91 protein-coding genes and 1 pseudogene are annotated in these 108,129 nt (G+C 30.2%); 50 read left to right on the top strand and 42 right to left on the bottom strand.

Annotated features, from left to right (window positions below):
* Nucleotides 1-1,183 precede the first annotated feature (1,183 nt).
* Genes I0K12_RS15570 through I0K12_RS15580 form a run of 3 tightly spaced genes read left to right on the top strand, consistent with a single transcriptional unit; the run spans nt 1,184 to nt 3,150 of the window.
* Nucleotides 1,184-2,068, top strand: coding sequence for an alpha/beta fold hydrolase (locus I0K12_RS15570; protein WP_196889067.1), 885 nt, complete (start codon nt 1,184-1,186; stop codon nt 2,066-2,068).
* Nucleotides 2,058-2,564, top strand: a complete 507-nt coding sequence (locus I0K12_RS15575; RefSeq protein WP_196889068.1) for an RNA polymerase sigma factor — start codon at nt 2,058-2,060, stop codon at nt 2,562-2,564. Before I0K12_RS15570 ends, I0K12_RS15575 begins: the two co-directional genes overlap by 11 nt.
* The gene (locus tag I0K12_RS15580) at nt 2,557-3,150 is read left to right on the top strand and encodes a hypothetical protein (RefSeq protein ID WP_196889069.1); all 594 of its coding nucleotides are present in this window, start codon (nt 2,557-2,559) and stop codon (nt 3,148-3,150) included. The genes I0K12_RS15575 and I0K12_RS15580 overlap by 8 nt, the downstream gene beginning before the upstream one ends.
* 41 nt (nt 3,151-3,191) lie before the next feature.
* Here I0K12_RS15580 and I0K12_RS15585 read toward each other — a convergent pair whose 3' ends face one another.
* The gene (locus I0K12_RS15585) at nt 3,192-3,530 is read right to left on the bottom strand and encodes a hypothetical protein (protein WP_196889070.1); all 339 of its coding nucleotides are present in this window, start codon (nt 3,528-3,530) and stop codon (nt 3,192-3,194) included.
* A 98-nt stretch (nt 3,531-3,628) separates the two neighbouring features.
* On the opposite strand from I0K12_RS15585, the gene I0K12_RS15590 reads away from it, so the two are divergent.
* Together I0K12_RS15590 and I0K12_RS15595 are read left to right on the top strand one after the other, a co-directional pair.
* Nucleotides 3,629-4,456, top strand: coding sequence for a hypothetical protein (locus tag I0K12_RS15590; RefSeq protein ID WP_196889071.1), 828 nt, complete (start codon nt 3,629-3,631; stop codon nt 4,454-4,456).
* A gap of 187 nt (nt 4,457-4,643) precedes the next feature.
* Nucleotides 4,644-5,231, top strand: a complete 588-nt coding sequence (locus tag I0K12_RS15595; protein ID WP_196889072.1) for a hypothetical protein — start codon at nt 4,644-4,646, stop codon at nt 5,229-5,231.
* A 51-nt stretch (nt 5,232-5,282) separates the two neighbouring features.
* On the opposite strand, the gene I0K12_RS22175 is transcribed toward I0K12_RS15595, so the two are convergent.
* A complete protein-coding gene (locus tag I0K12_RS22175; protein ID WP_196889073.1) occupies nt 5,283-6,101 on the bottom strand; it encodes a M23 family metallopeptidase in 819 nt (272 codons plus the stop codon).
* Between the two features lie 130 nt (nt 6,102-6,231).
* Here I0K12_RS22175 and I0K12_RS15605 point away from each other — a divergent pair, with 130 nt between their 5' ends.
* On the top strand, nt 6,232-7,170 hold the full coding sequence (locus tag I0K12_RS15605) for a DMT family transporter (RefSeq protein WP_196889074.1): 939 nt from the start codon (nt 6,232-6,234) through the stop codon (nt 7,168-7,170).
* Here the strand turns inward: I0K12_RS15605 and I0K12_RS15610 are convergent, their stop codons facing one another.
* Nucleotides 7,171-8,088: an endonuclease gene (locus I0K12_RS15610; RefSeq protein ID WP_196889075.1), complete on the bottom strand. Its 918-nt coding sequence runs from the start codon at nt 8,086-8,088 to the stop codon at nt 7,171-7,173.
* A gap of 126 nt (nt 8,089-8,214) precedes the next feature.
* On the opposite strand from I0K12_RS15610, the gene I0K12_RS15615 reads away from it, so the two are divergent.
* Entirely contained in the window at nt 8,215-9,066 is an 852-nt protein-coding gene (locus tag I0K12_RS15615) for a T9SS type A sorting domain-containing protein (RefSeq protein ID WP_196889076.1), read from the top strand.
* 64 nt (nt 9,067-9,130) lie between these two features.
* Here the strand turns inward: I0K12_RS15615 and I0K12_RS15620 are convergent, their stop codons facing one another.
* A complete protein-coding gene (locus tag I0K12_RS15620; protein WP_196889077.1) occupies nt 9,131-11,011 on the bottom strand; it encodes a peptidase M61 in 1,881 nt (626 codons plus the stop codon).
* 330 nt (nt 11,012-11,341) lie between these two features.
* Here I0K12_RS15620 and I0K12_RS15625 point away from each other — a divergent pair, with 330 nt between their 5' ends.
* Both I0K12_RS15625 and I0K12_RS15630 read left to right on the top strand, forming a co-directional pair.
* Nucleotides 11,342-13,945: a plasma-membrane proton-efflux P-type ATPase gene (locus I0K12_RS15625; RefSeq protein WP_196889078.1), complete on the top strand. Its 2,604-nt coding sequence runs from the start codon at nt 11,342-11,344 to the stop codon at nt 13,943-13,945.
* Entirely contained in the window at nt 13,942-14,673 is a 732-nt protein-coding gene (locus I0K12_RS15630; RefSeq protein ID WP_196889079.1) for a PPK2 family polyphosphate kinase, read from the top strand. Before I0K12_RS15625 ends, I0K12_RS15630 begins: the two co-directional genes overlap by 4 nt.
* A gap of 45 nt (nt 14,674-14,718) precedes the next feature.
* On the opposite strand, the gene I0K12_RS15635 is transcribed toward I0K12_RS15630, so the two are convergent.
* Nucleotides 14,719-15,465: a hypothetical protein gene (locus tag I0K12_RS15635; protein WP_196889080.1), complete on the bottom strand. Its 747-nt coding sequence runs from the start codon at nt 15,463-15,465 to the stop codon at nt 14,719-14,721.
* Nucleotides 15,466-15,648: 183 nt separating this feature from the next.
* Between I0K12_RS15635 and I0K12_RS15640 the strand changes: the two genes are divergently transcribed.
* From I0K12_RS15640 to rseP, 4 genes are all read left to right on the top strand, one after another.
* Nucleotides 15,649-16,212 carry an RNA polymerase sigma-70 factor gene (locus I0K12_RS15640; protein WP_196889081.1) on the top strand — a complete coding sequence of 188 codons (564 nt, stop codon included), beginning with the start codon at nt 15,649-15,651 and terminating at the stop codon, nt 16,210-16,212.
* A gap of 7 nt (nt 16,213-16,219) precedes the next feature.
* A complete protein-coding gene (locus tag I0K12_RS15645; protein WP_196889082.1) occupies nt 16,220-17,164 on the top strand; it encodes a FecR family protein in 945 nt (314 codons plus the stop codon).
* A 5-nt stretch (nt 17,165-17,169) separates the two neighbouring features.
* A complete protein-coding gene (locus I0K12_RS15650) occupies nt 17,170-19,047 on the top strand; it encodes an LA_2272 family surface repeat-containing protein (RefSeq protein ID WP_196889083.1) in 1,878 nt (625 codons plus the stop codon).
* 79 nt (nt 19,048-19,126) lie between these two features.
* On the top strand, nt 19,127-20,455 hold the full coding sequence (gene rseP, locus I0K12_RS15655) for an RIP metalloprotease RseP (RefSeq protein WP_196889084.1): 1,329 nt from the start codon (nt 19,127-19,129) through the stop codon (nt 20,453-20,455).
* Nucleotides 20,456-20,530: 75 nt separating this feature from the next.
* Here rseP and I0K12_RS15660 read toward each other — a convergent pair whose 3' ends face one another.
* A complete protein-coding gene (locus I0K12_RS15660; protein WP_196889085.1) occupies nt 20,531-21,379 on the bottom strand; it encodes an alpha/beta fold hydrolase in 849 nt (282 codons plus the stop codon).
* Between the two features lie 94 nt (nt 21,380-21,473).
* On the opposite strand from I0K12_RS15660, the gene I0K12_RS15665 reads away from it, so the two are divergent.
* The 4 genes from I0K12_RS15665 (at nt 21,474) to lepA (ending at nt 26,077) form a co-directional block, all read left to right on the top strand.
* Nucleotides 21,474-22,172, top strand: a complete 699-nt coding sequence (locus tag I0K12_RS15665; protein ID WP_196889086.1) for an alpha/beta fold hydrolase — start codon at nt 21,474-21,476, stop codon at nt 22,170-22,172.
* 118 nt (nt 22,173-22,290) lie between these two features.
* The gene (gene bioD, locus I0K12_RS15670) at nt 22,291-22,911 is read left to right on the top strand and encodes a dethiobiotin synthase (RefSeq protein ID WP_196889087.1); all 621 of its coding nucleotides are present in this window, start codon (nt 22,291-22,293) and stop codon (nt 22,909-22,911) included.
* Nucleotides 22,908-24,191 (top strand): adenosylmethionine--8-amino-7-oxononanoate transaminase, encoded by a 1,284-nt coding sequence (gene bioA, locus I0K12_RS15675; RefSeq protein WP_196889088.1) that lies wholly within the window; start codon nt 22,908-22,910, stop codon nt 24,189-24,191. Before bioD ends, bioA begins: the two co-directional genes overlap by 4 nt.
* An 89-nt stretch (nt 24,192-24,280) precedes the next feature.
* Complete coding sequence (lepA, locus tag I0K12_RS15680; protein WP_196889089.1) at nt 24,281-26,077, top strand: translation elongation factor 4; 1,797 nt, start codon at nt 24,281-24,283, stop codon at nt 26,075-26,077.
* Nucleotides 26,078-26,130: 53 nt separating this feature from the next.
* Here lepA and I0K12_RS15685 read toward each other — a convergent pair whose 3' ends face one another.
* Entirely contained in the window at nt 26,131-26,640 is a 510-nt protein-coding gene (locus tag I0K12_RS15685; protein WP_196889148.1) for an acyl-CoA thioesterase, read from the bottom strand.
* 112 nt (nt 26,641-26,752) lie between these two features.
* On the bottom strand, nt 26,753-28,117 hold the full coding sequence (locus I0K12_RS15690; protein ID WP_196889090.1) for a saccharopine dehydrogenase family protein: 1,365 nt from the start codon (nt 28,115-28,117) through the stop codon (nt 26,753-26,755).
* Between the two features lie 210 nt (nt 28,118-28,327).
* Here I0K12_RS15690 and I0K12_RS15695 point away from each other — a divergent pair, with 210 nt between their 5' ends.
* Nucleotides 28,328-28,699 (top strand): DUF423 domain-containing protein, encoded by a 372-nt coding sequence (locus I0K12_RS15695; protein ID WP_196889091.1) that lies wholly within the window; start codon nt 28,328-28,330, stop codon nt 28,697-28,699.
* A gap of 38 nt (nt 28,700-28,737) precedes the next feature.
* On the top strand, nt 28,738-30,339 hold the full coding sequence (pckA, locus tag I0K12_RS15700) for a phosphoenolpyruvate carboxykinase (ATP) (RefSeq protein WP_196889092.1): 1,602 nt from the start codon (nt 28,738-28,740) through the stop codon (nt 30,337-30,339).
* 100 nt (nt 30,340-30,439) lie between these two features.
* Here pckA and I0K12_RS15705 read toward each other — a convergent pair whose 3' ends face one another.
* Entirely contained in the window at nt 30,440-30,886 is a 447-nt protein-coding gene (locus tag I0K12_RS15705) for a DUF6146 family protein (protein ID WP_196889093.1), read from the bottom strand.
* Between the two features lie 124 nt (nt 30,887-31,010).
* Here I0K12_RS15705 and I0K12_RS15710 point away from each other — a divergent pair, with 124 nt between their 5' ends.
* Nucleotides 31,011-31,580, top strand: coding sequence for a DNA-3-methyladenine glycosylase I (locus I0K12_RS15710; RefSeq protein WP_196889094.1), 570 nt, complete (start codon nt 31,011-31,013; stop codon nt 31,578-31,580).
* An 87-nt stretch (nt 31,581-31,667) separates the two neighbouring features.
* Nucleotides 31,668-32,111 (top strand): hypothetical protein, encoded by a 444-nt coding sequence (locus I0K12_RS15715; RefSeq protein ID WP_196889095.1) that lies wholly within the window; start codon nt 31,668-31,670, stop codon nt 32,109-32,111.
* Between the two features lie 37 nt (nt 32,112-32,148).
* On the opposite strand, the gene polA is transcribed toward I0K12_RS15715, so the two are convergent.
* The 4 genes and pseudogenes from polA to I0K12_RS22000 all read right to left on the bottom strand — a co-directional run bounded on the left by polA (nt 32,149) and on the right by I0K12_RS22000 (nt 36,191).
* On the bottom strand, nt 32,149-34,965 hold the full coding sequence (gene polA / locus I0K12_RS15720; protein WP_196889149.1) for a DNA polymerase I: 2,817 nt from the start codon (nt 34,963-34,965) through the stop codon (nt 32,149-32,151).
* A 231-nt stretch (nt 34,966-35,196) separates the two neighbouring features.
* Nucleotides 35,197-35,787: a transposase gene (locus tag I0K12_RS21995; RefSeq protein WP_231372780.1), complete on the bottom strand. Its 591-nt coding sequence runs from the start codon at nt 35,785-35,787 to the stop codon at nt 35,197-35,199.
* A gap of 9 nt (nt 35,788-35,796) precedes the next feature.
* Nucleotides 35,797-35,964 (bottom strand): annotated as a pseudogene (locus tag I0K12_RS22235) (IS110 family transposase); the annotation flags it as partial.
* Complete coding sequence (locus I0K12_RS22000) at nt 35,961-36,191, bottom strand: IS110 family transposase (protein WP_231372781.1); 231 nt, start codon at nt 36,189-36,191, stop codon at nt 35,961-35,963. The gene I0K12_RS22000 and the pseudogene I0K12_RS22235, both read right to left, overlap by 4 nt.
* Nucleotides 36,192-36,686: 495 nt before the next feature.
* On the opposite strand from I0K12_RS22000, the gene pheS reads away from it, so the two are divergent.
* From pheS to I0K12_RS15750, 5 genes are all read left to right on the top strand, one after another.
* Nucleotides 36,687-37,706, top strand: a complete 1,020-nt coding sequence (pheS, locus tag I0K12_RS15730; RefSeq protein ID WP_196889096.1) for a phenylalanine--tRNA ligase subunit alpha — start codon at nt 36,687-36,689, stop codon at nt 37,704-37,706.
* A gap of 62 nt (nt 37,707-37,768) precedes the next feature.
* Nucleotides 37,769-38,170 (top strand): hypothetical protein, encoded by a 402-nt coding sequence (locus I0K12_RS15735; RefSeq protein WP_196889097.1) that lies wholly within the window; start codon nt 37,769-37,771, stop codon nt 38,168-38,170.
* A 324-nt stretch (nt 38,171-38,494) separates the two neighbouring features.
* On the top strand, nt 38,495-38,890 hold the full coding sequence (locus tag I0K12_RS15740) for a YchJ family protein (RefSeq protein WP_196889098.1): 396 nt from the start codon (nt 38,495-38,497) through the stop codon (nt 38,888-38,890).
* Nucleotides 38,891-38,896: 6 nt separating this feature from the next.
* The gene (locus tag I0K12_RS15745; RefSeq protein WP_196889099.1) at nt 38,897-40,126 is read left to right on the top strand and encodes a glycosyltransferase family 4 protein; all 1,230 of its coding nucleotides are present in this window, start codon (nt 38,897-38,899) and stop codon (nt 40,124-40,126) included.
* A 58-nt stretch (nt 40,127-40,184) separates the two neighbouring features.
* The gene (locus tag I0K12_RS15750) at nt 40,185-40,793 is read left to right on the top strand and encodes a hypothetical protein (RefSeq protein ID WP_196889100.1); all 609 of its coding nucleotides are present in this window, start codon (nt 40,185-40,187) and stop codon (nt 40,791-40,793) included.
* Between the two features lie 169 nt (nt 40,794-40,962).
* On the opposite strand, the gene I0K12_RS15755 is transcribed toward I0K12_RS15750, so the two are convergent.
* Nucleotides 40,963-41,538 carry a DUF3109 family protein gene (locus tag I0K12_RS15755; RefSeq protein WP_196889150.1) on the bottom strand — a complete coding sequence of 192 codons (576 nt, stop codon included), beginning with the start codon at nt 41,536-41,538 and terminating at the stop codon, nt 40,963-40,965.
* Nucleotides 41,539-41,653: 115 nt separating this feature from the next.
* Here I0K12_RS15755 and I0K12_RS15760 point away from each other — a divergent pair, with 115 nt between their 5' ends.
* Nucleotides 41,654-42,229, top strand: a complete 576-nt coding sequence (locus I0K12_RS15760) for a MarC family protein (protein ID WP_196889101.1) — start codon at nt 41,654-41,656, stop codon at nt 42,227-42,229.
* A gap of 210 nt (nt 42,230-42,439) precedes the next feature.
* Here I0K12_RS15760 and I0K12_RS15765 read toward each other — a convergent pair whose 3' ends face one another.
* Together I0K12_RS15765 and I0K12_RS15770 are read right to left on the bottom strand one after the other, a co-directional pair.
* Complete coding sequence (locus I0K12_RS15765; protein ID WP_196889102.1) at nt 42,440-44,779, bottom strand: outer membrane beta-barrel protein; 2,340 nt, start codon at nt 44,777-44,779, stop codon at nt 42,440-42,442.
* Between the two features lie 176 nt (nt 44,780-44,955).
* Nucleotides 44,956-45,726 (bottom strand): rhomboid family intramembrane serine protease, encoded by a 771-nt coding sequence (locus I0K12_RS15770; protein ID WP_196889103.1) that lies wholly within the window; start codon nt 45,724-45,726, stop codon nt 44,956-44,958.
* 149 nt (nt 45,727-45,875) lie between these two features.
* On the opposite strand from I0K12_RS15770, the gene I0K12_RS15775 reads away from it, so the two are divergent.
* The 4 genes from I0K12_RS15775 (at nt 45,876) to moaA (ending at nt 49,317) form a co-directional block, all read left to right on the top strand.
* Nucleotides 45,876-46,991, top strand: a complete 1,116-nt coding sequence (locus I0K12_RS15775; RefSeq protein ID WP_196889104.1) for an acyloxyacyl hydrolase — start codon at nt 45,876-45,878, stop codon at nt 46,989-46,991.
* 2 nt (nt 46,992-46,993) lie between these two features.
* Nucleotides 46,994-47,737: a GIN domain-containing protein gene (locus I0K12_RS15780; RefSeq protein ID WP_196889105.1), complete on the top strand. Its 744-nt coding sequence runs from the start codon at nt 46,994-46,996 to the stop codon at nt 47,735-47,737.
* A gap of 12 nt (nt 47,738-47,749) precedes the next feature.
* Nucleotides 47,750-48,256, top strand: coding sequence for an endonuclease V (locus I0K12_RS15785; RefSeq protein ID WP_196889106.1), 507 nt, complete (start codon nt 47,750-47,752; stop codon nt 48,254-48,256).
* A gap of 65 nt (nt 48,257-48,321) precedes the next feature.
* Entirely contained in the window at nt 48,322-49,317 is a 996-nt protein-coding gene (moaA, locus tag I0K12_RS15790; RefSeq protein WP_196889107.1) for a GTP 3',8-cyclase MoaA, read from the top strand.
* A gap of 36 nt (nt 49,318-49,353) precedes the next feature.
* On the opposite strand, the gene I0K12_RS15795 is transcribed toward moaA, so the two are convergent.
* From I0K12_RS15795 to I0K12_RS15830, 8 genes are all read right to left on the bottom strand, one after another.
* Complete coding sequence (locus I0K12_RS15795; protein WP_196889108.1) at nt 49,354-50,196, bottom strand: cupin-like domain-containing protein; 843 nt, start codon at nt 50,194-50,196, stop codon at nt 49,354-49,356.
* Between the two features lie 65 nt (nt 50,197-50,261).
* Nucleotides 50,262-50,942 (bottom strand): hypothetical protein, encoded by a 681-nt coding sequence (locus I0K12_RS15800; protein WP_196889109.1) that lies wholly within the window; start codon nt 50,940-50,942, stop codon nt 50,262-50,264.
* A gap of 165 nt (nt 50,943-51,107) precedes the next feature.
* On the bottom strand, nt 51,108-52,052 hold the full coding sequence (locus tag I0K12_RS15805; RefSeq protein WP_196889110.1) for a type IX secretion system membrane protein PorP/SprF: 945 nt from the start codon (nt 52,050-52,052) through the stop codon (nt 51,108-51,110).
* Nucleotides 52,053-52,070: 18 nt separating this feature from the next.
* Entirely contained in the window at nt 52,071-60,875 is an 8,805-nt protein-coding gene (locus I0K12_RS15810; protein ID WP_196889111.1) for a T9SS type B sorting domain-containing protein, read from the bottom strand.
* Nucleotides 60,876-60,948: 73 nt separating this feature from the next.
* Nucleotides 60,949-62,787, bottom strand: a complete 1,839-nt coding sequence (locus I0K12_RS15815) for a PorP/SprF family type IX secretion system membrane protein (RefSeq protein ID WP_196889112.1) — start codon at nt 62,785-62,787, stop codon at nt 60,949-60,951.
* Nucleotides 62,788-62,813: 26 nt separating this feature from the next.
* On the bottom strand, nt 62,814-65,048 hold the full coding sequence (locus I0K12_RS15820) for a gliding motility-associated C-terminal domain-containing protein (protein ID WP_196889113.1): 2,235 nt from the start codon (nt 65,046-65,048) through the stop codon (nt 62,814-62,816).
* A 149-nt stretch (nt 65,049-65,197) separates the two neighbouring features.
* Nucleotides 65,198-66,727 carry an Rne/Rng family ribonuclease gene (locus tag I0K12_RS15825; RefSeq protein ID WP_196889114.1) on the bottom strand — a complete coding sequence of 510 codons (1,530 nt, stop codon included), beginning with the start codon at nt 66,725-66,727 and terminating at the stop codon, nt 65,198-65,200.
* Between the two features lie 239 nt (nt 66,728-66,966).
* Nucleotides 66,967-67,263 carry an HU family DNA-binding protein gene (locus tag I0K12_RS15830; protein ID WP_196889115.1) on the bottom strand — a complete coding sequence of 99 codons (297 nt, stop codon included), beginning with the start codon at nt 67,261-67,263 and terminating at the stop codon, nt 66,967-66,969.
* Nucleotides 67,264-67,393: 130 nt separating this feature from the next.
* Here I0K12_RS15830 and mutY point away from each other — a divergent pair, with 130 nt between their 5' ends.
* Genes mutY through gldD form a run of 4 tightly spaced genes read left to right on the top strand, consistent with a single transcriptional unit; the run spans nt 67,394 to nt 70,850 of the window.
* Nucleotides 67,394-68,458 carry an A/G-specific adenine glycosylase gene (gene mutY / locus I0K12_RS15835; RefSeq protein ID WP_196889116.1) on the top strand — a complete coding sequence of 355 codons (1,065 nt, stop codon included), beginning with the start codon at nt 67,394-67,396 and terminating at the stop codon, nt 68,456-68,458.
* Between the two features lie 13 nt (nt 68,459-68,471).
* Nucleotides 68,472-68,912, top strand: a complete 441-nt coding sequence (locus tag I0K12_RS15840) for a single-stranded DNA-binding protein (protein WP_196889117.1) — start codon at nt 68,472-68,474, stop codon at nt 68,910-68,912.
* Between the two features lie 20 nt (nt 68,913-68,932).
* The gene (gldE, locus tag I0K12_RS15845) at nt 68,933-70,291 is read left to right on the top strand and encodes a gliding motility-associated protein GldE (RefSeq protein WP_196889118.1); all 1,359 of its coding nucleotides are present in this window, start codon (nt 68,933-68,935) and stop codon (nt 70,289-70,291) included.
* Nucleotides 70,269-70,850 (top strand): gliding motility lipoprotein GldD, encoded by a 582-nt coding sequence (gene gldD, locus I0K12_RS15850; protein ID WP_196889119.1) that lies wholly within the window; start codon nt 70,269-70,271, stop codon nt 70,848-70,850. The genes gldE and gldD overlap by 23 nt, the downstream gene beginning before the upstream one ends.
* Nucleotides 70,851-70,905: 55 nt before the next feature.
* On the opposite strand, the gene I0K12_RS15855 is transcribed toward gldD, so the two are convergent.
* From I0K12_RS15855 to I0K12_RS15870, 4 genes are all read right to left on the bottom strand, one after another.
* On the bottom strand, nt 70,906-71,538 hold the full coding sequence (locus I0K12_RS15855; protein ID WP_196889120.1) for a hypothetical protein: 633 nt from the start codon (nt 71,536-71,538) through the stop codon (nt 70,906-70,908).
* Between the two features lie 74 nt (nt 71,539-71,612).
* Nucleotides 71,613-72,347, bottom strand: coding sequence for a ribonuclease III (rnc, locus tag I0K12_RS15860; RefSeq protein ID WP_196889121.1), 735 nt, complete (start codon nt 72,345-72,347; stop codon nt 71,613-71,615).
* A 25-nt stretch (nt 72,348-72,372) separates the two neighbouring features.
* A complete protein-coding gene (fabF, locus tag I0K12_RS15865; protein ID WP_196889122.1) occupies nt 72,373-73,623 on the bottom strand; it encodes a beta-ketoacyl-ACP synthase II in 1,251 nt (416 codons plus the stop codon).
* Nucleotides 73,624-73,630: 7 nt separating this feature from the next.
* A complete protein-coding gene (locus I0K12_RS15870; protein WP_196889123.1) occupies nt 73,631-73,867 on the bottom strand; it encodes an acyl carrier protein in 237 nt (78 codons plus the stop codon).
* Nucleotides 73,868-74,058: 191 nt separating this feature from the next.
* Between I0K12_RS15870 and purN the strand changes: the two genes are divergently transcribed.
* Together purN and I0K12_RS15880 are read left to right on the top strand one after the other, a co-directional pair.
* Entirely contained in the window at nt 74,059-74,625 is a 567-nt protein-coding gene (gene purN, locus I0K12_RS15875; protein WP_196889124.1) for a phosphoribosylglycinamide formyltransferase, read from the top strand.
* 25 nt (nt 74,626-74,650) lie between these two features.
* Nucleotides 74,651-75,262 (top strand): viroplasmin family protein, encoded by a 612-nt coding sequence (locus I0K12_RS15880; RefSeq protein WP_196889125.1) that lies wholly within the window; start codon nt 74,651-74,653, stop codon nt 75,260-75,262.
* A gap of 7 nt (nt 75,263-75,269) precedes the next feature.
* On the opposite strand, the gene I0K12_RS15885 is transcribed toward I0K12_RS15880, so the two are convergent.
* The 3 genes from I0K12_RS15885 to I0K12_RS15895 all read right to left on the bottom strand — a co-directional run bounded on the left by I0K12_RS15885 (nt 75,270) and on the right by I0K12_RS15895 (nt 80,796).
* Nucleotides 75,270-75,692: a hypothetical protein gene (locus I0K12_RS15885; RefSeq protein WP_196889126.1), complete on the bottom strand. Its 423-nt coding sequence runs from the start codon at nt 75,690-75,692 to the stop codon at nt 75,270-75,272.
* 330 nt (nt 75,693-76,022) lie between these two features.
* Nucleotides 76,023-79,358, bottom strand: a complete 3,336-nt coding sequence (mfd, locus tag I0K12_RS15890; protein WP_196889127.1) for a transcription-repair coupling factor — start codon at nt 79,356-79,358, stop codon at nt 76,023-76,025.
* A 262-nt stretch (nt 79,359-79,620) separates the two neighbouring features.
* Complete coding sequence (locus I0K12_RS15895) at nt 79,621-80,796, bottom strand: aminotransferase class I/II-fold pyridoxal phosphate-dependent enzyme (protein ID WP_196889128.1); 1,176 nt, start codon at nt 80,794-80,796, stop codon at nt 79,621-79,623.
* Nucleotides 80,797-81,002: 206 nt separating this feature from the next.
* Here I0K12_RS15895 and I0K12_RS15900 point away from each other — a divergent pair, with 206 nt between their 5' ends.
* The 3 genes from I0K12_RS15900 to I0K12_RS15910 all read left to right on the top strand — a co-directional run bounded on the left by I0K12_RS15900 (nt 81,003) and on the right by I0K12_RS15910 (nt 83,540).
* Nucleotides 81,003-81,401 carry a hypothetical protein gene (locus tag I0K12_RS15900; RefSeq protein WP_196889129.1) on the top strand — a complete coding sequence of 133 codons (399 nt, stop codon included), beginning with the start codon at nt 81,003-81,005 and terminating at the stop codon, nt 81,399-81,401.
* A gap of 46 nt (nt 81,402-81,447) precedes the next feature.
* Nucleotides 81,448-82,035, top strand: a complete 588-nt coding sequence (locus I0K12_RS15905) for a penicillin-binding protein activator LpoB (protein ID WP_196889130.1) — start codon at nt 81,448-81,450, stop codon at nt 82,033-82,035.
* Between the two features lie 98 nt (nt 82,036-82,133).
* Nucleotides 82,134-83,540 (top strand): COG3014 family protein, encoded by a 1,407-nt coding sequence (locus I0K12_RS15910; RefSeq protein WP_196889131.1) that lies wholly within the window; start codon nt 82,134-82,136, stop codon nt 83,538-83,540.
* 95 nt (nt 83,541-83,635) lie between these two features.
* Here the strand turns inward: I0K12_RS15910 and I0K12_RS15915 are convergent, their stop codons facing one another.
* The gene (locus I0K12_RS15915; RefSeq protein ID WP_196889132.1) at nt 83,636-89,221 is read right to left on the bottom strand and encodes an alpha-2-macroglobulin family protein; all 5,586 of its coding nucleotides are present in this window, start codon (nt 89,219-89,221) and stop codon (nt 83,636-83,638) included.
* A 151-nt stretch (nt 89,222-89,372) separates the two neighbouring features.
* On the opposite strand from I0K12_RS15915, the gene I0K12_RS15920 reads away from it, so the two are divergent.
* Together I0K12_RS15920 and I0K12_RS15925 are read left to right on the top strand one after the other, a co-directional pair.
* Nucleotides 89,373-89,900, top strand: coding sequence for a 3-hydroxyanthranilate 3,4-dioxygenase (locus I0K12_RS15920; protein WP_196889133.1), 528 nt, complete (start codon nt 89,373-89,375; stop codon nt 89,898-89,900).
* Nucleotides 89,901-89,913: 13 nt separating this feature from the next.
* Entirely contained in the window at nt 89,914-90,402 is a 489-nt protein-coding gene (locus I0K12_RS15925; RefSeq protein WP_196889134.1) for a hypothetical protein, read from the top strand.
* Between the two features lie 162 nt (nt 90,403-90,564).
* On the opposite strand, the gene I0K12_RS22005 is transcribed toward I0K12_RS15925, so the two are convergent.
* Complete coding sequence (locus I0K12_RS22005) at nt 90,565-90,999, bottom strand: IS110 family transposase (protein ID WP_231372782.1); 435 nt, start codon at nt 90,997-90,999, stop codon at nt 90,565-90,567.
* A 15-nt stretch (nt 91,000-91,014) separates the two neighbouring features.
* Nucleotides 91,015-91,560, bottom strand: a complete 546-nt coding sequence (locus I0K12_RS22010) for an IS110 family transposase (protein WP_231372783.1) — start codon at nt 91,558-91,560, stop codon at nt 91,015-91,017.
* Nucleotides 91,561-92,282: 722 nt separating this feature from the next.
* Here I0K12_RS22010 and I0K12_RS15935 point away from each other — a divergent pair.
* From I0K12_RS15935 to ccsA, 5 genes are all read left to right on the top strand, one after another.
* On the top strand, nt 92,283-93,542 hold the full coding sequence (locus I0K12_RS15935) for an alginate export family protein (protein ID WP_196889135.1): 1,260 nt from the start codon (nt 92,283-92,285) through the stop codon (nt 93,540-93,542).
* 79 nt (nt 93,543-93,621) lie between these two features.
* Nucleotides 93,622-94,233, top strand: coding sequence for a cytochrome c nitrite reductase small subunit (gene nrfH, locus I0K12_RS15940; RefSeq protein ID WP_196889136.1), 612 nt, complete (start codon nt 93,622-93,624; stop codon nt 94,231-94,233).
* Nucleotides 94,234-94,247: 14 nt separating this feature from the next.
* A complete protein-coding gene (gene nrfA / locus I0K12_RS15945) occupies nt 94,248-95,741 on the top strand; it encodes an ammonia-forming cytochrome c nitrite reductase (RefSeq protein ID WP_196889137.1) in 1,494 nt (497 codons plus the stop codon).
* Nucleotides 95,742-95,898: 157 nt separating this feature from the next.
* The gene (locus I0K12_RS15950) at nt 95,899-97,143 is read left to right on the top strand and encodes a cytochrome c biogenesis protein ResB (RefSeq protein WP_196889138.1); all 1,245 of its coding nucleotides are present in this window, start codon (nt 95,899-95,901) and stop codon (nt 97,141-97,143) included.
* Nucleotides 97,140-97,943: a cytochrome c biogenesis protein CcsA gene (gene ccsA, locus I0K12_RS15955; protein ID WP_196889139.1), complete on the top strand. Its 804-nt coding sequence runs from the start codon at nt 97,140-97,142 to the stop codon at nt 97,941-97,943. The genes I0K12_RS15950 and ccsA overlap by 4 nt, the downstream gene beginning before the upstream one ends.
* A gap of 309 nt (nt 97,944-98,252) precedes the next feature.
* Here ccsA and I0K12_RS15960 read toward each other — a convergent pair whose 3' ends face one another.
* From I0K12_RS15960 to I0K12_RS15970, 3 genes are all read right to left on the bottom strand, one after another.
* Nucleotides 98,253-98,600 (bottom strand): hypothetical protein, encoded by a 348-nt coding sequence (locus I0K12_RS15960; RefSeq protein WP_196889140.1) that lies wholly within the window; start codon nt 98,598-98,600, stop codon nt 98,253-98,255.
* A 69-nt stretch (nt 98,601-98,669) separates the two neighbouring features.
* Complete coding sequence (gene alr / locus I0K12_RS15965; RefSeq protein WP_317194443.1) at nt 98,670-99,791, bottom strand: alanine racemase; 1,122 nt, start codon at nt 99,789-99,791, stop codon at nt 98,670-98,672.
* Complete coding sequence (locus tag I0K12_RS15970) at nt 99,778-100,395, bottom strand: thymidine kinase (protein WP_196889141.1); 618 nt, start codon at nt 100,393-100,395, stop codon at nt 99,778-99,780. The genes alr and I0K12_RS15970 overlap by 14 nt, the downstream gene beginning before the upstream one ends.
* Before the next feature lie 105 nt (nt 100,396-100,500).
* On the opposite strand from I0K12_RS15970, the gene I0K12_RS15975 reads away from it, so the two are divergent.
* On the top strand, nt 100,501-101,916 hold the full coding sequence (locus tag I0K12_RS15975) for a hypothetical protein (protein WP_196889142.1): 1,416 nt from the start codon (nt 100,501-100,503) through the stop codon (nt 101,914-101,916).
* An 18-nt stretch (nt 101,917-101,934) separates the two neighbouring features.
* Nucleotides 101,935-102,537, top strand: coding sequence for a DUF4254 domain-containing protein (locus tag I0K12_RS15980; RefSeq protein WP_196889143.1), 603 nt, complete (start codon nt 101,935-101,937; stop codon nt 102,535-102,537).
* Between the two features lie 80 nt (nt 102,538-102,617).
* Here the strand turns inward: I0K12_RS15980 and I0K12_RS15985 are convergent, their stop codons facing one another.
* The 4 genes from I0K12_RS15985 to I0K12_RS16000 are packed head-to-tail and all read right to left on the bottom strand — an operon-like array spanning nt 102,618 to nt 105,811.
* On the bottom strand, nt 102,618-104,162 hold the full coding sequence (locus tag I0K12_RS15985; RefSeq protein ID WP_196889144.1) for a DUF3570 domain-containing protein: 1,545 nt from the start codon (nt 104,160-104,162) through the stop codon (nt 102,618-102,620).
* Nucleotides 104,147-104,359, bottom strand: a complete 213-nt coding sequence (locus tag I0K12_RS15990) for a DUF4266 domain-containing protein (protein ID WP_196889145.1) — start codon at nt 104,357-104,359, stop codon at nt 104,147-104,149. The genes I0K12_RS15985 and I0K12_RS15990 overlap by 16 nt, the downstream gene beginning before the upstream one ends.
* A 26-nt stretch (nt 104,360-104,385) precedes the next feature.
* The gene (locus tag I0K12_RS15995; protein WP_231372784.1) at nt 104,386-105,375 is read right to left on the bottom strand and encodes an FAD:protein FMN transferase; all 990 of its coding nucleotides are present in this window, start codon (nt 105,373-105,375) and stop codon (nt 104,386-104,388) included.
* 1 nt (nt 105,376) lies between these two features.
* On the bottom strand, nt 105,377-105,811 hold the full coding sequence (locus I0K12_RS16000) for a thioredoxin family protein (protein ID WP_196889146.1): 435 nt from the start codon (nt 105,809-105,811) through the stop codon (nt 105,377-105,379).
* Between the two features lie 292 nt (nt 105,812-106,103).
* Here I0K12_RS16000 and I0K12_RS16005 point away from each other — a divergent pair, with 292 nt between their 5' ends.
* Complete coding sequence (locus tag I0K12_RS16005) at nt 106,104-107,297, top strand: hypothetical protein (RefSeq protein ID WP_196889147.1); 1,194 nt, start codon at nt 106,104-106,106, stop codon at nt 107,295-107,297.
* 613 nt (nt 107,298-107,910) lie between these two features.
* On the opposite strand, the gene I0K12_RS22015 is transcribed toward I0K12_RS16005, so the two are convergent.
* Nucleotides 107,911-108,129, bottom strand: a 219-nt coding sequence (locus I0K12_RS22015; protein WP_231372785.1) for a hypothetical protein, incomplete at its 5' end; no start/stop codon positions are given.

The raw sequence follows: 108,129 nt of genomic DNA on the forward strand, positions 1-108,129 counted from the left end.
AAAAGAATTGCGAGTATTTAAACTCTGTTTCTTACTCTTTGTACGCTGTCAATAATATATAATTTCTTCAATGAACTTCTTATTCTTACTCTCGTAATTGAGAGTGCAAATGTAACACTTTTTTAATTTATAAAACAAATTATTTTTAAAATATTTTTTGTTTTATTTTCAAATCCTCAAAACTGTTACTGAACTTTTCTAAATCCTAAAACGCTTTCCGTTTTAGCGGTTGCAAAAGTAATAACTTTTTTTATTCTGACAAGCTTTTTACAAAACTTTTTTAAAAATTATTTTTCAACCTTGTTTTAGAACTTTTTGCTGCTACAAACGCCGTTACCTTTGTTTGTTTTAGCGGATGCAAATGTACGTGAATTATTCGTTCCTGCAAGTGTTTTTATGAAGTTTTTGCATTTATTTTTGATTGTTTTTGGAGAGGGTTTGGTTTTCAATGGGTTGGGTGTAGAAAAATTTAACCACCCCCAGCCCCTCCTTTTAAAGGATGGGAGTTTTTTGGTTTCGACTACGCTCATCCACCGTTTTGTTTTGGATTATTTTCATAGGACGGTGTCCTATGCTGGGTGATGTCGTCCCGTTGGGACTTTTTATTCACTTATTATATATAGGTGTATTATTATAATGTGAAGGAATTTAGTGTTTACTGAATTTTTATTTGTGATGATACATTATATATATGAGTGTTTTGCGAGAAGGATTGTAGTAGAAAGCTTTTGTTTTTCTAAAAATTAGAGATTCTTAAGAAACGGAGGCGATCTTAGAAGCCCACGGATTCTTTAGAAGATCTTTTTTAGAAATACAAAACTTGGAACGGAAAGCCTGTTCTTTTTCTTCATTTTTTTGAAGAAAAAGACTTCGCCCAAATAAATTATTAGAAAAAAGAGATTTTAAAAATGTTATTATTTATCAATTTTGATGTTCGCTAGTACAAGTTTGTATCTCGTGACCACGCAAATACTAAAAACAATGGGAACACTTTACAAAAGTGTACCAAGTTTTGTTTTAAGAATACTATTGTTTCTATATTTTTTACACACTCCTAACATCTCTCAATAGGGGAATTTGATTTTTATTTTAAAAAAATTTCACATTTTTTTTCGAAAGTGTAACAAGTGGATTTTTTTTTAATCAAAGGGGTATAAACATTAAAAAAATAAATAGTAGCATTATGTCAAAGTCAATTAGAATTATCGTTTTATTTTCTGTTCTTTTAAATACATTATCAAGCTTCGGGTTTTATGAAAAAGATTCTTTATCAAACTCAAATGCGGCAAAACCTTTTACGGTAGAAATTAAAGGAGAAGGAAAACCAGTATTTTTTCTACCAGGATTTGCAACACCAGGAGAAGTTTGGGAAGAAACTGTGGAGAATTTAAACTTAAAGAGAAAATCGTACTTATTTACTTATGCAGGTTTTAATGGAACTGCGCCAATTGAAATGCCTTGGTATGCTACTATTAAAAATGCATTAATACAATATATAAAAGACAATGAAATGTCGGATGTGATTATCATTGGGCATAGTATGGGTGGAAGTTTAGCAATGGATATTGCAGCAGAATTACCAAATGAGATTTCTACAATTGTTTTAGCTGAATCTTTACCATGTATTCGTGAGGTGATGATGCCGAATGTTCCTGCAAAAAATCTAGTTTATGATAGTCCATATAATAAACAAATGTTGAATATGAGTGCGCAACAATTTCAATATACTGCTACGATGATGGCTTCTAACATGACTTTAAAAGAAGATAAAAAAGAAGTTTTGAAAAATTGGATCATGAAAGCAGATAGAGAAACTTGGGTTTATGGTTATACAGATATTTTAAAATTGGATCAGAGAGCTATTTTACATAAAATAAAGAGCAAGACTTTAATTCTTGGAGCTTCTTTTCCTAATGTAGAAATTGTGCAAAAAAATTATGAAAGTCAGTATGAGAATCTTTCTAACAAAACAATCAAAATGGCTTCGAATAGTAAACACTTCTTAATGTTTGATCAGGCAGAGTGGTTTTATGAAACTTTAAATACTTTTTTCGAAGATGCCAAATAATAAAAATACGCTATTTGAAGATATCCATAAGCAATATAGTCCGATGGTTTTGCAAATGTGTTTAGGGTTTGTAAAAGGAGATAGAGATATTGCGAATGATTTGTCTCAAGAAATTTTCATCAGCATCTGGAGTAATTTGGAAAAATTTAAAGGGGAATCTTCTTATAAAACTTGGATTTATAGAATTACAGTAAATACTTGTTTACAATATGTAAAAAAAGATAAAAAGGAAAAAGAGATGCTAAGTTCGAGTGTAGAAAACCAGCCTGCTTTGGTGGATTCTGGAAAAGAAGAAGCGCAGGATAATTCTAGACTTTATAGAGCAATTGGGCAACTGAAAGAAATAGATCGATTAATAATTATGATGGTTTTAGAAAATCAAGATTATGAAAATATTTCTGAAGTGATTGGGATAAATGCTATTAATGTGCGTGTGAAAATTCATAGAATAAAAAAGAGATTGGAAACCATTTTAAAAAACGACAAAAATGATTAGTGAATTCGAAAAAATACAAAACAATTGGAATCAAAATAAAGAGGAAATTGAGCTTCCTGTTTTAAATTTTGATGCGTTGCAAGAGAAAATAAAGAAAAAAGAAAAGGACAATTTCTTGTTCTATTATAGTACCATCATGATTTTGTTTACCACTTTGGTTGTAATCTCTTTGTTCTTTTATTTTGTTGCTCCAGTAAAAGAAATCATTAGTAGAATTGGTGTTGGTTTGATGCTTGGAGGTTTACTTTTCAGAATTGTGATAGAAATAATTAGTATTTACAAAGCGAAAAGAATTAATACTATCGAAAGTACTTTACAAGCTGCGGAAAACTCTTTGAATTTTTATAAGTTCCGACAATTAATTCATCGTGTGATTGCTCCTATAGTTGTTACTCTTTATACGATTGGTTTCTTTATGATTTCACCAGAATTCAGTAAATATTTAGGTTTTTGGAATGTCGTTTTTATTGATGTTTTTTATGTGGTGATTGGAATTGTTCTTTTTTTTGTGATTCGAAAAGGAATTCGAAAAGAGGTTCAGAAATTAAAAGATATTTTGAAATTGAAACAGGAGATTGTTTCGTAAGAAGATACCTTTATGAGGTATTTTCTTTTAGATATAGATTTCTATTTATAGGTTTCTAGATAATTTTTATCCGAAACATACCAAGTACTTTTTATTTGAAGTATTTTTCCATTCGAAAGAACAGTATCAATTTTTCCATTTTTATAGAAAAATAATATTCTATGTGTTTTCATATATTTATAAGGTCCATCCTTTTTACTTTCATTCAGTTTTGAAATTAAATCATCTTTTTCTTCATTTTCTAAAATATATTTCTCAGAATTGAAAGGAATTATTTCAATTTTGGTTATATCTGAAGAATTAAGATTTAGATATTTTGTTTTAGGAATACATGAAATCATCAAGAATAAACTAAACAATAGGAGAATACTTTTTTTCATATTTTTTTTAAATTAAAATCAAATATAGAAAAGTATCACATAGTTTCAAACCTCTAATTTCTTTTAATTCATTTCTTTATATTTAACAAAAAAACAAAATGCGAAGTTTCCTTATTATTTTTCTGTTGTTAATACAAATAAGTGGTTTTTCACAAGAATTTTATTCAAGAGAAGTTAGAAATCAAAAAGCAATTTTTGGAGATGAACTTCTTGATCAATTTTATGGAAAGAAAAATGAATATTCTATTCTGTATTGGAAAGCTAAAGGTTTAATGAAAAATGGAAAAAATGAGGAAGCAATACAAAATTTCAAGAAATTACTTTCTTATGACAAAACACAAAAAACATTTACAAAAGAAGATATTGAAAAAAAGCCTTATTATATTTTTTTAAATCAATCCTGCAATCAACTTGCTGCAATTTACTTAAAGAAAAATAATTTTGAAAAAGCTTTATACTATCTAGATTTATCTAAAAAGTATCCTTTTCTAGAAGAAGCAGGCTATGCAATTGGTTTTTATGTCGTAGAACGAGATTTAGAATATATAAAATGTTATGATGGTTTAAAAAAGTATGATCAATCTATTTCTATTAGTTCTCAATATATTTTAAACATTTCGATAGAAACTTTATGGGATTATGATGAAGCTTATATCAAATCTATTTTTTTAAAATATGGAAAAAAGAAAGCTAAAAGGAAATTTGAAAAAGCTTTAAAAAAAATACAACTTATTTCTGATAAAAAATTTAAAATAGAATTCTTTGATTTCACAAAAGTCATCGATTGGAAATTAGAAAAAAGAAACTATTTATATCGTCGTACAAAAGAAGAAAAATCTGAATTTGAAAAACTTTCTCCAAAAGAACAGATTAAAGAAATTATCAAAAACAGCCATTTTTATAAAACTTTATATCAGTTATTATAATATCACCTAGCAACAAAACAATCTACTTTCAGAACTTCTTCTACTAAAATCGAACAAATTTTTATTTTCATAGTTTTTATTTATAATATCCGTACATCTTATCAAAAAAAGCTAAAACATAATATTTATCAATTTTTTTGTTAAAATATTATCTATTTTCGTTCTCAAAACTTACAAATCAAATAATATGAAACATTTAAAATTAATGTTAATAGCTTTTTTAGCTATAGCAACCATCGCTTGTGACAAAGATGAAGACGAAAATCCACAAGAAAACAACCAAAACAATGGTGAGAACAATGAAGGTGGAGAAACAAATGACACTAGTTCAAAATTAGTTGGAAAATGGAAATTAATTGCTTGTAATTATGAAACTGTAAGAACAGCTGCAACAGATGATTCTGGCGAAGAATTTGTAAAAGATACTGGAGTAATGAAATCTTCTACAACTACAATGACTTTTTCTGATAATCCAAAGAAATTTGTTTTTGATGATGACACTACATGGATATTTTCTACTGAGAATCAAAATGGAGTTTCTGTTGAAAATCAAGAATATTTTAATTCTCATGATTTTAATGGAGATTGGGAAATTGATGAAAATGGAAAACTAAGATACCATAATTCCAATGATATTGGTTTTGATAATTATCATGGTACTATTAAAGAGCTAACAGATGATAAATTGGTTTTAGAATTGATATCAGAATATGTTTATGCTGGGACAACTAAAATAGTTATAAAAAGACATGAAGAATATCAAAAAGTGAATTAAATCATTCTTTAAAAACCAAAAAGAGAATTCTGAATTAGAATTCTCTTTTTTTTATAACTCTCTTACAAAATTATCATCTTCTTCTAGATATACATTTCCTTTCTCTTTGCTAATTTTAAACTGTGTCTTGATTGTTTGATAAGCTCCTTTTACAAAACCATTAATTTCTAAATGCAAATGTGGCCCTGTACTCCAACCTACATTTCCGCTCAAAGCAACTAATTGTCCTTTTTTCACCTCATCCCCTATTTTCACTCTTGCACCACCTTTTTTTATGTGTAAATATTTTGCGATTGTTCCATCATTATGAGAAATGATTACATAATTATTAAATTTTGCACATTTTTTACTTGGACAAGTTTTATTGAATTTTTGTACAACTTCAATTACAACTCCTCCACGAATTGCAGTAATTTCTGTTCCTACTGGCATATCAAAATCTAAAGAAAATTCATTTTTATGAGATTTTTTCCCTCCATAACCTTGAGAAACCAAATACGATTCTGAAATATTATAAGGTAAAGAATATTCATAATCCGTATTTATTTCTTGTGTTACATCTCCATACCAGACTTTAGATTTACTAGAAAAACTATACTTTTTTCCTTTCTTTTTAGGCGAAAGTGTTGTGATTAAAAATTTCTTCGAACTAGGTGGAATTACAAAAATATGATTGTTCTTTTCCTCTCTTTTCATATTTTTTAAACTAAAATCAATTTCAACACTTAGAGGACATTTATAGATATTATCAGCATAAATACTAATGCTTCCATCTTTATTTTTTTCATTTTGAAATTGTAGTTTTTGTGCTTGAATAAGATTAAACACCAAGACAATGAAGAAAAACAGAATTCTTTTTAAACTTTTCATAATAATTTTAAGGTTTCTATGATTTACTTAATAATTGCAAAAATAAATTTTCTGAGGAATTAATCCCAAAAATTAATTTCGAACTGTAAAAAGTAAGATATTTGCACCTCATTTAAAGAAACAAACAAAAATGAATACAAGAATTTTTGCTTTATTGGCAGCACTTTCAACCTCAATTATTTATGGAGTAAGCTTTACTATTGCAAAAGATGTAATGCCACAATATGTAAAACCTTATGGTTTTATTGTTTTAAGGGTTTTTGGAGCAATGCTCCTTTTTTGGTTCATTAGTTTGTTTGGTAAAAAAGAAAAAATTGATAAAAAAGATTATCCAAAAATTGCCATTGCTGCTTTCTTTGGTGTAGCTTTTAATATGCTTACTTTCTTTAAAGGTTTAACTTATACTTCTCCTATTACTGCTGCTTCTATCATGGTAACTGCACCAATTTTAGTTTTAATTCTTTCCTATTTTATGTTGAAAGAAAAAATAGAAACTAAAAAATTAATTGGAGTTGTAATCGGGATGATTGGAGCTATTGTGTTGATCACTTATGGACATAGTGGAGGGAATAATTCAAATGCTATTTTTGGTAATTTCTTAGTTTTTGTAAATGCACTTTCTTTCGCCACTTATATGGTTTTAGCCAAAAAACTTACGAAAAAATACCATCCTTTCACTTTTGTAAAATGGTTATATACTTTTGGTTTTATCATGGTTTTACCTTTTGGTCTAAGTCAAGTAAGCGAAATTCAATGGGAAACGATTAATGATACTATTATGTGGAAAATAGGATTTGTAGTTTTCTTTACAACTTTCATTACATATCTGTTTAATCTATTAGCTATTGATAAATTAAAACCAACAACAGTAAGTGTTTTTATTTATGTTCAACCTATCGTTGCTACTATCTATGCACTTTCTCAAGGAAAAGACAGTTTAAATGTGATAAAAGTTTCTGCTACTTTAGTTATTTTCTTAGGAGTTTCTATGGTGACAAAACCATTGAGTAATTTGAAAAAATTTAAGGATAAACATTTAAGTAAAAAACAAGAATCTATTTCAAGTTAATTATTCAAACAAAGCATAAACAGGAAAATGATCGCTAATTCCACCAATATAGTTCTTACCAAAATAAGTTCTATTTGGTTCTTTTGTCTTTTCATTTCTTGTTCCGATTAAATATGGATCTGTAAAAATATGCGCAGATTGAAACTTAAAACTTTTACTTTTTAGAAGATTATCTGAGAACAATATTTGGTCAAATAAATGCCATCTTCCTTGAAATTTCAGCGTTCCTGTATTTTCATTATAAATAGAAGTCATCGGATTTATCAAGTTTGAAAATAGTGCAAAATCACGCATCAGTTCTGTATTTGGATTGATATTAAAATCTCCCAAAACGATAATTTTCGCATCCGGATTTTCAGCTCGAATTGCTTCTATTTTAGTCTGTACTAAAAAAGATGCTTCTACTCTTCCAGCTTCTTTCTTGGCAGAACCTTTTCTTTTCGACGGCCAATGATTTACAAAAACATGAAGAATTTCTTCTGCTACTTTTCCTTTTACATATAAAATGTCTCTAGAATAAACTTTCTTACTTCCTGTCTTTTTAAGCAAAACTTCAATAGGTTCTGATGCCAATATTTCAAACAAATTTGCATTATATAGAAGTGCAACATCAAGCCCTCTCTCGTATTTTGAGTTGAAGTGAATTGATTTATAGTTCGAATCTTCAAGAAGTCGAAAAGAAGTAATTCTATCTAAAATAGCTTTACTTTCAATTTCTGCCAGACCAATAAACAAAGGTTGGATTTTCGTTTTTTCTTCCAGTAGTTTTATGGCTTTCCCTACTTTTTCAACTTTCTTCTCAAAACGATATTCTCCCCACTTCATCTTTCCGTTAGGAGAAAATTCGTGCGGACTCGTATTCGAATAAGGGTGAATCTCGAAAAAGTTTTCCAAATTATAAAAAGCCACTTGATACATAACTAATTGATTTTATTATATTTATAAAACAAATCTTCTTTTTTTGAAGAAAAATACAAAAGGTGGCAATTTCACCAAATTATTTCAATAATTAAACAATTTTTCAATCTTAATAAATCATAAACAATGGAATATTCTATAAAAAAATACAGTTTTATACTTTCTATTCTTTTTAGCTCCCTGTTATATTCTCAAGATGTAATTTTTACAGCCATTGTAGATGGGGATTTGTTGGGAGGTACTCCTAAAATTATAGAACTTTATGTTTCGGGAGAAGTAAATTTAAACAATTATAAAATTCAAAAAGCAACCAATGCAAATGATTTTGAAAGTGAAATGGATTTATCAGGCTATTATTCGGATGAATTTGTTTATATCGTAGCTTCTGATGATAGTATTTATTTTTTTAACACACATTATGGTTCTGACGAAAATTTTTCAAATATCATTGACGGAGGAAACTTCTTAAATGCAAATGGAAACGATGCTTTTCGAATTTTGGATAAAAATTCAAATGAAGTAATTGATCAAGTTGGTGAGGAAGAAAATTTTGAAGATATTTATAAAAACAGCTATTTATACCGAATTAATGGGACTGGACCTGATGGAGGTTGGGTTTCGGAAAATTGGAATTTTGCTGGAAATAATTTTTTGAATGATAAAACAGAGCAAGAACATGTAGAATTAATTCCTTTTGGAACTTATGATATTTCTGATTCAGGATCTGTAAATATTTTGGAGGAAGAAAAAAATAGTTTTTCAATTTTTCCAAATCCTAGTTCTGGAGATATTATTCACTTAAAAGGAATTGAAAATTCGATAAAAGAAATAAATATTTATGATACAATTGGGAAGAAAATCATCTCGAAAAAAACAGTCGAAAATCACTTAAATATTTCAGGGTTAAAATCAGGAATTTATATCCTACAAATTGAACATTTAGGAACTTTGACAAGTCAAAAAATAATTATCGAATAAAAAATCAAAAGCCTTTTTACTCATTACAAGTAAAAAGGCTTTTTCATAATACTAAATTAAAAAATTAGTTGAACATCCAAGCTTTTCTTAATTTCATTCTTGGATCTGTATCTGGTAAGTCTAATGCTTTTATTTCTGAATTTTCAACAGTTGGCTGAATTGCAGTTCCGTTTAGAACCACTTCTTTACCATCTCTTAAAACTTTCATCTGAATCTCTTGTCCAGCTTCAATTGCCATAGAAGCAAAAATTAAAGGCTGTACGTTATCTAAATTATACGCAACACCGTTTAATTCTTTTAAAATATCTCCACTTCTTACACCCAATTTCTCCAATCCGCTATTCGTACCTAAATAACTTGGGAAGTAAATATCTTTAGTTCCTTTTACTACATCGATAAACGGAGTTTGTGCGTGTAATAAATATCCTACAGGAGTTTCTATTTTTTCACTTGTAATTCCTACTTTTTCAAACAATGCATTATAATCAATTGGTAAATTTCCTTTTACATGTTTTGTAAAGAATTCTCCAATTTCAGGATAAGTCATTTCCGTGATTTCTTTAATGATTTCATCATCGTTAAATGGTTTTTCCATTCCATATTTTTTCGATAATTCTTTCATTATATCTAAAATCCCTGTTTCTCCATTACTCAATTCTCTTAACTGAATATCTAAAGCCATACCAATCAAAGCTCCTTTTTGATATACGTTTCCATATTGAGATTTATAAGGCTCATCCAATACGTTTTCACTCATTTCTGTGAAAGACATCGTATCATTAAATCTTTTTGAAGTTTTGATTTTATCAACTAATCTATTGTAAAAATCTTCTTCACTGATTAATTTTTGATTGATCTGGAAAAGGTTTGCAAAATACTCCGTGATTCCTTCATACATCCATAAATGCTTAGACATTTTTGGTTTGTTGAAATCGAAATAATGAACTTCCTCAGAGTGTACATTTAATGGAGTTACGATATGAAAAAATTCGTGAGAAACAATATCCGTTAAAGATTGCATTAATGCATCTTTTGGCATCTGCTCTGGCATTACAACAACTGTAGAAGTATGGTGTTCTAAAGCTCCAAATCCTTTTGCATCATTTTCTCCTAAAGTTGAAAGGTACACTAGAATACTATATTTTTTAGTTGTATTCATCTCCCCTAAGAAAGTTTTCTGAGCATTCATCATTTTATTCATTTGCTCTCTTAAACTTTCCTCATTGTATGTTCCATTTGGAGAAAAAACATTGATAGAAATATCTATTCCATTTACATTGAAAGAAATTTCTGGAGTTTTATCATACATGATCGGGTTATCGATGATATCAAAATATCTATTTGCAAAGAAATTATCTTGCGTTTGCGTATTATGACTTTCCTTGATTCTTACTTGTTGTAATGAAGTACTTCCATACATATCTTCAGGCTTTAAAACCTTTAAGCTATAAGGAGATTGCTTCATTCCTTCGAAATAACCAATCATTGTATGAAGGTTTAATACAAAGTTTTTGTCTTTATCAAAGTTTGTTCCTGCAGGAGAAAATACTACATCATCTTCTGGTTTTTCATTTTCCGTATCAAAAGTATCATTTGTCAAATAAACGATTTTATCTAATTTCTTAGCATCGTTAATTTTCCAAGAATTGATATCTAATTTCTCAACTTTTAATTCAGCTCCATTTTTATCTAAAGCTTTAAATCCTTCAACATATTGTCCGTAATCATAGTTTTGGTATGTTCCAGGAACAATTTTCGGTAAATGATAAACGATTGTCTCTTCTTTAATTTTAGAAGGATCTACAGTAACTTTCACTTTATCATTTTGAACATCTACTAAATCAATTGTAGTATCAATAGGTAAGCTTACAGATTTACTCGTTTGCAGAGTCTTACAACTAAAAAGCGTAGCTGCTGCAAAAACAGATAAAATAATTTTTTTCATGAATGAGTTTGGTTGGTTTAAATTTTGGACTCAAAATTAAACAACTACTTCTTATAAATCTAAAAAATCCGTTAAACCTTTGTTAAACTGTTAAATAAAACTTAACAACAAAAAAACTAAAACTATACTTATCAACAAGTTATAAACATTTTAATTTTATCATTTTCTCAAATAATTTCACATTTCAAAGATTTTAAATGTCTTAGATAATCGTTTTTAGTTAAAAAAAATGTTAAGCTAAAAACACTCCATTGCTCTTATTTTAAAAATTAAAAATAAAGCTTTAACTTTAAGTAAATCAGCTTTATAAGAATTTCAACTGAATGAGATATGGGAGATAATAAGAAGGAGAAAAAAGATTGGAAAAAAATAGCTGCCGATTTAAAATCGGATGTTGAAAAAGGTTTATCCGAAAATGAAAGTAAAAAACGTATTGAAAAATATGGTTTCAACGAAATTCCAGAAAAGGAAGAAACTATTTTTCAGAGAATTATCAAACGACTTTGGGGACCAATTCCTTGGATGATCGAAATTGCTGCAGTGCTTTCTGCTTTAGCAAAAAAATGGGATGATTTCACCATTATTGTTATTCTTCTTCTCGTAAATGTTATCATTGATTTTGCTCAAGAAGCAAAAGCTTTAAGTGCTCTAAAAGTTTTAAAAAATACACTTGCCAAAAAAGCTTTAGTTAAAAGAAATGGAAAATTTGTTGAAATTGAAGCAAAAAATCTAGTTCCTGGAGATATTATCAAACTAAAAATTGGAGATGTAGTTCCTGCTGATGTTGTTTTAATTGGTGGCGAATTTGTTCAAATTGATCAAGCTGCATTGACTGGAGAATCACTCCCAGTTCATAAATCTGTTGGAGATATTGCTTATAGTAATTCTGTAATAAAAGTTGGAGAAATGGAAGCAATTGTCACCGAAACTGCCATGAATACTTATTTTGGAAAAAGTGCTTCTTTAGTTATTAAAGCTGGAAAAGAACAAAAAAGTCATTTTCAAAAAGCAGTTCTTAAAATTGGAAATTGGTTGATAATGCTGACAATTTGTTTAGCGATTATTTTAATTATTGTTTCCCTCTTCCGTCATGACCCAATCATGGAAGTTCTCCGATTTATTCTAGTTTTAGTTGTTGCATCAATTCCTGTTGCCATGCCAGCTGTACTTTCTGTTACGATGGCAATTGGAGCGATTAATTTGGCAAAAAAACAAGCAATTGTAAGTCGTTTGGCGGCTATTGAAGAGATTGCTGGAGTTTCGGTTCTTTGTAGTGATAAAACAGGGACTTTAACTCAAAATAAAATGAGTACAGCAGATCCTGTTCTGTTTCATGATTTTTCGGAAGAAGATTTATATCTCTATGCTGCTTTGGCTAGTAAAAAAGAAAATAAAGATCCTATTGAAATTCCAATTTTTGAAAAGATTGATAAGTTTAAATTAAAAGATAAGATAACAGAATTCACACAAACAAAATTTACTCCTTTCGATCCTGTTATTAAAAGAACAGTAGCTGATATTTCAGAAAAATCAGAAAAATTTACAGTAACAAAAGGAGCTCCACAGATTATTGCTTCTCTTTGTGAAAATGATGAATTGGAAAAAGAGATTAACGCTAAAGTTTATGAGTTTGCAAAAAAAGGATATAGAACCATTGGTGTTGCGAAGAAAAAAGAAAATGAAAAAGCTTTTGATTTTATTGGTTTAATTCCACTTTTTGATCCTCCAAGAAAAGATTCGAAATCAACAATTGCAAAAGCTAAAAAACTTGGATTACAAGTAAAAATGATTACGGGAGATAATCAGGCAATTGCAAAAGAAATTTCTGCATTATTAGATATTGGAGAAAATATTTTAGATACACAAGAACTTCGACACGAAGGGGCAAATAAAGAACTTTCGATTTTAGCAGAAGTGATTGGAGGAGCTCTTTATAAAAAGCTTTCTCCTGATGTGGCAGACAAAGAAATCAAGCATTTCCAAGAAGAACTTGTGGAAGATGTTTTAGAAGAATTGAAAAGTGCAAATTTACCACATGGACATATCCGAAAACACGAATCGCAAATTATCGAAACGATTGAAAGAGCTGACGGATTTTCGCAAGTTTTCCCAGAAGATAAATATTTTATTATCGATGAATTACAAAAAGCAGATTATATCGTAGCAATGACTGGTGATGGAGTGAATGATGCTCCAGCACTGAAAAAAGCAGATGCAGGAATTGCAGTTTCTGGTGCGACAGATGCAGCAAGAGCCGCAGCAGATGTAGTCTTGATTGCTCCAGGACTTTCGGTTATTATCAATGCAATTACAGAAGCTCGTTTGGTTTTTGAACGAATGAAATCTTATGCAACTTTCCGAATTTCAGAAACTATTCGTGTGATTCTTTTTATGTCACTTTCGATTATTGTTTTCAATTTTTATCCTTTAACAGCAATTATGATTATTCTTCTTGCTTTACTGAATGATATTCCAATTATGATGATTGCTTATGATAATGCGGAAACCAGTAAAAAACCCGTCCGATGGAATATGCGAGAAGTTATGCTAGTTGCAGCAGCAGTTGGTTTTGCTGGATTAATTGAATCTTTTATTTTGTTTTATTATTTAGAAGAAAATCATTTTCCAGAACATATTATCCAAACTTTAATGTTCTTAAAACTGAGTGTAGATGGACATTCAACGCTGTATTTAACTCGAACTTGGGACAAACATTTTTGGAAAAAACCTTATCCATCACCAAAACTTTTCATACCAACTTTTTCAACGCAAATTTTAGCAACATTTTTTGCTGCTTATGGTTTATTAATGCCAGCAATCGGATGGAAATATGCAGGTTTAATCTGGGCTTATGCGGCTGTATGTTTTACCGTAAATAATTTTGTGAAAATGGGAGCTTTTAAACTATTAAGAAGAAAATCGAAGCAAGTATGAAAAAATTAAAACATATTCCAACAAAGCCAAAAGAATCAATTTCTAGAGATGAAATTGAAGCAAAAACAGAAGAACTAAAAGAACAACTTTTCAAACTGCAAGATGTTTTTTACGCTTCTAAAAAATATAGTTTATTAATTATTCTTCAAGGAATGGATACTGCTGGAAAAGATGGAACTGTTCGACATGTTTTTTCTTGTTTAAATCCGCAAGGTTGTACAGTAAAATCTTTTAAAGTTCCGACAGAAGAAGAAGCTTCACATGATTTTTTGTGGAGAATTCATAAAGAAACTCCAGCAAAAGGAATGTTTCAGATTTTTAATCGATCGCAATACGAAGATATTTTAGTTCCGACTGTTCATGAGCTTTTAGAAGGTAAAATTATTGAGAAAAGGTATGAGAAAATCAATCATTTTGAAAGTCATCTAAAAGATAATGATACGATTATTTTGAAATTTTTTCTTCATATTTCATTAGAAGAACAAAAGCATAGAATTGAAAAAAGATTAGAAAATCCAGATAAAAAATGGAAATATAGTCCTGATGATTCTAAAGATGAAAAATATTGGAATACGTTTCAGAAAACTTATGAGAAGGTTTTTAAAAACTGTGGAAAACCTATTTCTTGGGAAATTATACCTGCGGATGAAAAATGGTATAGAAATTATTTGATTGCAAAAAAAGTTGTTGAAGCTCTTGAAGAACTAAATTTAGAATATCCAAAATAAAAGACCATAAAGAAATTCTTTATGGTTTTAATTTATTCTTTTTTATTACTTTGAATAATAAACTTCAATTAATTTTAAAGCATCTTCAGGATTTTTACAGTTTAATTTATTCTTTTTAATGTAAAATTTCAACTGATTTTTCTTATCGCTAAATAATTTTAAAAGTTTCTTATTCGAAAGTTTAGTTTCTACAAATTTACCATCTTTCTTTACAAAGAAAGTTTCATACTTTCTCATTTTAGAAGAAGCTTCTACAGCTCTTGCTCCAGAATAACCTCCATTACCGTCATTTCCTTTTACAGTAACTCGTTTTTTATAATATTCTAAAATTAAAAACTGCTTATCTGCAGGCTGATCATTATAAACTCTAAAGAAATCTGCTACTATTTCATCAGGGTTAGCAAACTCTGATTTGTCAATTTTTAAGAATTTATCTAATTCTTTAGTTTTCTCATTATATAAAGAAAAACTAGAAATACTACTTGTTTCTACTTGAAAAAACTCATCTTCTTTTCCTGAATCACTTTCGTAATTTAAAGTACTATTTACAAGATTAAAATGTAATTTATCACTTTGAAAAATTCTAGAATCAGTAAAAGTTACATATCCAGTTGACCATTTAGTAAATAAGAATGGGTTTAGTTTACTTGTTGCAGAAATTGTTCTAATTCGTCTACTGTCTCCTGAACCAGCTAATGATAATTGTTGATTAGAAATTCCTGTCTGTAGTTGAGCCTCCGCAATAGGTGCAAATGCTAGAAAAGCAAATGCCAATAATAAAATTTTTTTCATCATTTTTGAAGTTTATACTAAATTTTTAGGGTTTTTTATTTGAGATTTGTCAACAAAAATAACGAATAATCAAGTATCAACAATAAACATATTACATTATCTAAATGTTTTATATAGATTTTTATGATATTTGTAGCGAATTCATATTTAAGCATCTATTTTTAATCAATTAAATAAATTTGAGTGCAAACAACTGATAATTTAACAACTACATTTTTAGAGGGTGATATAAAATCCTATGAATTACTCTTTAAAAGACATTATTTAGAGTTATGTTTGTTTGCAAATAAATATGTAAACTGCTCAGAAACAGCAGAAGAGATAGTCCAAGATTTATTTTGCAAGGTTTGGGAAAAAAGAAAAACTCTTAATATAAAAACCTGTATGAAATCTTATTTATATGGAGCTGTAAAATTGAATTGTTTGTCGTATTTAAGAGATCAAGAAATTCGTTCAAAACATTTGAAAGACATCAAAAATAATATAGACACAACTCTATATAGTGATGAATTAGAGGAAAATGAATTGAAAGAAAAGATATATCTTGCCATCCGACAATTACCCGAACAACGAAGGAAAATTTTCGAATTGAGTAGATTTGAAAACCTAAAATATAGAGAGATTGCCGAAAAAATGGACCTTTCTCCTAAAACGATAGAAAATCAAATGAGTAAGGCTTTAAAATTTATGAGAGCAAACTTAAAAGATTATCTAAGACTCATTCTTTTATATTTTTTATTAAAATGATTTAATTATGGAAAATATTGAAGCAAAAATAATTAAATACTTACAAGAAGATCTTTCTGCTGAAGATTCTAAAAAAATAGATCAATGGCGAAAAGAAAATCCTGAAAATGAAAAAACATTTCTAGACATAGAAAAAATCTGGAAAGAAAGTAATTTTTCAGAAGCTGTATTTCAACATAATTTTGATACAGAAAAAGCTTGGAATAAAGTAAAACCTAAGAAAAAAGTAAAAATCAAAACACTTATTTTAGGTTTATCTTCAGCAGCAGTAATTGCTTTTTTAATTTCAATTTCTTTTAAGAAAAAAGACAAACCAGTTATTACTGAAATCATCGAAATTAAAACTACTGATAAGACTGAAACCATTTTACTTCCTGATAGTTCAGAGGTAATTCTGAATAAAAATTCTTTTCTTAGTTATGACAAAAATTTAAAACTGGAGAGAAAAGTATTTTTAAGAGGGGAAGCTTTTTTCAAAGTAGAAAAAAACCAAAATACTTTTGTTGTAGAAACTGAAAATACGGAAGTGACGGTTTTAGGAACAGAATTTAATGTCAATACTAAATTAAAAGATTCTACTTTTGTGTTTGTCGAGGAAGGAAAAGTAGCTTTTAGTGAAAAAAATCAAGCGAAAAAACCAACAATTCTTATCAAAAATCAACAAGGTATTTTTGTAAAAAAACAACATAAAATTATTCAGAATAAAAACAGATCAAAAAATTATATATGGTATAACAATACTTTTTCATTTAATCACACTTCTTTTTTAAAGGTAATTTCAAGTATCGAAAAGCAATTTAAAATCCAAATTATAGTTGAAAAATCAAATTTGGAAAATGAATATTTCACAGCAAAAATTCATAATCCTACACTTGAAAAAATATTTGATGCTTTAAAACTGACTTATAATTGTGAGATTATAAAAACAAAAGAGGGATACATTATTAAATAGTTTTAATGAATAATTTTGATGGTAAAAAATATCTAAAAAAGATATTTTCTGTTTTTCTATTTCTGTTTTTTTCAGGAATAAACTTTCTTTTTTCACAGAGTAAAAATATTTTACAAGAAAAAATTTCGGTTTCGTATAAAGATGCAAAAATCACTACTATTCTAAATGATTTAAGTTCTGATCTTCATTTTGATTATGCTTATAACTCAGAAATTGTCGAAGAAAAAAAAATAACAATCAAGGTTCAAGACAAATCTTTCGAAGAGTTTTTGAATATATTTAGTGACTTGATTAATGCAAGTTTTAAATATAAAAACGGTTTTTTGGTTCTTAAAGTAAAAGAGAAAAAAAAGAATCGAAAACATTCTCTAAGTGGACTAGTATTAAATCTAAAAACAAAACAGCCTGTTTCTAATGTTGTTATTTCTGAAAAACATTTAGGGAAAATTGCAAAATCAGATACTCTAGGAAATTTCCTCCTTGAAGTGGAAGGTCCTCTTGATTTGAATCTTCATTTATCTTTTGAAAAAGAAGGATTTTCTCAGAAAGATATTAAAATAAAGTTTGATAAATCACAAGATATTCAATTACAACTTCAACCTAAACTTAAAGAAAAAGTAACAGGAATTAATTACGATTCTTCAAAATTAACTTCTCATGTTCAGTTAAGTTTTGACGATGAAAATTTAACCAAAGTAAATTCCTTTTTTGAAGATGAATTTAAAACGACAACAAGTAATAATAGTCCTTTTGAGTTTAGACCTTTTCAATTTAGTTTGATTCCTTCAGTTAGTACAAATGGAAAAAAACGAAATGTAAGCGTCAATACTTTTTCGGTAAATTTTATTTTAGGATATGCTGCTAGTCTTAATGGGGCAGAAATTGGAGTGGGAACAAATGTTTTAAAATACAACGGAAATGGAGTTCAAATTGCCGGAGTAGGAAATATAATTGGAGGAAATCAATATGGATTACAAGCTGCCGGAATTTTTAATATTACTTCTTTAAAATCTACAGGAATTCAGTTTGCTGGATTTATGAACAAAACAAATAGAGGTGTAAAAGGAATTCAATTTTCGGGATTTGTAAACTTGAATAGCGATTACTTAGAAGGAATTCAATTTGCAGGATTCTTAAATGCGACGGATAGCGGTTTTGGTATCCAAGCTGGTGGAGTTTCTAATGTTGTAAATAATGATTTTGTAGGAATACAAGTTTCTTCTACTCTAAATAAAGTCGGAGGGACTTTAAAAGGAATTCAATTTTCTGGAGGAGTAAATAAAGGAAATGTTTCCGGTATTCAAGCTTCTCTTTTAAATTTTGCTGAAGAAAGCAAAGGATTTCAAATTGGTATTTTCAATGAAACCTCAACAATGAAAGGATTTCAAATCGGAATTGTAAATAAAGCGGATAATTATGAAAAAGGAATTCCTATAGGAATTGTTTCATTAGTTAAAAACGGAAAAAAAGTTCTACAATATTCTCATAGTTCTATTGGTTTAAATGAAGTTGCTTTTAAGTCCGGTGTACAAAGGTTATATGGAATTTTCACTACTGGAATTCTTTCCCAAAAAGAGGTTAATAAATTTTCTTTCGGTTATGGTTTTGGTACGGAATTCAAGTTGAATAAATGGTTGGATTTGAATTTTGAACAACATGTAAAAAGAATTCAATTTAATCGAAGAGAGGGAGGTAAATATTGGCTTCGATTCGGTACAAATCTAAATTTTTCGATCACCAAAAATTTTGGAATTACTACTGGAGCAAATTATAATTATTTCTTCAACAATAATCTGATCAATTTTGATGAAAGTGATTTGGTTCATAGACTAAGTAATAATGCTTGGATTGATTATAATTTCGGACTTCAAATTAAATTATAGTTTCAAAATATTTCATTTTTTGTAACGTATTTAAAATAGTACATTTGTAAAGTTTTAAGAAAAAGAAACAAACTATTATATGGAAATATTAATTAGAGCTTCACAGTTTTTACTGAGCTTATCTTTATTAATTGTCCTGCATGAATTAGGACATTTTATACCTGCAAGATTATTCGGAACAAGAGTAGAAAAATTCTACCTTTTCTTTGATTATAAATATTCATTATTCAAAAAGAAAATTGGAGATACTGTTTATGGAATTGGTTGGATTCCATTAGGAGGATACGTAAAAATCTCTGGAATGATTGACGAGAGTATGGATACAGAGCAAATGAAAGAAGAACCAAAACCTTGGGAATTTCGCTCAAAACCAGCTTGGCAAAGATTAATCATCATGCTTGGAGGTGTTACTGTGAACTTTATTTTAGGTATTCTTATCTATATCATGATTTTATTTGTTTGGGGAAGAGAATATGTTTCTCCAGAAGCTGTAAAAGATGGTTTTTCGGTAGCTGAAGTAATGAAACCTTTTGGATTTAAAGATGGGGATCAGATTTTAAAAGTAAACGGACAAGTTCCTTTTAATGTTTTAGATGTTAATGCAGATTTATTATTAAAAGATGTTAAAACTATTGAAGTAAAACATTTAGACGGTCAAATTCAAACAATCAATCTACCAGAAGATATCGGAATGAAAATGTGGACTTCAGGAGATGTTAGACCTTTTGTTCCTAGAATTTACACTACAATTGATACCGTATATTCTAAATTTCCAGCAGAAAAAGCAGGTTTTAAAAAGAATGATAAAGTTGTAGCTATTAATGGAGCTCCAATAAAATATTGGGATCAATTTAAATCTATTGTTAGTAAAGATACTTTAAACCCTTTGAATATTGTAGTTTCTAGAAACGGTGTAGAAAAAACATTAACTGTAAAAGCTGAAAAAGGAAAAATCGGAGTTGCACCTGTTACAAAATATCCATTTGAACCAGAAATTAAAACATATACGTTTGGAGAAAGTATCCCTGCAGGAACAGATTTAGCTGTAGAAACATTAGATAATTACATCAGTCAGTTTAAATATGTATTTACTGCAAAAGGAGCTTCAAGTTTAGGAGGATTCATGTCTATTGCAAATGGTTTTTCAACAACTTGGGACTGGAGAATTTTCTGGAGCTTTACAGCATTTTTATCAATCATGTTAGCATTTATGAACTTATTACCAATTCCTGCATTAGATGGAGGACATGTAGTATTCACATTATTTGAAATGATTACAGGTAGAAAACCAAATGAGAAGTTCTTAGAATATGCTCAGATTGTTGGAATCATCATCTTATTTTCATTATTACTTTATGCAAATGGAAATGATGTTTACAAGTGGTTAGTAGCTAAAGGGATTTTCTAAGATTTTAAACTATAAAATATATCTAGAAGCTGTTTCGAAAGAAGCAGCTTTTTTTTGTTTAGTTACATTATTTTTTTAAACTAAAACTTCTTTTTTCTTTGTCTTTTTTTGGGCTAAAAATTCTTTCAAAATAGCAATCGTTTCCTCACGGCTTTCCATATGACTCATATGACCACCTTCCACTACTCTATTCGGAATCTTATGTTCGTCTAATTTTTTAATTAAACTATACGAATCCAAAATATGATCATCTCTTCCGCAAAGTGCTAATACTGGAAATGTAGCATTTTCAATTACAAATGATCTTTGTTTACGTTCTCTCATTCCCATAATTGCAGCAATGATCCCTTGTAAATTTGTCTTTAAAGCCGCATCCGTACAAAAACGAATTTCTTCTGTTAGATTAAATTTCTCACTTTTTGAAAAAAGATTAGCAATGCTTACTCTAATAAAAATTCTTGGATTCATTTTTAGAACATTGATAGAACGTTCTCTTTGAAGTTTTTTCTCTGGGCTATCCGCAAAAGGTGTAGAATTCATTAAAAAAATACCATTAATACTTTTCGGATGCTTTTCAGCCATTGCAAGCGCAACGTAACCTCCCAAGCTATGACCTACTAAAAAGTATTTTCGAAGTTTCAACGATTTCAATACTTCCCTAACACAATCTGCCATTTGCTCCATCGTATGAATGTAGCCAATATTTTCAGTTTTTCCGTGTCCTAATAAATCAATTGTTACAATTTTGTATTTCTTTTCAAATTCAGGTTTTATAAAATCCCACATAAAAAAATTCTCCAAAAAACCGTGTAAGAAAACTATTGTTTTCCCTTTCATATTTCCAGATACAGCAAAATGCACTTTCGCATTTTTGTAATTAAAATATCTACTTACCGTGATTGTTTTTGGAGAATTTGGGGTCATCTTACAAAAAAATTACTCTAATAATTTCGTGTAAATTACGATTTTTTTAGATACAAACTAATTGTAATTTTGTGAAAATTTAAAATAAACGAGAATGATTGAGAATAAAAAAGATGTTTATTTTTTGTCTGGAACGATGTGTAATGAGAAATTATGGCAAGAAGTTTTTGCACTAAGTTCCTCTATTAATCCTATATATATTGATACAACAGCTGGAAGTTCTTTCGAAGAAATCAGTAGAATCATTGATAGTAAAATAAAGGAGGATGCCATTTTAGTTGGATTTTCAATGGGAGCTTTTGCTGCTTTACGTTATACTATTTTTCATCCAAGAAAAGTTTCAAAACTGATTTTACTTGCAGTAGATTCTGAAGGTTTGAACGCAAAAGAAATTGAATTAAGAAAAAGTACAATTCATTTTTTAGAAAAACATCCATACAAAGGTGTTGCTAGTTCTAGAATCAAACAATTTTTACACCCAGACCATTTTAAACACCAATATATGGTGGATGTAATTAAAGAAATGGACAGGGATTTGGGTAAAGAAGTTTTGTTGAGACAACTGACTGCAACTTCATTTAGAGATTCTCTGACGGATAAATTAGATCGAATTAAAATTCCTACTCTGTTACTTTCAGGAGATTCAGATGCTTTGATTAGTTCAGATAAAATGGAATTGATGAAAAACAAAATTGAAGATGCTATCCATATTAAAATTGAAAACTCCGGACATATGCTTCCTTTAGAACAACCAATGGAAGTTATTTATAGTATTGAAGATTTCATAGAATAATACTACGATAGTTTAAACTCTCTTTTAGAAATAATAAAGTATTTTTGCACAGATTTTTACAGATTTAGAAAGAAATCAATTCAAGAAAAGACTTTTTAAATCAAAAAAATAGAAGAAAATGAAGAAATATTTTATTACAGGAATAGGAACAGAAGTTGGAAAAACAATAGCCTCAGCAGTTGTAACAGAAAGTTTACAAGCAGATTATTGGAAACCTATTCAAGCAGGAGAATTAGAATATTCTGATACAGATAAAGTAAGAGATTTTATATCGAATACAAAAACAAAATTTCATCCAAATGCTTATGGTTTAAAAACTCCAATGAGTCCACATGCTGCAGCTGAAATTGAAAATATAGAAATTGATTTAGAAAAAATCGTTTGCCCAGAAACGGAAAATAATCTAGTAATTGAAGGAGCTGGAGGACTTTTAGTTCCTTTGAATAATACAGAAACAATTGCTGATTTATTAAAACCAGAATATAAAATCATTGTGGTTTCTCGTCATTATTTAGGAAGTATTAACCATACGTTGATGACAATTGAAATGATTAGAAATAAAGGTTTAGAAGTTGCTGGAATTATTTTTAATGGAGATGAGCATCCAACTACGGAAAGCATTATTCAAAAAATGACAAATGTTCCTGTAATTGGAAGAATTAATGAAGAAAAGGAATTTACAAAAGAGAAAATTTCTTTCTATGCGAATCAATTACAAGAAAATCTTTTGAAATTATGAATCTAACAGAAAGAGATAAAAAACACCTTTGGCATCCGTTGACACAACATGAATTGCACCCAAATCATTTGGCGATTGCAAAAGCAAAAGGAGCTTCATTGTTTGATGAAAATGGAAAGGAATATATTGATGGAATTGCTTCTTGGTATACTTGTATGTACGGACATTGTAATTCGTATATTATTGAGAAAGTTCAGGAGCAAATGACCAATTTAGATCAGATTGTTTTTGCTGGATTTACACATGAGCCAGCAATCAAAATGTCTGAAGATTTGATGTCAATTTTACCCAAAAATCAGGCGAAAATCTTTTTCTCAGATAATGGATCTACAACTGTGGACATTGCAATTAAAATGGCTTTACAATTTCATTTTAATCAAGGAGAAAAGAAAAATAGATTCATTGCCTTAGAAGATGCTTTTCATGGAGATACTTTTGGAGCAATGTCAGTTTCAGGTTTAGATGTTTACAACGGACCTTTTTCTGATTTTTTATTGCAAATAGATAGAATCCCTGTTCCAACAAAAGAAAATTTTGAAGAAGTAAAAGAAAAGTTTTTAGAAATTATTTCTTCAGGAAAAGTAGCTGGATTCATCTTTGAACCGCTTGTACAAGGAGCAGCAGCAATGAAAATGTATGATAAAGAATTGTTGGATGCATTGATTTTAATTGCCAAAGAAAATAATGTTTTAGCAATTGCTGATGAAGTAATGACAGGTTTTGGTAAAACAGGAAAATATTTTGCAAGTGATTATTTAGAGAACAAACCAGATATTATGTGTTTGTCAAAATCGCTTACAGGCGGAATTGTTCCAATGGGATTGACCACTTGTTCTCAAGAAATTTATGATGCTTTTTTAAGCAAAGAAATTTCAAAAGGACTTTTTCATGGACATACTTATTCTGCAAATCCATTGGCATGTACAGCAGTCTCTGCAAGTGTTTCTTTATTGAAATCAGAAGAAATGCAAAATAATATTCAGAGAGTTTCTGAAAAACATCAAGAATTTGCGAATAAAATAGCCAAGCATTCTTTGGTAAAAACAACTCGTCAACTAGGAGTTATTGTAGCTTTAGATATGGATGTAGATATGTCTAGATACGGAAAGTTACGCTATCAACTATTTGATTTCTTCATGGAAAATGGTGCTTTTTTACGTCCATTAGGAAATACGATTTACATTTTAGCACCTTTTGTAATTACAGATGAACAATTAGAAAAATTATATTCTGTAATTGAAAAAGGGTTAGATTTTATTCAAAAAGCACAAAAACAATAAGTATAACATTTAATTTATAAATTCTTTTTAAAAAGATATTTACGAAATATATATCTTTGTGAGATTAAAGAAGTAAGGACAAATATCGAATGAAGCATATAAGAAATTTTTGCATTATTGCACACATCGACCATGGTAAAAGTACTTTGGCAGATAGATTATTAGATTATACTGGAGCTGTAACAGAGCGTGAAAAGCAAGATCAGTTACTAGATAGTATGGATTTAGAGCGTGAAAGAGGAATTACGATTAAGAGTCACGCAATTCAGATGGAGTTTAACTATAAAGGAGAAGAGTACATCTTAAACCTTATTGATACTCCAGGACACGTAGATTTTTCTTATGAAGTTTCTAGATCGATTGCTGCCTGTGAAGGAGCGTTATTAATTGTAGATGCTGCACAAAGTATTCAAGCACAAACAATTTCTAATTTATACCTTGCTTTAGAAAATGATTTAGAGATTATTCCAGTTTTAAATAAAGTTGATTTACCAAGTGCAAATCCTGAAGAAGTTACGGATGATATCGTAGATTTATTAGGATGTGACCCTGAAGAAGTTATTCCTGCAAGTGGAAAAACAGGTTTTGGAGTAGATAAAATCTTGGAAGCAATTATTGAAAGAGTTCCTGCTCCAGAAGGAGATCCGGAAGCTCCACTTCAAGCATTGATTTTTGATTCTGTTTATAACCAATTTAGAGGAGTGGAAACTTACTTTAGAGTATTAAATGGAGAAATCAAAAAAGGACAACGTATCAAATTCATGGCGACTGATAATGAATATTTCGCAGATGAAATTGGAACGTTAAAACTGGAACAAGAAGTAAAGAAAACAGTTAAAACTGGAGATGTTGGATATTTAATTACGGGAATTAAAACAGCAAGTGAAGTAAAAGTAGGAGATACTATTACAGATGCAAAAGTTCCAACACAAGAAGCTATTGAAGGATTCGAAGATGTAAAACCAATGGTATTCGCAGGAATTTATCCTGTAGATACGGAAGATTATGAAGAGCTTCGTAATTCTATGGAAAAATTACAATTAAACGATGCTTCTTTAGTATTTACTCCAGAAAGTTCTGCAGCTTTAGGATTTGGATTCCGTTGTGGGTTCTTAGGAATGTTACACATGGAGATTATCCAAGAGCGTTTAGAACGTGAGTTTGATATGACTGTAATTACTACAGTTCCCAATGTATCTTACCATGCTTTTACAAATAAAAATCCTGAAGATGCTATTATTGTAAATAATCCATCAGATTTACCAGAACCTTCAAAATTAGCTAGAGTAGAAGAGCCTTTTATCAAAGCAAGTATCATTACACAATCTGATTTTGTTGGACAAGTAATGAGTCTTTGTATTGAGAAAAGAGGAATTATTGTAAATCAAACATATTTAACAACACAAAGAGTTGAATTGACTTTTGAAATGCCTCTTGCAGAAATTGTATTTGATTTCTATGATCGATTAAAAACAGTTTCTAAAGGATATGCATCTTTCGATTATCATCCAATTGGAATGAAAGCTTCTAAATTAGTTAGAGTTGATATCTTATTAAATGGAGATTCTGTAGATGCACTTTCTGCTTTATTACACGCAGACAATGCTTATACTATTGGAAAGAAAATGTGTGAGAAATTAAAAGAATTAATTCCTCGTCAACAATTCGATATTCCAATTCAGGCTGCAATTGGTGCGAAGATTATTTCTCGTGAAACTGTAAAAGCCTTACGTAAAGATGTAACCGCAAAATGTTATGGAGGGGATATTTCTCGTAAACGTAAACTTTTAGAGAAACAAAAGAAAGGAAAGAAAAGAATGCGTCAGGTTGGAAACGTAGAAATTCCACAACAAGCATTCATGGCAGTATTGAAATTAAACGACTAGTCAGATATAAAAAAAGCTTCGAGAATCTCGAAGCTTTTTTACTTTTAATTTTATTATATAAATAACGCTTTTAACTCTGTAGCATCAGCAGGTTTCATTTTTTTAGATAAAACCAAACTTAGTTGCTTTCTTCTTAAAGCACCATCAAATCTTTCTTTTTCAAGTTCCGTTTCAGGAACAATAGCTGGAACTTTTACCGGACTTCCAGTAATATCTACAGCAACAAAAGTATAAATACCCTCATTTACTCTACTTCTTTCTCCACTTTCTCTATCCTCAATCCAAACGTCTACATAAACTTCCATTGAAGATTTAAATGATCTTGAAACTTTTGCTTCTACACTTACCACACTTCCAACAGGAACAGCTTTGTTAAACGCTACGTGATTTACTGATGCAGTAACTACAATTCTTCTCGAATGTCTTCTAGCAGCAATACTACAAGCTCTATCCATTCTTGCAAGTATTTCTCCTCCAAATAAATTATTTAACGCATTAGTTTCACTAGGTAAAACTAAATCCGTAAGGATAGTCAAAGATTCTTTAGGTGTTTTAGCTTCCATGTTTTCGATTAATTTCTGCAAAGATAGCTAACTATTTTTAAGTATAAGAGTCTGTTTTAATTTCTAATATAAATTTAAAACAGACTCTCCATTTATTTAATGTTTAAATAAATTATTCCTTTTCTGGGTTATATCCTAAATATGAAACTTCTTTTTCATTAAAAATGATTCCATATTCTTCTAATTCTTTTAAAATTGGAGTATAAACTTCTTTTGAAATTGGAAGCTGAACTCCTGGAGTTTTAATCTCTCCTTTTAATATTTTAAGTGCAGCGATTGCAACTGGAAGACCTACAGTTTTTGCCATAGCAGTATAAATCTGATCATCTCCTTTTACAACCATACTTGATTCAATCTGATGTTTTTCTCCATTTAATTCGTAACCAAATTTATGAAGCATCACAATCATATCTTTATCTTCTGGAGCAAGTTTCCAGCTATCTGTAAGGATTTTTTCTAAAATCTGTGCTGGTGTAGCATCTTTTAATCCTACTTTTTTATCTGGGTTAAATAAGTCTAATTCTTCAAACTTTTCCCACATATTATCATCTTGCCAAATCTTTAAGTAAGAACGAAGTTTTAATTCTACAGAATCATGTGGATTATAGCTTAAGAATGAATTCATAAAATCACGATAACTCATATTTTCAGAGTTTTCCATGATATAAGTGTCATCTGTCATTCCTAATTGTACAAAACAGTTCCAAGCTCTTGAGAAACCTACTTTACGAATCGTTCCTCTATAAAGCGTAAGAATATCTTCTAATCCATAAACTTCTCTATATTTTAAAGAATCTCTGTTCGCATATCCTTCAAATTTACCATGTCCATCGATATTTAAAATCTCTGTTCTTCTAAATAATTTGTGGTAAGGAATGTATTTATATTTTCCTTCTTGAATGAATTTTGCAGCACCACCTTGACCTGCTAAAACAACATTTCTAGGATTCCAAGTAAACTTATAATTCCATAAATTTGTATCACTTTCTGGTGCAACTAATCCTCCTGTAAAAGATTCGAATAAGATCATTTTCCCACCTTCTTCTCGGATTTTATCAATGATTTGCATAGCACTCATATGATCAATTCCAGGATCTAAACCAACTTCATTCATAAAGATTAAACCTTTTGATTTCACTTGTTTATCTAAAGATTTCATCTCGTCAGAAATATAAGAAGCTGTTACCAAGTTTTTCTCATATTCCACACAATCTTTTGCCACTTCTAAGTGTAAAATAGCTGGTAACATCGAGATTACAATGTCCGACTCTTTGATTAATTCCCTTCTATGTTCAATGTCAAAAATATCTAATGTAACAGCAATTCCGTTTTTGTGATTTTGGATCTTTTCTTCTGCTAACTCTATAGATACATCTGCAACTTTGATTTGTAAATTCTCTTCTTCTGATTTATTTAATAGATAATTAATTAGCGACGAAGATGATCTTCCTGCTCCTATAATTAGTATTTTTTTCATTCTTGTTAAGGCTTGTTTAATATCTTTACGAAATTACAAAAAATTAATATTTGTTATATAAAATACATGAAAATATTTAAAATCATTTTCAAGTTACTGATATTTAATTGTTTAAAAATTATATTATTAAAAACTTTATTTTAAGCATTTTAGAGTATTAAATAGCTAGTATTCACTAAATTTACCATCAATTTTTATTTTTTTATTAACATGAAAAAAGCCTTAGCCTTTGCTGCTTTAATAGGAGGATTAGCAGTAATTTTAGGAGCATTTGGAGCACATGCTTTAAAAGAAAAATTAACTCCAGAAGCATTAAATAGTTTTGAAACTGCTGTTAGATATCAAATGTTTCACGCAATAGTTCTTTTATTTACAAATAGTTACAAAGAATTCAATTTAAAATCTCAAAAAATCCTAAATATTTTATTTTTCACAGGGATTATCTTCTTTTCAGGATCTATTTATACAATTTATTTAGCAAATGTACCAGCTAAGTCTATATGGTTTATTACACCTTTAGGAGGTATTTTATTAACATTAGGTTGGTTATATATGTTATTTTCTTTCCTAAAAAAGAAATAATTTTTTACTTTTGGTTCTTTATTTTTAATACACAACTAATGGAAAATATAATAAAATCTGTAAATGCTTCTGTGGAAGATTACGGAATTAAAAACGCAACTACACATTGGAATTTAAAACCTGAAGAATTACAAAAAATTTGTTTGGAAAAAGGTTTAGGGAAAGAGGCTTTATCAGGTGCTTTAGCGGTGAACACAGGAGAATTCACAGGAAGATCTCCAATGGACAGATTTATCGTGAAAGATGAAATTTCTGCAGATAAAGTTTGGTGGGGAAATATAAACCAACCATTCGACGCTGAGAAATTTGACAAATTATATGATAAAGTTGTAGATTATCTATCAGGAAAAGAGTTATATGCAAGAGATGCATATGCATGTGCTGATGATAGATACAGAATGAATATTCGTGTGGTAACTGAATTACCATGGGCGAGTATTTTTGCAAACAATATGTTCTTACGTCCAACGGAGGAAGAAATCAAAAACTTCACACCTGAGTGGACAATTCTTCAAGCTCCATCATTTATGGCAGACCCATTAGAGGATGGAACTAGACAACACAACTTTGCAATCTTAAACTTCAAAAGAAAAGTAATTTTAATTGGAGGTACAGGTTATACAGGAGAGATCAAAAAAGGAATCTTCTCTGCATTAAACTTTATCTTACCAGTTTATAAAGATACATTACCAATGCACTGTTCTGCAAACATTGGTGAAGATGGAGAAACTGCAATTTTCTTCGGATTATCAGGAACAGGAAAAACAACTTTATCAGCAGATCCAAACCGTAAATTAATTGGAGATGATGAGCATGGTTGGACAAACGATAACACAATCTTCAACTTCGAAGGAGGATGTTATGCAAAAGTTATTGATTTATCTGCTGAAAAAGAGCCAGATATTTTCAATGCAATCAAAAAAGGAGCATTATTAGAAAATGTAATCTTCAAAGAAGGAACAAACGAGGTTGATTTTACAGATACTTCTATCACGCAAAACACTCGTGTAAGTTACCCAATTGATCACATTAAGAATATTCAAGTACCTTCTATCGGGAAAAACCCAAAGAATATCTTCTTCTTAACTGCTGATGCATTTGGAGTACTGCCTCCGATCTCAAAATTAACTCCAGGACAAGCTGCTTACCACTTCATTTCTGGATATACTGCGAAAGTAGCAGGAACTGAAGCTGGTGTTGATGAGCCACAACCATCTTTCTCTGCTTGTTTCGGTGCACCATTCATGCCATTACACCCTACTAAATATGCTGAAATGTTAAGTAAAAAAATGACTGAAGCTGGTGTAAATGTTTGGTTAGTAAACACTGGATGGACAGGAGGTCCTTACGGAATTGGACACAGAATGAGCTTAAAGTACACTAGAGCTATGATTACTGAAGCTTTAGAAGGAAGACTTGATAGCGTACCATTCGAAGAGCACCCAATTTTTGGATTATCTATGCCAACTGTTTGTGAGAATGTACCAACTGAGGTATTAAATCCAATCAACACTTGGGAGAACAAAGATGCTTACAATGATAAAGCTACACACTTAGCAGAATCTTTCCACAAAAACTTTGAGCAATTCAAAGAGTTTGCAAATGAGGAAATTTTAGCTGGAGCTCCAAAAGTAGGATAAGAATTTATTCAAACATATAGAAAACAAAAAACCTCTCTATTACATTAATAGAAGAGGTTTTTTTATAGAAATACACGAAGAAAATGAAATATATTTTTGTTTAATAACCTAAATCGAAATTATATTTTTGCATCATATATTCGAAGAAATTATATAATTCCCAGTTTACATCATAACCATAATCAACACTTGGATCATAATCAATTCTATTTTCATAAATATTAGAATTGTATTTAAATGGATTGTTTACACGTATATTCCATTCTGCAACGTATTGAACATTATGATTTTCTAAATAGCTTAAGCTATAGTATCCTTTTGGTTTTGCAACCGTTTCTAAATAAGGCTGGAATCCAGCATCAAAAACATCAATCTGATATTCTATATCGTCTCCATCACCATCTTTATCATCAGGATCTGCTGTTTGATTTATAGAAACTTTGGGAGAAACATGATCTTCATCTCTGTCTTTCCCAGAATCGCTATTTTTCGTAGATCCGCAAGAAAAAATGAAAAGAGCTAAAAAAATAAACAATATCTTTCGCATAACTTAATGTGTTTATATTATTGAAATTAAAAAATATTACACTAATTTCCTAATAAACAATTAAATAAAAAATTTAGAACTGTGAATTTATTATTAATTATGAAAATATTATAAAATTTGAAATATGGATAAAAATAGATGTCACTGGGTATCAGACGAAAACATATATAAAGAATATCATGATAACGAATGGGGAATTCCAGTTTATGACGATGAAACCTTATTTGAGTTTTTAACTTTAGAAGGATTTCAGGCAGGATTGAGTTGGATTACTATTTTGAAAAAAAGAGAAAATTTCCGGAAAGCTTTTGACAATTTTGATTATAAAAAAATAGCTGAATATGATGAAGCTAAATATGAAGAACTTTTACAAAACGAAGGAATCATTAGAAATAAATTGAAAATAAAAGCTGCTATTACAAATGCCAAAGCTTATATGGAAGTACAGAAAGAATTCGGAAGTTTTTCTAAATATATCTGGGCATTTGTTGAACATAAACCTATCCAAAATCACTTTAAATCTTCGAAAGAAGTTCCTGCAAAAACAGAACTTTCAGACAAAATTTCTAAAGATTTAAAAAAACGAGGATTTAAGTTTGTTGGTTCTACCATTGTTTATGCACACATGCAAGCTACAGGAATGGTAAATGACCATACAACAGATTGTTTTCGACACAAAGAAGTACAAGAATAGACTATAACAAAAGATTAACTCTTAAGTATAAAATCTTCTTTCTGAAAAGCGATAATTTTAATTAGAACTATTTTAAAACTAAATATCATGAAAAAAATAATTCTAATATTAGTTATTGCTTTTTCTTCTTCACAAGTTTTTCCTCAAGCTGATTATGACAAAATAGTCAATGATTTTTTTGAAACATATAAAACAGATAAAGACAAAGCTTTTGATAAAATTTTTGAGACAAATAAATGGTTATCGGAAAATAAAAAAGGAAAAATTAGTGTAAAAACAACAATTCATCATGATGTTTTACAACTAGGAGAATATTTCGGATATGAAGAAATGATCACTACAAAACTTGGAAAATCATTGGTTTTAAAAAGCTTTATTTTAAAATATGAAAGACAACCTATTCGTTTTACATTTATCTTTTATAAAGCAAATGATCATTGGATTTTATACGATTTCAATTATGATGATAATCTAAATAATGAGATTTTTGACAAAGCAAGAGATGAATTTTTAAATCCTAATAAAAAATAAAAAAGAGAGGATAATTTCCTCTCTTTTCTTTTATTTCTTAATGTGCTTCTAGCCAGTTTTGACCTTCTCCCACATCTACCGTTAAAGGAACTGAAATCTTGAATGCTTCTTCCATTTCTGTTCGAATCATCTCCTCCACTTTTACTTTCTCTGGTTTATAAACATCAAACACCAATTCATCATGTACTTGTAAAAGCATTTTTGTATGGTAATTTTCTGTTTCTAATTTTTCTTGAATACGAATCATCGCAATTTTGATAATATCCGCAGCAGTTCCCTGAATTGGCGTATTTACAGCATTTCGCTCATCTGCTGAACGAACAATTGCATTTTGTGAATTGATATTCTTCAAATATCTTTTTCTTCCTAATAACGTTTCTACAAATCCATGCTCTCTAGCAAAATCAACTTGATTTGCAATAAAAGCTTTCAAAGTTGGATAGGTTTCATAATAAGTATCAATCATTTCTTTTGCTTCACTTCTAGTCAAATCTGTTTGATTACTCAAACCAAAAGCAGAAACTCCATAAATAATTCCGAAGTTTACCGTTTTTGCATAACTTCTTTGCTCTTTTGTTACTTCTTCTAAAGGAATTTTAAACACTTTTGCAGCAGTCGAACGGTGAATATCTTCTTTGTTATTAAAAGACTCAATCATCGTCGGATCTTTACTCATATCTGCAATCAAACGAAGTTCAATTTGCGAATAATCCGCAGCTACTAAAATGTAATCTTCACTTCTTGGAACAAACGCTTTTCGAATCTGTCTTCCTTGTTCTGTTCGTACAGGAATGTTCTGTAAATTCGGGTTATTCGAACTCAAACGCCCAGTAGCAGCAACGGTTTGACTGTACGTAGTATGTATTTTTCCCGTTTTCGGATTGATTTCTTTTGGTAAAGAATCTACATAAGTATTCTTCAATTTCACCAAAGAACGCCAGTCTAAAATATCTTGTACTACAGGGAAATCTTTTGCCAATTTTGATAAAATATCTTCCGAAGTTGCATATTGACCTGTTTTCGTTTTCTTTGGTTTTGCCAATAATTTCATTTTCTCAAATAAAATAACTCCCAACTGTTTTGGAGAAGCAATATTGAACTCCTCTCCTGCTGCTTCATAAATTTTATTTGCCAATGCATTACTGTCTGTTTCTAAAGTTTCAGAAAGTTGACTCAAGGAATCTGTATCCAATCGAATTCCTTCAATTTCCATTTTTGCTAAAACAGAAAGTAAAGGCATTTCTATATTTTCAAATAATTCTGTCAGTTTGTTTTCTTCCAATTTCTTTTTGAATATATCTTTCAGTTGGAAAGTCACATCTGCCTGCTCTGCTACCAATGAAGTTTGTTTTTCCAGCGCAATCTCATGTAAAGTAATTTGTTTTTTACCTTTTCCAAGAAGTGCTTCTTTCTCCATTGATTTATACTCTAAATATGCTTCAGACAAAATTTCTAATCTATGGCGCATATCTGGATGTAATAAATAATGAGCAACCGTAATATCAAAAATTTTCCCTTTTACAGAAATTCCAAAATCATGTAAAGCTTTAATAGTTTCTTTTAAATCGTAACCAATTTTTGCAATTGCTTCGTTTTCAAAAAATGTCTTGAATTGTTCTAAAATTGAGTTCGAATCTTTCGTTTTTAACTCTACATAATAACTTTTTCCTTTCTCATAAGAAAAAGCAATTCCAGCAGGATCTCCTGTTTTTGTATTTTTTTCTAAAACAACACTTACTTCCGTTTGCTTTTCTAGTTTCGAAACTAAAAAGCGAAGTGCCGTATCTGTGTTTACATATTGATATAAACTATCTGTATTTTCAATGTTTTTATACTTCGAAGGAATCACTGTTTCAGATCCCGACATTGTATTAATCGAAAATAAATCTAACTGATCCGAACCATTTGCAGCTGGAGCAGCTTTGATTTCTGTTTTATTTTCAGTTTTTGCAGAAGCTTCTACTTTTGGAGCTCCAAACATATTTTGAAGCATCGTAATATTTCTACGGAATTCTAAATCTTCAAAAATTGCCACCGATTTTTCCATATCTGGTTTTGACAATTCATAATCTTCTTCATGAAATTCCACAGGACAATCCAACATAATTGTTGCCAATTGTTTTGATAAAATTCCAAGTTCTTTATTCGCTTCTACTTTTTCTTTCATCTTCCCTTTCAGCTCATGTGTATTTGCTAAAAGATTCTCCATACTCCCGTATTGTTTGATAAACTTTTTCGCAGTTTTATCACCAACTCCAGGAAGTCCAGGAATATTATCCACTGCATCCCCCATCATTCCAAGATAATCGATTACTTGTAACGGATCTTCTACTTCAAACTTCGCTTGTACCTCTGGAATTCCCCAAATCTCAATTCCATTCCCCATTCTCGCTGGGCGATACATAAAAATATTCTCCGAAACCAATTGTGCAAAATCCTTATCTGGTGTCACCATATACGTTTTGTACCCTTGTTTTTCGGCTTGTTTCGCAAGTGTTCCAATCAAATCATCTGCCTCAAATCCTACTTTCTCAATAATCGGAATGTGCATTGCTTCCAAAATCTTGTGAATATACGGAACAGCAATTTTTATTGCTTCAGGAGTTTCTGGTCTATTGCTTTTATATGCTTCAAAAGCTTCCGTTCTAGCAGCCGAACCACCTTTATCAAAAGCAACAGCAAGATGATCTGGTTTTTCTTTTCTAATGATTTCAAAAAGTGAATTCGTAAAACCTAAAATTGCCGAAGTATCTAATCCTTTTGAGTTAATTCTCGGATTTTTGATGAATGCATAATATCCTCTGAAAATCAAAGCATAAGCATCTAATAAAAATAAACGTTTTTGTTCCATAATTTTTCTGTTCAAGACTTTCAAAACTACAAACAATTTATTGTTTTTGACCAATACAATGAAAATAAAAAGAGAATTATTTGGGGCTTCCCTTTCCCTCCTTCCTACGTCGGGAAAGGTCGGGCTTTGCATTGCAAGTTTTATTTTTCAAAAAAAGAACTTCTAAACAATCCGTGGGCTTCCGTTGGTCGCCTCCGTATTCTATGATCTACACAAGTAAAAAATGTTAAAATTTTAAGCGGCAAATTTCATTGTATCTACGTATGGAGTTTTCCGTTTTATAATAGCAAACATTCTAGAAATTAATTTATTTCTAATAATATTTATGGTACTCATTTTGTTTTTTCCTTTTTTGATTCTTCGTTCATAAAAAGCTTTTATTTCTGGGTTATATTGAATGGCGTTTATCGCACACATATTCAATATAGATTTTATACTTTTATTTGCTAAATGTGAGACTTTATTTTTACCTCGTACAGAACTTCCAGAGATATGTGGAAACGGAGCTATTCCGCAATAACTTGCAAACTTTCTTGAAGACTCAAATTTGGTAAAATTATCTGTAAAAATTAGCATTGTAATTGCTGTTTTTTCACCAACACCTTTTATGGAGTTTAATAAATAAAAATTCAATTTTAACTGTTTATTTTTAAGAATTATTTCTTGCATTTCTTTTTCAAGTTTTTCGATTTGTTTGTTAAATTCTCGAATGACTTTTTCTTGAATTTCAAAAATTAATTTATATTGTTTTTTAGAATAAACCCTTTTCTGTTCTTTTAAAGTAGCTTTATAACCAGCTCTTTGTTTTACTAGCTTCTTACGCAAAGAAAGCATGGGTTTTAATTGTTTTAAATCGTCAGTTAAAATCTTAGAAACCACTAATTCCTCTCTTAAACGAAATGCATAAAGTGCAATTCTTTTTGCATCTATCTTATCCTCTTTACCTCTAGTAATCCCAAGTGATCTTTTGATTTCTAAACCTGGAATAATACTGAAGTTTATTTTTTTTTATTTAGATAATCTGCTAAAGAATCTGAATACATTCCTGTATGTTCGAATACAAAAAAGGTCTCTTTTAATGAGAAAATATTATTTTTAGAGACCCATTCTAGAAGTTTTCTGAATCCAGAATTGTTATTATCAAACTGCTCTATTTTTTTTTGAGTGTGAATACAAACATCTATCACTTTTTTACTAACATCGATTCCAATTATTTCTTTGATTTGCATAATTTTTGTAATTTAGAAATGGTTACATAAACTAAGACCTTTAATAAGGACTGAACTAAAATTCTATATGGTTCTAGGTAACCGATAAAGGATGAAGACTAATACGGAGGATAGCTCTAGAAACTAGTTCGCTAACAAGTTCACTTCATCCTTTTTAATTTATACTTTCAATTTAATCAATATCTCACTTAAACTTAAATTACACTTTTTCAATTAGCCGATTTTTAACATTTAAGAAACTTATATAAATCTAAAGGTTTTCTAAGAATAACTAATTTTTGCAAAACAAAAGCTTTTCATTTCAATCCCTAAGCTAAATTTTCACATAAAACAAAAAATCAAATTATTTCCAATCGTTTCAAGGCAAAAGAAGAGAAAAACCAATTTTTCTACAGAATTCACAAACTATCAAATAAAATTCCATTTATTTTTAAACAAAAACACCTCCATCAGTTAATAAAAAAATGTAAATTTGCACTCTAATTTACAAATGAAATGTTAGATAAAGTAAAAGAACTTATAGGCGAAGTAAACGAATTCCAAGCAACAACTCCAGAAGCTGTTGAAGATTTTCGTATCAAATACCTAGGGAAAAAAGGTCTTTTAAATGATCTTTTTGCTGAATTTAAAAATGTTGAACCTGCTTTAAGAAAAGAATTCGGACAAGCGCTAAACACATTGAAAAATGCAGCACAAGACAAGGTAAATACTTTAAAAGACAACCTAGAATCTGCCGATGAACAAAAAGGTTTTTATGGAGATTTAACACGTCCATCTGAACCAATTGAATTAGGTTCTCGTCATCCTATCTCTATTGTTAAAAATCAAATTATTGATGTTTTCTCAAGAATCGGATTTACAGTTTCTGAAGGTCCAGAAATAGAAGATGATTGGCACAACTTTACTGCATTAAACTTACCAGAATATCATCCTGCAAGAGATATGCAAGATACTTTCTTTATCGAGAAAGATCCAGATATCTTATTACGTACACACACTTCTTCTGTGCAAGTTCGCTACATGGAAAATAACGAACCACCAATTCGTACAATTTCTCCAGGACGTGTTTTCAGAAATGAAGATATTTCTGCAAGAGCTCACTGTATTTTCCACCAAGTAGAAGGATTATACATTGATACAGATGTTTCGTTTGCAGACTTAAAACAAACACTTCTTTACTTTACAAAAGAGATGTTTGGTAAATCTAAAATCCGTTTAAGACCTTCTTATTTCCCATTTACGGAGCCAAGTGCTGAAGTAGATATTTACTGGGGATTAGAAACTGAAACTGACTATAAGATTACAAAAGGTACTGGATGGTTAGAAATTATGGGATGTGGAATGGTAGATCCTAATGTATTAAAGAATGCAAATATTGACCCAACAAAATATAGTGGTTATGCATTCGGAATGGGAATCGAGCGTATTGCAATGCTTTTATATCAAATTCCTGATATTCGCATGTTTTACGAAAATGACGTTCGATTCTTAGAACAATTCAAAACTGTACTTTAATTTATAAATATGCAAAAGGAGTTTCATTTTTGAAGCTCCTTTTTTTCTTAAAATAATTATTTATGAAAAAAGATATTTTTATTCCAAAGGTGGAAAATGTTTACATGGCAATCGTGAAAGAGTTCAACGAAACTTATCAGACAGAAGATTGGAATGTATATTTGATCAATGATAGAGATACAAAAATCGATATGGTTATTTGTGTTTCGCAAGGAACAGACCCAGATTCTGGAAAAATTACTACAATGATGCGAAAAACTGTGCAAAAAATGGAAGCACATTCTTTTGCAAAAGTAGAATATCTTCAAGAAGATGTTTTAGCCTTAGATAATATTTTCAACGTTACTTTCTTTGACGGTAATACGATGTATGACAAACAGTTTGTTTTCGAGAAAAACACTGTAAAAGAAGGAACTTTACGTTATATCAAACTTTTAGATAAAAAAGGAGTAATCCGTAAGTAATATTTTGCGAGAGGGATTGCAGTGAAAAGCTTTTGTTTTTCTAAAAAATTAGAGATTCTTGAGAAACGGAGGCGACCTAAGAAGCCCACGTATTCTTTAGAATCTCTTTTTTTGGAAATACGAAACTTGTAACGGAAAGCCCGGTATTTTATCTTTCGTTTTTGGACGAAAGGTAAAATGCTTCGCCATTAAACATTATCATATTTGAAATCTTATGTGATAATTTTATTTAAAATATAACACACCCCTAGCCCCTCTCAAGAGGGGAATTTTTAGACTTCTCTTATGATTTTTAAAGAGAGGCATTTTTAAATTTTTCAAATTATGAATCAGAACTGTCCTTGTGGAAAAAATACTTCTTTAGAAAACTGCTGTTTACCGATTATCAAAGGAGAGAAAAAAGCGAAAACTGCGGAAGAATTAATGCGATCTAGATATACTGCTTATACTTTGGCAGATATTGATTATATTATGAAAACGCATCATCATACTTCGCGTCCTTTGAGCGAATATGTGGAAATTCAGAAATGGGCAAAGCGTGTGAAATGGTTGAAATTGGAAGTTTTGAAAACCAAAAAAGGAACGGAGACAGATACGGAAGGTTTTGTAGAATTTAAAGCGCATTTTAAAGAATTGTTTAAGAAAAAAATCATTCATGAAAATTCTTATTTTGTGAAAGAAAACGAAGAATGGTTTTATGTTTCAGGAACTCATCACTAATTTTTTATGAAAGTTTTTATTATAGGTTACGTTTGGCCAGAACCACAATCTTCTGCTGCAGGAACTAGAATGATGCAGATTATTTCGCTTTTTCAGAAAGAAAATTGGGAAGTTGTTTTTGCTACTTCTGCACAAGAAAGTGAAAATAAAGCGCCGCTGGAATCTCTGGGAATAAAAACTTTAAAAATTCAAGTGAATGATGCTTCTTTTGATACTTTAATTCAGGAAATGCAGCCTGATATTGTTTTATTAGATCGTTTTATGATGGAAGAGCAATATGGATGGCGAGTGAGAGAAAATTGTCCGGAAGCGATTCAAATTTTGGATACAGAGGATTTACATTCGCTTCGAAATGCTCGACTTCAGGCTAAGAAAAAAAATACTACTGAAATGTCTGAAATGCTAAAATCAGATATTTCGAAAAGAGAAATTGCCAGTATTTTTCGTTCAGATTTGACTTTGATAATTTCTAAAAAGGAAATGGAATTGTTACAAGAAACTTTTAAAGTACCGGAGCATATTCTATTTTATCTTCCTTTTTTAGAAAAAGAACTTACGGAAGAAACTGTTTCGTCTTGGAAAACTTTTGAAAAACGAGAAGATTTGTGTTTTATTGGAAATTTCTTTCATGAACCAAACTGGCAAACTGTGCAAATTTTGAAAAAAGAAATTTGGCCAAAACTTCGAAAAAAACTTCCGAAAGCGAAACTTCATATTTATGGGGCTTATGCTGGTCAGAAAGTTTTACAATTAAATAATCCGACAGAAAATTTTATTGTAAAAGGCTTTGCAGAAGATGTGAATGAAGTGATGAAAAATCATAAAATTTGCATTGCGCCGATACCTTTTGGTGCGGGATTAAAGGGAAAGTTTATTGATGCTATGAAAAATGGTTGCCCGAGTGTGACAACTTCTGTTGGTGCAGAAAGTATGTTTGAAGCACATCAGTGGCCAGGATTTATCTCGGACGATTATGAGAAAATTATTTCAGAAACTATAAAAATTTACACTGAAAAAGATTATTGGAATTCTTTACAAAAAAATGGAATTTCGATTATCAATGATTTATTTAGTGTAAAACTTTTTGCAAAAAAATTTATAGAAACAATTTCTAATTTAGATTTAGAAAAACATAGAGAAAACAACTTCTACGGACAAATTCTTCAGCATCATTCTTTGAAAAGTACAAAATATATGTCTAAATGGATTGAGGAAAAAAATAAAAAATTAACATAATCTGTAACATTTTAGTAACTTGATCGTTTTATTTAACTAAAATAAAACAGAGATTACAATGAAAAAACTAAAATTTACTCTTTTAGCCTTAACGCTAACTTTCTTCGTAGCATGTAGCAGCGATGATGATGCTACTACAAACACACAACAACAAGAGCAAAATGATCAGAATAATGATCAAAATGATGATGAAAACAACGATGATGAAGGTCAAGCTTCTGATTCTGTTGCAGATATGTTAGTTGCAGAATGGAAAGTAGATGCTATTGATGTTGGTGGAGATATCTCAACAGGTGGATTAGATGTTGGAGACATTGACGGTATGGGAAAAAATATCACAACACAGTTAAATATTTCTTCAGACCCGAATAAAGTTACTTCTTCTGGTGCTTTTGATTTACATGCAACAATATCGGCAGCAGGAAATGAACAAAATGCAAACCAAGACGCAGTTGATTTAGAAATTGATGCTTCGTGGGAATTAAGCGAAGATGAATCTTCTATTAAATTAATCGATGCAACTACAGAAGAGGAAATCAACATCACAATTTTAGAAATTACAGAAACTACTTTGAAGTTTGAGCAAACAACTACAACAACTGATAGTAGTTCAGGAGTAGAATTAGATATTGAAATGACTATGACTTTTACTTGTACGAAGTTATAATCATATACTACATAAAAGTAAAAAAGTCGCTTTTTAGCGACTTTTTTACTATAAAATGAAAATTAATTATTCGGGGGTTAAAATATCATGTATTTTGTATGTGAATCTGCTGCAAAAATAAAAGGAATCCATTTTTTACAACATGATATTACTCATGTTTTATCAAAATTTATTCTTCTTCTTGCATTTTTTTTGCAACTTTTTCTAACTCCATATACCAATCTTCACCAAATTTTCGGATAAGTGCTTCTTTTGTAAACTTGTAAATAGGAACTTGTAATTCTTTTCCTAATGAACAAGCATCATCACAAATATCCCAACGATCATAATTTACTGCTGCAAATTGAGAATAATCTTTTACTCTGATCGGATATAAATGACAAGAAATTGGTTTTTTCCATTCTATTTCCCCTCGATTGTATAATTCTTCAAAGGCACACATGGCCGTATTTTTTTCGTCAAAAATCACGTATGCACAATCTTTACCATCAATTAAAGTTGTTTCGTGTTCTCCCCAATCATTTGTAGTATATAAACCTTGTTCTTCTATAGCATCAATTCCTTCTTGACGTAATAGAGGTTTTACTTTTGGGTAAACATCTTGCATGATTTGTAACTCATCTTCTTCTAAAGGAGCTCCTGCATCACCATCAATACAACATTGTCCTTTACACTTTGAAATATTACAGACAAATTCTTTTTCTATAATATCTTCTGAAACTATGGTTTTTCCTAACTGAAACATTTTGCAAAAATACATCATTTTTTTATTAAAAAATTCCTAATTTAAATTAACATTAACTTTACAACACTTATTGAATTAATAAAATATATTTGCAAAAAAATTAAATATTAAAAATATGGTACTTGATTTTAAAGAAATCATAACTTGTACAATGGTTTTGTTCGCCGTGATTGATATTATAGGTAGTATTCCAATCATTATTGAACTTCGAAACAAAGTTGGTCATATCCAATCGGAAAAAGCATCTATCGTTGCAACGATTATTATGATTACTTTTTTATTTGTGGGAGAAAAAATCTTAAAGCTAATTGGTATTGATGTGAATTCGTTTGCTGTTGCTGGTGCTTTTGTTATCTTTTTCCTTGCTATTGAAATGGTTTTAGGGATCTCTGTTTTTAAAGATGATCATCCTGAGACTGCTAGTGTAGTTCCGCTTGCCTTCCCGCTTATTGCAGGAGCTGGAACAATGACTTCTATTTTATCTTTAGAAGCAGCTTATGAAACAATAAATATCATTATTGCTATTATTATCAATATGGTATTTGTATTTATTGTATTGAAATCTTCTAAAAAGATTGAGAGTATCATCGGAAAGTCCGGAATTAATGTAATTCGTAAAATCTTCGGAATTGTACTTTTAGCAATTGCTGTAAAACTTTTCGCAGCTAATATTCAAGGGCTTTTCCAATAAGAGAAAAAATACATTCTATATTATAAATTAATCGAAAGCAGAAGTAAATCAGATACTTCTGCTTTTTTTTTGGATATAAAAAAACCACCCTTAAAGAAAAGGTGGTTTTGAAAAAAAGATATTTTAGTTAGTAACCCACAGTTCAAATTTAAACTATAAACTACTTTTTTATTGATACTATTTTATTGATTGTATGTACTTTTTTACTCATTATATTCTATTCTTCAGGTTTCCATCATCCTTCAAGTTTTTCTTTTGTATCTTTTTCTTACCTGATAAAGTATATTTAAAACTTAATGAAAAGAATCTAGATATATTTTTAGAATAATAATCTTGAGTAAAGGTATTGAAATCTGTATTGCTTTTCATTCTTAGAGTATTTAAAATATCATAAGCTGCAAAATTAATTATACCTTTACCTTTTAATACTTTCAATTTAAACCCTACTGAAAGTCTATCCCAACTTGATTCTTCTGCTAATTCGTTTCTATAATCTGTTACAAATTTATTAGTTAAAAACAATGTCCATTTTTTGTTTAAAAAATAATAAAATACAATCTGATTAGTGAAACTTGGTGTTTCATAAATTTTCTCATTATACTTAAAATGTGTATAGAAAAACTTACTATATATCTTTAAGAAAAATTTTGACTTAAATCTTTTAGAAAAATCATGACTTATGGTATAGATTTGACTTTCTCCAATATTCATCGGCCTAGTTTCTAGGATTCCGTCTTCTCTTTCTATAGAAAGCTGAGAGATCATATCTTCTATTCTTTTAGCTCTTACAGAGAAAGTATGACTTTTATATGCATAATCAGCACCTACAGAATATAAATAAGTTGGAGTTAAATTTGGATTTCCTGTTAAATATAATTTTTCGTTAATCTTAATGATATATGGATTCAATTGTCTAAATGAAGCTCTTTGAATACTCTTATCAAAACTTAGAGAAAGATTTTTATGATCTGAAATATTATAGTTATAATTAAACGTAGGAAATAAATCTGTATAATTTCTATCTACAGACGTATCATATAATTTATCTATTCCTTCTAAATTTGTTGTTTCTGATCTAAGACCAACTTCAAAAAAATGTTTTTTATACTCTTTAGTAAGAGAAATATATGCAGCATAAATTGATTCTCTATTTTCAAAATCTTCACCATCTAACTCAAATGACTCTCCTTCAATTTCTGTAAAAATATTCAATTTATTCTCTCTCTCTACATTACTAAGTCTTCCTCCTGCAGAAACTTCCCAATCTTTTTCAAAAATTTTATTCCAATCTAATTTAATATCATAGTAATTAGACTTTGCATCTGTATCAAAAATATCAATTTCTGTATAATTTATTGGATCAAATGTTTCTAATGTAACATTATTATCACTTATAAATTTATTATTCCCTATCTGTCCAGCAAAATGAATTTTACTTCCTTTATCATCATAGTTATATGTGATATTTGTTAGTCCATAATATAATTCTGTAGTTTCTTTTGCATCTGAAACACTAGTATATCTTAGAACATCCTCATTTTGATTATAAATTTGAGATCCAATTTCTACAGAATGTGGTGAACTATTTCTATAAAAACCTTCTAAACCAAATGTAAAACTACTTATAGGATAAAGTACGATTCCAGCCCTTACTCTAGAAAAATAATTATTTAGTTTATGAATACTTTTACCATTAAATGTATCATTCGAATTCTTAAAAGTATTTGTTGTCTCTGTCTTAGTTTGATCAAAATTTTCAAAATAATCTGCTGTGATATAAGCATTCCATTTTTTTGCTCCAAAATAAGAAGAATTCCCAATATATCTATCTATATGATCTTTATCTCTATAACTAATTCTTCCTGTAAAACTAGTATGATATCCAACAGGAAATTCCTTTAAAACAATATTAATACTTCCATTATTATTTGTAGCACTATTTTTGGCAGAACCTGTAGTTTTTACTTCAATTCGTTCAATATTTTTTGAATCTAAGTTGTTTAAATAATTTGTAAGATCATCTCCTGATAGTCTTAACTCTACACCATTTACATAAACAATCGGTGTTCCATTTGGTAATTTAACACTACCATCAATATCTACTAAAACTTGTGGTGTAATTCTTAAAATTTCGGTAGTTTCATATCCACTTTTGAAAGGACTATTTTTAACATCAAAAATAATTTTCCCTTTCTCTCTTTTTATTACTTTTTTATAAGCAGAAATCTCCACTTGCCCTAAAGATTCACTTTCTTCTTCTAATTGAATTTTACCTAAATCTTTATTCCCACTTATATTGATGTTTCTTTCAATAGTTTTATAACCAACGAAACTAATTTTTAATATAAATTTTCCATTTTCTGAAGTCAATTCGAAATATCCATTATCATCTGAAGTCGTATGAGAGGTAATTTTCCCTTCAGTATTTTCTAACAAAATATTTGCGTAAGGTATACTCCCTACATCATTCTGAAGAGTACCAAACACTTTACTTTGAGCAAAAGTTAAAATTGGAATTAAGAATAAAATTAGTAATAAGCCTCTTTTCATAGATTAAAATGTGAAATTCAATAAAGAATTTCAATTAATAATTTTTCATAATTTTTGAATATTCATCTTAGTACTGATGTTAATTTAATACTAAAACAATCATAACTCTACAATATTATTACATTTTAATCAAATACACAAAGTTTTTACCGTAATATTATAAGTGAAAATCAAGATTATTTTTCATTTTCATCAATATTATTCGACTTTTTATATAAATACTTTACTTGATATTTTGGTTTTTGAATTTCAATCAATTCCCTTTTAGGATTATTTTCATTTAAATCATCCTCTTCTTCGTCATTCTCTTCTTCAATTGGTGGAGAAAAATTCCCATCTTGATCAAACCATGTATCAAACTCTGTTTTTGAAAAAGTAAACTCTTTGGGTTTTGGACCTTTCTTTCTATAAATAACTGCGAATAACAATCCAATAATTAAACCTGAAAGATGCCCCTCCCATGATATTTTATCTTCAATTGGGAAAATATACCAAAACATACTACCGTATAAGAAAATAACCATTAGAGAAATAGCTGTCAATCGAAAATGTTTTCGAATAATTCCGCTAAAAAAGACAAAACCAAAAAGCATGTAAACAATTCCACTTGCTCCAATATGATAATTATCTTGCGCTAAAAGCCATGTTAGAATTCCAGTCAGAAAAAAGCCATAGAAAAATACTTTGTTCGCAATTTTTCTGTAGAAAAAGAATAAAATCGTAGTTAAAACTAAAATAGGAACGGTATTATTAAATAAATGATTTATATCTCCATGTAAAAAAGGAGAAAATAAAACACCTCTAAGACCGTAGAATTTTTCCGGATAAATTCCAAAGTTGTTGAAATTACGATTTAGTGCAATTTCTATGATATATACTACCCACATCGGAATCACAAAAAGAAGTGCTTTGTGAAGTTGTGGTATCAATTTTACATTTGTATCCATTTTTCTTATTTTTAAAAACTGACAACAAAAACACTTCCAAAGCTCAAAAATCTACATTTTGACATGTTAAAACTGTCAATTTCACACTATTTTATGCAATTATTTCATATAAATTCACAAAATTCTATATTTGCGTTTTCAAAATTTCTATGAAAAATTTATTTAAAATTATAATTTACCTCAACACTTTTCTATTATTTTCACAAAATAATACAGAAGAAAATCCAATATACACAACGGATTTCTCCCCCTATTTTGGCTCCATACTTCGACATAAACCTGGAATTAGTCATTTGATCACAGAACACCCTACTGGGTTTTTATTGAGTTTTGAAAAAAAGACTTCTGGAAGAAAAGAATGGGAAAGAATTTATAATCATCCAACAATTGGATTTACTTTCTATCATCAAAATTATCATAATGCTATTCTTGGGAAACTCTATTCTATAAATGCTCATTGTGCTTTTAACCTTAGAGATTATCAAACAAAAAATCAATTTATTCTAAAAATTGGTACAGGTTTATCCTACGTTACAAATCCTTATGATAAAATTGAAAACCCGAAAAATAATGCTTTTGGTTCTCATATAAATGCTAGTATTCTACTTAATCTTTATTACCAAAGATTACAAATTTTAGACAATTTTGGTTTAAAAACAGGAATTACACTTTTACATAATTCTAATGGCGGAACAAAATCCCCAAACTCTGGGACCAATGTTTTTGCAGCCATGCTTGGTGTGAATTATGCTTTTGAAGGGAAAAAGAAAGAAAATATAGACGATAAGGTTAATGAAATTCCAATACCAGAAAAAGAAAGAGTAAAATTCAATTTTACTTTTGCTTCTGGAAAAAATGAAACAGATTTAATCGGAAGTGGGAAATTTCCCTTTTACAATTTCTCTATTTATGCAGACAAACGTATTTCTAAAAAATCTGCCTTCCAACTAGGTTTCGAGTATTTCAACTCAAAATTCTTGAAAGAATATATTTATTATAAATCTTTAGATCAAAATAGCGATGAAGAACTTCCAGATTATAAAAGAGCTTCTGTAATTTTTGGTCATGAGTTATTTATTAGCAAACTTTCTGCTTATGTTCAGTTAGGATTTTACATCTACTCTCCATTTACTTACGAAGGAAATTTTTATGAAAACATCGGTATGAAATATTATATCTCGAAAAATATTTTTGGTCAAATAAACTTAAAAGCACATGCAGCAAAAGCCGAATCTTTCAGTTTTGGTATTGGATGCAGAATTTAACTATGAAAAAAATAGCTTACTTCCTTTTTATTGTATTAATTTCTTGCAATGTTGAAGAATTTGAAGAATGTTTTGTAGAAGATAGTTCTATTAGAACTTTTGAGTTTACAGATCTGGATAGTTTTGAAAATTTAGTAGTAAATGAAAATATTTTATTAGAAATAAAAGTTGGAGAAGAATCTAAAATTGAAATAGAAACCACAGAAAGTCTTATTGATCATTTTTCGTTTGAAATCATAAACAATGTTTTGACTTTAAATTTTGAGCCAACTTGCACTATTATCAAAAATAATAAGGTTACAAAAATTATACTTACAACTAATAATTTAAAAAAAATAGAAAACAATACACAGTTTAAAATTTATTCTGAAGAAACTTTAAATTTTCCAGAAATAATAATTTCTACAACTAGTAAAGAATCTTCAGATTTAGCTATTGGCGATTTTGATTTAAAACTAAATTCTAAATCTGTTTCTATAATTGGTGTTGAATTTGCTGGATTTAAAATTAGTGGAAGTACTATTAATCTTAGTATTGCTTTCTTTTCTGGAGCACCTTTTTTAGATGCAAAAAATTTTATTGCTGATCAAGTTTATGTACATCAACAAAGTACAAATGATGTTCATATTTATCCAAAAAAACAATTAACTGGTACTATATATTCCAATGGAAACGTAATATCTTATAACACTCCTGAAATATTGAATGTAGAAGAATTGTACCATGGAAAATTAATTTTAAAATAAAAAAACTGAAAAATGATATACGCTTTTGACACTTATTATTTTGCTGATAATGCTAAAACAGTTTGTGTAAAATTTAAAGATTGGAACTCTGAAGAACCTGAAATGGTTTTTGAAGAAATCATCAAGACTCCTGAAAATTATGAAAGTGGAGCTTTTTATAAAAGAGAGCTTCCTTGTCTTTTAAGTTTATTAGAAAAAATTGACTTGGAAGAAGATGCTATTATAATCGTAGATGGATATGTTACGCTAAATAGTACTAAAGATGGACTTGGAGGTTATTTATTTCATGAGTTAAATGAAAAATATCCTATTGTTGGCGTTGCTAAGAATAACTTCTCGGATGAAGATTCAAATAAACGTGCTGTTTTAAGAGGAGAAAGTAAAAAACCTTTATATGTTACTGCAAAAGGAATTGATGTAGATTTTGTAAAAAAACAACTAGAAAATATGCATGGAGAGTACAGAATGCCAACTCTTTTGAAAAAATTAGATCAATTGACTCGAGAGGACCTAAGTTAGTATTTTTTTGAGTAAATTTGCTGTCAAGAATAGGAAGTGTAGAAACTTCTGGGTAATTTTATAGAATGGAAAAGCTGATTGATAAATATGGAAGGCAAATTACCTATTTAAGACTTGCTGTTACAGATAGATGTAATTTGAGATGCCAGTATTGTATGCCAGCCGAAGGTATCAAAATTGTTCCGCGAAATGAACTTTTGAGTTATAAAGAAATTTATAGAATCACTAGAGCACTTACGGAACTTGGTGTAGACAAAATCAGACTTACTGGAGGAGAACCTTTTGTGAGGAAAGATTTTATGCAACTTCTAGAGATGCTTTCTTATAACGACCTTCTAAATAAAATAAACATTACTACCAACGGAGCTTTAGTAAAACGTCATATTTCTGAGCTTGAAAAAATGAAAATTAATACTATAAATCTTAGTATTGATAGTTTAAAACCAGAACGTTTTTTTGAAATAACTCGAAGAAATAATTTTAATGATGTTTGGGAAGCTTTAGAATTATTAGAAAAAAGTAGTATTAATCTAAAATTAAATATTGTTGTTCAACCTGGAGTTAATACAGATGAAATAGTTGATTTTGTAGCACTTTCAAAAGATCGAAATCTTTCTGTTCGTTTTATTGAAGAAATGCCTTTTAATGGAACTGGAAAACGTTCTATGGAAGAAATTTGGGATTATAGACGAATATTAAAAGAAATTCGAAAAGGTTTCCCAGAGTTTGAAACTTTAACTAATGAAAAATCTTCTACCTCTAAAAACTTCAAACTTTACGATTCGGTAGGGAATTTCGGAATTATTCCTGCATATACAAGAACTATTTGCCATGATTGTAATCGAGTTCGAATTACTGCTACAGGAATGATTAAGAATTGTCTTTTTGACGATGGTGTTTTCAACTTAAAAGAAGCATTGAAAAAAGATATTAGTAATGAAGAATTGAAAGCTTTATTTTTAAAAATAATACCTCAAAAACCTAAAAACGGATTTGTAGCAGAAGAAAACAGAAAAAGAAATCCGAATGTTTCTGAGAGTATGTCTACGATTGGAGGATAATTGAAATTATCAAAAATGATAATTTCAATTTCTATTTTATTGTAGAGCTTTACTGTTTTTATAGTGTAGCCATTTTTCTCCTTTTAACTTTCGCATTAGGTTGTCATAGTTTCTCATATAAACTAAATTATACAGTGCGATTCCAAGACTTTTGATATTTCTTGGATAAGCTCTCAACGTCATCGAAAATCCTGGTGTTTTATAATACATATGGTGCCAATATCCTTCTGGAATATAAACAGCTTCTCCGTGCTTTAAATGTACTTTAAACCCTGTTGCTTTGGCTAATTTTGGCCACTTCTCAAAATTTGGATTATTAAAATCAATATCTTCCCTACTTATCAATGAATAAGGAATTTTATACAAATATTTTGTTTCGCTTGGTGGAAATAAAATACATTCTTTTTCTCCATGAAAATGAAAATGGATTAAGTTACTATAATCAATATCATAATGCATAAATACTCTGGAATCTTCTCCTCCAAAAAAAAGCATCGGCATTTGCTTGATAAAAGGCATTCCAATTTCTGGAAATTTAAAATCATTTCTTAATTCTGGAACTTCTTTTAAAATATTAAATAAAAATATTCTTAATTCGGTGGGTCCTTTTTGTAGCAATTCGATATAGTCTTTAAAAGACATTTCAGCAGCTGGTTCATTAAACTTTTTAGAATAATCTACTGGACTATTATCGTATAAAGGAACTATTTTATCTCCTACTTTTTCTGTAAAATAATCAAAACTCCAATCTTTATTTGCTTTCCAATCTGAAGTTAGATTTTCAATAATTACTGGAGTTTGTGTTTTATAATATTTTTTTAAAAATACTTCTTTGGTAATAGACGATACACGGTCTACTTCTTGTAAATTTAACTGCATATAGTATCGGTTTTTGAAATATTCTAACCTTTAAGATACGCAACAAAATTTAGTATTCCTTTTTTTTATTTACTTTTTTGATTCGGCTTCAATAGTTTACGTCCAATATTTGGACTAATCAAAGGAGAGTTTTTTGTCTTTAAAGTATCGTTTGTTCTTTTTTGCTTACGAATAACTTCTGTAGAATCTTTTAAGCTTTTTAAGTCCTTTAAGAAAAGAGAATCCATTTTAGTCAAATTCGGATTAGACCTCAACTCATCTAAACGATAGACAGCATTAATTCGATCATTTACATTAGAGAAAGCTATTACAATTTTGTAGATTTCACTATGTGCAAGACTATCTAAATTCACATCTTCAATCGTCGAAATATCTTTTAGCCTTAAAGCCTCATTATTTAAAAGATTTAATCGAACTCTTACGGCTGGTATATCTAATTGTTTTATTGCAATCGAATCTTTCACCACTTTTGTAAGATAGCTTAATTCGGAAGCATTACTATAAGCTTCTGGAATAGACATATCTTTTAACCTAGAAACCATTTCATCTAATTGTTCATAGTTTTTCCAATCCTGAAGCTCTTCTTTTGCTTTTTGGTTTAAAGTAATAATTTGTGGAGCTCCGTTTGCTTCAAAATTATTCTCAGTAATTTGCGCTTCTTTTTTTTCTTGTATCTCCTCCTTTTTATCAGAAGAACAAGAAATGATTGAAAAAGTAATGGCAGCTATATAGATTATTCTTTTCATTGTATTCAACTTAAATAAAGAAACATGGTTTCAATTATTTTTCAAAAATAGGAAAATCTTAGGTATCTATATTTTCGAATTGAAGAAAAGCTAAAAAAATATTGTTTATAAAAAGAAAAGAGGCCATTTACAGCCTCTTTTCTTTTTTAATATGTTATGTATCTATTAGTACCAGAAAGTACATAGATCCGAGTTTTTATTACATAAGAAACTATATCCTAATGTTAGGAAATGAGAACCAGTATTTGTTTTTTGGATTTTTGTTAAACTTAACTGATAACCATAAGCAAAGTAAAATTGGTCATATCGCATTCCAAACATTGGAGAAATTGATATTGGTTTTGGACTTTGCTCAGCAGCCATTCTATAGGTAGCTCCTAACCAGTAATAGTTTTCATCTCTGTTATTTTTTAAAAACTTCATATTGATATCCATCTCTTGCCTTCCATCACCAAAATAATGGTGATAAAGTAAAGATGGTTCAAAATATAAATCATCTCCAGCTTCAAATTTATAACCTGTATACAAATAAGCACTTCGGATATTCTCTGGTTCAGATTCCGCAAATGCTTTTGTTTCTTTATTCAACAAATTAGTTGCAGTTAAATTGATATAAAATCTTTTATATCTATACAAAGCTGCAATATCAAAATTTGCTTGTGTGAATGATCTATTATTTTCTACTCCTGGATCTTCATGAGCATCAATAAACTTTGAAATATCAATTTTTGAGTGTGCTAATTTTGCACTAATACCAAAAGATAAATATTTCTCTGAATAATAATCTAAAACTACGTGATAAGCATAGGAAGCCGCAAAATTTGTTTGCGACGTATTCCCATTTTTATCATTTGTTAATATTGCTCCAACTCCCATTTGTTTCCCAACAGTTCCATCTATTGATAAAACTTGTGTTCTTGGAGCATCTTTTAGACCAATCCATTGTGCAACTCCACCTAATCTGATTTTGAAACAATCTCCAATTCCAGCCCAAGCAGGAGAAATCTCGTATGGATTATCCGATAAGTATTGATTCTGTCTTGGTATTTCTTGCGCTTTTAAACTAATAACCGACAGAAGTGTGGTAACTAAAAATATGTATTTTTTCATTTTCTTTTCTCGTGTGTATTATCTATAAAGTGTGAAATTACCTTTAAAAGTTTGGTTTTCTTCATCTTCTAAATCAAGTGTAAACCAATAATCATCTGATGGTAAAGCTTTTCCTTTATAATCTCCATTCCATCCTTCTGAATTCCCTTTATAGAAACCTAATCTTCTACCATATCTATCGAAAATAGTCACTTTCGCATTTGGATAATATTCTAATCCTTCTGGATACCAGTAATCTTTAATACTATCTCCATTTGGTGTAAAGAAGTTTGGAATAGAAATATCAATATATTCAAACTCCACCTCTTTTGTAACAGAACATCCATTTGCATCTGTAACCGTAACTTGATATACTCCAGACTCTGAAACTTCATAAGTATTTGTAGAAACTTCTGTCATGTATTCTTCTGGACTAATCGTGTATGTTAATGGAGCAATACCTCCACTACCTGAGAATGTTAATTCATTGATGAAAGTTCTCTCTACAGATAAGCTTAATTCTTCAATACTTTCTATTTCGATATTTTCAATAATATAATTACATCCTTTTTCGATATGAATAATTTCTAACTGATGAACTCCTTCAGTTAAATCCGTAATATGGTTTGTATCATAGTAAATTTGACCATCAATTATGTATGTATAATCTGTTGGCTCTCCTGTTGATACATTTACGATAATATCATTTTGAGAATAACAATTACTATAATCCATATCATAAGTTGCTTCAAAATCAAATGCTTCCTCTAATACTACTTCTACGAAAGACTCACAGTTATTAGAATCTTTGATATAAACATAGAATCCTTGACCTCCACTTAGATTATCGAAAATAAATTGTCCTTCAACATAATTTCCGTCATATTCTAAACTAGTGTAATATGGTGGCTGTCCTCCTTCCACACTTATTTCAAATGCTGCATTCATATCTCCTTCACAAATTTCTTGTTGAAGAATTTCTACTGAAGAAACCATAGCGTCTTTAGCAATAATTTCTATTTCATCTGTAACAATGCTACATCCATTTTCATCAGAAATTTCAAATTGATAGAATCCAGGTTCTAAATAATCGAATACATTATCATTAGTAAAATTCAATGTTCCATCTATAAGATCGTAATTATAAGGTGGATTTCCTCCTGTTACATTTATAGTTAAACTTCCTAAAAGATTTTCACAGTTATCGATATGTACTATATCAGAGAATGTATACTCTAATGGTTCTGGATCTTCAATTGTAAATTCTTCACTGAATACATAACAATCATCATTACTTACAACTTTAATTTTATAAGTTCCTTCTCCTAAATTATCAAAGTAATAATTCGTTGTTGGTCCTTCAATAATTTCATTTCCTTCATATAAGAAGTACTCTAAATCTCCTTGACCTGGACTAGTTGTAAACGTAACAAAAGCATTTTCTTCTTCTGGACAATTAATCACTGCATTTGTTAGAATTAAATTAATTGATAATTCTGGTACAGGGTCAATTGTAATTGTAATTGGTAAAGAAGCACAACCTGTATCTAAATCTTGTACATAGAAAGTATAATCTCCTGCTTCTGTGATTAAGAAAATTGGGTTTGGATTAAATGATAATCCATTATTACTATAATAATAGTTCCCAGATCCGTTTAATCCTGTTACTTCTACTTGCCCTGGAACATCACAACCTAATTGTTCATGAATAGTCACTGCAGCCATTAAAGGTTCTGGACTTCCTAACTGAACTGTATTTGTTGTGAAAGTACATCCATATTGATCTTGAATTTCAACATAGTATTCACCAGTAGTTAAGTTATCAAAAAGTGTTTGGTATTCTGTAATTAAGAATTGACCATCTTTATAAATAGTGTAAGATAAAAGACCTTCACCTCCAGTTAAGTTAACAACTTCTATAATTCCTGAACTATCTCCACTACAAATAATATCTTGATTTAATACTAAATCAGCATTAATATCTTCATAAGGAGAAATTGTAAATGGTACTGTAAATTCACATCCTAAATCATCCGTAATTTGAACTTCATAATTATTTGGATCTAAGTTTGAGAAAATTCCAACATCATTTGTTGCAATTTCAGTTCCTCCTAATAGAAGAACATAAGAATAATTACCCCATCCTCCTTCTGCAATTGCTTTAATCGATGCAGTTGTAGAACATGTAAATGGCGTTGTAATAATTATTCCTCCATTTAAAACAGCTTCTGGTCCTCCAACTGTAAATACATCAGAAATAATAACACAATTTGGATTATTATCTTGAGTAACGTGAATTTGGTAATTTCCATTTGGAATAGAATTCACTGCAAAAGTTGCAATATCAGGATTCGTTCCTGTTACTACTGGAACTGAAGTTCCAATTGGAATAATTTCATAATTAATACTTCCTGTATAAGCTCCTTGGATTTCTACATTAATCTCTCCATCATTTCCTCCAAAACAAGTTACTGGAGCAACTACTTGAACATTAATATCAAATATATTTGGATCTTCTACTAAATAGTTTGTAGCAAAAGTACATCCTGTTGTTAAATCAGTAATTTGGAATAAATGTGTTCCTATTTCTAAGTCAAATAATCCAGTATTATTAGCTGGAATAGTTGATCCTACTAATTCATATTGATATAATCCTGAACCTCCATTAACTGTTAATTGTACAGTTTCTGGGTTGATACAAGACACTTCTGTAATCGTAGCAAAAGTTACATCAGAAATTTCTTGGAATACTTCAATAAAGATTGCTGTACTAGTTTGTGTACATCCATTTGCATCTTTAACATTAACAATATAATTTCCTGAATCCGCAATGACTAATTGTGAATCTGTATTATATCCTATATAAACTGAGTTATCAGCAGCATTTACTAATTCATACTCATAAGGCAATGTTCCTCCTTGAGCTGTTACTTGGATATTTGCAGAAATTGGTAAGTTATCTGTATTGCAGCTGAATCCTGTAACATCAGTTGTAAATGTTAATTCATTTGGTTCTAAAATTTCAATTGTTTGATCTACTTTACAGTCTTTAGAAGATCTAACAAATACTGTATAAGTTCCAGCAGTTAAGTTTTCAAAAACATTACTTGTTTGATAAATAACATCATTTAAACTATACTCATAAGGAATATCTCCATTATTAGTTATTTCAACAATTAATTTACCATCATTTCCTCCATTACAAGAAACATCTTCTTTAATAATGTTTTCTATAACAACTGGGTTTGGATTATCAAAATGAACTGTAATTTCTTTCTCACATCCATTTAAATTATCTACAACTTTGAAAATATAATCTCCAGCACTAGTAATATCAGTAGTAAAGTTAGAAACTGTACCATTATCAAATTCAGTTCCACTAGGATCTGTCATGATATATGTAAAGTTTGAAGTTCCTCCTGTTGCATTAATCGAAATAGCAGCACTTGGATTTAAAGAACAATCTATTTGTTTAACGATTGTATAATCAATAGTAATCTCTGGATGAATTTCAATATCTTCAGATACAATACATCCGTTTGAATCAATAATTTCAACTGTATAAGTTCCTGCTGCACCTACTTCAAATTGGTAAGAAGTTGGGTTTAAGATTGGGAATACCCAAGCTCCACCATTTATTCTTAATAAGAATGGTGCTGAACCTCCAACATCTGTAATATCTGCATCAATTGTGAAAATTCCATCCGTTGTACAGTTATTTTTAGTTAAAGCTAAAGTTGGTTCTGGTATTTTTATTACTTGTTTCGTTCCTACTAAAACATCACAACCTGCGTCATCTTTAATATAGAAATCATAGAATCCTTCTGCTCCAATAGTCTTCACTGGGTTATTAGAATAATCAGCATCTACTGGTGTTCCTCCTTGAGTTACATAAGCATATTGATATGGAGCAAATCCTCCAGTAGCAGACATAATTAGTGTAGCATCTTGATTACATTTTAATCCTGTTGGATCTGTAACATTTCCAGCTAAATCAAACTCTGGATCGAAAATATCAAAGTCAGGTGTACCTCCTAAACAGAAGTTAGGACCTTGCTCGTATACTTCAATTCTATAAATTCCTTCTGGAATTCCTGTAAATGAATAAGGGTTATTATTTGCTGGTGCAATAAATGTATCTACATAAGTTTGCGTTTCAATATTGAATAATTTCGCTTCAATTTGTGTATCTACTGTATTATTTACTGTAAATTCTACCTCTCCATTTGTATCTCCAAAACAAGTATTTTTAGTATCAGTAACATCTACGTGAACTGCAAAAGTATTATCTATTGTATAAGGTTCATGTAAATATTTACATCCTGCCTTATCTTGCACACCAAAGTAATAAGTTACTCCAGGAACTAGACCTGTATAAGTATAATCTTCTTCTAACTGAGGAGCTGTCCAAGTTAAACCTCCATCTAATGTAAATTGATATTCTGGATTTCCTGATGCTGGTGGTGGTGCATTTAATACAGTTAATTTAACTGTTGCTCCACTACTACAAGTTGGTTCTGTTACATCTGTTACATCTAAACTAATCTCTGTTGGCGGAGAATAGATATAAACCGAATCAAAAGAGATAATACATCCGTTTGCATCTTGGATTTCTGGATAATAAATAAATCCAGCTGGTAAATCCGTATAACTCATAATTGTGATTCCTACATAATCAATAGACCATGTTTCATATGCATTCGTTGTAGAATCATCATTATCTAAAACTCTAAATTTATATGGTGGTGTTCCTCCAGAAATATTTAAGAAGTGAATTTGACCTTTTGATTCTCCTGCCACACAAGATAATTCCTCAATTGATTCAACACTTGCATCTAGAACGGTAGGTTCTGTAATAGTATATGTTTCTGAAACCTGACAGTTTTTACTATCTCTTACAACTACTTGATAAGTTCCTGCAGTTAATCCTGAGAATAAATTACTCGATTGCCAAGTTAAACCTCCATTGATAGAATATTCATATGGGAAAGTTCCATCCGTAGCATTAATTTCTATATAAGTAATATCTCCATTACATAAAATTGGATCTGGTTGTACAATTGTCATTGAAGGTGGAATGTTTGGTGTCACTACCACTTCGTTTGTTTCAATAGTACACCCATTAGCATCTTTTACAATAAAAGTATAAGTTCCTCCAAAGTTTACTTCGTGAATATTATTTGCAGTTGTTGGTGTTACTCCATCTGATAAATAATATTCATAAGGAGTTTTACCTCCTGTTACATGAATTTGCATTTCAGCATTTTCAAAACAAACTAAATCTTCTTCTAAAGTTGCATTAACATCTAATTGAGGATAAATAGTCAAAGTATTAGAAGTAGAAATACATCCATAAGCATCTTTTACTTGTACTGTATAATCTCCATCCGTTAGTGAGTTAAATGTATTTGATGCTTGCCAAACTCCTCCATTTAAACTGTATTCATAAGGAGCAATTCCTCCTGTAGCTGTTGCAATAACTTCTCCATTATTTCCTCCATCATAACAAAGTGTTGGAGTTGTAATCGTAACTGTTGGAACTTCTGCACTGCTAATTTCAAAAGAACTTGAAGTAACAGTACATCCATTTGCGTCTTTTACTTCAACAAAATATGTATTAGGTGTTAATCCTGTAATAATATTTGAATCTTGGAAGTCAACAACTGTATTATTTGCAAAATCTAATAATTTATATTCATAATCAAGAGTTCCTCCATTAGCTGTAACTTGAATTTGTGCTTCAGGAGTATCACATGTACTTGGCACAATTACATCTACAGAAACTGTAATTTCAGCTGGTTCTGTAATTTCAATATCATTTGTTGTTACCTCACATAATGGATTTGCAATATTTTGTACAATTACATTATAAGTCCCATCTGCTAAGTTTTCAATCTCAACTTCATCTGAATTCGCATTTGTAAAAGTAACTCCTCCATCAATTGAATATTGGTATTCTGAATAATAATTTGAAACTACTAATTTCACTTTACCATCATCACTATCTTTACAAGTATTATTTTGAACAAATAATAATTCTGCTCCTAACTGATTTCCATTTTCAATTTGAAAAGTATAATCTGTAATACAGTTTGAACCATAATCTATTTCAACTGTATAATTTCCTGGAGCTAAATCTGCAAAAGTATTTGAGTTTTGCCAAGCTGTTACTGTTGGAGATGTAATTCTATAAGAATAAGTACCTGCTGGATTTGTTGTTAATTCAACTTCTCCATTTCCAGTACAATCATAAGTAATTGTAGAAGTAATTGTTGGTTCGGTTGGTAAATCTTCAATTAAAATTTCATTAAGTTTCTTTACACAACCATTCGCATCTTTAATATAAATTTGGTCAAAATTACCAGCTGTCAATCCTGTAAACTGGATTGCTGTTTGATAATTCACACCATCAATTGAATATTCATATGGAGCACTTCCTCCTGTGATATTCTGAATCTCAATAATTCCTTCTGTTGTACAAGTATAATCTTGAACTAATGTTGCTATAGCATTTGCTCCATCTGCTGGTTCTTCAATCTCAACAACCATTGATTCTGTACAATCATATTTATCTTTAACGGTCACAGTATATGTTCCAGAAGATAAGTTTGTAAATGTAGAAACAGATGAATAGTCAATATTCACTGACCCTGCAATTTTATACTCTAATGGAGCAGCTCCACTTGTTGCATTTACTGTAATCTGTCCGTTTGTATCTCCAAAACATAAAACATCTGTTTTATCAATATCGAACTCTATTTCTACAGGATTATTAATTGTAAATTCTGGACTTGTAATTGGACAAGCAAATGTTGCATCATAAACTAGTACAGTGTAAGTTCCTGGTGCAGTCACAGTAAATTGTGGATTATCAAATTGGAAAGCTCCATTGAAGATATAATAGTAAGGAGCAACCCCACCATCAACAACAACATTGATTAATGCTGGACCACAGTTCAAGTCTTCTAAAACTTCTACATGAACAGTAATTTCAGCATCATTTTCTATTTCTTCTACTACTACAACTTCTTCACATCCGTAAAAATCTGTAATTGTAATCGTATAACTTCCGTCATTTGGTAAGTTCGGAATCTGAACAAAGTTTTCAGTATGTCCTCCAGTTTCTCCACTATAAAGTAAACCTTCAACTTTTATTGAATAAGGAATTGCAACATTCGAAACTTGTAAATTAATATTAACTGGCGCTCCCGGACATGTACTTGCTAGCTCTGATGTAGCATCTACTACAATATCTCCTGGTTCTAAAATAGTAATTGCTGCTGTGAATATACATTCCTCTTCAAGAGTAACTCCTGATTTCACATAAATCTCATAATATCCTCCTGTCGAGAACTCAAATACACTTTCATCTTGCCATGTAACCTGATCTAATGAAAATAAATAATTTGAAGGAACATTATTTATTTTCACTACTGCATTTTGGTCATTACATGTAAGTGGACTAATTAGAGTTGCAATAGGATTAATATAATTTCTCTCAACATTAAAATAAAATATTTCAAAACATGTTGCATTATTAAACTCTAAAGAATAAAACCCTTCCGCTTCATTACCTGTTAAAAGGTAGTTATAATCTGTTGATTTTAACTCAGAAGTCCCATCATCCAAAATCTTAGTCCATACTACATTTGATGGAGTACCAAAATTTGGTTCTAACAAAACATCGTCTACTAAACCACATAACATAATATTTACAATCTCATTTCCAGTACTTGGATCAATTGTAATTTCTCCGTATTCAGCTAAAGGATGTTCTGTAACTTCTGGCTCTTCAATTACTGTAAAAGTATGTGTAATAACTCCACAAATATTTTCTTTTACAATAGTATATACATCTGGAGTATTTACTTCAAATACATTAGGAATAGCTGGGTTTTGAGGATCAATAACATTCCCTGAACTATCTGTACAAACATAACTATTATAACCTTCTCCCGCATCTAGTAAAGTTGCAAGACCAACTCCTTCACATAAATAAACCTCTTCTTCTAGTGTATCATCATAAGAATCTAAAGTTATTTTTACATTTTTAATCGAGTGATTATCTGAATATGCACCAGTAGAAGCTGTAAACCCTAAGTACCCACTATAATTATAATTATATTGTAATGGTGTTGGACCTAAAATTTCTTGAAGTGTACCATTTTGATTTAAATCAATATAAACAGTAATATTTCCATTAACATACTCAATTCTTGCACTCCTATAAGAATTAGATCTAATAATATATTTATCAACATTAACATTTCCAGTTCCTAATTTAATTGTCGTTGGAGAATCTTCAAATGGTTGTAAACCTACCCATTCTTTATAACTTACACCACCATCTACATTTACCTCTCTTAATTGAATCTCTGGGTTGTCATGATAAGCTCCAGCTCCCGTAGACTCATTATTATATGTATCAAATCCTATTACAAGTCCTTTGGTTCCAGAATTGTTCGGAACACCTAATCCAGCTCCTGACACAAAACCTGAAGGAATTTCTTCTAAAAAACTAAATGCAAAACCATCCGCAGGTTGATAATTATAACTATCATAAATTCTAAAATCGAAATCTACTGTCCATTTAGAACAAGCTGTAAGATTTAAAGGTTCTTTATAATATACATATCCTCGTTTACCTGATTGGTTTGGACACAACAAAAGTTCGTCATGTATACCATTTCCATCGAAGTTAACGCTTGCATCTGCAGAAGCATTACCTCCTACCTCCCAATCTGCAGCATTTACAGGAAAGGTAAGATTCACTTCTGTTTGCGCTTGTAAAATACTATTGTAGAATAGCATTACAAAGAGCATCCAAAATAATTTTGTTCTCATATTGTTACGGGGGGTATAAATTTTACTTAATTACTATTAAAATATTTGGTATTTATTTTCAAAAATGTAATTGTTACTTAACAACCAAAATCCATATTTCATTAGTATAACTTCCATCAACTTTTGAATGATAAGTTTTTAAAGCTTCCTGCTTGGTATCCAACCTTTTTAAGTAAACATAATAATAGTTATTCAGCGGTCTTATGAAATAATCTGCTTCCAAATTACTTCTTTGTAAACTGTTCATAAACTGTATAGCATTCTTTCTATTTGAGAATACATTCGCTATTATGTAATACCCTGGTTTTATATCATGCGTTCTATTAATTTGAACTTTGATTATTTCTTCTTCTGTTTTGATATTTTGATTATCTGTAACTGATGTAGGCTCTGTTTCTTCTTCTATAATCTCAGTTTCAGTTTCTTCTTCTTGATCTTCATTATCATTTGAGTCATTGTATCTAAGAACCGATGATGGATCTACTTTTGTTCCGTCATTAATAACTCTTAAAATCCAAATATCATCCGCATTTTTTTTATCAACTAAACTATAATATTGTTTAATCGCTGCATTTTTTGACTTATATACATTCAAATAACTGTAGTACTTATTTGCCTCTGCATTATAAACTATTCTACTTCCTGAAGTAAAGTTTTTATCATTTACTTTATCTGAAAAACTTAAAGCATCTTCTTCAAAATCTGATTCGAAAGCAATTAAATAATATCCTGAAACTTCTTCTTGTGAAATTAAAGATTCTATTCTTGGAGCAAATTTATCCTTTTCTAGTTCGTACTCTTTATCTTTTTCTATTGAATTATTTATATTAGCAAGAGCTTCTTCTAATTGATCAATTCTTGCATTCAATTCATTTTCTCTTTCTTCTGCTTCTTGTGCTAATTGCTCAAATTTATCCTCTTCAGAATCACTATCTGTCGTTTTTGGCAACTTCGCTTTGTTTGAATGTAAGAAGTTATAACTTAAGTAAAGATCATGTGTTGCTCCAAAATACTGAAGTTCATTAGTAAGTCCTTTTTCAATAGTATATCCTAAAGAAAGAGACCCTTCAGCGAAATTAACTCCAATTCCTGCAGAAGCTCCATAAAAACTATTATATCCTGCATTAATCCATAAACGAGGAATTTCTAAAATAAAATTCCCACCATAACTGATATCTCCTTGACCTTCTTTTTCTCCTAAGGCCATCACACTTAATCTTCCTCCATTTAATAATTTACCAGAATCAAATCTTTTGGTATACATCAAATGTCCAGAAAAAGTTTTATCACTAAATGCAGTTAATTCTTTTTTTGTTCTAAAATTATAATCTACTAGATTATTTGAATAGACTCCAACATCAAAGCTTCCTAATGTTAAGTTAAGACCTGGAGCAAAAGTAACAAGAGATTCATTTCCGATCTCTTCTAATAATGGGTCGTAAACACCTGAAGTTTGAATATCGGCTATATTAAGACCACTTTTGAAGTAATTAAGATTAAAACCTAATGAAAGCATTATTTTTTCAGAAAGTTTTATTCCGTAAGCGTAGTTTGCTAATCCACCAAAGTTTTTAATAACTCCAGTAGTATGCTGGTAAATTCCTAACCCAAGACCACTTTTTTCATTTATAGCTCCTGCATAATCCATCATTAGAATTTCAGGAGAATTTTCAAAGTCCACCCACTGAGTTCTACTATAAAGTGTAAAAGCTCTGTTCTTTTGAACTATAAATGAAAAAGTTGGATTCAATAAAAAACTATTATATTTCACAAAGTTATGTGTTGGTATATTTATCGAAACTCCTATTCTCGTCTTATCATCAACTTCATCATCTTGAGCATAGGCTTGTTGAACATTAAATATACCTACAAATACAATTATCGTTAATATAATAGTTTTTATATTCAGCATGCTTGGGGGCTATTTTTAATCGTATTTTATCTAATAATAGTAATCGTTCCTTTCGCTTTAATAGAATTGTTTGATTTAATTATATAATAAAATACTGGTGTGTTTCTTGAGTTTTTTGCTGCATTTAAATCACCTTGAGTAGGCCAATTATTTTTATAATTAACTGTTGAGAATATTCTCTTTCCTCTAGTGTCTAAAATTTCAACATTTGTTTCGTCATTTGTATACATTGATGGTAAGATCCACTTATCATTATATCCATCGTTATTTGGTGTAACAACATTTGGAATCTCCTCTTTTTCAGCATCATTTATTTCTACAGTAATTTCATTGATTACCTCACATTCATTAGAAATTGCTTTAACAGTAAATACTCCAGCTTCATTTACAGAATAAATTGGTGAACTTGATAATAAAGTTCCTGCCTCATTATACCATTCATAAAACTCAGCTCCTTCTACAATAATATCTTGGAATTCTCCTCTATTAATAACAATATTAGTTGATGGAGAAATTGTGATACTTGAAGCATCAAATGTTTCTATTTCAATAGAATCACTTTCAATTGTACATCCATTATAATCTACAGCAACATAATATGTCCCTTCTTCACTTGCCGTAATTGAAAATGAATTTGAATTTTCAATTGGTGAATTATCTTTGTACCATGTATATGTTAAATTGTCATTTTGGTATGTAGATAAATTAACTTCACTTCCCTCACATAATTTATCATGACTAGCTATAATTTCGAATGTAGGTAAAACTATCGCAGCATAAGAATTCGATAAAGTTTCAAAACCTTTATAAGATGCATTTACTCTATAGTTTCCGTTTTCGTCCTCAGAATCAACAACGAACTCATTAACTGATGAATCTATAGATTGATTATCTTTAAACCATTCTAAATCTATATTATAAATTTCATCTGAAGCTATTATTTCTCTTTCCCCATTAGTTAAAATAAATTTAGCTTCTGTAACGGCCATTCTAAGCTCGTTATTTTCACAAGGATTTGAAGAATTTTCTTCTTCTGCTAAATCTTCTCCAATTTGAACCTCTATCCCCTCAGCACCAATTGCAGTTTTTTCTTCAGACATAATTGATTCATTACAGTTTTGTGCCGAAGTAACCTCTACCTTATACACTCCTAACTCTGAAACTGTTAAAGTTGAATCTGTTTCACCATCTAAAATCTCCCCATCCTTATACCATTGAAAAGTAGCATCTGTAGTATTTGCAATTACAGTTAAATGCTCCGTTTCATTTTCTAATAAAACAAAGTAGTCAGATTGTATACTTACAAAGTCAACTTCTAATTCACCATAAACAACTGTAACTTCTTGTGAAACTGATTCACAAAGAGAACTTTTTGCTTCAAAATAATAAACTCCTTCTTGTTCTTGTCCATTAGGAACTGTAAGACTATATAATTCATGTCCTTCAGAGATTAACTCTCCATCTTTATACCATCTATAAATATAACCTGGATCTTGTTCTGTAGCATTTAAAACTAAATCACTTCCCTCACAAACTTCCACAACATCTTCAGAATTTGCTTCAATAACAGCATTTAATTGAGGGGAAATTTGTAACTGAACTTTAATTGTTCTTGGAATATTTGTATTGTTTTCAGAACAAATACCATAATTTAATTCTGCATAGTACTCTCCTGGATCAAAAGTCGTGAAAGCCGTTGAAGTTTGAGTCATTAACTCATCATTTTTATACCAGTTTATTGCACAAGCATTTAAATCTTCTTCACTGTTTGAAAGAGCTAAAGATAATTCTCCAGAAGCACAAACAAATGATGTTGTACCCATCATAGGTTGACCATTAATTAATAAAACTAAATTGGAATCAATAATTTTATAAGCTCCAAAAGAATCTGATGGTTCTCCTTCAATCATCGGAGATGAAGAAACAACCTTAACTCTATAATTTTCTCCATGTGTATTTTCTGGCAATTTAAAAGTTATATTTAAATAAGCTCCTAATTGTGAAATCTGTACATCACTATCAGCAAGAATAACTCCATTATCGAAATTACCGTCAAGATCTGATAGTTTTACTTTAAAACCTGGATTAGATCCAAAGCCTGAAGAAATGTGAACTTTCATCTCGAAATCAGTATGATTTGCAGATGAACATGCATTATCAAACATCAGCTGAGGAGCTGAAATACTTTGAGAATGAACTACATAAGTGCTAATGAAAAATATTAACACAAATACTTTTAGAAATAATTTTTGTGGGGACATAATTAATAATTATTTAAAAAATTAATATAATTTTTCAACTTGTTAAAAATACACATTTTTTTTTTATCAATCCAAAAAATATCATAAAAAAAAAACCTGCCATTTAAATGACAGGTTTTTAAGTCGATATTGTATAGCTTTACCTTACATTAATTCGTCTTAAAAAAACGATATTGTAAATATTGATAAGCATCTCTTGGTAATATTTTAATCCACTTTTTATACTTCAAAAACCATTTTACCTGAATAGATAAAAATCCTTGTTTTAAGTATGCAGCTACAAATGGATGAACATTTAAAGTGATTTTCTTATAATTATTATCTGTAATTATTTTCTCCAATGTTCCTTCAATCTTGTCTATTACAACAATTGGAGCATCAACTTCACCTTCGCCATTTGGGTTTGGCTCTTTGGTTTTGATATTCATCTCTGGTCTAACGCGTTGACGTGTAATCTGCACTAAACCAAACTTACTTGGAGGTAAAATTTTATGTTTTGTTCTATCGAATTGCATTTCATTTCTCAAATGCTCAAATAATTTCTGCCTATGTTCTGCAGAATGCATATCGATAAAATCAATTACGATAATTCCTCCCATATCACGTAATTGCAATTGTCTTGCAATTTCTGTTGCTGCAATTAAATTTACTTCTAAGGCAGTATCTGCTTGTGATTCAGATTTATTGGATCTGTTTCCACTATTCACATCTATCACATGCAAAGCTTCTGTGTGCTCTATCACAAGATAAGCACCTTTGCTCATCGAAACTGTCTTTCCAAAAGATGTTTTTATTTGTCTTTCTATTCCGTATTTTTCAAAAATAGGAACATTAGATTGGTGAAGTTTAACAATAGATTCTTTCCCTGGTGCAATTTCCTTTAGATATTCTACAATTTCCTGATTTAAAACCACATCATCTGTGATAATATTTGTAAAGGAATCATTGAAAACATCTCTTAAAATTGAGGAAGCTCTATTTAACTCACTTAATATTTTTGTTGGGGTCTGTGTGCTTCTACTAATTCTTTCACACATTTTCACCCACCTTTCTAAAGAATTTTGTAAATCTTTGTCTAATTCTGCTACTTTCTTATTCTTAGCAACAGTTCTTATGATTACTCCAAAACCTTTAGGTTTAATACTTTTTACTAGTCTCTTTAATCTTTCTTTCTCGGCATTATTCCCGATTTTTTGTGATACTGAGACTCTGTTTGAAAAAGGCACCAAAACTAGATACCTTCCTGCAATGGATAACTCTGAACTGATACGAGGGCCTTTTGTAGAAATTGGTTCTTTTACAATTTGAACCAAAATATTTTGTCCAGGTTTTAAAACTTCGGTGATTCCTCCGTTTTTATCAATATCTTTTTCAGGTTGAAAATTTTTAAGTGTAAAATCTTTTTCTTTTCCTGAAATTACTCCCTTAAGGAATTTATTTAATGATAATAATTGTGCTCCTAAATCATGATAATGTAAAAATCCATCTTTCTGATATCCAACATCAACAAATGAGGCATTTAATCCTTTTAAAACTTTTCCAGTTTTGGCTAAAAATATATCACCTACTGAAAATTTGTTATCATTTGTTTCTTTATTTAGCTCAATTAATTTACCATCTTTTAGTAAAGCAAAGTCAATATCAGAGGAACTTGATCTAATTATTAATTCTGTTTTCACTCTGAATTGTTTTTAAAATCTATAAAATAATAGATTTGGTTAAAGTAAATAATATCTTGTCTATAATATTTCAAAGAACTCTTTTCAATAAGAAAAAGTAAGCATATGCTTACTTCTTCTTGTGTCTATTTTGTCTAGATCTTTTCTTACGTTTGTGCGTAGAGATTTTACTTCTCTTTCTTTTCTTACCACTTGGCATAATATTGAATATTTTAAGTTAATAAATTTATTTGAACTTTTTAGTCTTCTACAACTTCTACTTTAGTTTTTACTCCTTCAATGAATACTTTCGCAGGTTTGAAAGCTGGGATATTGTGAGCAGGTATTTTTATCGTTGTGTTTTTTGATATATTTCTTCCAGTTTTTTCAGCTCTTTTCTTGATGATAAAAGATCCAAATCCACGTAAATATACGTTGTTACCGTTTTCAAGAGACTCTTTTACTTCTGCCATGAAAGCCTCAACAGTTGCCAATACATCAGCCTTTTCAATTCCAGATTTTTCTGAAATATTCGATACGATATCTGCTTTAGTCATTTTTGTATGTATTTTTATAATAAAATTAAAGGCTGCAAATATAAGCTTTTTAAATAACTTCAAAAAGCTAATTGATTAAAATTTAACGATATAAAAGTATTAATATTGCAAATTCAAAATCTAGAACTATATGTTTCATAATACACTGTTAAAGTGGTACTTAGAAAATAAAAGAAATTTACCTTGGAGAAATTCTTCCGATCCTTATCATATATGGATTTCAGAAATCATACTTCAACAAACAAAAATAGAGCAAGGATTACCATATTATGAGAAATTTATAAATAATTTTCCAAAAGTGGAAAATCTTGCAAATGCAGACGAAGAAGCTATCCTTAAAATGTGGCAAGGACTAGGGTATTATTCTCGTGCAAGAAATCTTCATTTTTCTGCAAAATATATTTTGAATGAATTAAATGGAGAATTTCCGAATACTTATAAAGAGCTTTTAAAATTAAAAGGTGTTGGTGATTATACTGCTTCCGCTGTTGCTTCTATTTGTTTTGATGAAAAAACTGCTGTTGTAGATGGGAACGTATATAGAGTTTTGGCTAGATATTTTGGAATTAACACTCCTATTAATTCTACAAAAGGGATTAAAGAATTTAAAGCTTTGGCTCAAAGTTTAATTTCTGAAGAAAAACCTGGAGAATACAATCAAGCAATTATGGATTTTGGCGCAACGCAATGTAAACCTCAAAATCCTCTTTGTGATTCTTGCCCTTTTAATGAAAGTTGTATTGCTTTGGCTAAAAATGAAATTTCAAACTTACCTGTCAAAGAAAAGAAAACTAAAATTTCTAAAAAGCATTTCAATTTCATCATACCTATAAATAGTAACAACAAAACTATTTTAGAAAAAAGAACTTCAAAAGGTATTTGGTTAAATTTATATCAATTTCCACTTTTTGAAACAAAATCTGAACTTACTGAAGAAAATTTTGAGATAGAAAATATAGTTGAAAAATATAATTTTGATATCAATACTATTAAATTATTTAACAATGAACCTATAATTCATAAATTATCACATCAACATATTCACACAAAGTTTTGGATTATTAACACATTTTCTGATAACGAAAATTTTATGGATTGGGATGAAATCCATCAATTTCCAGTTCCTATTTTAATTCATAATTTTATAAAAGAATTCGAACAAAAAAGAATTTTTAGTACATTTGATACTGAATAAAAACTCAAAAGCTATGGCTGGAACTCTTAACAAAGTAATGCTAATTGGTCATCTTGGAGATAATGTGAAAATGCATTATTTTGAAGAAGGAAATTCTATCGGAAGATTTCCTCTTGCAACCAATGAGACTTTTATCAACAAAAAAACAGGAGAAAGAATTACAAATACGGAATGGCATAATATTGTAGTTCGAAATAAACTTGCTGAAATTTGTGAAAAATATCTTACAAAAGGCGACAAAGTATATTGTGAGGGTAGAATCAAATCTAGACAATGGGAACAAGATGGTGTAACAAAATATACTACGGAAATTCAAGTTACAGATATGACCTTCTTGACTACTAAAAAAGATTTGAATCAAGCCAAAGAAGGAGGAAATCAAAATCAGATAAAAGAAGATAATTCTGTTTTGAAACCTTCTCCAAAAAATGAAGAAGAAGATTTACCATTTTAATAACCTTAAATTTTAATTAATTGGACTCAGGACCCGCCAGTATTATTACATTATTTTTTCAATTCGATTGGATTGTACTAGTTGATACAATCATATTATTAGTATTACTAATTCTTTCCGCAATGGTTTCTGGTGCAGAAGTTGCTTTTTTCTCCCTAACTAGAGAAGATATTGACGAAGCGCAGAACTCAAACTCTGCACAGCAACAACTTGTTGTAAAACTACTAGAAAAACCAAAAAAATTATTAGGAACCATTCTGATTTTTAATAATTTCATCAATATTTTAATTGTACTATTACTTACTGTTATTAGTACGGAGATATTTAAAGGTATCGAAAAAACAATTGTAATTCCTTTTATTGATTTTAATACAGGAATCAGCAACAAAACTTTTTTTGATATTGTTATTGCTACTTTCTTAATCTTACTTTTTGGTGAAGTTCTTCCAAAGGTTTATGCAAACAGAAATTCACTGAAATTTGCTACATTAATGGTAATTCCTCTAAAATACCTTAATATTTTACTTTCTTTTTTAACAAGTATTTTATTAGCAATTACAAATCTTATTGAAAGAGGACTTCAGAAAAATAAATCAGATATTTCTGTAGAAAGATTATCCGAAGCTTTAGAACTTACTTCAAACACTGCCACAACAGAAGATGAACAAAGAATTTTAGAAGGAATTGTAACTTTTGGAAATACAGATACTAGTCAAATTATGACTCCAAGAATTGATATCTGTGCTATTTCGGATGAAGAAACTTTTGAAAATGTGGTGGAATCTATTACTAAAAATGGTTATTCTAGAAATCCTGTTTTCCATGAAAATATAGATGAAATCGTTGGAGTTCTTTATGCAAAAGATTTAATTCCACATTTAAATAAAGAAGATTTTGATTGGAAAACATTAATTCGTTCGCCATATTTTATTCCTGAAAATAAAAAACTGGACGATCTTTTAAGTGATTTTCAAGAAATGAAAAACCACCTAGCAATTGTGGTAGATGAATATGGAGGTACTTCTGGAATTATTTCCTTAGAAGATGTAATCGAAGAAATTGTAGGAGATATTACTGACGAGTTTGATGATGACAATTTATCTTATTCAAAACTGGACAATAATAATTATGTTTTTGAAGGAAAAATAACACTTAAAGATTTTTGTAAAGTTTTAGAGGTTGATGATGCTATTTTTGAAGAAGCAAAAGGAGAAGCAGAAACTTTAGCTGGATTAATTTTAGAAATTTCTTCAAGATTTCCGAAAAAGAACGAAAAAATAATTTTTGAGAACTTTACGTTTATTATTGAAAGTGTAGACAAAACTCGTATTAAACAAATCAAAGTAACAACCCAAGATGAACAAAAAACAACTAACTAATACATTAATCTTTTTATCTTTTTTATCTATATTTTCTTTCTTCAGTTGTTCTGATGAAGATGTGATTCCAAAACCAAATGGTTTTTTAAGATTAAAATATCCTGAGGCAAAATATATTTCTTTTAAAGAAGATTGTCCTTATGTTTTAGAATATTCAGATCAAGCAACTTTTTCTATCAACCAAAGATGTTGGGGAGAAATTAGATATCCAAAACTTAAAGCGACTTTACATTTGACTTATCGTCCAATTAACGGAAATTTAGATGATGTTTTAAGAGATGTAGAAAAATTAACTTGGGAGCACACACAAAAGGCAGACGCTATCAACGCTCCAAAAGTTTATGAAAATGCAAAAGATAATGTGTATGGTAGTTTAATGAAAATTGATGGAAATGTAGCTTCTAATATTCAATTTCATGTTACAGATAGTACCAAAAACCTTTTATCTGGAGCTTTATATTTTGAAGTAAAACCAAATTATGACTCTATCGTTCCAGCTATTGAATACATTCAAAAAGATGTGCAACATTTAATGGAATCTGTTCGTTGGAAAAACTAAAAGACAAAACATATTATAAATAAAAAAGGAACTTTCTCAGTTCCTTTTTTTTATGTTATTTTTTCAAACCTAAAATAGTTGCGACCAATTTTTGTGCAAAATCTTCTGAAACTGACGAAATAGAACCTGGATCTGTAATTTCTGAAGTTGTAACGGAGATTAATTGTTTATCTTCTGGTAAAGTTAAATTATAAACTACCGTTTCCAAGGTATAGGTTTTAGAAACTGTATTATACCCTGGATGATGTACAACAAAGGCATTTGTACCCCAATAATATCCAAATCGATTGTAAACATTATAATAATTTGCAGTGGTATATCCTGGAACATGATTTCTCATTTTTTCAAAATCTACTACACGAGTAATTACAACATTATCAAAACCTTTTTGTACAATTTGTTTTTTAAATCGTTCAATTTGTTTTGTTTTCATTTTTTTAGAAAGTTGCAAATCAGGAAAAACTAAATAACTCTGTTCTGCATCTACTCCATGTTTCTGAAAATCTTTTGTAACTCTATCCTCTGAGATTGTTCTGACTTGCAGTCTATCTGACACATTCACTACAAGTGTTTTTCCTTCACGTATCGTTCCTACATCTGCGGATTTCCAAGCATCGGTAATCCTGACAGCGGAACAACTTCCTAACATAGCTGCTAAGACCACTAATAAAACTATTCTTACTTTCATCACCATATTCATTTAAAGTTTAAAATAAATATAGCCAAAAAACTTATTAATAGCTTGTTAAAAATAAAAGAGGATTATTTTTTCATCTGCTTTCTAAAAGCATAATATGCACGTTTTGAGGCAATTTCTTCTGCTTTTTTCTTTGAAGTAGCTCTACCTTTTGAAACCAATTTATCATCTACATATAATTTAACACTGAAATGTTTTAATTTATCATTTCCAGTATCTTCATATACATCAAATTTAAATTGCTTTTTTTGTTTCTGACACCACTCAATCAGAAGACTTTTATAACTCGTAATTTTTCCTTCTAACTTTGGTATATCTACATGTGGTTTAATTACTCTTTTACTGATGAATTTATGGCAATATTTATAACCTCTATCTAAGTAAATAGCTCCAATTAAAGCCTCAAAAATATTTCCGTGTACATTTTCACCAAATTTGGTAGAAGAAACATTACTTTCAATAAATTGAAGTAAGTCTAACTCTTTTCCTAGCTCATTTAAATGCTCTCTACTAACAACTTTAGAGCGCATTTGTGTCAAATAACCTTCATTTCCTGAAGGTACTTTCTTATATAAGTAAGATGCTATGACTGCTCCCAGCATAGCATCTCCTAAAAATTCAAGTCTTTCGTAATTTATTGGATTCCCCTTTTCATCTACTTTCTTTGCAGAACGATGTGTAAAGGCAACTTGATAATACTCTAAACTTTTTGGCTTAAAACCAATAATATTTTTTAACTCATTGTAAAACTTATCATCTTTTTTAGAATTAAAGCTTACTAATTTTTGAATGAATTTCATTCCTTTTTAGTTGAAATAAAAAATATTAGTCTAATTTCTTAAATAAAACACAAGCATTGTGTCCTCCGAAACCAAAAGTATTACTCATTGCGATTTTTACATCACGTTTTTGCGCTTCATTGAAAGTAAAATTCAATTTCGAATCAATATTTTCATCATCTGTGAAATGATTGATTGTTGGAGGTACAATTCCCTTCTCAATTGCCATTACAGAAGCAATAGCTTCAATAGCTCCAGCAGCACCTAATAAGTGTCCTGTCATTGATTTTGTAGAATTGATGTTTAAGTTATAAGCATGCTCACCGAAAACGTCTTTAATCGCTTTAGATTCTGCAATATCTCCAAGTGGTGTTGATGTACCGTGCATGTTGATAGCATCTACATCCTCTGGCTTTACTTCAGCATCTTTTAAACAATTTAACATTACGTTTCTTGCTCCTAATCCTTCTGGATGTGGTGCAGTAATGTGGTGTGCATCTGCAGATAATCCTCCTCCTGCAATTTCAGCATAAATCTTAGCTCCTCTTGCTACAGCGTGTTCATATTCTTCAAGGATTAAAGCTCCTGCTCCTTCTCCTAATACGAATCCTTCTCTGTCTGCATCAAAAGGTCTAGATGCTGTCTTTGGATCATCATTTCTTGTTGATAATGCATGCATTGCATTGAAACCTCCCATACCTGCTGCAGTAACTGCTGCTTCAGATCCTCCTGTTACGATCACATCAGCATATCCTAAACGGATGTAGTTTAATGAATCGATTAATGCATTTGCAGAAGATGCACATGCAGAAACAGTAGTAAAGTTAGGTCCTCTGAATCCATGCTTGATTGAGATATACCCTGGAGCAATATCAGCAATCATTTTTGGAATAAAGAAAGGGTTGAATTTTGGAGTTCCATCACCTTTTACAAAGTTTTCAACTTCGTTTTGGAAAGTTTCCAATCCACCTATTCCGGCTCCCCAAATAACGCCCACTCGATCTTTGTCTAAAGACGCAACATCTAATTGGGCGTTATTGATAGCCTCATCAGCAGCAACCATTGCGTACTGAGTAAATTTATCCATTCTACGAGCTTCTTTTCTGTCGATAAAGTCAGTCACTTTAAAGTCCTTAAGCTCGCAGGCAAAACGAGTTTTAAACTTTGATGCATCAAAATGAGTAATAGGGCCAGCTCCGCTAACTCCATTTACTAATCCATTCCAATATTCTTCTAAATTATTTCCTATTGGTGTCAATGCACCAAGTCCTGTTACAACAACTCGTCTTAATTTCATATAATTCTTATTTTTGTGCTTCTTCGATATAGCTAATTGCTTGACCTACAGTTCCAATGTTTTCTGCTTGATCATCTGGGATTTGAATATCAAATTCTTTTTCAAATTCCATAATTAACTCAACAGTATCTAATGAATCAGCTCCTAAATCGTTTGTGAAGCTAGCTTCTGCTGTTACTTCGTTCTCGTCAACTCCTAATTTATCAACGATAATAGCTTTTACTCTTGATGCAATGTCTGACATAATTTTTATTTTTTAAAATTTAATTACTCGGCAAAAATATAAAACTTTCTTTAATTCAAAATTTAATTTCTAATTTATTGACTTAAAAACGTTTTAATTATATGCGGCAAAAATAATAAAGATTTTTTATTTAAAACTCCGAAAGTTACTAATAATTTGTTTAATTATGCAATATTATTAAATCAAAGACAATGAAACGAGTTGTTATTTTAGCCTCAGGATCAGGCAGTAACGCTGAAAATATCGCTAATTATTTTAAAGATAATACAGAGGTAAAAGTAAGCTATATTATTACAAATAAAGCGAAAGCAAAAGTACTTGAAAGAGCTGAAAGACTTCAAATCCCATCAAAAATTTTCACAAAACAAGAGTTTTTAGATGGAAAAAATGTAGTAAATTTTCTTAAAAAAGAAGCAGATTTAATCATTTTAGCTGGATTTTTACTTAAAATCTCTCCTGAAATTGTTCAAAATTTCCCAAATAAAATCATCAATATTCACCCAGCTCTTTTACCAAAATATGGTGGAAAAGGAATGTATGGAATGAATGTTCATAATGCTGTAGTAGAAAATAAAGAGAAAGAAACTGGAATTACAATTCATTTTGTAAATGAAAATTATGATGAAGGTGCTATTATTTTTCAAAAATCAGTAGAAGTAACTTCGGAAGACACACCTGAAAATGTGGCACAAAAAGTACATCAATTGGAATATGCACACTTCCCGAAAGTAATTGAAGAAATCATTAATAATCTGTAAATTGTAAGAAAAAGCTTCTGAAACTATGGCTAAATCAAAATTTTATGTTGTTTGGAAAGGAAAAAAAACTGGCGTTTTCACAAATTGGAACGACTGTAAAGCTCAGATTGATGGTGTAAAAGGTGCACAATATAAATCGTTTGAAAATTACGAGTCGGCTAAAGAAGCTTTTTCTATAGGTTATGCAAATTTTAAAGCAAAATCTTCTACCACTCCCAAAAATGTAGGAAAACCAATTATTCCTTCGCTTTCTGTAGATGCTGCTTGTAGCGGAAATCCTGGAAGAATGGAATATCGTGGTGTAGATACAAAAACAAAAAAACAAATTTTTATTCAAGGACCTTTTGAAGACGGAACCAATAATGTTGGTGAATTTTTGGCTCTCGTTCACGGATTAGCTTTTTTAAAATCTAAAAACAGTAAACTCCCCTTATATACAGATTCTAAAATTGCGATGGGTTGGATTAAAACAAAACATTGCAAGACAACTCTTAAAAGAACAGCAAGAAACATTCATCTTTTTGAATTGATCGAAAGAGCTGAAAATTGGCTAAAAAACAACACATTTTCCACACAAATAATTAAATGGGAAACGAAAGTTTGGGGTGAAATTCCAGCGGATTTTGGAAGGAAATAAAAGAATCCTATATATGTTTTCGAATAATATACATCAAATCATCTACTATTTGCTTTATTAGCGAAGGAGGCGTTCCATCATCAAACTTAGAGGAAGTATATTCAAATTCACCTTCATCTACCGTTAAAGTTGCTGTAAGCGCTCCGCCATAAGCTCTACGATTTGTTGGAGATTTTAAATTGGAAATATCTGAAAGATTGATTTTTCGAACATCTCTATTTATTTTTTTCCAAAGTATCTGATCTGTATCAAAAGTTTGACTTACACCATTTTTTTCAAAAGTGGTTTTACTTGGTGTCATATGAACTTTTATTGATGCAGAAGCTCCTCCTGTTGTCTTTGCTACATATGTTACACTCTCAATTTCTTTTGACTGAGAAAACCCTAAAAAAGTAACAAATAATAAAGCGAAAAATATCTTTAGTTTCATAATTTCATTCTTTAGTAAATTAAAATTATAAAATTCAGGAAGTAGTTTTAGTTAAGAAAAAGAAAAAAGGGCTTTCATTTAAGAAACATTTAAATAATAGTTTTTTTGCGAAAGGGATTGTAGCGGTTAGCTTTTCTTTTTTTCAAAAATTTGTTTTTTCTTAGAAAACGGAGGCGACCTAAGAAGCCCACGTATTTCTTTAGAAAAACTTTTTTGGAAAAAGAAAACTAGTAGCGCAAAGCCCGACCCGAAGGGAACGCCCAAATTTGAGTTAATAAGATATTTAAACTTTAAAAAATAAAAAAGACTACTAAACAGTAGCCTTTTCTTTTATCCTTGAACTTGTTTTATGCTTTTCAAAGCTTTGTCTACATTAGTGATATTATCAAAAGTTAGAAGTAAGCGTAAACCTTGTTTAGTTTGTTTTTCTTTCATTTTACAAGCTGTTGGATTCATTTGTACAAATTGTAAAATCTTGGTAAAAGTTTCAGATTGGTAATAATCCGATTGTTGGTCTGAGACAAAATATCCAATTAACTTTCCTTTTTTCATGATGATTTTCTCGAAACCTAAATCTTTTGCAATCCATTTGATACGAACCATGTTTAATAAATCTTCTGCTTGTGATGGTAAATCTCCAAATCGATCTTCTAGCCTTTTTGCATAAGCTACTAATTCTTCTTCGTTTTGAAGTGCATCTAATTCATTATACAAACGCAGTCTTTCTGCAATTACATTGATATAATCATCAGGGAAAAGCATTTCGAAATCCGTATCAATTTGAATTTCTCTTACATAAACTTTCTCTGTTTCTTCGGAAACATATAAGTCTTTAAACTCGTTTTCTTTTAGTTCTAAAATAGCTTCATTTAAAATCTTTTGATAGGTATCAAAACCAATATCATTGATAAATCCGCTTTGTTCTCCACCAAGTAAATCTCCAGCTCCACGAATTTCTAAATCTTTCATGGCGATTTTGATTCCACTTCCTAAATCAGAGAACATTTCCAGTGCTTCAATACGTTTTCTTGCATCTTCCGTCATCATATGATAAGGAGGTGTGATGAAATAACTGAACGCTTTTTTATTCGAACGACCAACTCTTCCTCGCATTTGGTGTAAATCTGAGAGCCCGAAATTGTTGGCATTATTAATTAGAATTGTATTGGCATTTGGAACATCCAATCCACTTTCAATAATTGTGGTAGAAACTAAAACATCAAATTCATTATTCATGAAAGAAAGCATTAGTTCTTCCAGTTTTTTCCCTTCCATTTGCCCGTGACCAATTCCGATTTTTGCATCCGGAACTAATCTTTGTAGCATTCCAGCAACTTCTTTGATATTTTCAATTCTATTATGAATAAAGAAAACTTGTCCACCTCTAGAAATCTCGTATTGTAGTGCATCTCGAATGATTTCTTCATTGAAACGAATTGTTTGTGTTTCTATCGGATGTCTGTTTGGTGGAGGCGTTGAAATTACAGATAAATCTCTTGCTGCCATTAATGAAAACTGTAGAGTTCTTGGAATTGGCGTTGCAGTCAATGTTAAAGTATCTACGTTTTCTTTTACGGTTTTTAATTTGTCTTTTACAGCAACTCCAAACTTCTGTTCTTCATCAATAATCAATAAACCTAAATCTTTAAAAGAAACATTTTTTCCAACCAACTGATGTGTTCCAATCACAATATCAATAGCTCCTTCAGAAAGTTCTTTTAAAACCTGATTTTTTTGTTTTGCTGTTCTAAAACGATTCAAATAATCAATTCGAACAGGAAAATCTTTCAGTCTTTCTGAGAAAGTTTTGAAATGTTGGAAAGCCAAAACAGTTGTCGGAACCAAAATAGCAACTTGTTTTCCGTTGTCTACAGCTTTAAATGCCGCACGAATTGCAACTTCTGTTTTTCCGAAACCAACATCCCCACAAACCAAGCGATCCATCGGACTCTGTTTTTCCATATCTGCTTTTACGGCTTGCGTTGCGCTGTATTGATCTGGTGTATCTTCAAACATAAAGCTTGCTTCCAACTCATGTTGCATAAATGTATCTGGCTGGAATTGGAAACCTTTTTGCAATCTTCTTTTTGCATATAATTGAATCAAATTATACGCAATATGCTTGATTTTCGATTTCGTTTTTTGTTTTACTTTCTTCCAAGCTCCAGAACCAAGTTTATAAACTTTTGGTGGTTTTCCATCTTTTCCGTTGAACTTTGAAATTTTATGTAACGAATGGATACTGATGTACAAAATATCTCTATCACCATAAATCAGCTTAATTGCTTCTTGTTTTTTTCCTTCGACATCGATTTTTTGAAGTCCACCAAACTTTCCAATTCCGTGATCAATATGCGTTACATAATCTCCAATCTCCAGCGTATTCAACTCTTTTAATGTGATAGATTGCTTTTTTTGCGCACTATTTTTAAGCTGAAATTTATGGTAACGTTCAAAAATCTGATGATCGGTATAACAAGCAATTTTATTATCTAAATCCACAAAACCTTGATAAAGCGGAAAAACAATCGTTTCATAAGAAACTTCTTCCTCCATATCTTCAAAAATATCATGGAAACGTTGTGCTTGTTTTTCGTTTGTACAGAAAAGATAATTTTTGATTCCTTCAGAAGTATTTTTCTGTAAATTTTCAATCAATAAATTAAAATGTTTATTGAAAGAAGGTTGTGGTTTTATATTGAATTTTGCTGAAAAATGTGTTTTTTCATTCGTTTTTTGAGTGAAAACAGTTTTAAAATCTGCAAATTGATTTAAAATCATTTCACCATTACAGAAAAGTTCTTTTGGTTTTCCATGATTGATTTCTTTGGAAAGTTTTTCGAAAGCTTCTTCTGCTTTTTTGAATAAATTATCTAAACGATTTGCGATTAAATCTGCATTTTTATAAAACAAAATCGTTTTTGGAGAAATGTAAGAAAGAAAACTACTTCTTTTTTCTTGAAGTGTTTTGTTTTCTACATTTGGCATAATCAAAATCTTTGAAACTTTTTCTGTAGAAAGCTGAGTTTCGATATCAAAAACACGAATACTTTCAATTTCATCATCAAAAAATTCAATTCGATATGGATCTTCGTTAGAAAAAGAATAAACATCTATAATTCCTCCACGAACAGAGAATTCACCAGGTTCTGTAACAAAATCGACTCTTTTAAAATTATATTCAAAAAGAACTTCATTTACAAAATCAAGAGTTACTTTTTCGTTTACGCTTAATTTTAATGTATTATTTTCTAATTCTTTTTTGGTAACAACTTGCTCGAAAATTGCATCTGGATAAGTAACAATAATACTCGGTTTTTTCCTAGAATTGATTCGATTCAAAACTTCTGCACGAAGTAAAATATTAGCATTATCAACTTCTTCAATCTGATAAGGTCTGCGGTAAGAACCTGGATAGAACAACACATCTTTTGGATTGATTAATTGTTCCAAATCATTCAGATAATAAGCAGCTTCTTCTTTGTCATTAAAAATTAAAAGAAACGGGTTTTCAGTCTTTTTAAAAAGTTGCTCAATAACATAGGAAAGTGAAGAACCAACAGTATTCTCTATTTCTATCTTTGATTTCTCTTCAAGCAAAATCGGAACAATCTCTTTTAATTGCTGCGATTTTTCATAAACGGATGAAATGGTTGTTTTATTCAAAAGATTCGCTTTTTCACAAAGATACATTTCTTTGAAAAAAAAGTAAAAATTTTATTACACACCCTTAGCCCCTCTCAAGATGCAGGGCTGTCAAGTTCTAGTCTGATTTATTAATTTTATATAATCGCTGGTGCGAGTTTGTAACTCGTGACCACACAAATACTAGAAACAATGGGCACACTTTACAAAAGTGCACCAGGTTTTCAATTTAAAAAATGGAGGACCTGACAGCCCTGCTCTCAAGAGGGGAACTTAATTTGATTTAATGAACAGTTTCTAAACTTTCTAAGATCATTTCTGGTTGGAATTCTTGAATAGCTTGTTTTAAAATCGAACAAACTTCTTGAATCTCTTCTATTGAATTATAACTATGAATGCAAAAACGTAAACGCTCAGCTCCTTTTGGAACAGTTGGAGAAAGAATTGGTTTTATGTTGATACTATTTTCTTGTAATTTTTTTGCAATATTTTTTACAAAATCATTTCCACTTAAAACACAACATTGAATTGGACTTTCGCTCTCGATGAATTTTTTATCTAAGTCTAATTCTTTAATAGTTTCTTTAAAAAATTGAATTTTAGATTTCAATTCTTCGATAGCATTGGTTGTCTTTAATTCCTCAAAACTTTCTTTTATGGTTAAAAGTGAATGAACTGGCATTGCAGTTGTATAAATAAAAGAACGTGAAAAATTAACTAGATAGTCACAAAGATTTTTAGTTCCTAAAACAACAGCTCCATGACATCCGATTGCTTTTCCGAAAGTGTGGATTCTTGCAAAAACGATATCATTTAAACCTAGAAAATCTACAAAACCTTTTCCATTTTCACTATAAATCCCAGTAGAATGTGCTTCGTCAACGATTAGATAGCAATTATTTTCTTGACAAAAATCTGCGATTTCTTTCAAATTTGCAGCATCTCCATCCATAGAATAAATAGATTCTACAACTATATAAACATCTCCTTTTGCTCTTTGAAATTTCAATTTTAAACTTTCAAGATCATTGTGTTTAAAACCGAAAGCATTTGCATTGGAAAGACGAATTCCATCTCGAATCGAAGCATGAACTAATTCATCATATAATATAGTGTCACCTCGTTGCGGAATCGAAGAGAAAAAACCAACATTTGCATCGTATCCAGAATTAAAAAGAAGTGCGCTTTCAGTTTGATGAAAATTTGCTAAAAACTGCTCAATTTCTTGATACAAAGAACTATTTCCAGAAATAAGTCTAGAACCAGTGCTTCCATTTACATTTTGAAAACTGTGTACTTTTTCTAAAACTCTCTCTGAAATATGTTTGTTTTTTGAAAAACCGATATAATCATTTGAAGAAAAATCGATGCAAAAAGAATTCGTCGAAAGCGTTCTAAATGCATTGTTTTCTTTTCTCTTCTCCAGCTTTTCAGTTAATTTTTGTGAAATTTCTCTCATGTGGCAAAAATACTGAATTCATTTGTTTTAAGCACAAATTCTACTTTTTCTAATATTATTTTAAAAAAGCTGATAATTTTCATTTAAAAAACAAAATTCAAAACTTATTATTGAAGAGTTTATTTTTTGGTGTTTTAATTAATGTTTAACAAGGAATTGGCATAAATATTGGATTAATAAAAAAGAATTTAACCTAAATTTATATTATGAAAACTCTACCAATCATAGCGCTATTTTTTAGTTCGTTTTTGTTTGCACAACAAAACAGCGAATCTTTGGATTATGACCAAAATCCAAATTATAAAATAAGTCAAGAAAAATATATGAAGGAAGGTCAGCAATATGTGGCTTTAGAAGGAACTACACTTCAGCAAACTTATAAAGCTATTGATCCGATGGAAGAAAAAAGAGAATTGAAAGCTCTTAAGAAAAAATATCGTGCACAACGTTTGAAATGGAGACATGAAGAACGTATGGAAAAATATAAAAATGGATATGTAGAATATTATGAAGTACCTAGATCATCTATCAATTTTGGTTGGGGATGGAACAACTGGGGAAGATATTACAATCCGTTTTCATTCAATTATGGATTATATTTTTAATCGAAAATAAACAAGTATATATATCAAAATTAACGAATAGGTAAGTATGAAAAAAGTCATTTTACTAGCTACATTAAGCTTTATTTTAGTATTCTCTTTAGACTCTTGTTCAAGAAAAATACAACGTGTAAGTCCGGATCAAACAATTGATATTAGCGGAAGATGGAATGATACTGACTCAAGAGAGGTTTCAGAGGCTATGATTCAACAAGTTTTATCAGGAGCTTGGTTGGATAGGTATAAAACAAAATTTGGAAAAGAACCTGTAGTAATTGTAGGTTTAGTTCGAAACAAATCTCATGAGCATATTGATGCAGAAACTTTTATAAAAGATATCGAGCAATCATTTATTCGTAGTGGAAGAGTTCGTTTGGTAAAAGGAGGAGCTTTCCGTGAGGAATTGAGAGCAGAAAGAGCAGATCAACAAAATAACTCTTCGCTATCTACTGTAAAGAAATTTGGAAAAGAACTTGGAGCTGACTTCATGTTACAAGGAACAATCAATTCTATTGTAGATGCGCATAAAAAAGAAAAAGTTGTTTATTACCAAATCAATTTAGAATTGACAAATATTGAAACAAACGAAACTGTTTGGATTGGTGATAAGAAAATCAAGAAGTTTATTGAAAACTAAACCTTTCTTAAACAAAAAAATAATAACAGTTCTTAATTATAATTTATCTGAAATGCTCTCTTTCCCTAGAGAGCATTTTTTAAAAAGTGTGTTGTCTGATGAAATATTTATATTATAGTTTTCTTGGTTGTTTCTTGTTTTTGGTAAGCTGTGCTTCTTATCATGAAAAAAGTGCTTCTTATCAGAGCGCTTTAAACAATGGACAATATGAATTGGCTAACAAAGAAATAGACAAAAATAAATTCTTGAAGAAAAAAAGAAATTTGCTTTTGTATTATATGGAAAAAGGAACTGTTGCTCATGACTTACATCAGTATAAAGAAAGTAATGAGTTTTTCAACAAAGCAGATTATGCTATTGAAGATTATCAAAAAAATATTGGAGAAGAAGCATTAGCACTACTTACAAATCCCGAAACGAAAGATTTTGCTCCTGAAGATTTTGAAAAAGTAATGATTCATTATTATAAAGCTTTAAATTATACTTTTTTAAATCAGCCAGATGAAGCTATTGTGGAGTTAAAAAGATTGAATTTGCAATTGCAACAAATCAATGATAAATATCCGGCAGGAAAGAAAAATAGATATACTACAGATGCTTTTGCATTGAATTTTCAGGGAATGTTATACGAATCTACTGGAAATGTAAATGATGCTTTTATTTCTTATCGAAATGCTGTGGATCTTTATGAAAAAAATGGCGGAACTTATTTTGGTGTAAATCTTCCATTACAATTAAAAAAAGATCTAATTCGTACAGCACATATTTTAGGTTTTACGGATGAAGCTTTGAAGTATGAAAGAAAATTTAATTTACGATATGAAAAACCTCAAAACACAGGAGGAGAATTAATAATTTTTTGGGATAATGGTTTAGTTCCATATAAAGATCAAACATTTATTAATTTTTCATTTGTAAAAGGTCAAGGAGGAGTTGTTTCTATTGTGAATGAAGATTTTGATTTAATACTTCCAGTACCTTTACCAAGTAATAGCAGATCTACAAGGTTTTCTGATTTTGAAACATTCAATATGGCAATTCCAAAATATGTGGATAGAAAGCCCGTTTACACAAGTGGAAACGCAGAGGAAGGTTTGAATTCTTATAAGTTTGAAAAAGCAGAAGATTTTAAGGTTATTGCTTTTGAAACTTTAAAAGATAGAATGCTTCGAGAGATAGGAAAAGCTGCATTGCGTTTGGCTGTCAAAAAAACTACTGAATATACGGTGAGAAATCAAAATCAGGATATAGGTGCAGTACTTGGAATCTTCAATGCATTGACTGAAAAAGCTGATACGAGAAACTGGCAATCTTTACCAAATTCTATTTATTATGTTCGAATTCCACTACATCAAGGGATGAATTCAATAAAAGTAAATATTCGAGGAAGAAATGGTGAGAATAAAACACAAACGTATCAGATAGATGGAAATAAAAGAGTACAATTTTTGGACTTTACAACATCGAAAAGTTATCCTTCGCAACAGCAGTGGTATTCATATTAATGATTAAAAAAAGAATTTTTACAAACCTCTATAAAAAGAAACAGAAGATGAAAAGAAACCAATCATCTTCTGTTTTTTTTATTATTTATAAGGTTTTATTTTACAACCTCAACCCACTGACCATCTTTGTGTATGAAATATTCATTGTCATACATAGCTTCTGCTTGAATTCCTGGTAAATAATATTTTCCAAGATAAGTGGCGTTCAACAAGATTTTGAAAGTTTTTGTCTCATTTTTGTTTAAGCTAAAATAGAAATTCACTTTAGCATCACGGATATCAATATGATCCGTTTTGCTACTTTCTGGATTTTCATAATCTGTAAAACGAGTATTTACAATTTCCCATCCTGAAGGAATAATTTCTGTAAGTGCAATATCATTTACATATTCATCTGTCAAGTTTTCGATTGTTAATGTAGCAGTAAATTCAGTTCCTTGCGAAAGTTTAGAAATATTTACTTCTGTTCCGTCCATATTTCCGTAATATACATTTACGTTTAAGTTTCTTTGTTCTACTAACTCTTTTCCAAGTGGAAGTTTTCCTGAAGAAACTAATTGGATATAAACTTTATTTCCTTTCAAATCTTTTACTTTTAAAGAATTTGTTCCAAGTTTAAAATCAAGACTTCTTTCTGCTAAAGCTTTATCAGATTTCAGTTTCTCTGTATTCCCATTGATTATATATTCGATATCCATTGATTTTCCACCATTTTTCTCTACCATTTTTGCTATTGCCAATAAACAATAAGCTGTAGTTTGTGTACTCATCCATCTTTTAGAATTCAAATCTTTTGCAATTCGCTCTGATAATTTTCTCTGACCTTTCGAACCTAAAATTACTTCTGTTTCTAAAGCCATTGCTCTATTTCGATCTCTAGAACCATAAGTGTAATAATCTCTATAATTATCTGTTTCAAAATCTACATTTGCAGTACTCGCAATTTGATTTGCAGCATCTTTTTGTCCTGCTAAAGCATAAGCAGCTGCCAAACGCCATTTTGCATTGTTCGAAATTTCTTTAAACTCACGTAGTCTATTCATCGCTCCTAAATCTGGATAACCAGCTAGTGCTAGTGTGTACAAACGATAAGCTTGTATAAAATCTCCATTAGACCTATTATAAGAAGGTCTCCATTCTTGTGCTTTTTTCTTTTGGAAACGTAGCCAACTACTCAAGAATGAAATAGGTAAACTATATCCTCTCTTTTCAGCCTCAATCATGAAATGTCCAGCATAGTTTGTTCCCCACTCATTTACAGAAGTACCACCTTGCCAATAACTCAATCCTCCGTTTGCTAATTGGAAGTTTCCTAAACGAATAATTCCATTTTGAATGTTTTCGTTGATCTTATCTTTTGTCTGATCATTTAAATCAAAAATAGCATCCATAAATAATTGTGGAAAAACACTCGAAGTAGTTTGCTCTACACAACCATGAGGATAACGAATTAAATATTCCATTCTTCCTGAAAAATCAATTGCAGGAATCGTAGAGAATTGCACTTTTACTTCATTACTTCCTTCAATACCAAATGGTGTAAAATCTATCGAAGTAGTTTGACTATTTTCTACATCATAAGTTTCGATTTTGGTAGTAATAGGATTTGGATTGTAAATAGAAATAGGAGTTTCATAGCTAGCTTTCTTTCCTGCTGAAGAAGCTAATACTTCTATATTACCCATCCCTTCTTTTTCTAAAACCTGTACATCAAAATAAACTACTTTTTCATCTGGCTTGCTAAAAGTTATTTGTTTTGTTTTATCTCCAATTACTTTTAATCCATCACTTAAATTCAGAGAAACATTCACATTTTTGATGTTTTTCTCCATAGCAAAAACAGTTACTGGAAGTTTCATATTTTCTCCAGGACTTAATTTTCTAGGAATCGAAGCCAAGACCATTAAAGGTTTCTTTACAGGTGTTGTTTCTTCTGCTTTTCCATAAGCTCCTTTCGAAGGATCTCCTGCAACAACCATTGTTCTAACCGAACCAATATAATTTGGCATTTTTATTTTATGACTTGCCGTTTCTCCAGCTTTTAGCACAAAAGGACCTAGAACAATAGAAACTGGTTTGAATCTATTATTGTCTTTTGAATTTTTATTCTTGTTTAAAGAACCATCTCCTCCTACAGAGAAAATTTGATCTACACTTCCGTTATAAGCTCCCATTACATTATCATAAATATCCCAAGTTTTCACTCCTAGTGCTTCTCTTTTGTAGAATTCATCCCAAGGATTTGGCGTTTTGAAATTCGTTAAATCCAATAAACCTTCATCTACAACTGCAATTGTATAAGTCATTCTTTTTCCAGATTTTTCTTTCACTTTTATAGTAAAATCTTTTTCTGGCATAATAGATTTTGGCATTTCAATTTCTGGATATATATGTGTTTTCGGATTTTCAACCGTAATCGGAATTACTCCATACAATCGCATTGGAAGATCGTTTCCTGTTACCGCATGAGGTTGAATTAAAGAAATATTGATAAACACATTTGGTGTCATTTCTTCTGTTATATCAAAAGAAGTAGTAGTTGTTCCTTTTTTAGTTTTCACCCATTTTGTACTGATTACTTTCGAACCATTCTCTATACTTATTAAAGCTCGACCTTCCGAACTTGAAGGGAAAGTAACTGTTGCAGTTTCTCCTACATTATAAGCTTTTTTGTCTGTAGAGAAAACTAACATTTTTGCAGATTCTGGATTTGCTCCTGAAGGAGTTCTCCACCAGTGTTCATAGAAATAAACTTTTGTTCCTGTAGCATGTTCTGACTCTGTGTCTGAAACTCGAATGAAATATCTTCCACCTTTTGCATCAGGAATATTGACATCAAATTTTCCTTTTCCTTGTCCATTTGTAGAAATTTCGAAAGATTTAAAAGGTTGGTGATAATCACTTCCAACATAATTTGACAAGTTTTCTTCGCTAGAATTCCACCACCAACGCCAATTGATTTTATAAATATCTACTTTTAATTTTCGATTCGCTTTTGGTTTTCCATCTTTAGAAACACTTACTACATCAAACTGGTAAGGTTTGTCTGTTTCATAAGATCCATATTGATTTGGTTCAGGATTTTTTAAACCAACAAAAGATTCATAAGGTGCAAAATTTTTCGAAGTAACATTAATTGAAAAATCTCCACCTTTCTCATATGCTTTTGTCAAGAAAGAAGCTTGAAGCATTCCTGGAGCTTGCTGTTCTAAATCAATATCTCTAGAAAAATCTGCAAAACCTTCGGCATTTACTTCTCCTTCGAAGAAATTCATTTCTCTAGTTTCAAAACTTCTTGCTAAATCATAGAAAGTATATTTTTTATAATCTTTGAAAGCACTTTTGATTGGTCTTAGTTTTAAAGAAATATTTGTTTTTAAGTTCTTAGCAATTGCTCCATGTAACCAGTGTAATTGAATTTTTCCAGAAATAGGTTCATTCACTGAAAGAATTTCTTCATCAAAATCTAAATCAATTTTTAAACGATTTGGTTTGATCGTTTCAATTTTGATTGTTTTTTCAAAACTAGCTCCACCAACATTTACCGTTGCTAACCAATTTCCAGTTTCATCTGTAGTATTTGTTGGAATATCAAATTTGTAAAATCCATTTGTTCCATGAGATTGTACTTTTTTATAAGTAATCTTTCCATGCGGATCTTGTAATTGCATTTGCACCGGATGATTTGAAGGAAGCGGATTTAATTTATCATCCAAAATAAAATTCAAATGTAAAGTATCTCCTGGTCTCCAAACTCCTCTTTCTCCATAAACAAAACCTTTGATTCCTTTCTTTATTTTCTTTCCAGAAACATCAAAATTACTCAGCGAAAGCGAATTTCCATCTTTCATTCTGATATAACTGATGCTATTTCCTTTCTGAACTGTCGCAAAATATCCGTAAGCTTTTGGTTTTAAAACTGAAAAACCTTCTTGATTTGTATTTGCTTTTGCAATTTCTTGTTGTTGGTAATTATACATCGTAATCGATGCATTTTCGATAGGATTTGTAGTCATTAAATCTGTTACAATAAAATGACACGTATTGTCTTCTCCTTTTTTTACAACAATTCCGATATCAGAAGCAAGTAAGTTTGTAACGATACCTTTGTTATTATAATTATTATCATAATAAGCCGCTTTACAAGGATCTTTTCTATCTTCCCAACGATAAGATTTATACCTTTTATAATTATAAATTAAATTGTCCCAGTATTTTTCTTCTCTTTCATCTGCATCCAATTCTTCTTGATTATTCTCATACTCTTCATATTCATCTTCGTAATATTCATCATCATAATATTCACTTTCTTCTTTATTGTCAATTCCTCCAGCACATTTATAAAGCGAATATTCTTTTTTGAAATTTATTTCGATTTGATAAATAGCTCCAATTTCAGTTTGCATTAATTCTGATAAATCAATTGCATATGTTTTCCATTTTCCATCGTTTTCAATTGGACTTTTAATCAACTCAATTTTCTTCTTCAAAATTTTTCTTCCAACTCTTCGAATGTTATAAGAATCCTGATCTGCAATACTATGATTTTGTAAAAACTGAAGTACATTGTTTTGATAAATTTTTACCACACGAATATCTACAGCACTCAAGTTTACTGCCTGAAAATTATATTTTAAATTTTTAGAATCAGGAAGAATTACGCCATTTGTAACTGTTCTGATTTGTGGTTTAATTTGCTGAAAAGCGATATTTTTTGTGATAGTCTCTTTTAGTTTAAAACCAGTCGTAGATTTTATTCCTTGAAAAATATCTACATTTAATGTTCCTGCAAGACGATTTGGCGTATAAACTTTCAATATATTTCCTTCTACAGAAAATTTTAAATTATTTGTGTTTTCAATAGAAACTAAACCTTTAAAATTTTGACTTTTTTGAAGTGGATCCGAAAAATTGATTTCCACATACTGTTGTGGAGTTTGAACAACATTTACTTTTAAAACTGAAAAATTATTTTTTCCAGGAATCGTAATTTCATCTTCTCCTTTTTTATCACTATCAATAGCTTCTCCATTCCAAGTAACTATTACTTTCGTATCATCATCTTTTCTTTGAATACTATCAATTTTAAAATTGAAAAAATCATTTTGTTTGTCAAAATCTTCCCATTTTATAGAAAGATCTTTTCCAAACTGAGATGCTTTAACTAATTGTTTTGCTTTTTCTATAGAAACAATATCCGAAGTTTTGATAGTTCCATTCAAATATTGCCAATCCGTATCATAAGATTGAATCGAAGTTGTGTTAATCGCAAAATCAGGTTCGATTGTTTTAAACTGAAAAGTATACGTTTTAAATTCCGAAGGAACATTCGTATATAATTTATCCAACGCAACCTTAATTGTATATTCTGTATCTGGTTTTAAACTTTCCTCAGGTAGAAAAACCAATCGTTGACTATTTTCTAAAGATAATTTACCTTTCACATTCGGAGAAATCTTTAGGATATCTTGTGGTATCTCCGAATTTACCTCGAAGGTGGAGACGGGATTTGTAAGCTCAACACGTATTGGTTTTACAACAGAAGTAATCCCAGTAGTCGTGTACTGAATGTAGTTTTTGAACTTGAACAGATTGTCATTATCTGTTGCTTCTGTATTTTTTCCACATTGCGCCAAAAATACTAAAACGCATACCCAAAAGATTTTTTTAAGGACTCTCATAAATGATTGATAGGTAGCAATTTAAAAATTTATCAAATTTAGTAAATTATAACACTTTTATTTTGATTTCTTTCATTAATTTTGGATTAATAATGCACTTTTTTATTAAAAATGCACATAAAAAGTAATTATACATTTAAAAGGAGGAATTATGAAGTTTGCTAAGCCATTTAATCTTCAAAAATGGATTGAAGAAAACAGAGATTTGCTAAAACCACCTGTGGCAAATAAAAACTTATACAAAGAATCTGGAGACTACATTGTGATGATTGTTGGTGGACCAAATGTAAGAAAAGATTATCATTATAATGACACAGAAGAAATTTTCTATCAGTTGGAAGGAGATATCAAAGTAATTGCTCAAGTTGATGGAGAAAAACAAGAAATCGAAATCAAAGAAGGAGAAATGTTTTTACTTCCTGCAAAAATTCCACATTCGCCAATCAGACCAGAAAACACCATTGGTTTAGTGATTGAAAAAAAGAGAAATGATGTGAATATTGATGGTTTGATTTGGTATTGCGATAGTTGTAATCACAAACTTTTCGAAGAATATTTTCCACTAACAAATATTGAAAAAGACTTTATTCCAGTTTTCAGAAAGTTTTATACCAACCAAAATTTGAGAACTTGTGATAATTGTGGAACAGAAATGAAAGTAGATGAAAGATTTATATAATAGGTACACATTTTTGAAAAAAATAATAGTATTGGCAGTTTTGATTTCATTCGTAAGCTGCTCGAAAAACGATGTAAGTTGGAATCCTTTTGAGCCAAATAAAAAATTAGGAGCTGAAATTTTATTAGAAAATGGATTAAAACCAAAAATAGAAGTAACACAAGAGTGTTGGTATTCTATGTTTAAAGAAAATATGCAGCTGAATCTGATTTATCATACAAACGATGATTGTCAATTTTCAACAGGGCAGGAATTTATAATTACGATTCCAAAAAGCGATTCAGACAGAAAACAAAACACGATGGCAACAGATAGTTTAGAAATCAATAAAATGTTGCAAAAATTTGATGCGAAGATTATTTCTCCAATCAAGTCGGAAAAAGATAAATTTCAGCAAATAAAATATGTGTTTAAAGCAGAAAATAAATCAGGTATCAAAATCGACTGGGAAATGTTCGATCGAATCAATGATTTAGAACTTCATTCGAATTTTAAAGAATAAAATATTTAGAGCGCTCCCTTTTCCTTCCGTAAAAACTACAGGAAAAGGTCAGGCTTTCCGTTCCAAGTTTTGTATTAAAAAAAAGAACTTCTAAACAATCCGTGGGCTTCCGTTGGTCGCCTCCGTATTCTATGATCTACACAAGTAAAAAATGTTAAAATTTTAAGCGGCAAATTTCATTGTATCTACGTATGGAGTTTTCCGTTTTATAATAGCAAACATTCTAGAAATTAATTTATTTCTAATAATATTTATGGTACTCATTTTGTTTTTTCCTTTTTTGATTCTTCGTTCATAAAAAGCTTTTATTTCTGGGTTATATTGAATGGCGTTTATCGCACACATATTCAATATAGATTTTATACTTTTATTTACTAAATGTGATACTTTATTTTTACCTCGTACAGAACTTCCAGAGATATTAGGAAACGGAGCTATTCCGCAATAACTTGCAAACTTTCTTGAAGACTCAAATTTGGTAAAATTATCTGTAAAAATTAGCATTGTAATTGCTGTTTTTTCACCAACACCTTTTATGGAATTTAATAAATAAAAATTCAATTTTAACTGTTTATTTTTAAGAATTATTTCTCGCATTTCTTTTTCAAGTTTTTAGATTTGTTTGTTAAATTCTCGAATGACTTTTTCTTGAATTTCAAAAATTAATTTATATTGTTTTTTAGAATAAACCCTTTTCTGTTCTTTTAAAGTAGCTTTATAACCAGCTCTTTGTTTTACTAGCTTCTTACGCAAAGAAAGCATGGGTTTTAATTGTTTTAAATCGTCAGTTAAAATCTTAGAAACCACTAATTCCTCTCTTAAACGAAATGCATAAAGTGCAATTCTTTTTGCATCTATCTTATCCTCTTTATCTCTAGTAATCCCAAGTGATCTTTTGATTTCTAAACCTGGAATAATACTGAAGTTTAATTTTTTTTTATTTAGATAATCTGCTAAAGAATCTGAATACATTCCTGTATGTTCGAATACAAAAAAGGTCTCTTTTAATGAGAAAATATTATTTTTAGAGCCCCATTCTAGAAGTTTTCTGAATCCAGAATTGTTATTATCAAACTGCTCTATTTTTTTTTGAGTGTGAATACAAACATCTATCACTTTTTTACTAACATCGATTCCAATTATTTCTTTGATTTGCATAATTTTTGTAATTTAGAAATGGTTACATAAACTAAGACCTTTAATAAGAACTGAACTAAAATTCTATATGGTTCTAGGTAACCGATAAAGGATGAAGACTAATACGGAGGATAGCTCTAGAAACTAGTTCGCTAACAAGTTCACTTCATCCTTTTTAATTTATACTTTCAATTTAATCAATATCTCACTTAAACTCAAATTACACTTTTTCAATTAGCCGATTTTTAACATTTAAGAAACTTATATAAATCTAAAGGTTTGTCAAGAAGTTCTATTTTTTTTAAAGACAAAAGCTTTCCACTACAATCCTTAGCGAACATGCATTTGATTTATGTTACTTACTAATATTTAATTCTTACCCTTTTTAGAGACAAAACGGTAAAACTCATACAAACGAACATTATAAATGAATGCATTTTCCTTCCTAAAGCCTTTATTTATAATGATTTTAAATAAAATTATATAAAAAATTGAAAGAAAAAGTAAATATCAAATTTTCAAGGAAATTTTACTGTATTTATATTAATCTAAAAAATTAGAACAAACTTTATTTTTATGTAACTCAAAATGAGATTCTTATATTTTATTTTCATTTTCTTAATTTAATCTATTAATAATTGAGAATATCGAAAAATTAACTTCTAAAAATTCCATGATTTTTGTCATATTTTTAAAAAAGAGTAAAAGGTATTTTTACATCGTAAATTAAAAATCAGAAATATATGAGGTTTGTGAAGGAAATCATTTTTGCAGTTGTTTTGCTCTTAGGATTAAGTGCTACTGCACAGTTTAAAGTAGACGCAGAAATTCGTCCACGATTTGAATACAGACACGGATTTAAAACATTATTTCCAAATGATACAGATCCAGCGGCATTTGTATCACAAAGAACTCGATTAAAATTTGATTATAAAAATGAATACTTAGAAGCTTTCGTAAGCTTACAAGATGTTCGAGTTTGGGGAGACGTAAAACAATTGAATACAGCAGACAAAAATGGTCTTTCAATTCACCAAGCTTGGGTAAACCTGATTTTAGACCCTAGCTTCTCAGTAAAACTAGGTCGTCAAGAAATTGTTTATGACGATGCTAGAATCTTCGGAAACGTAGATTGGGCTACGCAAGGAAGAAGTCACGATATCGCTGTTTTTAAATACAAAAAGAATAAGTTCAGAACAGATTTAGGTTTCGCTTTTAATCAAGATGCTGAAAACGTAACAGGAACAACTTATACGGTTCCAAACAATTATAAAGTAATGCAATATGCTTGGTTACACAATGATTGGGATAATCTTGGAGCTAGTTTCTTATTCTTAAATAACGGATTACAATACATCGATGAAGCAGATTCAAAAAATGATGAAGTTCGCTACAGTCAAACAGTTGGAACACACTTAAAATATAATAAAAATGGATTTTCTTTGGTAGGAAACGCTTATTATCAGTTTGGTAAAGATAAAATGAATAATGATCTAAGCGCTTACCTACTTGGTTTGGAGACTAATTATAAATGGACGCAAAAGGTAAAAACAGGACTTGGTGTTGAGTTACAGAGTGGTAATGACAATGGAGCACCTTCTAATGGTGAAAACAAAGCATTTACTCCTTTCTATGGTACGAATCACAAGTTTAATGGTTTGATGGATTACTTCTATGTTGGAAACCACGCAAACAATGTTGGATTATTAGATCTTTACTTCAAAGCTAATTTCAAACTTAACACTAAGTCTAATTTACTAGTTGCTTATCATAATTTCTCAGCTGCTGCCGACCTTCAAGACTATGACAAAAAAGGTCTTGGAAACGAAATCGATTTAGTCTACGCATATAAATTTAAGAAAGACGTAACATTCAAAGTTGGATATTCTCAATTGTTTGCTTCAGAAGGAATGGAAGTATTGAAAAACAACTTTGATGATAACACAAATAATTGGGGATGGGTAATGGTTGTAATCAAACCTACTCTTTTCACAAGTAAATAAGAATTCTACAAAACTGAACCTATCAAAAGGTAGGTTTGGTTTTCAAAATAAAGTTTTAAACAAATAAACATTAAAAGACATGAAAAGGTTACTAAAATTTTTGAAGCCACCAAAGCAATGGCGAGTACCTGCCTTCATTCTTTTAGGTGCTTTTTGTGGACTTTCTCTTTATGCAGTAATTGAGTCCAAAGCGGTTTCTTATCTATCGGACGATCCGAAAACTTGTGCAAACTGCCATGTAATGACACCTCAATATACAACTTGGACAAATAGCTCGCATAGAGAATGGGCAACTTGTAATGATTGCCACGTACCACAAGATAACGTTCTGAAAAAATATGCTTTCAAAGCTAAAGATGGATTTGGACATGCAAGCGCATTTCTTCTTAGAAACGAACCTGAAGTTATCAGAATGAAAGAAGCTGGAAATGAAGTTGTGCAAGATAACTGTATCCGTTGCCACCAAGACCAAGTTACTGATGCAAAAATGAGTACTTGGGTAGAGAGTCACAATGATAGCAGAAAAGACAGACAATGTTGGGAATGTCATAAAGAAGTTCCTCACGGAAAAATACACAGTCTTTCTTCTACAAAGTATTACGGAAAGATTCCGATGGAACATCAAGAAACATTACCTGATTGGTTGAAAAAACTAGTCGAAGAAAATAAAGAAGAAAATAATAAAGAATAAAAAAACCGAAGACAATGAGCAATAAGAGAAAACCCTGGATAAATTGGATGCTATTCCTAGGATCCTTAGTGATAGTATTCTTACTTGGATTGTTGATTTCTTCAATCTCTGAGCGTAAAATGGAAGCAAAATTTGCTTATACGCCGATGACTGAAATTAATGATTTAGAACCTAGAAATGAAGAATGGGGAAAAAATTTCCCAAGAGAATTTCAATCATACTACAAAACTGCAGATAGTTCATACCGTTCAAAATATAATGGAGGTGCAATGATCGATATGTTGGAAGTAGATCCTAGATTAGTTGTACTATGGGCTGGATATGGATTCTCAAAAGATTATAACCAAGGTAGAGGACACTACTATGCTGTTGAAGATATTCACAACTCTCTAAGAACTGGTGGACCAACTGGAGAAGATGATGGACCAATGCCATCTACTTGTTGGACATGTAAATCTCCTGATGTACCAAGAGTAATGAATGAAGATGGAGTTGAAGAATTTTATAAAGGAAAATGGGCAAGATTAGGTGATGAAATCGTAAATCCAATCGGATGTGCTGACTGTCACGATGCAAAGACGATGAACTTAAAAATTACGCGTCCTGCACTTATCGAAGCTTTCGAACGTCAAGGAAAAGATATCAACAAGGCTTCTCATAATGAAATGCGTTCTTTAGTTTGTGCACAATGTCACGTTGAGTACTACTTTGATAAAAATATTCCTGGTAAAGAAAAAACACCTTATTTAACTTTCCCATGGGATAAAGGACAAACAGTTGAAGATATGGAAGAATACTACGATAGTATTCAACACGTAGACTGGGTACACAAATTAAGTAAAGCTCCTATGTTAAAGGCGCAACACCCAGGATATGAAGTTCACCAAATGGGTATCCATGGTAAAAGAGGAGTTTCTTGTGCGGATTGTCACATGCCTTATAAAACAGAAGGAGGACAAAAATTCACAGATCACCATATTCAATCTCCTTTAAATAATGTGGCTAATTCTTGTCAAGTTTGTCACAGAGAAGAAGAGAAAGAACTTATTGCTAATGCTTTCTCAAACCAAGATAAGATCATTGAAAATAGAGATAAATTAGAAGAATTATTAGTGCAAGCTCACGTAGAGGCTAAACAATGTTGGGATCTAGGAGCTACTGAAGAGCAAATGAAAGATATCTTACAAGATATTCGTCACGGACAATGGCGTTGGGATTATGCTGCTGCTTCACACGGAGGTTCTTTCCACGCACCTGTTGAGTTAGGACGTGTAATCTCTAAAGGTATCGATGTAACACAAGAAGCTCGTATCAAATTATCGAGATTATTAATCAAACTTGGATACGAAGGAGAAGTTCCTTATCCAGATATTGAAACAAAAGAAAAAGCTCAAAAATTCATTGGATTACCAATGGAAAAATTAAGAGCTGAGAAACAAAAATTCAAAGAAGAATTACTTCCAAAATGGAAGGAAGAAGCTGAGAAACGTGAGGCTACATATAAATAATAATTTATTTTAAATTATGCATTTAGTTATTGAGCTTGTTTTTATCAAGCAAGCTCAATTTCTCAAATGTTTCTTTTAAACAAGAAAAACTAACTAACTACTGGATCAAACCAAACTGTTTAAAAGATTTATTAACTACTACTAAAAAACATAAGGTATGAAACCCGAAAGAGAAAAGCGAATGTTGTGGGAGAATCCATGGGGCTATACCGAATCCTTCATTATTGGAATAGGTTTATTACTAACCGGATTCGCTCTTGAAATGTTCGTTGGAAAGCAAAGCGCGTTTGAGCTTGTTTTCCCATATAACTTATACATTTTTATATTATTCAACCTTATTTTGGTTGTCTTATACAAATGGTTTTCTAAAAACCAAATTGTACGATGGTTATTAAAAGTTCCTGCATCTATTACTAGTATTTCATTAGTAACTTTTATGGTTCTTTTAATGGGGATTTTTCCTCAAGTTAACTCTACAAATGCACTTGTAAATACATTAGGACTAAACCACATTACAACGCATTGGGCTTTCTTACTAATTATCATTTTCTTTTTGACTTGTCTAGGTTTAGTGACAATCAAAAGGATAGCGCAGATGAAGTGGAAAAACTTCGGTTTTGTACTAAATCATTTAGGACTTTATCTAGCACTTTTTGCCGGAATCATCGGTTCTGGAGACTTACAAAGACTTTCACTAAACACTTATGAAGGTTCTCCGAGTATTCATGCTTTAGATATGAATAATCAAAAAGTAGAACTTCCGTTTGCAATTTATCTGAAAGATTTCAAAATAGAAGAATACAACCCTAAATTAGCTCTTGTAGATAATGAAAAAGGGGAATTAGTACACAATGACGGAAAGAATCTTTATTTGATTGATAGCGGAAAAGTGTACAATTTTGAAGAATATCATGTTCGCATTTTAAAATTCTTACAATCATCTGGTAGAATAGAAAATGGATATGCTTTTGTAAACGAACAAGGTTCGCCACCTTCGGCAGAAATTGAAGTTATTAATACAAAAACAAAGGATACTGTAAAAGGTTGGATTTCTAGTGGAAGTTTCCGTCATCCTTACGAATCTTTGAAAATTGATGATAAATTTTCTATGGTGATGACTATTCCAGAAGCCAAAAAGTTTAGCTCGGATATTTCGATTTTAAACATAGATGGTTCCAAAATAGAAACAACATTAGAAGTTAATAAACCTTACAGTTATAAAGGATATAAATTATACCAATTAAGTTATGACGATGCCATGGGAAAATGGTCAACTCTTAGTGTGATAGAGTTAGTTCGAGATCCTTGGTTACCTGTAATCTATACAGGAGTTTTTATGATGATTGCAGGAGCATTCTATATGTTTTGGATGGGTAATAAATTTAAAAAAGAAACAAAATGACTTGGTTGGACTTCCCAATGTTTTCTATGAGTATCATAGGACTTTGGATAATCGGATTTATATTCTTAGGAATATCATATAAAAAAGAACAATTTATAAAAATATGTTTCGCATTCTTTACGATCGGATGGCTTGTCTTAATCTATTTCATCAAAGATTTATGGATAGAACTAGACAGACCTCCAATGCGAACACTAGGTGAGACTAGACTGTGGTATGCCACATTTTTACCACTAGTTGGTTTTCTTACTTATTTTCGTTGGAAATTCAAATGGTTCTTGGCATACAGCATCGGGATGGCTGGAATGTTTCTAGTGATTAATTATTTAAACCCAGAAACCTATTCCAAAACCCTAATGCCAGCATTGCAAAGTCCATGGTTTATTCCACATGTTTTGGTTTATTTATTTTCATACGCTGTGTTAGCAGCATCAAGTTTTGTTGCAATCAAAGGTTTTATAGGTCTTCGAAAACAAAAATTTGACATTGCAACAATACAACTAGCAGATAACTTAGTTTATATAGGATTTGCATTTTTGACGCTTGGACTTCTTTTCGGAGCCCTTTGGGCAAAGGAAGCATGGGGACATTATTGGACATGGGATCCAAAAGAAGTTTGGGCTTTCTTAACGTGGATGGGATATCTGATCTATATACATTATAGATATTTTCACCCACAAAAAAATAAACAAGCATTAACAATACTTGCTTTAGCTTTCGTGGTATTAATTGTGTGTTGGTTTGGTGTAAATTACTTACCAGTAGCGCAAGCAAGTGTTCACACATATACACAAACGTAATATTTATATATCTTTTTAGTTATAGTTTTAGTTTAGATAGGTAGATTATTTTAGAAAAAAAACCACAGAAATCCCAGTTTCTGTGGTTTTTTATTTTATTCGTTTTTATCATTTTGGGCGAAACCTTTTTTCGTTTCAAAAACTCCAAAAAAGGTCGGGCTTTACGCTACTAGTTTTCTTTTTCCAAAAAAGTTTTTCTAAAGAAATACGTGGGCTTCTTAGGTCGCCTCCGTTTTCTAAGAAAAAACAAATTTTTGAAAAAAAGAAAAGCTAACCGCTACAATCCCTTTCGCAAAAAAACTTCTAATCTTAAATATACTCTTGAGCTTCAAAGTACATGACAACTGCTTCTTTCATCAAAACAGATTGCTCTCCAGGTTTCAAAAAAGGTAAAGCTTCTTTTTCTTTATAATGTGGCCAACCATCATCATCAATAAAATCAAACTCATAATATCCAAAAGGCTCCAAAACCTTGCAAATAGCAATATGCATCAGGTTGATTTTTTCATCCTTTTTGAATCTTCTTTGCCCCTGACCTAATTCTTGAACTCCGATTAAATATATAATAGCATCTAAATTAAGCGTCTCGCCATCACCAAAATCTTCGGAAAGTTTCTTCACAACGATGTCCCATTTTTCTTTTAAACTTAAAGACATATTTTTATTTTTTTAATTCAACAAAAAAAGTGAAATCCGAATTTTTAATATTTTCGAAATAACCAATAATTATTCGCTCTCAGGAATCATTACTCTTTCGACTCTCTGAGAGATAGCCGTCAAAATCTCATAAGGAATTGTACCTATTTCTCTAGCAAAATATTCGATTGTCTCTTGCGAATCAAAGATGATTACTTCTTCTCCAACTTCACAATCGATTCCAGTAACATTTACCATAATCATATCCATACAAACATTTCCAATAATTGGAGCCATTTGCCCAAGAATCTTCACAAAACCTTTTCCGTTTTTCAACTGTCTACTAATTCCGTCCGCATGACCAACAGGAATTGTAGCATATTTTGTTTTTTCAGAAGTAGTAAAAGCTCTGTTATACCCAATTGATTTTCCTTCTTCTACATAAGAAATTTGAGAAATAACAGATTTTAATGAATTTACATTTTGTAGCTTTTTAGTTTCTTCCGCAGCATTTCCAAAACCGTGAAGTCCAATTCCTAAACGAACCATACCAAATTGTGCTTCTTCTGCATAATTAATAATACCAGAAGTATTTAAAATATGATAAAAAGGTTTTTCTTCTAATTGGTTTGAAAGAAAATCGGCATCTTTCTGAAACTTTTGAATTTGTCTTAATGTAAATTCTCTTTCTGCATAATCTTCACTTGCAGCAAGATGAGAAAAAATAGAAGTAACTTTTAGATACGGATTTCTACACAATCTTTTATTTAAAGCATAAATATCATGATGAGAAAAACCTAATCTATTCAATCCTGTATTAATTTTTATGTGTACAGGATAGTTTTCAATTTTCTGTTCAGAAGCTATTTTTTCAAAAGCTTCCAAAACAGTAAAATTGTAAATTGTTGGTTCTAAATTATAGTGAATGATAGATTCGAAATTGAATATCTGTGGGTGTAGAACTAAAATCTTTGTTTTAATTCCAGCCTCACGAAGCGCAATTCCTTCTTTAGCATAAGCTACCGCAAAATAATCGACGTTTTTAGTCTCTAAAAATTTGGCAATAGCTATCGCATCCGAACCATATCCGAATGCTTTAATAACAACCGCTAAGCGAGTGTTCTCATTTAATTTTGATTTAAAATATGCTAAATTATGTGCAATCGCATTGCAATCAATTTCTAAAACAGTAACATGACTATTTTTCATCATTCTTTATCTCCTCTTCTTTATTGTCGTGTTCGTGCATCGCTTTGTAGTAAGCAGCTCTACTCAATGGTTCATACTCTTGTGTTTCTCCAAGTAAAACCAAATCATCGCTTTGTGCTTTTCTATAGCTATAGTTTGCTAAGTTTCCTGTTCTGGTACATACAGCATGAACTTTCGTTACATATTCTGCTGTTGCCATCAGTGCAGGCATAGGTCCGAAAGGATTTCCTTTAAAATCCATATCCAAACCTGCAACAATTACACGCACACCTCTATTTGCTAATTCGTTACAAACTGCAACAATTCCATCATCGAAAAATTGTGCTTCGTCTATCCCTACAACATCCATGCCTTCCGCTAAAATTAATATATTTGAAGAAGAAGGAACTGGAGTAGAATGAATTTCATTAGAATTATGAGATACTACTTTTTCATCATCATATCTTGTATCGATTGATGGTTTAAAAATTTCTACTTTTTGTTTGGCAAATTGTGCTCGTTTTAATCTACGGATTAGTTCTTCTGTTTTACCAGAGAACATAGATCCACAAATTACTTCGATCCATCCAAATTGTTCTGTATGATTTACTGTATTTTCAAGAAACATTTTGTAATTTTCGGGCTTGAAAGGTTATCTAATATCTTTAGTTTTCGGAAACCGTACAAATTTATTAAAAATAAGCACTAAACATTCAATTAAAGTCATCAACTTATGCAAAAAAAATTAGAAGCTGAATTAATGAGCATCGCACATGGGATTTTACAAATGAAAAACCGCGATGATGTAAAGGCTCTTCATGAAAAAGCACAGGCCTTATACGAGAAATTATCTGTTCTAAAATTTTTGGATTATTACCAACAAACCACACCAAATGCAACAGAATCTAAGGAAGAATTACTAGAATATTTTGCAAAAGCGACTGAAAATAAGGAGAGTTTAGACAAAGCTGCGGAGGAAGAAAAGATTCTTTCAGGCGTAAAAGAAGTTCTTACAGAGGAAATTAGAAAAATTAATCTTCAACAAAAAACAGAAGAAAAAAAGGAAGATATTGTTGATAAACAAAAACTTGTCTCTACTGTTCAAGAAGTAATCAAAGAAGAAATTCCGAGACAAGAAGCTGTAAAAGTTGTAGAAGTTGAAAAGGAAATTGCACCTGAAGTTGTTGAGGAAAAAGTAGTAGAAGAAAAAGTGGTAATCAGTCAAGATGAGCCAACTTTAATTGTAAAAGAAGTAGTAGGAACTCTAGAAGAAATCGAAGACGAAGGTGATGTTTTTTCTAAACCAATTTCTAACTTAAATACTGCGAAAGAAAATAAAACTACAAATGCTCCTGTAGAAGAAAAGAAAGAAGAAGTTGTTGCGGAAGAAAAGCCGAAGCCTATGACAGAAGCAGAAAGAGTACGAGAGCAAATTGCAGCAATCAAAAGGCAGGCTGAAAAGCAAAGAGAAGACTTTGAGCATGGACAAAATAATCCAATAACTCATGAAGAGGAGCAGGAAAGATTAAGATTAGCAAGAATCGAAGAAGAAAAAAGACAACAACAATTAGAGCTTCAAAGACAAGAAGAATATAGAAGACAAGAAGAATTAAAACTTCAAGAAGAGGAAGCTGAAATAAGAAGACTTCAAGAGTTAAAACAAAAACAATTAGAGCTTCAAAAACAAGAAGAACTAAGAAAGGCACAAGAATTAAAACTTCAACAAGAAGAAGCACAAAGAAAAGCGCAACTAGAACAACAAGTTGTTGAAGATTATACTTTAGAAGAAGAGTTAAGAAATACACCTTCGGTAGATGAGACTTCTGAAATGTTTAATGACCCAAGCAAAATTCCTACAGGAAACTCGATAAACGACCGTTTTACTGGAAATACTGGAGGAGCTACAGTAAATGCTTTAAACAATAAAGTAATCACTGTTGGGTTAAATGATAGAATAGCTTTTGTTAAACATTTGTTTGAAAATAGTCAGGAAGATTTTAATAGAGTACTTTCGCAATTGAATACGCTTAAATCGGAAAGAGAAGCGAAATATTTTATTACAAAAATGGTTAAGCCTGATTATAATTGGACAGACAAAGAAGATTATGAAGAGCGCTTAATGAAATTAATTGAAAGAAGATTTGTTTAAATATAATAATCGAAAAATATGAAGAGTCAAGATTATAATTCTATTTTTGATAAGGTAATCGAAAAATATCATGTAATTGATAGCGTAGATCAGCCTTTTGAGAATATCTATGATAAAAATACTTTAGAGCATTTATTATACAGAAAATGTTGGATTGATACAGTACAATGGCATTATGAAGATATTATTCGTTTGCCAGAAATTGATCCAATTGAAGCTTTAAGTTTAAAAAGAAAAATTGACGCTTCAAACCAAGATCGTACGGATATGGTAGAGTACATTGATAGTTATTTCTTAAACTTAAACAAAGATGTTGAAGTAAAAGAAGATGCAACTATCAATACAGAAAGTCCTGCATGGGCAATTGATAGACTTTCTATTCTTGCATTAAAAATTTACCATATGAACGAAGAAGCAACAAGAGAAACTGCTTCGGATGATCATAGAAAAAAATGTCAAGAGAAATTAGATGTACTTTTAGAACAAAGAAAAGATTTATCTTCTGCTATCGATGATTTAATCCAAGATATTTCGGAAGGTAAAAAATACATGAAAGTATACAAACAAATGAAAATGTATAATGACGATGAATTAAATCCAATGTTATACAACAAAAAATAATTTTCGAAAGAAAACATAATAAAAAAACTCAAAGTAGCATTTTACTTTGAGTTTTTTATTTGACATATGTTTAATGGTAATTAGAATCTAAATGTAGTACCGAACATTACATTGTCGGCAGTTAATCCATTATCTCTTTTATAATTGCTATATCTTACCTCTAAATTGTGGAATCTAAATTGTCTCTTTTTGCTTAATCTAATATTAAAGATTCCTTTTGGTGGAGCTAGCTTAATTCCAAATCCAATTTTCTCACTATTAAACGAACTTAAATCAAAATCTGAAGTATAATATTCTTGACTTAATTTATGTTCTCCATATGGCTTAAAATACTTTGAACCATTCTGGATATAATATCTATAAAAAGGATAGAATGTAATCGATTTTGTAACTTTAAGAGGAACTTCTAAGCTAATAGTGTGCGCACTTAAACCAAAATCATCAATATAGAAACGGTAGTAAAATCTTGAAATTATTCTTGGGCTAATAAAATAGTTGGTTCTGAAACCTACTGCAGCCTTGATTCTCTTTCTTGGTAATTTTTCTACTCTTACTGTTTTATATTTTTCTACAGCAACTCCATCATCAAAATAAACTCTGTGAAAAGGTGTAGATAATAATCCATTTTGATAAGTAAAGTCTGTTAAAATAGCAGCATTCATTCGCTTATTAATAACAGTTTCATAAGCAAAACCAACATTATAAGTGTATCTATTATCTTTTTCAAAAGTTAATTCTTCTGAATTTTCTCCATACTCATCATCATCGTCGTCGTCATCATCTAATGCTCCTGCCATGATATCATTTCTAGTAAAAATTCCTAAGCGATCATCATCATCGTCGTCATCGTCGTCATCGTCATCATCGTCGTCGTTGTCATCGTCGTCATCATCGTCGTCGTTGTCGTTGTCACCATCATTATTATTTCCATCATTATCTCCGCCATCATCATCATCATCATCGTCATCATCATCATCATCATCATCGTCATCATCATCATCATCATCGTCATCGTCGTCATCGTCGTCATCGTCGTCATAACCATTTCCTTTTTTTGAATCATCTCTCAGCTCTCCAGGGTAGATTAACAACCATCTGTCATAAAAAAAGTTTGCTTTCATTGAGAAAACACTATTTTCATCTTTAGAAATCTTCGACCATTTTACTCCCATATTATAAGAAGTAACATCATACTCTTTAGAATAACCCAAAGAGAATCCGAACGATGAATTTTCTTCTACATTTTTCTCAGTATATCCCAACTGAATATGTCTTCTAGTATCCGAACCAGAAACCGCTGTACTTCCTGCTTGACTTGCAGAAGTAGTATATTTATCAATATTAGCACTAGATGCAGAAGTATAATGATCAATACCTCCAGAAATAGAAAGTTTTCCCGTTTTACTTACCGGAGTTGTAATCACAACAATTGCCTCTCTATTTTCTAATTGTTCTGTCCCGATACCTCCAGTTACTGGCGAATTATCTCCATCTTGTTCATAATAATCGAACAAAATATTAATTTCTGTTGGGTCAGCTTGTTTAATTTCTTCTTGAGAATATCCTTTTAAACCTAAAAAGAATACAAATAGTAAAAGTAAAGCTCTATTTAATTGCAACCACATCCTCCACCTGTTTTTCCTCCATTAGCACCTGAAGCTCCTTCTCTATAGTTTTGAAAGTTTACTTCAAACTGTTCTGATGATCTTGATGATAAAGCCATATCATCATCATTTAAATACGTTTTTTGATAAGGTTTTACACTTGAACAAGATGTAAGAATCCCTCCTAGCAATAGCACAGCTACTGAAAGGCTTTTCATTTTTAAATTCATTTGTTTTTGATTAATTAATTTTTTTCTTGAAGTTTTAAATCTTTTGATGTGAAAATTTCTCCTTGATTATCCAAAATCAAACATTCAATTCCTTTTAATTTATTGATCAATTCGATTCCTTTATTTTTTCCCATAACAAAAACAGAAGTAGCTAGCGCATCTGCCAATTCTGCATTGGGACAAAAAATGGTAACACTTTGTAAACTCTCTACTGGCCAACCAGTTTTTGGGTCAATAATATGCGAGTATTTTTTTCCATCTAAAACAATAAATTTTTCATAATTACCCGAAGTAACTACGGAAGAATTTTCTAGAGGAAACCATCCAAGCGCATTTTCATCATCTTTCGGATTTGCTATTGCGATTTGCCATTTTTTATGGACTGGGTGTTTTCCCCAACAAGTCAAATCTCCACTAGCATTGATTAGTCCTGATTTTACACCTAATTTTTGCAATTTTCTTTTGACAGATTCAGCAGCATACCCTTTTCCGATAGCTCCAAAACCTATTTTCATTCCTTTTTCTTTCAAAAAAACAGTTTGTTTTTCTTCATCCAGAATAATATTATGAAAATCAATTTTTGAAACAGATTTTTGAACAGTAATACTATCTGGTATTTCAGTCATTTTTCTATCGAAAAACCAAACTTTATCAAGGGAAGCAAAAGAAATATCAAAATAACCGTTGGTTAATTTTGAAACCCGAATGCTCCTCTTGATCAAACCAAACAATTCTTTTGAGACAGGAACTGCTTTTATTCCTGCCATCTGATTCACTTTACCCGTTTCTGTATCCGATCTCCAAGAAGAAATTACATCTTCAATTCTCTTTACTTCTTCCTGAGCAAAATCTAGATACTTTTCCCCTTGTTCTTCATTCTCTGCTTCTACCGAAAAAACAAAAGAAACTCCCATCTGAGTAGTAGCTCTTTTATAGATATTCTGAGAATAAATCTTTTGAAAAGAAAAGAGAAATACAAATATTAGTGTAAAATTTTTTAGCATTTTAATTAAAATATTTTTCTAAAAATACTTCTGTAGTCTCTCCTTTATAACCATCGATCTTCTTTAAAATATTTAAATTTTTATCGAAAACTACTACATAAGGAAAAGCTCCTTTTGAATTATATTTTTCAGCAATTGACTCATTATATTTGATTGTTTCTTTTGAAACTCCTCTTTGATTTCTTTTAAAATCAATGTTTACAAAAATATATTTGTCGTTTGCTTTTTCTATAAATTCTGGAGATTCTAAAACCTCAGATTTTAACTGAATACAAGGCTTACACCAATCTGACCCAGAAAATACCAAGATTACTTTTTTATCCGTATCTTTCCCTAAAGCCGCTGCTTCTTCCAAATTAGTATGCCATTTGATTTCTTGGCTAAATCCTAAAACTGTGTTTAAAAAAATAAATAAGAATAGTAATTTTTGTTTCATGTATTTAATTATTGAAATTTTAACAGTGCAAATATATACTTTATTTAGACTTAATAAAAATAATATATTAACAGTTTTTAAGATTCTGTTATATTAACTAGCTCATTTTTAGATTTTTTTTGAATTATTTTTTTGTTTTTAAGATAAAATATAGTCGTAAATTCGGGTAACCAAAAACAACTAAACACTTGTAAAATAACAGATTGCTATAATTTTAAAGTTTTTTATAAAAAAATGGTAGGGTGAAAGCTTTAATGATTGTTTTATAAGTGTTAACTAAAATCTATCAAAGATGAAATACTTAAAATCAAGTTTAGCTTTTTTACTATTGACAGTATTTGTATTTACATCATGTAACAATGATGATGATACACAAGTACAACAAATCGAAACTGTTAGTGTGAAAAAGAGTGAAGGACTAAGAACTTTTTTAAATGTAATCAAGAATTTAAATCTACAAAATGCAAACGCCAGAACAACTACTGATGACGAATTGTGTTTTGATTTTGTGTATCCAATCACTTTAGGATACAATGATGGTTCTACAGTAGAAGTAGAAAGTTTAAATCACCTAATCGAAGTATTAACAGACGAAACTGAAGATTTATATATCGAAGGAATCAACTTCCCATTTGATATTGTTTTCGCTGCTGATGACAATGTAATGACAGTAGAAAGCGAAGAAGATATTATTTCAGCTTTAGAAAACTGTGAGTACATGGAAGACGAAGAAGATTGTTTTACAATCCAATTCCCAATTAATGTAATTATCGGAAATGAAACTGTAGAGTTTACTTCTATGGAAGATTTATACCAAGAAATTGAGTACGAAATCGTATTCCCAATTACTGTTATCGATAATGAAACAGGAGAAGAAATCATCGTTGAAAACTATGATCAATTAGATGAATTAGAAGAAATGTGTGATGAAGACGAAGATGATATGGATATGTGGGATTTTGAATCTTTTGAAGATTGTTTTACATTCAATTACCCATTAACAATGGTAATTCAAGATGAAGATGTTACTTTCAATAACGATGAGGAGTTCTATGATTTCTTTGCAGAATTAGATGAAGAAGATTTAGAAATTGAAGATATTACTTTTGTATTCCCATTCACAGTTACTTTAAGTGATGATGAAGAAACTCAAGAAACTATGGAAAACATGGATGATTTCATGATGTTAATCGAAGATTGTTTAGAAGCTTGGGAAGAAGACAACGGAGATTGGGACGAAGAAGATGAAGACGAAGACGAGTCTGATGAAAATGATAACGACGAAGAAGAAGACGAAACTGACGAAAACGATGATGACGAAAACGATGAAGACGGAAATGAGTCTGATGAGAATGACAATGACGAAGAAGGAAATGAAACTGACGGAAATGATGAAGACGGAAATGAGTCTGATGAGAATGATAACGACCAAGAAGGAAACGATTCTGAAGATTCTGAAGAAAATAACAACGAAGGAGGAAACTAATATCTATATAAATAATTACTCTAAAAACACGATTGTTTAAGTTGAATTTTTAAAACGGATAAAGATTAATTTCTTTATTCGTTTTTTTATAAACAATAACCAAATAAGAAGAGATAGGTTTTAGCACTTATCTCTTTTTTTATTAAACTATAATAGAAAATAAATAATAGTAATTTGGGCGTTTCCCTCCGGGTCGGGCTTTCCGTTATATCTTTTTTGCTAAAAGCAACAGGCTGAAAAAGCAAAAAAGGATGCCACTACAATCCCTAACACAAAAACAAACAAAACCCTCACATTTCTACCAAACAACGCTAAAACCGCTAAGACAATCAAATTAAGCAACTATTACTACATCTCTTTAGATTAAGAACCTTCTCGGTTGATTCTTCGAAGGTAGAATCATCACGTTCTACTACGATTTATCAATTTTAATTTTCGCTGGCACGAGTTTGTAACTCGTGACCACACAAATAACAGAAAAACAGAAACATTCTAAAAAGATTACTAGTAAAACAAAAAGGAAAAGAAATAGAATGAAAATAAGAAAAAGGAGTAAACCCTAAAAACAAAAAAAGTCCCAAAGGGACAATATAAACCAACATAGTGTGCAACACTAGGAATTCTCAAAATCAAAACAAAAAAGTCCCAACGGGACGACATAAACCAACATAGTGTACAACACTATGAACTTTCCCAAAAGGAAAGTTTTAAGCAAAAAAAATCCTGATTCAAAAAAAGAATCAGGATTCAAAGAAAGGCGATGACATACTCTCCCACCAAAGGCAGTACCATCTGCGCTGGTAGGCTTAACTTCTCTGTTCGGGATGGAAAG

It is taken from the genome of Aureivirga sp. CE67 (genome assembly GCF_015767245.1).
In the GTDB taxonomy this organism is placed as follows: domain Bacteria; phylum Bacteroidota; class Bacteroidia; order Flavobacteriales; family Flavobacteriaceae; genus Aureivirga.

What these genes read in the sequence shown, in the direction of transcription:
- I0K12_RS16000 (WP_196889146.1), bottom strand. Translation starts at nt 105,811, where the DNA reads ATGAAACAAAAATTACTATTCTTATTTATTTTTTTAAACACAGTTTTA.
- I0K12_RS15685 (WP_196889148.1), bottom strand. Translation starts at nt 26,640, where the DNA reads ATGGAAGCTAAAACACCTAAAGAATCTTTGACTATCCTTACGGATTTA.
- I0K12_RS15705 (WP_196889093.1), bottom strand. Translation starts at nt 30,886, where the DNA reads ATGCGAAAGATATTGTTTATTTTTTTAGCTCTTTTCATTTTTTCTTGC.
- lepA (WP_196889089.1), top strand. Translation starts at nt 24,281, where the DNA reads ATGAAGCATATAAGAAATTTTTGCATTATTGCACACATCGACCATGGT.
- I0K12_RS15795 (WP_196889108.1), bottom strand. Translation starts at nt 50,196, where the DNA reads ATGCAGTTAAATTTACAAGAAGTAGACCGTGTATCGTCTATTACCAAA.
- I0K12_RS15990 (WP_196889145.1), bottom strand. Translation starts at nt 104,359, where the DNA reads ATGAAAAGCCTTTCAGTAGCTGTGCTATTGCTAGGAGGGATTCTTACA.
- I0K12_RS15880 (WP_196889125.1), top strand. Translation starts at nt 74,651, where the DNA reads ATGGCTAAATCAAAATTTTATGTTGTTTGGAAAGGAAAAAAAACTGGC.
- I0K12_RS15690 (WP_196889090.1), bottom strand. Translation starts at nt 28,117, where the DNA reads ATGAAAAAAATACTAATTATAGGAGCAGGAAGATCATCTTCGTCGCTA.
- I0K12_RS15975 (WP_196889142.1), top strand. Translation starts at nt 100,501, where the DNA reads ATGCAAAAAAAATTAGAAGCTGAATTAATGAGCATCGCACATGGGATT.
- I0K12_RS15745 (WP_196889099.1), top strand. Translation starts at nt 38,897, where the DNA reads ATGAAAGTTTTTATTATAGGTTACGTTTGGCCAGAACCACAATCTTCT.
- bioD (WP_196889087.1), top strand. Translation starts at nt 22,291, where the DNA reads ATGAAGAAATATTTTATTACAGGAATAGGAACAGAAGTTGGAAAAACA.
- I0K12_RS15840 (WP_196889117.1), top strand. Translation starts at nt 68,472, where the DNA reads ATGGCTGGAACTCTTAACAAAGTAATGCTAATTGGTCATCTTGGAGAT.
- bioA (WP_196889088.1), top strand. Translation starts at nt 22,908, where the DNA reads ATGAATCTAACAGAAAGAGATAAAAAACACCTTTGGCATCCGTTGACA.
- nrfH (WP_196889136.1), top strand. Translation starts at nt 93,622, where the DNA reads ATGAAAAGGTTACTAAAATTTTTGAAGCCACCAAAGCAATGGCGAGTA.
- purN (WP_196889124.1), top strand. Translation starts at nt 74,059, where the DNA reads ATGAAACGAGTTGTTATTTTAGCCTCAGGATCAGGCAGTAACGCTGAA.
- I0K12_RS15625 (WP_196889078.1), top strand. Translation starts at nt 11,342, where the DNA reads ATGGGAGATAATAAGAAGGAGAAAAAAGATTGGAAAAAAATAGCTGCC.
- I0K12_RS15755 (WP_196889150.1), bottom strand. Translation starts at nt 41,538, where the DNA reads ATGTTTCAGTTAGGAAAAACCATAGTTTCAGAAGATATTATAGAAAAA.
- I0K12_RS15895 (WP_196889128.1), bottom strand. Translation starts at nt 80,796, where the DNA reads ATGAGAGAAATTTCACAAAAATTAACTGAAAAGCTGGAGAAGAGAAAA.
- I0K12_RS15590 (WP_196889071.1), top strand. Translation starts at nt 3,629, where the DNA reads ATGCGAAGTTTCCTTATTATTTTTCTGTTGTTAATACAAATAAGTGGT.
- I0K12_RS15900 (WP_196889129.1), top strand. Translation starts at nt 81,003, where the DNA reads ATGAAAACTCTACCAATCATAGCGCTATTTTTTAGTTCGTTTTTGTTT.
- I0K12_RS15605 (WP_196889074.1), top strand. Translation starts at nt 6,232, where the DNA reads ATGAATACAAGAATTTTTGCTTTATTGGCAGCACTTTCAACCTCAATT.
- I0K12_RS15585 (WP_196889070.1), bottom strand. Translation starts at nt 3,530, where the DNA reads ATGAAAAAAAGTATTCTCCTATTGTTTAGTTTATTCTTGATGATTTCA.
- nrfA (WP_196889137.1), top strand. Translation starts at nt 94,248, where the DNA reads ATGAGCAATAAGAGAAAACCCTGGATAAATTGGATGCTATTCCTAGGA.
- I0K12_RS15960 (WP_196889140.1), bottom strand. Translation starts at nt 98,600, where the DNA reads ATGTCTTTAAGTTTAAAAGAAAAATGGGACATCGTTGTGAAGAAACTT.
- I0K12_RS15805 (WP_196889110.1), bottom strand. Translation starts at nt 52,052, where the DNA reads ATGAAAAAATACATATTTTTAGTTACCACACTTCTGTCGGTTATTAGT.
- I0K12_RS15910 (WP_196889131.1), top strand. Translation starts at nt 82,134, where the DNA reads ATGAAATATTTATATTATAGTTTTCTTGGTTGTTTCTTGTTTTTGGTA.
- I0K12_RS15915 (WP_196889132.1), bottom strand. Translation starts at nt 89,221, where the DNA reads ATGAGAGTCCTTAAAAAAATCTTTTGGGTATGCGTTTTAGTATTTTTG.
- rnc (WP_196889121.1), bottom strand. Translation starts at nt 72,347, where the DNA reads ATGAAATTCATTCAAAAATTAGTAAGCTTTAATTCTAAAAAAGATGAT.
- I0K12_RS15660 (WP_196889085.1), bottom strand. Translation starts at nt 21,379, where the DNA reads ATGACCCCAAATTCTCCAAAAACAATCACGGTAAGTAGATATTTTAAT.
- alr (WP_317194443.1), bottom strand. Translation starts at nt 99,791, where the DNA reads ATGATGAAAAATAGTCATGTTACTGTTTTAGAAATTGATTGCAATGCG.
- I0K12_RS22010 (WP_231372783.1), bottom strand. Translation starts at nt 91,560, where the DNA reads ATGCAAATCAAAGAAATAATTGGAATCGATGTTAGTAAAAAAGTGATA.
- fabF (WP_196889122.1), bottom strand. Translation starts at nt 73,623, where the DNA reads ATGAAATTAAGACGAGTTGTTGTAACAGGACTTGGTGCATTGACACCA.
- I0K12_RS15815 (WP_196889112.1), bottom strand. Translation starts at nt 62,787, where the DNA reads ATGCTGAATATAAAAACTATTATATTAACGATAATTGTATTTGTAGGT.
- I0K12_RS15750 (WP_196889100.1), top strand. Translation starts at nt 40,185, where the DNA reads ATGAAAAAACTAAAATTTACTCTTTTAGCCTTAACGCTAACTTTCTTC.
- I0K12_RS15935 (WP_196889135.1), top strand. Translation starts at nt 92,283, where the DNA reads ATGAGGTTTGTGAAGGAAATCATTTTTGCAGTTGTTTTGCTCTTAGGA.
- I0K12_RS15980 (WP_196889143.1), top strand. Translation starts at nt 101,935, where the DNA reads ATGAAGAGTCAAGATTATAATTCTATTTTTGATAAGGTAATCGAAAAA.
- I0K12_RS15920 (WP_196889133.1), top strand. Translation starts at nt 89,373, where the DNA reads ATGAAGTTTGCTAAGCCATTTAATCTTCAAAAATGGATTGAAGAAAAC.
- I0K12_RS15760 (WP_196889101.1), top strand. Translation starts at nt 41,654, where the DNA reads ATGGTACTTGATTTTAAAGAAATCATAACTTGTACAATGGTTTTGTTC.
- I0K12_RS15575 (WP_196889068.1), top strand. Translation starts at nt 2,058, where the DNA reads ATGCCAAATAATAAAAATACGCTATTTGAAGATATCCATAAGCAATAT.
- pckA (WP_196889092.1), top strand. Translation starts at nt 28,738, where the DNA reads ATGGAAAATATAATAAAATCTGTAAATGCTTCTGTGGAAGATTACGGA.
- I0K12_RS15950 (WP_196889138.1), top strand. Translation starts at nt 95,899, where the DNA reads ATGAAACCCGAAAGAGAAAAGCGAATGTTGTGGGAGAATCCATGGGGC.
- I0K12_RS15695 (WP_196889091.1), top strand. Translation starts at nt 28,328, where the DNA reads ATGAAAAAAGCCTTAGCCTTTGCTGCTTTAATAGGAGGATTAGCAGTA.
- I0K12_RS15785 (WP_196889106.1), top strand. Translation starts at nt 47,750, where the DNA reads ATGATATACGCTTTTGACACTTATTATTTTGCTGATAATGCTAAAACA.
- I0K12_RS22005 (WP_231372782.1), bottom strand. Translation starts at nt 90,999, where the DNA reads ATGCGAGAAATAATTCTTAAAAATAAACAGTTAAAATTGAATTTTTAT.
- I0K12_RS15710 (WP_196889094.1), top strand. Translation starts at nt 31,011, where the DNA reads ATGGATAAAAATAGATGTCACTGGGTATCAGACGAAAACATATATAAA.
- I0K12_RS15630 (WP_196889079.1), top strand. Translation starts at nt 13,942, where the DNA reads ATGAAAAAATTAAAACATATTCCAACAAAGCCAAAAGAATCAATTTCT.
- I0K12_RS15665 (WP_196889086.1), top strand. Translation starts at nt 21,474, where the DNA reads ATGATTGAGAATAAAAAAGATGTTTATTTTTTGTCTGGAACGATGTGT.
- I0K12_RS15620 (WP_196889077.1), bottom strand. Translation starts at nt 11,011, where the DNA reads ATGAAAAAAATTATTTTATCTGTTTTTGCAGCAGCTACGCTTTTTAGT.
- I0K12_RS15855 (WP_196889120.1), bottom strand. Translation starts at nt 71,538, where the DNA reads ATGAAAGTAAGAATAGTTTTATTAGTGGTCTTAGCAGCTATGTTAGGA.
- I0K12_RS22000 (WP_231372781.1), bottom strand. Translation starts at nt 36,191, where the DNA reads ATGCAAATCAAAGAAATAATTGGAATCGATGTTAGTAAAAAAGTGATA.
- I0K12_RS15970 (WP_196889141.1), bottom strand. Translation starts at nt 100,395, where the DNA reads ATGTTTCTTGAAAATACAGTAAATCATACAGAACAATTTGGATGGATC.
- I0K12_RS15635 (WP_196889080.1), bottom strand. Translation starts at nt 15,465, where the DNA reads ATGAAAAAAATTTTATTATTGGCATTTGCTTTTCTAGCATTTGCACCT.
- I0K12_RS15610 (WP_196889075.1), bottom strand. Translation starts at nt 8,088, where the DNA reads ATGTATCAAGTGGCTTTTTATAATTTGGAAAACTTTTTCGAGATTCAC.
- I0K12_RS15770 (WP_196889103.1), bottom strand. Translation starts at nt 45,726, where the DNA reads ATGGATACAAATGTAAAATTGATACCACAACTTCACAAAGCACTTCTT.
- I0K12_RS15735 (WP_196889097.1), top strand. Translation starts at nt 37,769, where the DNA reads ATGAAAAAAGATATTTTTATTCCAAAGGTGGAAAATGTTTACATGGCA.
- I0K12_RS22175 (WP_196889073.1), bottom strand. Translation starts at nt 6,101, where the DNA reads ATGAAAAGTTTAAAAAGAATTCTGTTTTTCTTCATTGTCTTGGTGTTT.
- I0K12_RS15885 (WP_196889126.1), bottom strand. Translation starts at nt 75,692, where the DNA reads ATGAAACTAAAGATATTTTTCGCTTTATTATTTGTTACTTTTTTAGGG.
- I0K12_RS15830 (WP_196889115.1), bottom strand. Translation starts at nt 67,263, where the DNA reads ATGACTAAAGCAGATATCGTATCGAATATTTCAGAAAAATCTGGAATT.
- I0K12_RS15765 (WP_196889102.1), bottom strand. Translation starts at nt 44,779, where the DNA reads ATGAAAAGAGGCTTATTACTAATTTTATTCTTAATTCCAATTTTAACT.
- ccsA (WP_196889139.1), top strand. Translation starts at nt 97,140, where the DNA reads ATGACTTGGTTGGACTTCCCAATGTTTTCTATGAGTATCATAGGACTT.
- pheS (WP_196889096.1), top strand. Translation starts at nt 36,687, where the DNA reads ATGTTAGATAAAGTAAAAGAACTTATAGGCGAAGTAAACGAATTCCAA.
- I0K12_RS15820 (WP_196889113.1), bottom strand. Translation starts at nt 65,048, where the DNA reads ATGTCCCCACAAAAATTATTTCTAAAAGTATTTGTGTTAATATTTTTC.
- gldD (WP_196889119.1), top strand. Translation starts at nt 70,269, where the DNA reads ATGAACAAAAAACAACTAACTAATACATTAATCTTTTTATCTTTTTTA.
- rseP (WP_196889084.1), top strand. Translation starts at nt 19,127, where the DNA reads ATGGAAATATTAATTAGAGCTTCACAGTTTTTACTGAGCTTATCTTTA.
- I0K12_RS16005 (WP_196889147.1), top strand. Translation starts at nt 106,104, where the DNA reads ATGAAATACTTAAAATCAAGTTTAGCTTTTTTACTATTGACAGTATTT.
- I0K12_RS15570 (WP_196889067.1), top strand. Translation starts at nt 1,184, where the DNA reads ATGTCAAAGTCAATTAGAATTATCGTTTTATTTTCTGTTCTTTTAAAT.
- I0K12_RS15740 (WP_196889098.1), top strand. Translation starts at nt 38,495, where the DNA reads ATGAATCAGAACTGTCCTTGTGGAAAAAATACTTCTTTAGAAAACTGC.
- I0K12_RS15595 (WP_196889072.1), top strand. Translation starts at nt 4,644, where the DNA reads ATGAAACATTTAAAATTAATGTTAATAGCTTTTTTAGCTATAGCAACC.
- I0K12_RS15715 (WP_196889095.1), top strand. Translation starts at nt 31,668, where the DNA reads ATGAAAAAAATAATTCTAATATTAGTTATTGCTTTTTCTTCTTCACAA.
- I0K12_RS15580 (WP_196889069.1), top strand. Translation starts at nt 2,557, where the DNA reads ATGATTAGTGAATTCGAAAAAATACAAAACAATTGGAATCAAAATAAA.
- I0K12_RS15995 (WP_231372784.1), bottom strand. Translation starts at nt 105,375, where the DNA reads ATGCTAAAAAATTTTACACTAATATTTGTATTTCTCTTTTCTTTTCAA.
- I0K12_RS15870 (WP_196889123.1), bottom strand. Translation starts at nt 73,867, where the DNA reads ATGTCAGACATTGCATCAAGAGTAAAAGCTATTATCGTTGATAAATTA.
- I0K12_RS15615 (WP_196889076.1), top strand. Translation starts at nt 8,215, where the DNA reads ATGGAATATTCTATAAAAAAATACAGTTTTATACTTTCTATTCTTTTT.
- I0K12_RS15810 (WP_196889111.1), bottom strand. Translation starts at nt 60,875, where the DNA reads ATGAGAACAAAATTATTTTGGATGCTCTTTGTAATGCTATTCTACAAT.
- moaA (WP_196889107.1), top strand. Translation starts at nt 48,322, where the DNA reads ATGGAAAAGCTGATTGATAAATATGGAAGGCAAATTACCTATTTAAGA.
- I0K12_RS15645 (WP_196889082.1), top strand. Translation starts at nt 16,220, where the DNA reads ATGGAAAATATTGAAGCAAAAATAATTAAATACTTACAAGAAGATCTT.
- I0K12_RS15800 (WP_196889109.1), bottom strand. Translation starts at nt 50,942, where the DNA reads ATGAAAAGAATAATCTATATAGCTGCCATTACTTTTTCAATCATTTCT.
- I0K12_RS15775 (WP_196889104.1), top strand. Translation starts at nt 45,876, where the DNA reads ATGAAAAATTTATTTAAAATTATAATTTACCTCAACACTTTTCTATTA.
- I0K12_RS15780 (WP_196889105.1), top strand. Translation starts at nt 46,994, where the DNA reads ATGAAAAAAATAGCTTACTTCCTTTTTATTGTATTAATTTCTTGCAAT.
- I0K12_RS15985 (WP_196889144.1), bottom strand. Translation starts at nt 104,162, where the DNA reads ATGTGGTTGCAATTAAATAGAGCTTTACTTTTACTATTTGTATTCTTT.
- I0K12_RS15905 (WP_196889130.1), top strand. Translation starts at nt 81,448, where the DNA reads ATGAAAAAAGTCATTTTACTAGCTACATTAAGCTTTATTTTAGTATTC.
- mutY (WP_196889116.1), top strand. Translation starts at nt 67,394, where the DNA reads ATGTTTCATAATACACTGTTAAAGTGGTACTTAGAAAATAAAAGAAAT.
- I0K12_RS15650 (WP_196889083.1), top strand. Translation starts at nt 17,170, where the DNA reads ATGAATAATTTTGATGGTAAAAAATATCTAAAAAAGATATTTTCTGTT.